The sequence below is a fragment of the Kribbella pratensis genome (assembly GCF_004365355.1).
GTDB lineage: Bacteria > Actinomycetota > Actinomycetes > Propionibacteriales > Kribbellaceae > Kribbella.
In genome coordinates this window covers 667051-779460 of record NZ_SODP01000002.1, presented here as the reverse complement: position 1 = coordinate 779460, position 112410 = coordinate 667051, and the positions used below count along the sequence as shown (strand labels likewise).

Annotated in this window: 113 protein-coding genes (2 of these 113 cut by a window edge); 65 read left to right on the top strand and 48 right to left on the bottom strand. The window is 68.7% G+C overall.

Features of this window, described 5'->3' with window-relative positions; all coding sequences use genetic code 11:
* The 3 genes in view from EV653_RS20370 to EV653_RS20360 are tightly spaced (each overlapping or abutting the next) and all read left to right on the top strand, a layout consistent with a single transcriptional unit that may run on beyond the window.
* On the top strand, nt 1–701 hold the 3' portion of the coding sequence (locus tag EV653_RS20370) for an ABC transporter permease (protein WP_134105316.1). It extends 589 nt beyond the left edge of the window; only the last 701 of its 1290 coding nucleotides appear in the window; its start codon lies beyond the left edge, outside the window; the stop codon is at nt 699–701.
* Nucleotides 676–1086, top strand: coding sequence for a cytidine deaminase (locus EV653_RS20365; protein ID WP_134105315.1), 411 nt, complete (start codon nt 676–678; stop codon nt 1084–1086). The genes EV653_RS20370 and EV653_RS20365 overlap by 26 nt, the downstream gene beginning before the upstream one ends.
* The gene (locus tag EV653_RS20360; RefSeq protein WP_134105314.1) at nt 1086–2360 is read left to right on the top strand and encodes a thymidine phosphorylase; all 1275 of its coding nucleotides are present in this window, start codon (nt 1086–1088) and stop codon (nt 2358–2360) included. Before EV653_RS20365 ends, EV653_RS20360 begins: the two co-directional genes overlap by 1 nt.
* Before the next feature lie 5 nt (nt 2361–2365).
* On the opposite strand, the gene EV653_RS20355 is transcribed toward EV653_RS20360, so the two are convergent.
* Together EV653_RS20355 and EV653_RS20350 are read right to left on the bottom strand one after the other, a co-directional pair.
* The gene (locus EV653_RS20355) at nt 2366–3037 is read right to left on the bottom strand and encodes a hypothetical protein (RefSeq protein ID WP_134105313.1); all 672 of its coding nucleotides are present in this window, start codon (nt 3035–3037) and stop codon (nt 2366–2368) included.
* Nucleotides 3038–3134: 97 nt separating this feature from the next.
* Nucleotides 3135–3734 carry a uridine kinase family protein gene (locus tag EV653_RS20350; RefSeq protein ID WP_202871756.1) on the bottom strand — a complete coding sequence of 200 codons (600 nt, stop codon included), beginning with the start codon at nt 3732–3734 and terminating at the stop codon, nt 3135–3137.
* Between the two features lie 69 nt (nt 3735–3803).
* On the opposite strand from EV653_RS20350, the gene EV653_RS20340 reads away from it, so the two are divergent.
* Nucleotides 3804–4226, top strand: a complete 423-nt coding sequence (locus EV653_RS20340) for a hypothetical protein (protein WP_134105312.1) — start codon at nt 3804–3806, stop codon at nt 4224–4226.
* Here the strand turns inward: EV653_RS20340 and EV653_RS20335 are convergent.
* The gene (locus EV653_RS20335; protein WP_238159915.1) at nt 4183–4977 is read right to left on the bottom strand and encodes a phosphotransferase; all 795 of its coding nucleotides are present in this window, start codon (nt 4975–4977) and stop codon (nt 4183–4185) included. The genes EV653_RS20340 and EV653_RS20335 overlap by 44 nt on opposite strands.
* A 6-nt stretch (nt 4978–4983) precedes the next feature.
* Entirely contained in the window at nt 4984–5931 is a 948-nt protein-coding gene (locus EV653_RS20330; protein ID WP_202871755.1) for a sugar-binding transcriptional regulator, read from the bottom strand.
* A gap of 109 nt (nt 5932–6040) precedes the next feature.
* Between EV653_RS20330 and EV653_RS20325 the strand changes: the two genes are divergently transcribed.
* The 7 genes from EV653_RS20325 to EV653_RS20295 all read left to right on the top strand — a co-directional run bounded on the left by EV653_RS20325 (nt 6041) and on the right by EV653_RS20295 (nt 13855).
* Nucleotides 6041–7426, top strand: a complete 1386-nt coding sequence (locus EV653_RS20325) for an ABC transporter substrate-binding protein (RefSeq protein ID WP_134105311.1) — start codon at nt 6041–6043, stop codon at nt 7424–7426.
* Nucleotides 7427–7438: 12 nt separating this feature from the next.
* Complete coding sequence (locus EV653_RS20320) at nt 7439–8401, top strand: carbohydrate ABC transporter permease (RefSeq protein WP_134105310.1); 963 nt, start codon at nt 7439–7441, stop codon at nt 8399–8401.
* A complete protein-coding gene (locus EV653_RS20315) occupies nt 8398–9243 on the top strand; it encodes a carbohydrate ABC transporter permease (RefSeq protein WP_134105309.1) in 846 nt (281 codons plus the stop codon). The genes EV653_RS20320 and EV653_RS20315 overlap by 4 nt, the downstream gene beginning before the upstream one ends.
* On the top strand, nt 9240–10703 hold the full coding sequence (locus EV653_RS20310; RefSeq protein ID WP_134105308.1) for a mannitol dehydrogenase family protein: 1464 nt from the start codon (nt 9240–9242) through the stop codon (nt 10701–10703). Before EV653_RS20315 ends, EV653_RS20310 begins: the two co-directional genes overlap by 4 nt.
* A 9-nt stretch (nt 10704–10712) precedes the next feature.
* The gene (gene xylB / locus EV653_RS20305; RefSeq protein WP_134105307.1) at nt 10713–12155 is read left to right on the top strand and encodes a xylulokinase; all 1443 of its coding nucleotides are present in this window, start codon (nt 10713–10715) and stop codon (nt 12153–12155) included.
* Nucleotides 12156–12170: 15 nt separating this feature from the next.
* Entirely contained in the window at nt 12171–12668 is a 498-nt protein-coding gene (locus tag EV653_RS20300) for a YkvA family protein (RefSeq protein ID WP_134105306.1), read from the top strand.
* Nucleotides 12669–12979: 311 nt separating this feature from the next.
* Nucleotides 12980–13855 (top strand): LysR family transcriptional regulator, encoded by an 876-nt coding sequence (locus EV653_RS20295; RefSeq protein ID WP_134105305.1) that lies wholly within the window; start codon nt 12980–12982, stop codon nt 13853–13855.
* Here the strand turns inward: EV653_RS20295 and EV653_RS20290 are convergent.
* Nucleotides 13852–14556 (bottom strand): TetR/AcrR family transcriptional regulator, encoded by a 705-nt coding sequence (locus tag EV653_RS20290; protein WP_238159914.1) that lies wholly within the window; start codon nt 14554–14556, stop codon nt 13852–13854. The genes EV653_RS20295 and EV653_RS20290 overlap by 4 nt on opposite strands.
* Before the next feature lie 73 nt (nt 14557–14629).
* Here EV653_RS20290 and EV653_RS20285 point away from each other — a divergent pair, with 73 nt between their 5' ends.
* From EV653_RS20285 to pepN, 3 genes are read left to right on the top strand one after another with little or no spacing between them, the layout of a single operon-like run.
* Nucleotides 14630–15706, top strand: coding sequence for an FAD-dependent oxidoreductase (locus EV653_RS20285; protein WP_134105304.1), 1077 nt, complete (start codon nt 14630–14632; stop codon nt 15704–15706).
* A 9-nt stretch (nt 15707–15715) separates the two neighbouring features.
* A complete protein-coding gene (locus tag EV653_RS20280; RefSeq protein ID WP_134105303.1) occupies nt 15716–16090 on the top strand; it encodes a hypothetical protein in 375 nt (124 codons plus the stop codon).
* A 10-nt stretch (nt 16091–16100) separates the two neighbouring features.
* Complete coding sequence (gene pepN / locus EV653_RS20275) at nt 16101–18533, top strand: aminopeptidase N (protein ID WP_134105302.1); 2433 nt, start codon at nt 16101–16103, stop codon at nt 18531–18533.
* 3 nt (nt 18534–18536) lie between these two features.
* Here pepN and EV653_RS20270 read toward each other — a convergent pair whose 3' ends face one another.
* Nucleotides 18537–19076: an RNA polymerase sigma factor gene (locus EV653_RS20270; protein ID WP_134105301.1), complete on the bottom strand. Its 540-nt coding sequence runs from the start codon at nt 19074–19076 to the stop codon at nt 18537–18539.
* Between the two features lie 52 nt (nt 19077–19128).
* Here EV653_RS20270 and EV653_RS20265 point away from each other — a divergent pair, with 52 nt between their 5' ends.
* Together EV653_RS20265 and EV653_RS20260 are read left to right on the top strand one after the other, a co-directional pair.
* Nucleotides 19129–20157, top strand: a complete 1029-nt coding sequence (locus tag EV653_RS20265; RefSeq protein ID WP_134105300.1) for a serine/threonine-protein kinase — start codon at nt 19129–19131, stop codon at nt 20155–20157.
* Between the two features lie 17 nt (nt 20158–20174).
* On the top strand, nt 20175–20774 hold the full coding sequence (locus tag EV653_RS20260) for a hypothetical protein (RefSeq protein WP_134105299.1): 600 nt from the start codon (nt 20175–20177) through the stop codon (nt 20772–20774).
* Here EV653_RS20260 and EV653_RS20255 read toward each other — a convergent pair.
* The 4 genes from EV653_RS20255 to deoC are packed head-to-tail and all read right to left on the bottom strand — an operon-like array spanning nt 20768 to nt 25048.
* Nucleotides 20768–21781 (bottom strand): S66 family peptidase, encoded by a 1014-nt coding sequence (locus EV653_RS20255; protein ID WP_134105298.1) that lies wholly within the window; start codon nt 21779–21781, stop codon nt 20768–20770. The two genes, EV653_RS20260 and EV653_RS20255, sit on opposite strands and share 7 nt — an antisense overlap.
* A gap of 3 nt (nt 21782–21784) precedes the next feature.
* Complete coding sequence (locus tag EV653_RS20250; protein ID WP_238159913.1) at nt 21785–22630, bottom strand: aldehyde dehydrogenase family protein; 846 nt, start codon at nt 22628–22630, stop codon at nt 21785–21787.
* A gap of 19 nt (nt 22631–22649) precedes the next feature.
* On the bottom strand, nt 22650–24086 hold the full coding sequence (locus EV653_RS20245) for an aldehyde dehydrogenase family protein (RefSeq protein WP_134105296.1): 1437 nt from the start codon (nt 24084–24086) through the stop codon (nt 22650–22652).
* A 5-nt stretch (nt 24087–24091) separates the two neighbouring features.
* Nucleotides 24092–25048: a deoxyribose-phosphate aldolase gene (deoC, locus tag EV653_RS20240; protein WP_134105295.1), complete on the bottom strand. Its 957-nt coding sequence runs from the start codon at nt 25046–25048 to the stop codon at nt 24092–24094.
* Nucleotides 25049–25257: 209 nt separating this feature from the next.
* Between deoC and EV653_RS20235 the strand changes: the two genes are divergently transcribed.
* The 4 genes from EV653_RS20235 to EV653_RS20220 all read left to right on the top strand — a co-directional run bounded on the left by EV653_RS20235 (nt 25258) and on the right by EV653_RS20220 (nt 28398).
* On the top strand, nt 25258–25818 hold the full coding sequence (locus EV653_RS20235; RefSeq protein ID WP_134105294.1) for a PH domain-containing protein: 561 nt from the start codon (nt 25258–25260) through the stop codon (nt 25816–25818).
* Nucleotides 25819–25820: 2 nt separating this feature from the next.
* On the top strand, nt 25821–26717 hold the full coding sequence (locus tag EV653_RS20230) for an alpha/beta hydrolase (protein ID WP_238159912.1): 897 nt from the start codon (nt 25821–25823) through the stop codon (nt 26715–26717).
* 112 nt (nt 26718–26829) lie between these two features.
* Nucleotides 26830–27780, top strand: coding sequence for a neutral zinc metallopeptidase (locus tag EV653_RS20225; protein ID WP_134105293.1), 951 nt, complete (start codon nt 26830–26832; stop codon nt 27778–27780).
* Between the two features lie 168 nt (nt 27781–27948).
* Nucleotides 27949–28398 carry a hypothetical protein gene (locus tag EV653_RS20220; RefSeq protein ID WP_134105292.1) on the top strand — a complete coding sequence of 150 codons (450 nt, stop codon included), beginning with the start codon at nt 27949–27951 and terminating at the stop codon, nt 28396–28398.
* A gap of 35 nt (nt 28399–28433) precedes the next feature.
* Here the strand turns inward: EV653_RS20220 and EV653_RS20215 are convergent, their stop codons facing one another.
* Nucleotides 28434–30068 (bottom strand): phospho-sugar mutase, encoded by a 1635-nt coding sequence (locus tag EV653_RS20215; RefSeq protein ID WP_134105291.1) that lies wholly within the window; start codon nt 30066–30068, stop codon nt 28434–28436.
* Nucleotides 30069–30078: 10 nt separating this feature from the next.
* Entirely contained in the window at nt 30079–30540 is a 462-nt protein-coding gene (locus tag EV653_RS20210) for a gamma-glutamylcyclotransferase (RefSeq protein ID WP_134105290.1), read from the bottom strand.
* A 31-nt stretch (nt 30541–30571) separates the two neighbouring features.
* Between EV653_RS20210 and EV653_RS20205 the strand changes: the two genes are divergently transcribed.
* Genes EV653_RS20205 through EV653_RS20195 form a run of 3 tightly spaced genes read left to right on the top strand, consistent with a single transcriptional unit; the run spans nt 30572 to nt 32678 of the window.
* Nucleotides 30572–31951 carry an NAD(P)H-quinone dehydrogenase gene (locus EV653_RS20205; RefSeq protein WP_134105289.1) on the top strand — a complete coding sequence of 460 codons (1380 nt, stop codon included), beginning with the start codon at nt 30572–30574 and terminating at the stop codon, nt 31949–31951.
* Between the two features lie 2 nt (nt 31952–31953).
* The gene (locus EV653_RS20200; RefSeq protein WP_134105288.1) at nt 31954–32232 is read left to right on the top strand and encodes a muconolactone Delta-isomerase family protein; all 279 of its coding nucleotides are present in this window, start codon (nt 31954–31956) and stop codon (nt 32230–32232) included.
* A gap of 44 nt (nt 32233–32276) precedes the next feature.
* Entirely contained in the window at nt 32277–32678 is a 402-nt protein-coding gene (locus EV653_RS20195; RefSeq protein ID WP_134105287.1) for a helix-turn-helix domain-containing protein, read from the top strand.
* On the opposite strand, the gene EV653_RS20190 is transcribed toward EV653_RS20195, so the two are convergent.
* From EV653_RS20190 to EV653_RS20150, 10 genes are read right to left on the bottom strand one after another with little or no spacing between them, the layout of a single operon-like run.
* Nucleotides 32630–33295, bottom strand: a complete 666-nt coding sequence (locus EV653_RS20190) for a DUF6390 family protein (protein ID WP_134105286.1) — start codon at nt 33293–33295, stop codon at nt 32630–32632. The two genes, EV653_RS20195 and EV653_RS20190, sit on opposite strands and share 49 nt — an antisense overlap.
* Nucleotides 33296–33306: 11 nt before the next feature.
* Nucleotides 33307–33525 (bottom strand): HypC/HybG/HupF family hydrogenase formation chaperone, encoded by a 219-nt coding sequence (locus tag EV653_RS20185; RefSeq protein WP_134105285.1) that lies wholly within the window; start codon nt 33523–33525, stop codon nt 33307–33309.
* 4 nt (nt 33526–33529) lie between these two features.
* Nucleotides 33530–33631, bottom strand: coding sequence for a DUF6893 family small protein (locus tag EV653_RS42855; RefSeq protein WP_441294976.1), 102 nt, complete (start codon nt 33629–33631; stop codon nt 33530–33532).
* Nucleotides 33631–34134 carry a hydrogenase maturation protease gene (locus tag EV653_RS20180; protein WP_134105284.1) on the bottom strand — a complete coding sequence of 168 codons (504 nt, stop codon included), beginning with the start codon at nt 34132–34134 and terminating at the stop codon, nt 33631–33633. The genes EV653_RS42855 and EV653_RS20180 overlap by 1 nt, the downstream gene beginning before the upstream one ends.
* The gene (locus EV653_RS20175) at nt 34131–35408 is read right to left on the bottom strand and encodes a hypothetical protein (protein WP_134105283.1); all 1278 of its coding nucleotides are present in this window, start codon (nt 35406–35408) and stop codon (nt 34131–34133) included. Before EV653_RS20175 ends, EV653_RS20180 begins: the two co-directional genes overlap by 4 nt.
* On the bottom strand, nt 35405–36037 hold the full coding sequence (locus EV653_RS20170) for a DUF6084 family protein (RefSeq protein ID WP_134105282.1): 633 nt from the start codon (nt 36035–36037) through the stop codon (nt 35405–35407). Before EV653_RS20170 ends, EV653_RS20175 begins: the two co-directional genes overlap by 4 nt.
* Nucleotides 36030–36698 carry a DUF5947 family protein gene (locus EV653_RS20165; protein ID WP_202871753.1) on the bottom strand — a complete coding sequence of 223 codons (669 nt, stop codon included), beginning with the start codon at nt 36696–36698 and terminating at the stop codon, nt 36030–36032. The genes EV653_RS20170 and EV653_RS20165 overlap by 8 nt, the downstream gene beginning before the upstream one ends.
* Entirely contained in the window at nt 36695–37534 is an 840-nt protein-coding gene (locus EV653_RS20160) for a NifU family protein (protein ID WP_134105281.1), read from the bottom strand. The genes EV653_RS20165 and EV653_RS20160 overlap by 4 nt, the downstream gene beginning before the upstream one ends.
* A gap of 1 nt (nt 37535) precedes the next feature.
* Entirely contained in the window at nt 37536–39341 is a 1806-nt protein-coding gene (locus EV653_RS20155) for a nickel-dependent hydrogenase large subunit (RefSeq protein WP_134105280.1), read from the bottom strand.
* A 3-nt stretch (nt 39342–39344) separates the two neighbouring features.
* Nucleotides 39345–40415, bottom strand: coding sequence for a hypothetical protein (locus EV653_RS20150; protein WP_202871752.1), 1071 nt, complete (start codon nt 40413–40415; stop codon nt 39345–39347).
* A gap of 177 nt (nt 40416–40592) precedes the next feature.
* Here EV653_RS20150 and EV653_RS20145 point away from each other — a divergent pair, with 177 nt between their 5' ends.
* The 5 genes from EV653_RS20145 to hypE all read left to right on the top strand — a co-directional run bounded on the left by EV653_RS20145 (nt 40593) and on the right by hypE (nt 45933).
* Nucleotides 40593–41060 carry a helix-turn-helix domain-containing protein gene (locus tag EV653_RS20145; protein WP_134105279.1) on the top strand — a complete coding sequence of 156 codons (468 nt, stop codon included), beginning with the start codon at nt 40593–40595 and terminating at the stop codon, nt 41058–41060.
* 84 nt (nt 41061–41144) lie between these two features.
* Nucleotides 41145–43421: a carbamoyltransferase HypF gene (gene hypF / locus EV653_RS20140; protein WP_202871751.1), complete on the top strand. Its 2277-nt coding sequence runs from the start codon at nt 41145–41147 to the stop codon at nt 43419–43421.
* Nucleotides 43422–43434: 13 nt separating this feature from the next.
* Nucleotides 43435–43764: a HypC/HybG/HupF family hydrogenase formation chaperone gene (locus EV653_RS20135; RefSeq protein WP_134105278.1), complete on the top strand. Its 330-nt coding sequence runs from the start codon at nt 43435–43437 to the stop codon at nt 43762–43764.
* Entirely contained in the window at nt 43761–44879 is a 1119-nt protein-coding gene (gene hypD / locus EV653_RS20130) for a hydrogenase formation protein HypD (protein ID WP_134105277.1), read from the top strand. The genes EV653_RS20135 and hypD overlap by 4 nt, the downstream gene beginning before the upstream one ends.
* A complete protein-coding gene (hypE, locus tag EV653_RS20125) occupies nt 44872–45933 on the top strand; it encodes a hydrogenase expression/formation protein HypE (protein WP_305000370.1) in 1062 nt (353 codons plus the stop codon). The genes hypD and hypE overlap by 8 nt, the downstream gene beginning before the upstream one ends.
* Here the strand turns inward: hypE and hypB are convergent.
* Nucleotides 45881–46642 carry a hydrogenase nickel incorporation protein HypB gene (hypB, locus tag EV653_RS20120; protein WP_202871750.1) on the bottom strand — a complete coding sequence of 254 codons (762 nt, stop codon included), beginning with the start codon at nt 46640–46642 and terminating at the stop codon, nt 45881–45883. The genes hypE and hypB overlap by 53 nt on opposite strands.
* A 46-nt stretch (nt 46643–46688) precedes the next feature.
* Nucleotides 46689–47018, bottom strand: a complete 330-nt coding sequence (locus EV653_RS20115) for a hydrogenase maturation nickel metallochaperone HypA/HybF (protein ID WP_130444232.1) — start codon at nt 47016–47018, stop codon at nt 46689–46691.
* Between the two features lie 83 nt (nt 47019–47101).
* On the opposite strand from EV653_RS20115, the gene EV653_RS20110 reads away from it, so the two are divergent.
* A complete protein-coding gene (locus EV653_RS20110) occupies nt 47102–48001 on the top strand; it encodes a hypothetical protein (protein ID WP_238159911.1) in 900 nt (299 codons plus the stop codon).
* A gap of 2 nt (nt 48002–48003) precedes the next feature.
* Here EV653_RS20110 and EV653_RS41245 read toward each other — a convergent pair whose 3' ends face one another.
* Entirely contained in the window at nt 48004–48864 is an 861-nt protein-coding gene (locus tag EV653_RS41245; RefSeq protein WP_166679499.1) for a hypothetical protein, read from the bottom strand.
* A gap of 155 nt (nt 48865–49019) precedes the next feature.
* On the opposite strand from EV653_RS41245, the gene EV653_RS20100 reads away from it, so the two are divergent.
* From EV653_RS20100 to EV653_RS20090, 3 genes are all read left to right on the top strand, one after another.
* Nucleotides 49020–50399 (top strand): peptidoglycan recognition protein family protein, encoded by a 1380-nt coding sequence (locus EV653_RS20100; protein WP_134105275.1) that lies wholly within the window; start codon nt 49020–49022, stop codon nt 50397–50399.
* Nucleotides 50396–51634, top strand: a complete 1239-nt coding sequence (locus EV653_RS20095) for a SpoIID/LytB domain-containing protein (RefSeq protein WP_134105274.1) — start codon at nt 50396–50398, stop codon at nt 51632–51634. The genes EV653_RS20100 and EV653_RS20095 overlap by 4 nt, the downstream gene beginning before the upstream one ends.
* A 152-nt stretch (nt 51635–51786) precedes the next feature.
* Nucleotides 51787–52869, top strand: coding sequence for a glycoside hydrolase family 76 protein (locus EV653_RS20090; protein WP_238159910.1), 1083 nt, complete (start codon nt 51787–51789; stop codon nt 52867–52869).
* 51 nt (nt 52870–52920) lie between these two features.
* Here the strand turns inward: EV653_RS20090 and EV653_RS20085 are convergent, their stop codons facing one another.
* From EV653_RS20085 to EV653_RS20065, 5 genes are all read right to left on the bottom strand, one after another.
* Nucleotides 52921–53781 carry a peptidylprolyl isomerase gene (locus tag EV653_RS20085; RefSeq protein ID WP_134105272.1) on the bottom strand — a complete coding sequence of 287 codons (861 nt, stop codon included), beginning with the start codon at nt 53779–53781 and terminating at the stop codon, nt 52921–52923.
* 232 nt (nt 53782–54013) lie between these two features.
* Nucleotides 54014–54451 carry a bleomycin resistance protein gene (locus EV653_RS20080; RefSeq protein ID WP_134105271.1) on the bottom strand — a complete coding sequence of 146 codons (438 nt, stop codon included), beginning with the start codon at nt 54449–54451 and terminating at the stop codon, nt 54014–54016.
* Nucleotides 54452–54463: 12 nt separating this feature from the next.
* The gene (locus EV653_RS20075; protein ID WP_134105270.1) at nt 54464–55123 is read right to left on the bottom strand and encodes an SMI1/KNR4 family protein; all 660 of its coding nucleotides are present in this window, start codon (nt 55121–55123) and stop codon (nt 54464–54466) included.
* A gap of 236 nt (nt 55124–55359) precedes the next feature.
* The gene (locus tag EV653_RS20070) at nt 55360–57147 is read right to left on the bottom strand and encodes an acetyl/propionyl/methylcrotonyl-CoA carboxylase subunit alpha (protein ID WP_134105269.1); all 1788 of its coding nucleotides are present in this window, start codon (nt 57145–57147) and stop codon (nt 55360–55362) included.
* 65 nt (nt 57148–57212) lie between these two features.
* A complete protein-coding gene (locus EV653_RS20065) occupies nt 57213–57641 on the bottom strand; it encodes an Lrp/AsnC family transcriptional regulator (protein WP_238159909.1) in 429 nt (142 codons plus the stop codon).
* Between the two features lie 75 nt (nt 57642–57716).
* Between EV653_RS20065 and EV653_RS20060 the strand changes: the two genes are divergently transcribed.
* The 3 genes from EV653_RS20060 (at nt 57717) to EV653_RS20050 (ending at nt 60452) form a co-directional block, all read left to right on the top strand.
* A complete protein-coding gene (locus EV653_RS20060) occupies nt 57717–58649 on the top strand; it encodes an SMP-30/gluconolactonase/LRE family protein (protein ID WP_134105267.1) in 933 nt (310 codons plus the stop codon).
* A gap of 33 nt (nt 58650–58682) precedes the next feature.
* The gene (locus tag EV653_RS20055) at nt 58683–59612 is read left to right on the top strand and encodes an SMP-30/gluconolactonase/LRE family protein (protein ID WP_134105266.1); all 930 of its coding nucleotides are present in this window, start codon (nt 58683–58685) and stop codon (nt 59610–59612) included.
* A gap of 63 nt (nt 59613–59675) precedes the next feature.
* Nucleotides 59676–60452 (top strand): nucleotidyltransferase domain-containing protein, encoded by a 777-nt coding sequence (locus EV653_RS20050; RefSeq protein WP_134105265.1) that lies wholly within the window; start codon nt 59676–59678, stop codon nt 60450–60452.
* A gap of 8 nt (nt 60453–60460) precedes the next feature.
* On the opposite strand, the gene EV653_RS20045 is transcribed toward EV653_RS20050, so the two are convergent.
* Nucleotides 60461–61897, bottom strand: a complete 1437-nt coding sequence (locus tag EV653_RS20045; RefSeq protein WP_134105264.1) for an Nramp family divalent metal transporter — start codon at nt 61895–61897, stop codon at nt 60461–60463.
* Nucleotides 61898–61991: 94 nt separating this feature from the next.
* On the opposite strand from EV653_RS20045, the gene EV653_RS20040 reads away from it, so the two are divergent.
* The gene (locus EV653_RS20040) at nt 61992–64994 is read left to right on the top strand and encodes a helix-turn-helix transcriptional regulator (protein WP_134105263.1); all 3003 of its coding nucleotides are present in this window, start codon (nt 61992–61994) and stop codon (nt 64992–64994) included.
* Here EV653_RS20040 and EV653_RS20035 read toward each other — a convergent pair.
* The 3 genes from EV653_RS20035 to EV653_RS42515 form a co-directional block, all read right to left on the bottom strand.
* Nucleotides 64981–65421 (bottom strand): YdeI/OmpD-associated family protein, encoded by a 441-nt coding sequence (locus EV653_RS20035; RefSeq protein ID WP_134105262.1) that lies wholly within the window; start codon nt 65419–65421, stop codon nt 64981–64983. The two genes, EV653_RS20040 and EV653_RS20035, sit on opposite strands and share 14 nt — an antisense overlap.
* A gap of 864 nt (nt 65422–66285) precedes the next feature.
* Nucleotides 66286–66885 (bottom strand): hypothetical protein, encoded by a 600-nt coding sequence (locus tag EV653_RS20030; protein WP_134105261.1) that lies wholly within the window; start codon nt 66883–66885, stop codon nt 66286–66288.
* Nucleotides 66886–67087: 202 nt separating this feature from the next.
* Nucleotides 67088–67210 carry a hypothetical protein gene (locus EV653_RS42515; protein WP_255510859.1) on the bottom strand — a complete coding sequence of 41 codons (123 nt, stop codon included), beginning with the start codon at nt 67208–67210 and terminating at the stop codon, nt 67088–67090.
* A 512-nt stretch (nt 67211–67722) separates the two neighbouring features.
* Between EV653_RS42515 and EV653_RS41240 the strand changes: the two genes are divergently transcribed.
* Entirely contained in the window at nt 67723–67869 is a 147-nt protein-coding gene (locus EV653_RS41240) for a hypothetical protein (protein WP_166679498.1), read from the top strand.
* 202 nt (nt 67870–68071) lie between these two features.
* On the opposite strand, the gene EV653_RS20025 is transcribed toward EV653_RS41240, so the two are convergent.
* Both EV653_RS20025 and EV653_RS20020 read right to left on the bottom strand, forming a co-directional pair.
* Nucleotides 68072–68467: a hypothetical protein gene (locus EV653_RS20025; protein WP_134105260.1), complete on the bottom strand. Its 396-nt coding sequence runs from the start codon at nt 68465–68467 to the stop codon at nt 68072–68074.
* Nucleotides 68468–69208: 741 nt separating this feature from the next.
* Entirely contained in the window at nt 69209–71347 is a 2139-nt protein-coding gene (locus EV653_RS20020) for an MMPL family transporter (protein ID WP_238159908.1), read from the bottom strand.
* Between the two features lie 147 nt (nt 71348–71494).
* On the opposite strand from EV653_RS20020, the gene EV653_RS20015 reads away from it, so the two are divergent.
* Genes EV653_RS20015 through EV653_RS19985 form a run of 7 tightly spaced genes read left to right on the top strand, consistent with a single transcriptional unit; the run spans nt 71495 to nt 81219 of the window.
* Nucleotides 71495–72871, top strand: coding sequence for an MFS transporter (locus tag EV653_RS20015; protein ID WP_134105258.1), 1377 nt, complete (start codon nt 71495–71497; stop codon nt 72869–72871).
* Nucleotides 72868–74970 (top strand): molybdopterin oxidoreductase family protein, encoded by a 2103-nt coding sequence (locus EV653_RS20010; RefSeq protein ID WP_134105257.1) that lies wholly within the window; start codon nt 72868–72870, stop codon nt 74968–74970. The genes EV653_RS20015 and EV653_RS20010 overlap by 4 nt, the downstream gene beginning before the upstream one ends.
* Nucleotides 74967–78863, top strand: coding sequence for a nitrite reductase large subunit NirB (gene nirB / locus EV653_RS20005; RefSeq protein WP_134105256.1), 3897 nt, complete (start codon nt 74967–74969; stop codon nt 78861–78863). The genes EV653_RS20010 and nirB overlap by 4 nt, the downstream gene beginning before the upstream one ends.
* On the top strand, nt 78860–79177 hold the full coding sequence (nirD, locus tag EV653_RS20000) for a nitrite reductase small subunit NirD (RefSeq protein ID WP_134105255.1): 318 nt from the start codon (nt 78860–78862) through the stop codon (nt 79175–79177). The genes nirB and nirD overlap by 4 nt, the downstream gene beginning before the upstream one ends.
* Nucleotides 79170–80294 (top strand): uroporphyrinogen-III synthase, encoded by a 1125-nt coding sequence (locus EV653_RS19995; protein WP_134105254.1) that lies wholly within the window; start codon nt 79170–79172, stop codon nt 80292–80294. Before nirD ends, EV653_RS19995 begins: the two co-directional genes overlap by 8 nt.
* Nucleotides 80291–80968, top strand: a complete 678-nt coding sequence (locus EV653_RS19990) for a sirohydrochlorin chelatase (RefSeq protein ID WP_134105253.1) — start codon at nt 80291–80293, stop codon at nt 80966–80968. The genes EV653_RS19995 and EV653_RS19990 overlap by 4 nt, the downstream gene beginning before the upstream one ends.
* A gap of 23 nt (nt 80969–80991) precedes the next feature.
* The gene (locus EV653_RS19985) at nt 80992–81219 is read left to right on the top strand and encodes a hypothetical protein (protein WP_134105252.1); all 228 of its coding nucleotides are present in this window, start codon (nt 80992–80994) and stop codon (nt 81217–81219) included.
* Here EV653_RS19985 and EV653_RS19980 read toward each other — a convergent pair.
* Nucleotides 81216–81977 carry a nitroreductase/quinone reductase family protein gene (locus EV653_RS19980; protein WP_134105251.1) on the bottom strand — a complete coding sequence of 254 codons (762 nt, stop codon included), beginning with the start codon at nt 81975–81977 and terminating at the stop codon, nt 81216–81218. The two genes, EV653_RS19985 and EV653_RS19980, sit on opposite strands and share 4 nt — an antisense overlap.
* Before the next feature lie 58 nt (nt 81978–82035).
* Between EV653_RS19980 and EV653_RS19975 the strand changes: the two genes are divergently transcribed.
* On the top strand, nt 82036–82467 hold the full coding sequence (locus tag EV653_RS19975) for a MarR family winged helix-turn-helix transcriptional regulator (protein WP_134105250.1): 432 nt from the start codon (nt 82036–82038) through the stop codon (nt 82465–82467).
* On the opposite strand, the gene EV653_RS19970 is transcribed toward EV653_RS19975, so the two are convergent.
* On the bottom strand, nt 82442–82840 hold the full coding sequence (locus EV653_RS19970; protein WP_238159907.1) for a MerR family transcriptional regulator: 399 nt from the start codon (nt 82838–82840) through the stop codon (nt 82442–82444). The two genes, EV653_RS19975 and EV653_RS19970, sit on opposite strands and share 26 nt — an antisense overlap.
* A 68-nt stretch (nt 82841–82908) precedes the next feature.
* Between EV653_RS19970 and EV653_RS19965 the strand changes: the two genes are divergently transcribed.
* From EV653_RS19965 to EV653_RS19920, 10 genes are all read left to right on the top strand, one after another.
* A complete protein-coding gene (locus tag EV653_RS19965) occupies nt 82909–84072 on the top strand; it encodes an acyl-CoA dehydrogenase family protein (protein WP_134105248.1) in 1164 nt (387 codons plus the stop codon).
* Nucleotides 84073–84079: 7 nt separating this feature from the next.
* The gene (locus tag EV653_RS19960; protein ID WP_134105247.1) at nt 84080–85609 is read left to right on the top strand and encodes an acyl-CoA carboxylase subunit beta; all 1530 of its coding nucleotides are present in this window, start codon (nt 84080–84082) and stop codon (nt 85607–85609) included.
* Between the two features lie 14 nt (nt 85610–85623).
* Nucleotides 85624–86412 (top strand): HpcH/HpaI aldolase family protein, encoded by a 789-nt coding sequence (locus EV653_RS19955; protein WP_134105246.1) that lies wholly within the window; start codon nt 85624–85626, stop codon nt 86410–86412.
* 31 nt (nt 86413–86443) lie between these two features.
* Nucleotides 86444–87139 carry a maleylpyruvate isomerase N-terminal domain-containing protein gene (locus EV653_RS19950; protein ID WP_134105245.1) on the top strand — a complete coding sequence of 232 codons (696 nt, stop codon included), beginning with the start codon at nt 86444–86446 and terminating at the stop codon, nt 87137–87139.
* An 84-nt stretch (nt 87140–87223) separates the two neighbouring features.
* Entirely contained in the window at nt 87224–88435 is a 1212-nt protein-coding gene (locus EV653_RS19945) for a GNAT family N-acetyltransferase (RefSeq protein ID WP_134105244.1), read from the top strand.
* A gap of 17 nt (nt 88436–88452) precedes the next feature.
* Complete coding sequence (locus EV653_RS19940) at nt 88453–89175, top strand: DUF4129 domain-containing protein (RefSeq protein ID WP_134105243.1); 723 nt, start codon at nt 88453–88455, stop codon at nt 89173–89175.
* Entirely contained in the window at nt 89172–89759 is a 588-nt protein-coding gene (locus tag EV653_RS19935) for an MFS transporter (protein ID WP_238159906.1), read from the top strand. The genes EV653_RS19940 and EV653_RS19935 overlap by 4 nt, the downstream gene beginning before the upstream one ends.
* A 9-nt stretch (nt 89760–89768) precedes the next feature.
* A complete protein-coding gene (locus EV653_RS19930) occupies nt 89769–90746 on the top strand; it encodes an AAA family ATPase (protein WP_134105242.1) in 978 nt (325 codons plus the stop codon).
* Nucleotides 90743–92044 (top strand): DUF58 domain-containing protein, encoded by a 1302-nt coding sequence (locus tag EV653_RS19925; protein ID WP_134105241.1) that lies wholly within the window; start codon nt 90743–90745, stop codon nt 92042–92044. The genes EV653_RS19930 and EV653_RS19925 overlap by 4 nt, the downstream gene beginning before the upstream one ends.
* Complete coding sequence (locus EV653_RS19920; protein WP_134105240.1) at nt 92041–92589, top strand: hypothetical protein; 549 nt, start codon at nt 92041–92043, stop codon at nt 92587–92589. Before EV653_RS19925 ends, EV653_RS19920 begins: the two co-directional genes overlap by 4 nt.
* On the opposite strand, the gene EV653_RS19915 is transcribed toward EV653_RS19920, so the two are convergent.
* Nucleotides 92586–93125, bottom strand: coding sequence for a TetR/AcrR family transcriptional regulator (locus tag EV653_RS19915; RefSeq protein ID WP_134105239.1), 540 nt, complete (start codon nt 93123–93125; stop codon nt 92586–92588). The two genes, EV653_RS19920 and EV653_RS19915, sit on opposite strands and share 4 nt — an antisense overlap.
* A gap of 94 nt (nt 93126–93219) precedes the next feature.
* Between EV653_RS19915 and EV653_RS19910 the strand changes: the two genes are divergently transcribed.
* Nucleotides 93220–94620 carry a DHA2 family efflux MFS transporter permease subunit gene (locus tag EV653_RS19910; RefSeq protein WP_134105238.1) on the top strand — a complete coding sequence of 467 codons (1401 nt, stop codon included), beginning with the start codon at nt 93220–93222 and terminating at the stop codon, nt 94618–94620.
* A 2-nt stretch (nt 94621–94622) separates the two neighbouring features.
* Nucleotides 94623–94958, top strand: a complete 336-nt coding sequence (locus tag EV653_RS19905; RefSeq protein WP_134105237.1) for an MmcQ/YjbR family DNA-binding protein — start codon at nt 94623–94625, stop codon at nt 94956–94958.
* Here the strand turns inward: EV653_RS19905 and EV653_RS42600 are convergent.
* A complete protein-coding gene (locus EV653_RS42600; protein ID WP_166679496.1) occupies nt 94938–96137 on the bottom strand; it encodes a neutral zinc metallopeptidase in 1200 nt (399 codons plus the stop codon). The genes EV653_RS19905 and EV653_RS42600 overlap by 21 nt on opposite strands.
* A 93-nt stretch (nt 96138–96230) precedes the next feature.
* Here EV653_RS42600 and EV653_RS19890 point away from each other — a divergent pair, with 93 nt between their 5' ends.
* Together EV653_RS19890 and EV653_RS19885 are read left to right on the top strand one after the other, a co-directional pair.
* Nucleotides 96231–97934, top strand: coding sequence for a DUF885 domain-containing protein (locus EV653_RS19890; protein ID WP_238159905.1), 1704 nt, complete (start codon nt 96231–96233; stop codon nt 97932–97934).
* Entirely contained in the window at nt 97931–99121 is a 1191-nt protein-coding gene (locus EV653_RS19885) for a Maf family nucleotide pyrophosphatase (RefSeq protein ID WP_238159904.1), read from the top strand. Before EV653_RS19890 ends, EV653_RS19885 begins: the two co-directional genes overlap by 4 nt.
* On the opposite strand, the gene EV653_RS19880 is transcribed toward EV653_RS19885, so the two are convergent.
* The 3 genes from EV653_RS19880 to EV653_RS19870 are packed head-to-tail and all read right to left on the bottom strand — an operon-like array spanning nt 99122 to nt 101276.
* Complete coding sequence (locus EV653_RS19880; protein ID WP_134105234.1) at nt 99122–99481, bottom strand: hypothetical protein; 360 nt, start codon at nt 99479–99481, stop codon at nt 99122–99124.
* 11 nt (nt 99482–99492) lie between these two features.
* Nucleotides 99493–99693 carry an acyl-CoA carboxylase subunit epsilon gene (locus EV653_RS19875; RefSeq protein ID WP_134105233.1) on the bottom strand — a complete coding sequence of 67 codons (201 nt, stop codon included), beginning with the start codon at nt 99691–99693 and terminating at the stop codon, nt 99493–99495.
* Nucleotides 99690–101276, bottom strand: a complete 1587-nt coding sequence (locus EV653_RS19870; RefSeq protein WP_134105232.1) for an acyl-CoA carboxylase subunit beta — start codon at nt 101274–101276, stop codon at nt 99690–99692. The genes EV653_RS19875 and EV653_RS19870 overlap by 4 nt, the downstream gene beginning before the upstream one ends.
* 89 nt (nt 101277–101365) lie before the next feature.
* Between EV653_RS19870 and EV653_RS19865 the strand changes: the two genes are divergently transcribed.
* A complete protein-coding gene (locus EV653_RS19865; protein ID WP_134105231.1) occupies nt 101366–103120 on the top strand; it encodes a hypothetical protein in 1755 nt (584 codons plus the stop codon).
* Between the two features lie 6 nt (nt 103121–103126).
* On the opposite strand, the gene EV653_RS19860 is transcribed toward EV653_RS19865, so the two are convergent.
* Nucleotides 103127–103603, bottom strand: coding sequence for an SCP2 sterol-binding domain-containing protein (locus EV653_RS19860; RefSeq protein ID WP_134105230.1), 477 nt, complete (start codon nt 103601–103603; stop codon nt 103127–103129).
* A gap of 65 nt (nt 103604–103668) precedes the next feature.
* Between EV653_RS19860 and EV653_RS19855 the strand changes: the two genes are divergently transcribed.
* From EV653_RS19855 to EV653_RS19845, 3 genes are all read left to right on the top strand, one after another.
* Nucleotides 103669–104295 (top strand): TetR/AcrR family transcriptional regulator, encoded by a 627-nt coding sequence (locus EV653_RS19855; protein ID WP_134105229.1) that lies wholly within the window; start codon nt 103669–103671, stop codon nt 104293–104295.
* 100 nt (nt 104296–104395) lie between these two features.
* Nucleotides 104396–107023 carry a phosphoenolpyruvate carboxylase gene (locus tag EV653_RS19850; protein ID WP_134105228.1) on the top strand — a complete coding sequence of 876 codons (2628 nt, stop codon included), beginning with the start codon at nt 104396–104398 and terminating at the stop codon, nt 107021–107023.
* On the top strand, nt 107020–107835 hold the full coding sequence (locus EV653_RS19845) for a biotin--[acetyl-CoA-carboxylase] ligase (protein WP_134105227.1): 816 nt from the start codon (nt 107020–107022) through the stop codon (nt 107833–107835). Before EV653_RS19850 ends, EV653_RS19845 begins: the two co-directional genes overlap by 4 nt.
* Here EV653_RS19845 and EV653_RS19840 read toward each other — a convergent pair.
* Genes EV653_RS19840 through EV653_RS19835 form a run of 3 tightly spaced genes read right to left on the bottom strand, consistent with a single transcriptional unit; the run spans nt 107807 to nt 109902 of the window.
* Nucleotides 107807–108355, bottom strand: coding sequence for an MOSC domain-containing protein (locus EV653_RS19840; protein ID WP_134105226.1), 549 nt, complete (start codon nt 108353–108355; stop codon nt 107807–107809). The genes EV653_RS19845 and EV653_RS19840 overlap by 29 nt on opposite strands.
* A gap of 48 nt (nt 108356–108403) precedes the next feature.
* Nucleotides 108404–108511 carry an MFS transporter small subunit gene (locus tag EV653_RS42850; RefSeq protein ID WP_422386627.1) on the bottom strand — a complete coding sequence of 36 codons (108 nt, stop codon included), beginning with the start codon at nt 108509–108511 and terminating at the stop codon, nt 108404–108406.
* Nucleotides 108508–109902: an OFA family MFS transporter gene (locus EV653_RS19835; protein WP_134105225.1), complete on the bottom strand. Its 1395-nt coding sequence runs from the start codon at nt 109900–109902 to the stop codon at nt 108508–108510. The genes EV653_RS42850 and EV653_RS19835 overlap by 4 nt, the downstream gene beginning before the upstream one ends.
* Nucleotides 109903–110067: 165 nt before the next feature.
* Here EV653_RS19835 and EV653_RS19830 point away from each other — a divergent pair, with 165 nt between their 5' ends.
* Nucleotides 110068–110697, top strand: a complete 630-nt coding sequence (locus EV653_RS19830; RefSeq protein ID WP_134105224.1) for a PH domain-containing protein — start codon at nt 110068–110070, stop codon at nt 110695–110697.
* On the opposite strand, the gene EV653_RS19825 is transcribed toward EV653_RS19830, so the two are convergent.
* Nucleotides 110694–111914, bottom strand: coding sequence for a GNAT family N-acetyltransferase (locus tag EV653_RS19825; protein WP_166679583.1), 1221 nt, complete (start codon nt 111912–111914; stop codon nt 110694–110696). The two genes, EV653_RS19830 and EV653_RS19825, sit on opposite strands and share 4 nt — an antisense overlap.
* Before the next feature lie 70 nt (nt 111915–111984).
* Between EV653_RS19825 and EV653_RS19820 the strand changes: the two genes are divergently transcribed.
* Nucleotides 111985–112410 carry the 5' portion of a hypothetical protein gene (locus EV653_RS19820; RefSeq protein ID WP_166679495.1) on the top strand. 495 nt of this gene lie beyond the right edge of the window, so 426 of the gene's 921 nt are visible here — the first part of the coding sequence; it begins with the start codon at nt 111985–111987; the stop codon falls past the right edge of the window.

Below are 112410 nucleotides of genomic sequence, written 5' to 3'. Positions count from 1 at the left end.
CCGCGCTGCTCGCTGTGTTCTCGATCAAGTACCTGGTGAACCAGGTCGTGCTGGGTGTCGTGCTGGTGGTCTTCGCGACCGGTATCACCGGCTTCCTCTTCGACGAGTTCCTACAGCCGGAAGCGAACAAACTGAACACGCCGGAAGTGCTGTCGGCGGTGAAGATCCCAGGTCTGGCCAGCATCCCGTTCTTCGGCCCGATCCTGTTCAACCAGACGATCCTGGTGTACCTGACCTATCTTGCGGTCGCGGTCGTCACGTTCGTGCTGTTCCAGACCCGGTGGGGCCTGCGGATCCGCGCGGTCGGCGAGCACCCGAAGGCTGCTGACACGGTCGGGATCAACGTCAAGCGGATCCGGTACTCCGCCGTGCTCTCGGCCGGCATCCTCGCGGGGCTCGGCGGCGCGTTCTTCACGGTCGGGTACGCCGGTTCGTTCTCGAAGGAAATGACCGCGGGCAACGGGTTCATCGCTCTGGCCGCGCTGATCATGGGCCGCTGGCACCCGATCGGCGCGACGGTCGCGGCGCTGTTCTTCGGCTTCGCCACGCAGTTGCAGTCGCAGCTGCAGATCATCCAGACGCCGATCCCCGGCGAACTGTTGCTGATGGCACCGTACCTGGCCACGATCATCGCGGTCGCCGGCCTGGTAGGCAGAGTGAGAGCACCAAAGGCCGATGGTGAGCCCTACGTCACCGAGTGAGATCGACTGGCCGGCCTTGCGCGCGCTGGCGGTCGAGGTGATGGGGCGGGCCTACGCGCCGTACTCCGGGTTTGCCGTCGGTGCTGCGGCGTTGGTGGACGACGGGCGGATTGTTGCCGGGTGCAACGTGGAGAACGCGTCGTACGGGCTGACGTTGTGTGCCGAGTGCGGGCTGGTTTCCGAGCTGCATCGCACCGGCGGCGGGCGGCTGGTGGCGTTCACCTGTGTGGACCACCACGGGGATCTGCTGACGCCGTGCGGGCGCTGCCGCCAGCTGCTGCATGAGAACGGCGGGCCCGGCCTGCTCCTCGAGACGCCGACCGGACCGCGCCCGTTGCGTGAGTTGTTGCCCGACGCGTTCGGGCCGGAGGACTTGGAGAACTGATGAGTTTCGACGCGGTGGATGTCATCCGGGCCAAGCGGGACAAGGGCGAGCTGAGCGACGGGCAGATCGACTGGGTGATCGACGCCTACACCAAGGGCGACGTCGCCGACGAGCAGATGTCCGCGCTCGCGATGGCGATCCTGCTGAACGGGATGAACCGGCGCGAGATCGCCCGCTGGACCGCGGCGATGATCGCGTCGGGTGAGCGGATGGACTTCGGCAAGCTGTCCCGGCCGACCGCGGACAAGCACTCGACCGGCGGCGTCGGCGACAAGATCACGTTGCCGCTGGCACCTTTGGTGGCGGCGTGCGGGGTCGCCGTACCGCAGCTGTCGGGTCGGGGCCTCGGCCACACCGGCGGCACGCTGGACAAGCTCGAGTCGATCCCGGGCTGGCGGGCGGCGCTGTCGAACGACGAGCTGATGCAGCAGCTGGAGGATGTCGGCGCGGTGATCTGCGCGGCCGGTGACGGTCTGGCCCCGGCCGACAAGAAGCTGTACGCGCTGCGTGACGTGACCGGCACGGTCGAGGCGATCCCGCTGATCGCCAGCTCGATCATGAGCAAGAAGATCGCCGAGGGCACCGGCGCGCTGGTGCTGGACGTGAAGGTCGGCTCCGGCGCGTTCATGAAGGATCTGGCCGATGCGCGCGAGCTCGCCGAGACGATGGTTGCCCTGGGCACCGACGCGGGTGTGAAGACCGTTGCCTTGCTCACCGACATGTCCGTCCCGCTCGGTCTGACCGCGGGCAACGCGCTCGAGGTCCGTGAGTCGGTCGAGGTGCTGGCCGGCGGCGGTCCCGCGGACGTGATCGAGCTGACCGTTGCCCTGGCCAAGGAGATGCTCGCCGCGGCCGGCGTCACCGACGTCGACCCGGCCGAGAAGCTGAACGACGGTACGGCGATGGACGCCTGGCGCGCGATGATCTCGGCCCAGGGCGGCGATCCGTCGGCGGAGCTGCCCGTCGCGCCGGAGCAGCACGTCGTACCAGCTCCTGCGTCCGGCACGCTGTCCAAGCTCGATGCGCTGGCTGTCGGTGTGGCCGCGTGGCGGCTCGGGGCCGGACGGGCGCGCAAGGAGGACCCGGTGTCAGCGGTGGCCGGGGTCGAGATGCATGCGAAGCCTGGTGATCAGGTGCAGGAAGGCCAGCCGTTGCTGACCCTTCACACGGATGACCCGAGCCGGATCGAGCGAGCGCTGGAGTCTCTGACCGACGCGGTGGCGGTCGCGGACTCGTACGAGCCAGGTCCGTTGGTGATCGACCGGATCGGCTGAGACTTTCAGCTGGAGGTCGCAGTGAGGCGGGCTCGCTGTTGGACGGCGAGGGCCGTGACGAGGGCGGTGTCCGGGGTGAGGTTGCTGCCCAGGGCACCTACCTCGCGGACGCTGATCTCGACGACCATCGGCCCGACGGCGAGGCTGGCCTCGGCGATGGCGGTGGACTGGTCGGTGCCGCCGTCGTACTCGACCCGGGCGTCGGAGAGCGCGCCGGGCAGGTTGAACGGGTGCTCGTGGGTGTCCTGGCTCCAGAAGCCCTTCTGCAGGACCGCTGCCTTGCCGGCCGAGCCGGTCTTGAACAACTGCAGCGTGAAGCGCTTCTTCTTGTCGGGGCTGAGCCGGGACGCGCGGTATCCCTCCGCGAAGCTGGCGTTCAGCAGCAGAGCGCGGTCCAGCGCCGGGTCGGCGGACCAGGTGTTCAGGAACGCTGTCGCGGTGAACGGGCCGGTGGAGTCGGCACGCGGGTCCGCGACGTACCCGCGAGGCAGTACGGCGAGACCGACGAGCGAGCCCGTCGCCTTCTGGGCCGGGCCTGACAGCGAGTGCTTGACCGCGGGGGTCTCCGCGGCGGTAGCCGACGCGCCGTCCTCACTGCCGCAGGCGGTGACACTCAGCAGCAAAGCGGTTACTACAACGGCAGCGCCTACGGCTTGACTCCGCGCAGTCCGCGTCACGGTCCCTCTCCGTCCAGCTACTCGCCCCCGAGCGCATCCGACACTTCCGAGGGTGATGCCATCAGAAGTTGGTGAACTCCAGGCAAACAGTCTTGTTTTACTGGGACGTGGACGGAGTGAGAAGCGTCTCGATCCGGCGGCGGGCGGCCTTCGGATGGAGTGGTTCGCAGCCGGCTTCGACGCAGCGCCGGACGACTGCGGGGTCGTCGCGGAGCAGCAGGAGTCCGCGCCGGAGCAGCGTCAGTGGGGGTTTGCGATGCTCGCGGAGGTCGCGCTGGAAGCGGCGGAAGAACGTGACGAGTCGGTGGTGACGGACGCAGATCGCGGCGGCGAGCAGGTCGCGATCGCGCAGCGCGCCGACGATCTGGTCGGCGAAGATGCCCTCAGCAACGATCAGCGCGGAACCGTCGGTGCTGACAGGGCGGTGGCCGACGGTGCCGTCGGCGGCGATGTCGTAGATGGGGAGGTCCGCGGTGCCCGTCGTACACAGTTGCTCGAGCGCCACCACCGCACGCTGGCCGTCCCAGGACCGTGGGTCGTCCCAATCGACGATCCCGAGCGGAGACCGCGGCATCGCCTCGTCGTCCCCGTCACGGTAGAAGTCGTCCAGCCGCACCACCGGCAACCCCACCTGCTCCGCCAGCCGCGACTTTCCCGCCCCCGAAGGCCCCGCCAGCAACACCACCCGTGAACGCACCACCCCATTGTCTGCCAGTTCCTGCAGTAACACCGAATCACGGCTCACCGATATCCAGGCGTGCCGAAGATGAAGTTGGGTGCCGCCTTCTACGCGCTGGTCGCGGCCGGGTGGCTCGTGTCCGCCGGCGTGCTGATCGTGCGGCCGTTCGGGGCATACGCCGACGCTGAGCGATGGTTTCAGCTCGCAACCGCGGTCGTCTTCGCGCTTAACGGCCTCCTGTTCGCCACGGGCGCGGTAACGCGGCGCGGCCTGGTGGCCGACGGTGGGCCATGGATCTGCCGCAACGGCGGGATCCTCGTCGCCGGCCTCGTCGTGGTCATGTTCGTGCTGTCGCTGCTGACCGATGCGGACGGCGTCTCGCCGTTCCCGACTGCGACGGCGGTCTTCATTCCGCACTGGGTCAAGCGGCTGCAGGTGAAGTACTACGAGGGCGTCGCGGAGGCGGTCAGTGAAGGAGCGCCTGACGTAGTGCGTCCGCCGTCCTCGTGAACCACTCGTTGGTGCGGTTGGTGAGTTCGGCTTCGCCGGTGGTCCAGCGTTGGTGGAACCAGGGGTGGCCGGATTCGGCGCCGTGGCGGACGTAGGCCATGCACCAGATGTGGTTGTCGGCGGCCGCGTCGACCAGGCGGAGGCGGTCGGTGTCGGTCAGGCCGTAGGCATCGGCGAAGCGGCGCAGGCGGGTCAAGGACCGGCCCCGGCGTACGTCGTGGATATCTGCGTCGGGGCGGAGCGGCGCCCACAGGCGGACGGCGGTCGCGACGTCCCAGAGGGGTGAGCCGGGGCCGGCGAGGTCGAAGTCGATCAGGGCGACCGCGACGCCGTCGCGGAAGACGACGTTGTCCAGGTTCGGATCGTTGTGGCTGATCAGCCCGGTGACGTACGCGGACGGCACCGGCTCGGCCCACGTGAGCCCGACCGGCCGGAAGTCCGCCACCGCCTCGTGGTACTCCCGCAGCAGGTGCGCGACGCTGTCCAGCGCCTTGTCCGTCATCGACCAGTCCGGGTACGGCGAGGTGACCGTCTCGCCGGGCAGGTACGACAACACCTCCCGCCCCTGCACGTCGATCCCGAGCAACCGCGGTGCGCCCTCGAACCCGACCCGCTCCAGGTGTTCGAGCAGCGCATGCGTGGCCATACTGCTGGGGCGCAACGGGCGGCGGACGGTGTCCCCGACCCGCACGACCAGCCCACGGTTCGCAGTACCGCCGAGCAACTGGGTCTCAACGTCGGGCAAAGGCATCGCGGGTCAGTTTGTCTCGTTCAGCAGGGCCTTCGCCAGAGGTGCGTGGGTAACGATCCCGTTGACCAGCCCGCTGCGTACGGCGGCGCGCACCGCGGCCACCTTCGCCAGCCCGTACGGGATCGCGATCACCTCGTCGATCTTGTCCATCTGCTCGGCGTTGATCGCGATCACCCGATCGGTGACGCGGCTCTGCACCGGCTCGCCGTCCGCGTCCACGAACACCCCGGAGATGTCGGCGACCACGCCGCGCTTCTCCAGCTGTTCACAGGCCTTCTCGTCCATCGCGTCGTACAGCGTCGACTGCCCGGCCGCCCACGACCCGAGCCCGACCACAGCCTTGCTGACCGAGTCGAAGTGGCTGATCGCCTCCGCCACCTCCGGCTGCTGCCGCAACGCCCGCGCCGTCGCGGCATCCGGCACAACCAGCGGCGCATAGAACAGGTACGCCGGTCCCCCGGACAACCGCGCTGTGTGGCGCACCAGCTCGACGGAGTTCGCCTCGACGTCCGGCCGGGTGAGCGCACCGGTGAGCTGGACGACCGGCACAGGTGCGAGCGTCGTCAACTGCTCGGTCATCGCGGTCACCGCCCGAGCCCACGCAAGGCCGAGGACGTCCTCTGCGGTGACAATCTCCGACAGGAGGTCAGCGGCCGCCTTGCCGAGCTGAGTCCGCAGAGCGGGGTCGTCGACCTCTGGAGTATCGACCACGATCGCCCGCCGCAGGCCGAGCGCCTCCTGCAGCTGGACCGACAGATCCACGTCGATGGCCCCCGGGTGGCTGATCTCGATCCGCACCAGCCCACTGCTCCGCGCTTGATCGAGCAGACGCGCGACTTTGAACCGGCTGAGCTGGAACTCGTCCGCGATCTCCACCTTCGACCGCCCGTCGACGTAGTACCGCCGCGCGATCGACGCGGTCAGCACCAACTGCGCCGGCCCGAAGGACTCCATCAAAGCCTCCCCGCTCATATGAGCACCACCGGACCCAAGTGTTGCACAGACTCTTGACAGGTCAAGTCCCTTCCTAGTTCACTCATCCTGTGAGCAGAGGCGTGCTCAAATGAGCGGAGCGAGGGAGCGGCTAGTGCCCGGACGAAGGCTTACGGCGGTCGGCATCGCGCTGGTACTCAGTGCGGCCAGCGGGTGCGCCGGCTGGGGCGGTGGCGCCGGTGGCGGCGACAGCGCCGACAGCATCAACGTGCTGATGGTGAACAACCCGCAGATGGTCGACCTGCAGAAACTCACCGCCGACAACTTCACCAAGCAGACCGGCATCCACGTGAACTTCACCGTGCTCCCGGAGAACGACGTCCGGGACAAGATCAGCCAGGAGTTCTCCAGCCAGGCCGGTCAGTACGACGTGGCGTCGGTCAGCAACTTCGAGATCCCGATCTATGCCAAGAGCAAGTGGATCGCCCCGCTGTCGGACTACATCGACAAGGACGCGTCGTTCGACCAGGACGACATCCTCAAGCCGATGACCCAGTCGATGACCGCGGACGACGGCAAGATCTACGGCGAACCGTTCTACGGCGAGTCGTCGTTCCTCATGTACCGGAAGGACATCCTGGCCGCCAAGGGCGTGACGATGCCGGCCAAGCCGACCTGGCAGCAGGTCGCGGATATCGCGGCCAAGGTCGACAACGCCCAGCCCGGCATGCGCGGCATCTGCCTGCGCGGCCAGCCCGGCTGGGGTCAGCTGTTCGCCCCGCTCACCACCGTCGTGAACACCTTCGGCGGCACGTGGTTCACCCAGGACTGGCAGGCCCAGGTCAACTCGCCCGAGTTCACCGAGGCGACCAAGTTCTACGTCGATCTGGTCCGCGCGCACGGCGAGGCGGGCGCACCGCAGGCCGGCTTCACCGAGTGCCTGAACAACACCATCCAGAGCAACGTCGCGATGTGGTACGACGCAACGTCGGCGGCCGGCTCGCTCGAGGCGCCGAAGTCGCCCGTGAAGGGCAAGATGGGCTACGCGCCCGCTCCGGTCGTGAAGACCGACAGTTCGGGCTGGCTGTACGCGTGGGCCTGGGGTATCCAGGAAGCCTCGAAGAAGAAGGACAACGCCTGGAAGTTCATCTCCTGGGCCTCCGGCAAGGACTACGAGAAGCTGGTCGGCCAGAAGGTTGGCTGGTCCAACGTTCCGGCCGGTAAGCGCGCGTCGACGTACGAGATCCCGGAGTACGTGAAGGAGGCGGCTGCGTTCGCCGAGCCGACCAAGTCGGCGATCGAGAACGCCGACCCGAAGAACCCGGGCACCCAGCCGCGGCCGGCGCCGGGGATCCAGTTCGTCGACATCCCGGAGTTCCCGGACCTCGGGACCCAGGTCAGTCAGGACGTGAGCTCGGCGATCGCCGGGCGGATGAGCGTCGACGAGGCTTTGAAACGCGGGCAGACGCTCGCCGACGACGTCGCCGAGCGGTACCGCTCGCGCGCAGCGAAGTGAGGGGTGCGGCTCATGTCCATTGACGCCAAGAAGCCTGCGGCCGTCAAGCCGAGCCGGCGTACGGCGCCGCCCGGCTCGGAGGGCACGGTCATGCGCAAGGCCGGTGACTGGGCCCGGCGCGGTCCGTTGCTGCCGGCGCTGGTCTTCATGATCATCGTGACCCAGCTGCCGTTCGTGGTCACGATCATCGTGTCGTTCATGAACTGGAACGCCTACTACCCCGACGAGCGCGGGTTCGCCGGCATCGACAACTTCCGCCGGGTGCTGACCGACGTGAACACCCGGCACGCGATCTGGGTGACGATCGTGCTCACCGCGGGTGTCGTCCTGATCAGCCTCGTGCTCGGTCTGCTGATCGCATTGCTGCTGGACCGCAAGTTCCGCGGTCGCGGTGCGGTCCGGACGATGATGATCACGCCGTTCCTGATCGTGCCCGTCGCCGCGGCCCTGCTGTGGAAGCATGCGCTGTACAACCCGACGTACGGCTTGTTCAACGGCGTGCTGAAGTGGATCTTCGGTGACAACGCGCCGCAGCCGGACTGGATCAGCAACCAGCCGTTGTGGTCGATCATCTTCGCGCTGGTCTGGCAGTGGACGCCGTTCATGATGCTGATCCTGCTGGCCGGTCTGCAGAGCCGGCCGCTCGACGTGATCGAGGCGGCCGGGATCGACGGCGCGAACCAGTGGGAGATCTTCCGCTACATGACGCTCCCGCACCTGCGGCAGTACCTCGAGCTGTCCGCACTGCTCGGCTCGATCTACGTCGTACAGAACTTCGACGCGGTCTTCACGATCACGTCCGGCGGTCTCGGTACGGCGAACCTCCCGTACACGATCTACCAGACCTTCTACACCGCACACGACTACGGCCGGGCCTCGGCCGCCGGCGTCATCGTCGTGATCGGCACGATCGCGATCGCGACGTTCGCGCTGCGGTCGGTGTCCACCCTGTTCCGAGAGGAGACCCGTCGATGAGTGGGCAGGTGACGATCGTTACCGGCAAGAAGAACCGGGGTGGCGGGTTCGTCCTGTCCGGGGTGGCCTGGATCGTGGGCATCCTGTTCGTGCTGCCGGTGCTGTGGATGCTGCTGACGTCGTTCCACTCCGAGGAGGACGCGGCGAAGAACCCGCCGGACATCGCGGCGCCGCTGACACTCGACGGCTACCGCTCGTTCTTCGACACCGGACCGTGGCCGTCGATCGCGAACTCGCTGACCGCGAGCATCCTGTCCACCGCGCTGGTCATCCTGCTCGCGTTCCCGGCGGCGTACGCGCTGTCGATCCGGCCGGTGAAGAAGTGGACCGACGTGCTGTTCTTCTTCCTGTCCACGAAGATGCTGCCGGTGGTGGCCGGCCTGCTGCCGATCTACCTGTTCGCGCAGTCGGTCGGGTTCCTGGACAACATCTGGCTGCTGATCATCCTGTACACCTCGATGAACCTGCCGATCGCGGTCTGGATGCTGCGCAGCTTCCTCTCCGAGGTGCCGGTCGAGATCCTCGAGGCGGCCTCCGTCGACGGGGCGTCGCTGACCCGCACGCTGCGGTCCGTGGTCGCACCGGTCGTCACACCGGGTATCGCCTCGGCCGCGCTGATCTGCTTCATCTTCAGCTGGAACGAGCTGCTGTTCGCCCGGGTGCTGACCGGCACAGTGGCGCAGACCGCGCCGGTGTTCTTGACTGGGTTCGTGACCAGCCAAGGATTGTTCCTCGCCAAAGTCTGTGCCGCGTCGATCGTGGTGTCGCTGCCGGTGCTGATCGCCGGGTTCGCCGCACAGGACAAGCTCGTCCAGGGTCTGTCGCTGGGGGCGGTCAAGTGAAACTGGCTACTGCCGCTCTCGATGCCCTCGGCAATGACGTCGGTGTGCCCTCCTACGACCGTACGGCGGTGACGCCGGGGATCGTGCACTTCGGCGTCGGGGGGTTCCACCGGGCGCACCAGGCGATGTACCTGGACCGGTTGATGAACGACGGGAAGGCGCTGGACTGGGGGATCGTCGGTGTCGGGGTGCTGCCTCAGGACCGGCGGATGTACGACGTCCTGTCGGCGCAGGACCACCTGTACACGTTGGTCGTCAAGCATCCCGACGGAACCCTCGAGCCCCGGGTGATCGGGTCGATCGCCGGCTACCTGTTCGCGCCGGACGATCCGGAAGCGGTGCTCGCCCGGATGGTGGATCCGGCGACGCGGATCGTGTCGCTGACGATCACCGAGGGCGGGTATCACGTGAACCAGGTGACGGGCGAGCTCGATGCGTCCGACCCCTCGCTGGCCGCCGACCTGGAGCCGGGCGCGACGCCGGGGAGCGCGTTCGGGTTCATCGTCGAGGCGCTGGCACGGCGGCGGGCGGCCGGCGTACCGCCGTTCACCGTGATGTCGTGTGACAACATCCCGGGCAACGGGCACGTCGCGCGCAAGATGATCGCGAGCTTCGCGCGGCTGAAGGATCCGGATACCGCGGATTTCCTCGAGACCGAGGTCAAGTTCCCGAACTGCATGGTCGACCGGATCACGCCGGTGACCACCGACGCGGACCGGGAGGCGCTGGCCGAACGGTTCGGGATCGAGGACGGCTGGCCGGTGGTGTGCGAGCCGTTCACGCAGTGGGTGCTCGAGGACGACTTCGGTCTCGGCAGGCCGCCGTACGAGGATGTCGGTGTACAGATCGTCGAGGACGTCGAGCCGTACGAGCTGATGAAGCTGCGGCTGCTGAACGCCTCGCACCAGGCGCTGTGCTACCTCGGGTTTCTGGCCGGTTATCGGTACGCGCACGAGGTGTGTCAGGACAAGCTCTTCGTGGACTTCCTGCTCGGTTACATGGACAACGAAGGTACGCCAACGCTGCCGCCGGTGCCGGGGGTCGACCTTGACCGCTACAAGCACCAGCTGATCGAGCGGTTCGCGAACCCGGAGGTGCGGGACACGCTGGCGCGGTTGTGCGCGGAGAGCTCGGACCGGATCCCGAAGTGGCTGCTGCCGGTGGTGCGCGAGCAGTTGGCGGCCGATCGAGAGATCAAGCGGTCGGTGCTGGTCGTGGCGTCCTGGGCGCGGTACGCCGAGGGCACAGACGAGCAGGGCAATGCGATCGAGGTGGTCGACCGGTTGCGGGACAAGCTGGTCGAACGCGCGCAGCACAACCGGGAGGACCCGCTGGTGTTCATCTCGGATCCGGATCTGTTCGGCGATCTCGCGTCCGACGAGCGGTTCGTCACGCAGTACAAGGCTGCTCTGAAGTCGCTCCACGAGATCGGTGCCCGCGCCACCCTCGAAGCCCTGTAGCGTCGGAGCATGACTGAGCTGAGGCTGGTTGCCGGTGTGGACTGCTCCACCCAGGCGACCAAGGTTCTGGTGTGCGACGCCGAGACCGGCGCGGTGGTACGCGAGGGCCGGGCGCCACACCCGGACGCCACCCAGGTGGACCCCGCCGAGTGGTGGAAGGCGTGGGAGATCGCGTCCGACGGCCTGCTGGACGGGGTAGAGGCGATCGCGGTGGGCGGCCAGCAACACGGCATGGTCCTGCTGGACGACTCCGGCGAGGTAGTCCATCCCGCCGTCCTCTGGAACGACACCAGCTCGGCCGACGCCACCACCGAACTGATCGCCGAGCTGGGTGGCGCCGAGGCCTGGGCCGAAGCAATCGGCTCGGTCCCCGTGCCGAGCTTCACAGTCACCAAGCTCCGCTGGCTACGCGACGAAGCCGCCCGCGGAGCCGACGCGGTCAGGCGGGAAGCTGCGGTGCGGGCCGCGGCGGTTGTGCTGCCGCACGACTGGATGACGCATCGGCTGGCTGCTGATCGGACCGGTATCGAGGGGATCACCACCGATCGTGGAGACGCCTCCGGGACCGGGTGGTGGTCGGCGGCGACGAACAGTTATCGGACGGACCTGGTTGAGCTTGCGTTCGGGCGGCAGTTGGCGCTTCCGCGCGTCGCCGGGCCGGGCGAGATCGTCGGTCAGACGGCGTTCGGCGCGGCGATCGGCGCCGGCACCGGCGACAACGCGGCGGCGGCGCTGGGGCTCGACCTGCAGCCCGGCGATGTTGCCGTCTCCCTCGGGACCAGCGGTACGGCGTTCGCGCGGTCGGCCCACCCGACCGCGGACCCGACCGGCCTGGTTGCGGGCTTCGCGGACGCGACCGGCGAATACCTGCCGCTCGTGTGCACGCTGAACGCGGCTCGCGTGATGTCCGCGACCGCGAACATGCTCGGCCTCGACCTGGCCGAGTTCGACGAGGCCGCGCTCACCTCACCCGGCAGCGACGGCCTGGTGCTGCTCCCGTTCCTGGACGGCGAGCGTACGCCGGACCTCCCGCACTCCACCGGCCTGATCTACGGCCTGACCCGCGCAACCATGCAGCCCGCGACGATGGCCCGCGCAGCGGTCGAGGGCCTCCTCTGCGGCCTCGCCGACGCCGTCGACGCGCTCCGGGCCCAGGGCCTGCCCGTCCACCGGGTCCTCCTGCTGGGCGGCGGCGCCCGCTCCCGCTCCGTACAGGCCCTCGCTCCAGCCCTCCTGGGAGCCGAGGTCGTACTCCCCGAACCAGCCGAGTACGTCGCTCTGGGCGCCGCCCGCCAAGCAGCTTGGGCCCTCACCGGCGAGCTGCCGACCTGGCCGGTCCCGGTCGGCAAACCCGAGCCGGCGATCACCGTCGACGCCGCCAAGATCCGCGCCAACTACGAGCAGGTCCTCACCAACACCCGCCCGCTCCTGTCCCAGCCCTACAACCGCTGAGCCTACAGTTGGTGAATGGCGTACTTCGGTGGGTTTCTCGGGCTGATCGGGCTGCTGACCCTGATCTTCCGGGACGGGGACGTGGCCGGGATGCCAGCGGCACTGGTCGGCGGCGTACTGCTGGTCGTGGGTGTGGCGGTCGGCGCGTTCGGCGTCGTCTGGCGGCGTCGCGTCCGACGGCGCAAGATCGCCCGCGGCGAGCCGGTGCCGGTCGGGGACATCTTCCAGCGCGCCCGCGCCCTGCCGCGGCTGCTCCGGGACGTCCGCCAGGGCGCGTACGCCGACCTGCCGAAGAGCCGGCCGTTCGTCTGGGTACTGGCGCTCGTCTACCTGATCTCGCCGATCGACATCCTGCCCGACGTGCTGCCGCTGATCGGTGTGACCGACGACGCCGGCGTCGCCGTCTGGCTGCTCACCAGCGTGTCGACGGCTACCGGCCTCTACCTCAACCGCGAGCGCGAACGTCAGCGTCTGGGTCATCGCGACCTCGGCAGCGGCGGACCCACTCACTGATATCAGCCGCCGCCTCCTCGGGATACTCGTAGGCGAACAGTTGTAAGGAGTCGGTCGGCGCGGCCGGGTCGGCGAGTCGATCGGCGGCTTCCGTCAGTTGGTGAGCCGCCGCGAGCACGCGAGCAGCTTGCCGGCGGGCCTCGGTCGGGTCCTCGAGCGTGACTGCCGCGGCCGCCAGATCGGCGACCTCGCAGGCCTGATAGGCCATTGCCAGCTGAGCGCGGTTCACCTTTCGAGGATCAGGGCTGCAACCGCCTTCCACAATGCGCGATCTCCGTAGCCAGCCTCAGGCTGAGACGTAGGCTGATGCCATGCGCTACGACCTCGATGATCTCCGGCTCTTCACCCAGGTCGCGGCAGAGGGCTCGATCACCGCCGGTGCGCGAGTGATGCACCTCAGCCTGCCTTCGGCCAGTGCCCGGGTCAGAGCCCTCGAGGCGCAAGCCGGCGTACCGCTCCTGATCCGCGAGCGTCGCGGCGTCCGGCTGACTCCCGCGGGGGCCACGCTGGCCCGGCATGCCCGCGAGGTCCTCGCCGAGACGACCCGATTGGACAACGCGGTCGCGTCGTACGCGGTCTCCAGCACCGCCCCGATCCGGCTCGTCGCCGGCGGTTCGGCAATGCACCAGCTCGTCCCGGTCGCCCTCGCCACGTTCCTCCGCGAGCACCCGGAGTACGACGTCAACGTCAGCGAGCGGCGTACCGTCCGCAGCGTCCGGCTCCTCGCCGCCGGAGAGGCCGACCTCGGCGTGATCCTCGACGACGAACCGACCTCGCTGCGGACCGAACCGCTGGCCGACGACTCGCTGGTCGTCGTCGGCCAGGCCGGCGGTACCCTCGCCGGCCGCACCTCGATCGCGTACTCCGAGGTTGCCGAGCATCCGCTCGTCGGACTCGACCGCAACTCCCCGCTCACGCAATGGATGGACGAGCGCCTCGGCCCGCACGCGCCGGCGCCGCGTTACCGCACTGTCGTGCCGACCCTGCACATGCTGATCACCCTCGCCACCGCCGGCGCCGGTCTGGCGATCGTTCCGCGCCGGGCCGTCGACGCGATCGCAGCGCTCGACATCTGCCCGCTGCAGGACGCGTGGTCAACCCGCGCACATCTCCTCTGCTACGCCGCCGACGCCCCCGAGTCCGCCCACCTGCTCGCAAGCCACCTCCACGCCGCGGCCGGTGCCTAGGTGCCCAGGCTGCTCCTGATGCCTTCCAGCAGGTAGGTCAGGCCGAGCTCGAACACCTCGTCGGCTTGCAGATGGGGTGCGTCGTGGACCCATTCCTCCATCGCGGGATAGTCACCGGTCGCGAACATCCGGAGCAGGTAGGGCGCCGTCGCATGCTGCCACTGCCGCTGGTCGAGTCCGCTGGCGCGCTGGGCCCGGCGCTCGGCGACCTCCTTGCGGACTGCGCCGATCACGTAGACGTTCAACGCCGCAAGGGCACCGGTGACAGTGCCGAGATCGTCGAGCCCGGTGGAACGCAGAGCGGTCAGCGACGCTTCGCCGTGGGCGAGGGTCGCCGGACCGAGATGCGGCCGGCCGCCGAGCAGCTCCGCGAACCATTCGTGCCGCAGGGCTACGCCCCGGATCCCCGTGGCGATCGATCGGAGGACGGCGTCCCAGGTCGCTCCGGCCGGCGCCGGAACTTCCGCGTACGCGGCGTCGACCATCAGCGTGAGCAGCTCGTCCTTGGTGTCGACGTACCGGTAGAGGCGCATCGGGCCGGCGTCGAGCGCGCCGGCGACCTTCCGCAGTGACACCGCGTCCAGCCCGTCGGCGTCGGCGAGGTCGATCGCGGCACGGACGATCCGCTCGCGGCTGAGCGGGCTCGGGCGGCGCCGTTCGGTCGGCTCGGGCCGCTCCCAGATCAGCGGGCTGTCGGTCACCGGCAAAACGATACACTCGTGTCGTTCGATACAGTGTATAAATCAATACACTGTATCGAGAGAGGAGCGCGGCATGATCGCGATCATCGGCGGCGGTCCGGGCGGTCTCACGCTCGCGCGGATCCTGCACGTCCACGGCATCGACTCCGTCGTGTTCGAGCGCGACGCGTCCGGCGACGCCCGCAGCCAGGGCAGCATGCTCGACCTGCACACCGACACCGGTCAGGCCGCTCTCCGGACGGCCGGTCTCGAGCGGGAGTTCCTCGCGGCCGCGCGCGGCGAAGGGCAGGACCTGCGAATGCTGGACCACACCGGCACGATGCTGCTCCAGGAGGACACTCCGGACGACGCGCCGATGCTGCGCCCGGAGATCGACCGCGCCGACCTGCGGGACATCCTGCTGAGCTCACTCCCCGCGCACACGGTCCGCTGGGGAAGCGTCTTCACTCATGCGGAAGCACACGAGGGCGGATACCTCCTGCACTTCGCCGACGGCAGTACGGCGACCTGCGAGCTACTGGTCGGCGCGGACGGCGCGAACTCCCGGGTCCGTGCGCTGCTCACCGACGTCGAGCCGACGTACTCCGGCAAGGTGGTCGTGCAGAGCTCGATCCACGATGCCGACCGGACCCAGCCTGAACTGGCCGAGATGGTTGGTCGCGGCAACTACTGGGCGTTCGGCCCGGACCGGATGCTGGGCGCGCAACGCAACGGCAACGGCGTGGTCCAGGTCAGCGTCTCGATCTACGGCCCGTCCGACCTGGACCCGGCGGCCGCGACCGACCTTCCGGACGAGTGGGCTCCGCAGTTCCGGCGCTTGCTGGCCGCTTGCGACGAGCCGTTCGTCGTGCGCCCGGCGTACCTCCTGCCGATCGGTCTGACCTGGCCGCGCCGATCGGGTGTGACCCTACTCGGGGATGCGGCGCACCTGATGCCGTCGCACGGTGAAGGCGCGAACCAGGCCATGCGGGACGCGGCCGAGCTCGCGCAGGCGATCGCCGCGCATCCGGACGACCTGGACGCCGCGCTGGAGCAGTACGAGCCGGCCATGCTCGAGCGCACCGCCAAGGTCGCGGAGAGCTCGGCGGAGGTCGCGAAGATGATGTCCGGGCCCGATGCCGCGCAGAAGGTGCTCGCGTTCTTCAGCTAGCGTGCGGGTATGGACGAGGTCGGCATTCCGCTGCAGGCGTTCGGTGCGCTGCTGCACAGCCAGAACATCGGCATGGTGTGCCGGGCGCTGAACATGTACCAGGTGGCCGCGGCGTACACGCGGGTGAGCGGCGGCAACCCGCTCGAACCGATGGCCGACGAGGTCCGTGGGGTCGCGCGCGAGATCCTCGCCCATCCGCCGGCCGCGGCCGGCGACGACCTCCGGGCCGGCTTCGATCACGTGAGCGCGTTGAACGTGCTGACCGTTCTCGCCGAGCCTGCGGACGCCGAGCTGATCGCGGCGGTGCTCGAGAACACGACGAACGAAGAAATTCGCGCGGTGGCGCAGCTCGCGGCGGCCAAGGCTCACACCCCGCCGGGATAGCGTGCCATTCATGCGCGCGCTCACAGTAGAAGAGGCCCGGCAACGGGCGGCGGACCTGGACCTGCGGTCGTACGAGGTGGCGTTCGACCTCACCGGCTCGGGGGACACCTTCGTCACGACCAGCCGGATCCGCTTCGGCGCCACGAGCACCACTAGTTGGGTGGACGTGAAGCCCGAGCGGCTGATCAGCGTCGTACTCAATGGTGAGTCGCTCGATGTCGACGCACTCGACGGCGGCCGCTTCCCGCTCACCGGGCTGACGGCCGAGAACGAGCTCGTCGTGACTGCCGAGCTCAAGTACTCCGCGGACGGCGAGGGCCTCGTGCGGTCCGTGGACGCCGCCGACGGACGTGTCTACACCTACGGCATGTCGTCGCTCGAGTCCGCCCCGCGGTACTTCCCCTGTTTCGATCAGCCCGACCTCAAGGCGCCGTACACGATGACGGTGAAGTGCCCTGAGGACTGGGTCGTCCTGGGTAATGGCGCCGCCACGCAGACCGCGGCAGGGGAGTGGGCGCTCGCCGAGACCAAGCCGCTGTCGACGTACTTCGTCACGCTCGTCGCCGGCCCGTACCACCTGATCCGCAGCGAGTACGACGGGATCCCGCTCGGACTAGCCTGCCGCCGATCGCTGCACGAACACCTGGAACGCGACGCCGAGAATCTGTTCCGGACCACCCGGGAAGCGTTCGACGCGTATCACGGGATGTTCCGGCAGCGGTACCCGTTCGGCGAGTACTGGCAGGTCTTCGTGCCGGACTTCAACCTCGGCGCGATGGAGAACCCGGGCTGCGTCACGGTCTCCGACGACTTCGTGTTCCGCGGCCCGGTGACCGAGGCCGAACGCAGTACCCGCTCGCGGGTGCTGGTGCACGAGATGGCGCATATGTGGTTCGGCGACCTGGTCACGATGAAGTGGTGGAACGATATGTGGCTGAACGAGTCGTTCGCCGAATACATGGCGCACCGGGTGTCGGAGGACGCGACCAGCTACGGCGGCAACTGGACGGATTTCGCGTTCGTGCGGAAGTGGTGGGGGCTGCAGACGGACCAGAGCAGTTCGACGCATCCGGTCGCGCCGGACAGTCTGAAGGACGCGCGGCAGTCGCTCGACGACTTCGACGGGATCTCGTACGCCAAGGGCGCGGCAGTGCTGAAGCAATTGGCGAAGTACCTGGGCGACGACGTGTTCCTCAAGGGGGTCAATGCGCATCTGGAGGCGCATGAGTACGGGAACGCGGATCTGGGCGAGTTCATCGAGAAGTTGACCGAGGCCGGCGCACGGGACCTGGATGCATGGTCGGACCAATGGTTGCGGACGTCCGGGTTGGACACGATCACGGTCGAGCGGACGGACGCCGGAGTCGTCCTCCATCGGAAGAGCCCCGATGACTCGCGACGGCTGCACAAGTTGAGCGTCGGTGGGTATGCCGAGAGCGGATCGGCAACCTTGACGGATGTAGTGCTGGCCGAGGACTCGGCAGAAGTTGCTCTGAGCAACGATGTGGTGGTGGCGGACGCGAACGACGACACCTGGGCGAAGATCCGGCTGGACGCCGTCAGTCTGGCGAACCTGCCGGTGGTGCTGCCGAAGATCGCGGACAGCACGACCCGTGCGGTGGTCTGGAACTCGGTCCGGGACTCGGTGGCGGATGCCGAGTTGGACCCTCGGCGGGCGCTCGAACTGTTCGTTGCCGCTCTTCCGCAGGAGGACAGCGACATCGCGGTCGGCTCGTTGACGCAGTGGCTGGAGGGGCGGGTGCTCGGCCGCTACCTGGACTACGAGCAGTACCGCGGGCCGGTGGCCGATGCACTCGGCAACAAGCTGACGACCACGGTGCCCGGAAGTAGCCTGCAGTTGATTGTCGCTCGGACGTTCGTGGCGACGACCGATGATGCCGAGCTGCTGACCTCCTGGCTCAACGGTGGTGCTCCGGACGGTTTGGTCGTCGACGCGGATCTGCGGTGGATGATCGTCCTTCGACTGGTCCGTCTCGGCGCGTTCGGCGCGGCCGAGATCGACGCCGAGCTGGCCCGGGACAAGTCGACGGAAGGTGTGACGCACGCGGCCCGCTGCCGCGCGGCGCTGCCCGGCGGCAAGGAAGCGGCCTGGACCCGGATCATGACCGACCCGGCGATCGGCGTACAGGAACTGCTCGCCACCGCGGACGGTTTCTGGCATCCGTCCCAGAGCGCCGTCACCGCGCCGTACGTGCGGCGGTTCTTCACCGACATCCCGCGGACCGCGGAGATCCGGGCCGGGATGGTCGTCGGCCTGACCGCGACCCGGATCGCCCCGAAGTACGCGATCGACGAGCAGTTGATCGCGCCGGCCGAGGCGCTGATCGCGGACCAGAGCGTGGTCTCGGGCATCCGCCGGCAGACGGCCAACTTCCTCGACGACCTCCGCCGGGCGGTGGCGGTGCGCCGTACGTTCGGCTGAGGCCTAGCGGACGGTGAGACGTTCCGCGACGGCCTTGCGGGCCTGGTGGATCCGGGCCTTCACGGTCCCGAGCGGGACGTCGAGCTCGTCGGCGATCTCGGCGTACGACAGCGCGCCGAGATCGCGCAACACCAACGGCTGGACCAGCTGCGGGTGGCTGGACTCGAGCGACTCGAGGGCCTCCAGCAGGTCGAGGCGGGAGCCGGCGATCACCGACGTGGTGCGCGGGTCGACCGACTCGGGCAGCACCTCGGCGGACTGCTCGACCGAGCGGCGCTTCAGCGACCGGTAGGTCTGGCGGGCCTGGTTGGTGGCCACGACCGTCACCCAGCCCGCGAAGCTGCCGGTGCCCTTGAACGTGTGCACCTTGTTGGCCACCTGCAGCAGGGTGTCCTGGACCGCCTCCTCGGCGTCCTCGCGGTACGGCAGGAACTTCGCCACCCGACGCTGCACCTGCGGCCGGATGGCCTGCAGGAGTTGTGGAAGCACTGTCTTGTCCCCCGACGCCGCGCGGGCCGCAAGTTCTTCCAACTCCTCGGTCATGCTCCCCCTTTTGAGCCCCGTTTGAGCTCGGTTGTGGTCGACAATAGCCCGGATGGATGTCATCGGACGGTACCGGTTACGGGACAAGATCGGCGCAGGCGCGTTCGCGACCGTGTGGCGGGGGTACGACGACGACCTGGATGTCGACGTCGCCGTCAAGGTCCTCGCGGACAACTGGGCGTCGCGCGCCGACGTGCGCGAACGCTTCCTGTCCGAGGCACGCCTGATGCGGCGGATCGCCAGTGACCGGGTCGTCCGGGTCTTCGACCTGGGCAAGCTCGACGACGGCCGCCCGTACTTCGTGATGGACTACATCGGCGGCGGCACGCTCGGCGACGTACTCCGGCAAGGCCCGCTGGATGCCGTAGACGCGCTGTGGTGGGGCGCGGACCTGGCCCGAGCCGTGGCTGCGCTCCACGGCGAGGGCGTCGTACACCGCGATGTCACCCCGGCCAACCTGTTGCTCCGGCCGGGTGACGAGTCCGGCGGCGGCACCCATCGGATCGTGCTCGCCGACCTGGGCCTCGCGAAACGGGCCGCGGAGGCCTCGGGACTCACCCAGGCCGTCGGCACGCCGTCGTACATGGCGCCCGAGCAGGGCCGCGGCGACGGTGGCTTCGACGAGCGGGCGGACGTCTACGCGATCGGCGCGGTCACGTACGCGCTGATCACCGGGCATCCGCCGTACGTCGCGGGCTCGATCGGCGAGGTGCTCAACCGCGACCCTGATCTGCCGCCGCCGAGCCTGCGCCCGGTGCTGCACGACTCGCTCGGGCCGCTCGACGACATCTTCGGACGGGCGCTGGCCTATCGCGTCGAAGACCGCTGGGAGCGCGCGGATACGCTGGCCGAGCGGCTCGAGGCGGAGGCCTACCGGCTCGAGCAGGAGGCCCCGCAGCGCGCCGAGGAGCGCACCGCGATCACCGACGAGGACCTGGACACCACGGTCGCGACGGATGCAACGGACGCGACGGATTCGCCGGTACGGCGACATCGCCGGACGCGGATGTGGTTCCTGCTGGCGCTGCCGGTCGTTTTCGTGGCAGCCGGAGTCGGCGGTTGGTTCCTCTTCGGGCGGTGACTTCGTAGAGTAGTCATATGGCTACTTACTGCAGTTTTGCGGTGACTCTCGCCTTGCTCGCGCCCATCAATGCTCAACCGATTGCCACTTATGCGTGCCGGGCGAACACCAAGTTCGGCCAGCACACTGTTTCGCTGCGCCAAGCCGTGAACGCAACCGCGCCGGCGACCGTCCGGCCGAATACCCGCTTCACCGTCGCCGTCGACCTTCAGCCGGGGACGCTGCCGAGCGAGGTCAAGGGCTTCAAACTCCAAGAGGTCCGCGACCTGGCCCTCCGCCTCCCGGTCCCGGCCAACACGTCGTACGTCAGCGCAAAACTGTCCGGCGGTTCAGGGCTGAACTCCACCCCGTCGGTGCAACTCGACGGCGCCGACGTCGTGATCAAGGTCCCCGGCCCGATCCCCGGCGGCGCCAACTACGAACTCCCGACCCTCGCGGTCCGCCTCAAGTCCGGCCGCCGCGGTACCACCGTCGAAACCAAACTCAGAGGCACCAGCTACAACGACCCCGGCCTGACCTTCCAAGCCAAGATCAAGTGGAAGTTCCTCACCACGACCGCTCCCGTGTCCTGCTACCCCAACCCGAACCCGGCCCTCACCAGGACCCGCGTTCAGTAGACGACCGTGATCCGTTCCGCGGCCGGGTCGAGCCGGATCTGGCCGCCGTACGGAAGCACGAACTGCGGGTCCGTGTGGCCGATGTCCAGGCCCTTCACGACCAGGGCGGTCGGGTTGTACTCCGCGAGCGCCCGGTCGACGGCGAGGTACTGGCCGGTGACGTAGGCGAAGGACTGCTCCGGCGTCAGCTCCTGGAAGAGCGACGTGGACTTCGGGCGGCCCCACAGGACCGCGTCGAAGCGTTCCAGCAGGCCGCGTTCGCCGAGGTTGCGGAGCATTCGGTAGACCGCCTCGGACGTCGGCATCTCCTCGCTGGTCTCGCCGAAGAACACGCCGCCGTACGACTCGGTCGGGAGCATCCAGCGGTTGGCGGACAGCTGCCAGTCGAGGATCTCGATGCAGCCGCCCCAGAGCTTCCCGCTGACAGTCTGCGTGCCGCTCCACGTCCACCCGGTGCCAGGGAACAGCGGCGGCTCGGTCGCGAGATTCTCCGGGACTGCCCAGTCGTGGTCGACGTCGGTCCACCCCTCGGCCGGCGTCAGGTCGAACTCGCCGCCGGTGAACATTGCCGCGCGCAACGAACGCTCGGTGTCCGGGTGCAGCGCGCCGCCACGGCCGAACTGCACCATCACGCTGCCGCCGTGGAAGGCCGGCAAACCCAATGTGTGCAGGAAGTTGAGCAGGTTCGTGTTGTCGCTGTACCCGAAGAACGGCTTCGGGTTCGCCTGGAAGACGGCCGGGTCCAGGTACTTCAGCACGGTGAGCTGGTCGTCGCCGCCGATGCTCGCGAACACCGCGCGGATCGACGGATCCGACCACGCCTCGTGCAGATCGTCGGCGCGCTCCTCCGGCGTGGACTGAAGCTTCCGGGTCGTCGGATACTCGACCGGGTGCAGGCCGAAGTCGTCGCGCAGCCGCCGCAGCCCCAGCTCGTACGGCCCGGGAAAGACCTCCGGCAGCCCCCGGGACGGCGAGACGATCGCGACCCGGTCACCTGGCTTCAGCAAGGATCAAACTCCGATCGGGTGCCAGACGGTCTTCAGCTCGAGGTACTGCGTGAGCCGCGACAGGCCCTGGTCCGCGGACCAGTCCTCCTCGGCGGGACGGCGTACCCGCTTGAGGTTGTCGGCCGCGGCGATCTCGAGCTCGGTCGCCTCCTCGGGATCGACGATCCCGCACAGGTCGATCGCGTTCACGTCCATGTGCGACGCCAGCCACGGGCCGACCTCGGACGCCGAACCGGTGAGGATGTTGACCACGCCGCCCGGTACGTCGGAGGTCGCCATCACCTCGCCCAACGTGATCGCCGGCAGCGGCCGCTCGTACGACGAGACTGCGACGACCGTGTTACCGGAGACGATCGCCGGCGCGATCACGCTGGTCAGACCGAGCAGGCTGGAGTCCTGCGGCGCGAGCACCGCGACCACACCTGTTGCCTCGGGCAACGAGAAGTCGAAGTACGGCCCGGCGACCGGGTTGCTGGAGCCGACCACCTGGGCGAGCTTGTCGGCCCACCCGGCGTACCAGACCCAGCGGTCGATCGACGCGTCCACGACCACCCGGGCCTTGGAGATCGACAGCCCTTCGGACTGCGAGACCTCCAAGCTGAACTGCTGGTGCCGGCCCTCCATCACCTCGGCGATCCGGTACAGCACCTGACCCCGGTTGTACGCCGTCCGCGCGTGCCAGCCGGCGAACGCCTTGCGGGCCGCGACGACCGCGTCCCGGGCGTCCTTGCGGGAGGCCTGCGACGCGTTCGCCAGGAACTTGCCCTTGGCATCGGTCACGACGTACGACCGGCCGGACTCGCTGCGCGGGAAGGCGCCGCCGACGTAGAGCTTGTAAGTCTTGCGCACTTCCAGCCTCGGAGTGTCCTTAGTGGGCAAGGTAGGCCTCCAGACCATGGCGACCGCCCTCGCGGCCGTAGCCCGACTCCTTGTACCCGCCGAACGGCGAGGTCGGGTCGAAGCGGTTGAACGTGTTCGCCCAGACCACGCCGGCGCGCAGCTGGTTCGCCATCCAGAGGATCCGCGATCCCTTGTCGGTCCAGATCCCGGCGGAGAGGCCGAACGGCGTGTTGTTCGCCTTCTCGACCGCCTCCTGCGGAGTACGGAACGTCAGCACGGACAGTACCGGGCCGAAGATCTCCTCGCGGGCGATCCGGTGCGCCTGCGACACCCCGGTGAAGACGGTCGGCGGGAACCAGTAACCGTTGGCCGGCAGCTCGCACTCCGGCGACCAGCGCTCGGCGCCCTCGTCCTCGCCGATCTGCGACAGCTCGCGGATCTTCGCCAGCTGGGCGGCGGAGTTGATCGCGCCGATGTCGGTGTTCTTGTCGAGCGGATCTCCGACGCGCAGCGTGCCCATCCGGCGCTTCAGTCGCGCGAGCACCTCGTCGTACACGCTCTCCTGGACGAGGAGCCGCGAGCCTGCGCAGCAGACGTGTCCCTGGTTGAAGAAGATGCCGTTGACGATGCCCTCGATGGTCTGGTCGATCGGCGCGTCCTCGAAGACGATGTTCGCCGCCTTGCCGCCGAGCTCGAGCGTGACCGCCTTGTGCGTGCCCGCCACCGACTTGGCGATCGCCCGGCCGACCTCGGTCGAACCGGTGAACGCGACCTTGTCGACGTCCGGGTGCTCGACCAGCGCCTGCCCGGTCCGGCCGGCGCCGGTGACGATGTTCACCACGCCCGGCGGCAGATCGGCCTGCTGGCAGATCTCCGCGAACGCCAGCGCTGTCAACGGAGTCGTCTCGGCCGGCTTGAGCACGACGGTGTTGCCGGCCGCCAGCGCCGGGGCGATCTTCCACGCCAGCATGAGCATCGGGAAGTTCCACGGGATCACCTGGCCCGCGACACCCCACGGCTGCGGATCGTCGCCGACACCGGCGTACTCGAGCTTGTCGGCCCAGCCCGCGTAGTAGAAGAAGTGTGCGGCGACCAGCGGGATGTCGACGTCGCGGGACTCGCGGATCGGCTTGCCGTTGTCGAGCGACTCCAGCACCGCCAGCTCACGCGAGCGCTCCTGGATCAGCCGCGCGATCCGGAACAGGTACTTCGCCCGGTCCTTGCCGCTCATCGGGCCCCAGACCTTCTCGAAGGCCTTGCGGGCCGCGCGAACGGCCTTGTCCACATCGGCGGGACCGGCCTCGCTCACCTCGGCGAGCACCTCTTCGGAGGCAGGCGACACGGTCTTGAACGGCTTGCCGTCGGTGGCGTCGGTGAACTGCCCGTTGATGAACAGGCCGTACGACGACTTGATGTCGACGATGGCCCGCGACTCGGGGGCCGGTGCGTACTCGAATCTGCTCATGCCTGTCAGTCCAAGGTGAAGTAGTCGGGGCCCGGGTAGTGCCCGGTGGCCAGCTTGGTGCGTTGCATCAGCAGGTCGTTCAGCAGGCTGGAGGCCCCGAAACGGAACAGCTCCGGGTCCAGCCAGTCCGGCCCGGCGGTCTCGTTGACCGTGACCAGGTACTTGATCGCGTCCTTCGCCGTCCGGATCCCGCCGGCCGGCTTGACGCCGATGCGCAGCCCGGTGGCCTCGTGGTAGTCGCGGACCGCCTCCAGCATCACCAGCGTCACCGGCAGCGTCGCGGCCGGGGACACCTTGCCGGTGGAGGTCTTGATGAAGTCGGCGCCGGCCAGCATCGCCAGCCAGGACGCCCGGCGCACGTTGTCGTAGGTGACCAGTTCGCCGGTCTCCAGGATCACCTTCAGGTGCGCGTCGCCGGCGGCCTCGCGGATCGCGGTGATCTCGTCGAAGACCAGACCGTAACGCCCCGAGAGGAAGGCGCCGCGGTCGATCACCATGTCGACCTCGTCGGCGCCCGCCGCGACTGCGTCCTTGGTGTCCTGGACCTTGATCGCGAGGCTGGAACGCCCGCTGGGGAAGGCGGTCGCGACACTCGCGACGTTGATCCCGGAGCCCTTCAGCTCGTGCTTCGCGGTGGCGACCAGGTCCGGATAGACACAGACGGCGGCGACCTGCGGAGCGGTCGGGTCGGCCGGGTCGGGCCGTTTCGCCTTCGCACACAGGGCCCGCACCTTGCCGGGAGTGTCCTGGCCCTCCAGCGTGGTCAGGTCGATCATCGAGATCGCCAGGTCGAGTGCGTAGGCCTTGGCGGTGGTCTTGATCGACCGGGTGCCCAGGGTGGCGGCCCGGGCCTCGGCGCCGACCTGGTCGACGCCCGGCAGTCCGAGCAGGAACCGGCGCAGCCGGTCCTCGGACGAGGTCACGTCGGCCAGGCTGTCGACGCCGCTGTCGAGTGTGGTCACCTTGGGCAGTCTAGCCGTGGGCGGCGGCCCCGCGCCTACTGCGCGGCACTCGGCACGGCACCTCGGCGCACGGGAGGAAAGGCCACGATGAACCACATCGAGGCCTTCCCTCCCGCACGCCGAGCTACCGCACCGAGCACCTGCTCGCTACGGCGCGGGACCACCGCCCACGGCTAGTGCCGTTCCCGACAGCCAGTTACTTTGTCCCGGTGAAGTCGAAGTCGCCCGAGAGCGAGCAGTACCTGTCTGCGTCGAACCGGATCACCGGGGCCATCGTCCTGGTGATCGGGGTCCTCGGCCTGATCGACGTGGCCCTGGAGTGGCGGACCGCCACCGGGCTGCTGGTCGGCTGCATCATCGCGATCTTCATGGTGCTCGCGTACGTCGGCCTGATGCGGCCGTCGGTGACGCTCAGCCCCCAGAATCTACTGCTGCGTAACCATCTGCGCGATCGCCTGATCCCGTGGTCGGAGGTGACCGGCGCCGATGTGACCGACATCCTCCGGGTGCACACCGAGGAGAACCGTTTCCGCGCGCCCGGCGTCCAACTGATCATGCGCGACCTTCGCAAGCAGCGTGTCGGCGGCCGGAAGCTGGCGGCGGACAACTCCCTGTCCAAGGCCGACTTCGTGGTCAACCGGATCGAGACCCTGCAGGGCCAGTACTCCGAGCAGTCGCGAGGTGAGGTGATCACCAGCTGGGCCAAGCCCGAGCTGATCGCGATCGGAGTCCTCGCCGTGGTCGCGATCGTGGCCGCGCTGGCCCGCTGAGCGTGCTCGGTCGTCGCGTCCTTCTCCGCACGGCGGTCGCGGCGGGGATGGTCGGAGTCGCCGGGGTAGCGGCTCTCGAGACCGGCGCGATTCCCGGCCGGGCGCGGCTGCACGAGGCGCTCGGCCTCACCGGCCCGGACGGCGTCGTACCCGATGTGCCTGCCGGTCCGGTGGTATCGGGCAGCTTCAACTCCTTCGGCCGCCGTACCGAGGTCGGCTACAGCATCATCTATCCGGACGGGTACGACGCCTCGGTGACCCTGCCCGTCGTACTCGTCCTGCACGGTCGTGGGGGCGACCACACATCGGCGATCAACGACCTCGGCATCGACCGGTACCTGACCGCGACGGTCCGGGCGGGTACGCCGGCCTTCGCGCTCGCGACCGTCGACGGCGGCCCGAACAGCTACTGGCACCGACGGGCCGACGGCAACGATCCCGGCTTCATGCTGGACCAGGAATTCCTTCCCCTGTTGGCCGATCGCGGTCTGCGCACCGGTCGGTACGGCGTCCTCGGCTGGTCGATGGGTGGGTACGGAGCCCTGCTCTGGGTGGCTTTGCAGTACTGGCAGCGACGGGTCCGGCCGGGTTCGCGAGCGGTCGCGGTCGGGGCCCTCAGCCCGGCGCTCTACCGCGAGTACGACGAAGTACAGCCCGGAGCGTTCGACGGGCCCGAGGACTTCGACCAGAGCCAGGTGTTCGGCCGGCCGGTCGGCTTCCGCGATGTTGCTGTCCGCATCGACTGCGGCCGGGACGATCCGTTCGCACCGGCCGCGCACGAGCTGCGCGAGCAACTGCACGCGGCCGGCGGACAGCAGGCCGGGGCCCACACCCCTGGTTACTGGCGGCGTATGCTCCCTGACCAGTTGCGATTCCTGGGCGGAAAACTGGGCCAGTGAGGGGAACTGTGGCGCGAATCGCCGCGTCAGAGCCCGTGTTCAAGCTCGGGTGAACCCCTGTGCACCCCAGGATTGGTCCGACAGGTCCCTAGACACATCGAGAGTGGAGCTCATGGTCAACCTCTCCCGCATCACCCTGCGTGGCGTGGCCACGGTCGGTGCCCTGGCCGGCTTCGCCGCGCTGGCGCTGCCCAACGCCCAGGCCGCGCAGACCTCCAGCACGACGACGACTGCCGCCACGCAGGCCGCCGACACGAAGCCGATCGAGATCGGCACGGGTCTGGTGGCCGGTCCGCCGCCGGCTGGAGACGGACTCACCACGAAGTCGTCGCTGACGAACGTCGTGCGTTACAACAAGCTGTACAAGACCGGCGCGATCCCCACGTCGAACTGCAAGGAGCTCAACGTCTCGCTGCGCACGTTCGCGGGAGTCGTCGCCTATGAGAACAACCTCTACAAGTGCCTCTACGGCTCCTGGGCCCTGCCGCTGAAGCAGGCCGGCGCGGCGTACAAGGTTGCTCCGAAGCTGGTCGTCCACAACTCGAGCGCGGTCAACTCGAAGTGTGGCGTGGTCACCGGTGGTACTGCGTTCTTCTGCGGTGTCGACAACGGCTACATCTACGTCCCGGCGTACGTGATCATGAACTACTGGGCGCAGAGCCCGACGATGGCACGGGCGTACGCGACGTTCACGCTGTCGCACGAGTACGGTCACCACGTCCAGTGGCTCACCGGCATCCTGAACGCGTCCTGGGCGCGGCAGCGGGCCTTCAGCACCTACGCGGCGCAGCTCGAGGAGAGCCGTCGTCGTGAGCTGCAGGCGTCCTGCCTCGGCGGTGCTGTGGACGGCGCGAACAAGCGCAACTACCCGTTCAGCGGCGGCTTCATGACCCAGTACAACTGGGTGATCAGCAACAGCGGCGACCAGCCGGGCGGCGTGCGGGACCACGGTTCGATCAAGAACCACGCCTTCTGGGTGACCGCCGGCTTCAACGCGCGGCACAGCTACACGGTCGCGGGCAACTGCAACACCTTCAACGCGAGCTCGGCGTACGTCGCCTGATCTCGCCGCGATTCCGACGTAACTCAGCCGCCTGGTACGCGTTGCCGTACCGGGCGGCTGTTGCGTTTTGGCGACACCCGCACGATCTGCGATCGTGTGGTTACTTGTTTCGGGTGCGGACGCCCTAGAGTTTCTGAGTCGAGCCTCGAACGGCAGGAGTCAAGGACAGTGAACTACGACGAGTTCAACACCGAGTACGCCAAGGTGCTGGACAAGATCAAGAGCGGTCGTTCCACCTGGTCGGAGCTGTCCGGGCACGTCACCCGGCTCCGGCAGGCGACGACCGGCATCACCTCACCGGTGGAGCGCACCCAGGTCGACCACGACCTCGCGGCGCTGAGCCAGATGGTGGACATGTCGCGGCGGACCAACGACAAGGAAGACGTCTGGACGGTCACGTCCGACGCGATCCGCAAGGCCAGCAGCCAGGAGGGTTCGGTCGCCGACCGGATCGCCCGGATCGAGGCCAGCATCAACGAGATCACCGCCCTCGCCAACCGCAACCCGGACGAGCGGGACGCGCTGATGCAGTCCACCAGCACGCTCCGCATCCTGCACTCGTCGCTGCAGAGCTCCCTGCGCACCGAGGAAGCCGAAGCCGCCGCAGCCGCACGCTGACGCCGGGGAGCCACCCGCCAGGTGCTCCCCAGCGGCTAGATCCCCAGCGCGGCCGACAGGGTCTGCTTGATGCCGGACAGGTTCTCGCCTGCCCGGCGCCGAGCATCAGCGACATCCGTGCTGACCGGCACGACCACTTCCAGGTAGCACTTGAGCTTCGGCTCCGTGCCGGACGGCCGGACGACGACGCGGGCCCCCTCGGACAGCGTGTACCGCAGGCCGTCCGTCGGGGGCAGTGATGCGGACCCCTGGCTCAGGTCGTCGATCCGTTCGACGGTGTAGTCGCCCAGTCTCGTGGGCGGCGTGGCGCGAAGCCGTTCCATTGCCTGAGCGATGAGCGACAGGTCGTCGACCCGCACCGACAGCTGGTCGGTCGCGTGCAGGCCGTGCTTGACCGCGAGATCGTCCAGCAGATCCTGCAACGTGCGCCCGGCGGCCTTCGCCTGCGCGGCCAGCTGCAGAACGCGGACCAGCGTCGATACGCCGTCCTTGTCCTTCACGGCCGCCGGATCGACGCAGTACCCGAGTGCCTCCTCGTACCCGAACACCAGGTCCGGCACCCGTCCGATCCACTTGAACCCGGTCAGCGTCTCGACGTACCGGACGCCGTACGACGCGGCGATCTTGCCGAGCAGCGACGACGACACGATCGAGCACGCGGCGACCCCGTCCGGCCGCGGCGCCAGCAGGAACTCGCCGAGCAGCGCGCCGAGCTCGTCACCGCGCAGCATCCGCCAGCCATTCTGGCTCTGCGGATCGGGGATGGCGACCGCGCACCGGTCCGCGTCCGGGTCGTTCGCGACCGCGATGTCCGCGCCGATCGAGCGGGCCAGCTCCAGCGCCGCGTCGATCGCGCCCGGCTCCTCCGGGTTCGGGAACGCGACGGTCGGGAAGTCGGGGTCCGGGTCGGCCTGGGACGCCACCACCTGCGGTGCGGCGAACCCCGCGCGGGCGACGGCTGCCTCGACGAGGGTCCGCCCGACGCCGTGCAGCGGCGTGTAGGCGACGTTCAGCTCGCGCGGCGCATCCGCCGGCACCAGGTCGGCGATGCGGTCCAGGTACGCGTTCAGGAGGTCGTCGCCGGCGGTCTGCCAGTCGTCGCCACGCGGCACCTCGGCCAGCGGGCCGACCGCGGCGATGGCGGCCGCGATCTCCGCGTCGGCAGGCGGCACGATCTGCGAGCCGTCGCCCAGGTAGACCTTGTAGCCGTTGTCCTGCGGCGGGTTGTGCGACGCGGTCACGACCACGCCCGCCACCGCGTGCAGGTGATTGATGCCGAAGGCGATCACCGGGGTCGGCGTCGGGCGGTCCAGCAGTACGGCGTCCAGCCCCGCGCCGCGGATCACGGCGGCGGTGTCCTGCGCGAACACGTCCGACTTGTGGCGCGCGTCGTACCCGATCAGGACCGGTCCGTCGGTGAGCCCCTTGGCCTTCAGGTACGCCGCGAGTCCGGCGGCGGCGCGGATCACCACGACCCGGTTCATCCGGTTCGGTCCGGCGCCGACGGCTCCGCGGAGGCCCGCCGTACCGAACTCGAGCGTGCCGGCGAAGCGGTCGGCCAGCTCGGTGGTGTCCCCGGAATCCAGCAGCGCCCGCAGCTCGGCGCGGGTGTCGGGGTCGGGGTCTTCGCTCAGCCAGGCGTCTGCGGCGGCCTTCAGATCTACGGTCACATTGCGAACTCTAATGACCCGACGACTGACAGGGGCGGGAACGCAGGTCCGCCACGTAGTCGTCCGGGGCGCCGGCGGCCTCGGCGGCCTCGGCGAGGATGCCCAGGTAGCGGGCGGAGGGCAGGCCGCCCTCGTAGGCGTTCAGCACGTACATCCAGGCCAGCTGCTCGCCGTCCAGGGTCTGCACCCGGACCTGGATCTTGCTGTAGACGTTCTGGTCGATCCACTCCCATTCGTCCAGGCGCTCGACGTCCTTCGGGTGGACGTCGTACAGCGCGACGAAGACCTGGTTGGCCGGGTCGGACGGGTCCTCGACCACGGTGGCCATCGAGCCCTCCCAGCCGAGCTCCTCGCCGCCGAAGGTGAGTCGCCAGCCGTGGATCCACCCGGTCCCGCGCAGCGGGGAGTACGGGCACCGCTCGGCCATCAGGTTCGGGTCCAGATTCGACGCAAACGCGGCGTACAGGGTCACGGAAAAAGAGGATACGGAACAATGGCCTCTTGTGGCGCGAGTTGTGATCATCGGTGGCGGTCCTGGCGGGTACGAAGCGGCGAGTGCGGCCGCCCAACTCGGCGGGGAGGTGACGGTCGTCGATTCCGACGGGATCGGCGGTTCCGGCGTGCGCACCGACGCCGTTCCGAGCAAGACCTTGATCGCCACCGCGGAGGTGATGACCGAGGTCGAGGAGGCCGGCGAGCTGGGAGTGCGGCTCGACGACGGTGACGACAATCCGGCCAACTCCGTGCGTGTCGATCTCTCCGTCGTCAACAAACGGGTCAAGGCGCTCGCGGCCGCCCAGTCCGAGGGCATCGAGCGCCGGCTGGACCGCGACAAGGTCCGGATCATCCGGGGCCGCGGCCGGCTCGACGGGCCGGAGACGGTGGTCGTCGGCGACGAGCGGCTGGACGCCGATGTGATCCTGATCGCTACCGGGGCAAGGCCGCGCATCCTCACGGGCTCGGAGCCCGACGGCGAGCGGATCCTCACCTGGGAGCAGGTCTACGAGTTGCAGGAACTGCCCGAGCGGCTGATCGTGGTCGGGTCCGGCGTCACGGGTGCGGAGTTCGCCAGCGCGTACGACGCACTCGGCAGCGACGTCGTCCTGGTGTCGTCCCGGGACCGGGTGCTCCCGGGCGAGGACGCGGACGCGGCCGCGGTGCTGGAGGACGTGTTCAAGCGGCGCGGGCTGACGGTCCTGAGCAAGTCGCGGGCCGAGTCGGTGAAACGGCAGGGCGACGGGGTCGTGGTGACCCTGACCGACGGTCGGAAGGTCGAGGGTTCGCATGCGCTGCTCGCGGTCGGATCGTTGCCGAACACCGACGACATGAATTTGGTCGAGTCGGGCGTGTCGCTGACCGACGGCGGGTTCGTGAAGGTCGACCGGGTCTCGCGGACCACCGCCCGCGGGGTCTACGCGGCCGGCGACTGCACCGGCGTACTCATGCTGGCCTCGGTGGCCTCGATGCAGGGCCGGATCGCGATGGCCCACGCCCTCGGGGACGCCGTCGCACCGTTGGACCAGTCAACGGTCTCCGCGAACGTCTTCACCGCGCCCGAGATCGCGACGGTCGGCCTCTCCCAGGCGGTGGTGGACGCCGGTGGCAGCACCGCGATGGTCGTCAAGGTCGCGCTGGCCGACAACGCCCGCGCCAAGATGCAGGGCGTCCGCGACGGCTTCGTCAAACTCTTCTGCCTGCCCAACACCGGCATCGTCGTCGGCGGCGTCGTCGTAGCGCCCCGAGCCAGCGAACTCATCCACCCGATCTCGCTCGCTGTGGCCGCCCGTCTCACCGTCGACCAGGTAGCCCAATCCTTCACCGTCTACCCGTCGATCTCCGGCTCGATAGCCGAAGCCGCCCGCAGGCTCCACCTGAGAAACTGACGATGAAGTTCCTCGTGTTGTGGCAGATGGAGCTCAGCCTGCTCTCGCCGGAGATGGCGCGGGCGGTGGGGGCGATGCCGGAGTACGGGCAGCGGCTGGAGCGTGACGGCAAGGTGCTGGCCAGGTACCACGTGGTCGGATCGCACGGCGGGGCGTGGATCTACGAGGTGGACTCGCACGAGGAGTTCGAGCGATTGCTGGGACGCGCCCCGGTCTTCAACTTCGCGCGCTACACCGTGCACGCCCTGGCGGAGATGGAATCCAGGCCACCGGGCGATTGACGCGGCCGTAGCCGCACGACAGGCTGGCAGCAGGGGGTAGGTGCATGTTCGAGGATCGCAGCGAGGTTGCGGTTGACCGGCATCTGGTGGTCAGCCATCGGTTGCGCGCGCGCCGGTTACAGCTCGGGCTGACCCAGAAGCAGCTCGTCAGCCGGCTGGCGCGGCGGGGGATCCGGACCACCAACAAGACGTTGTCCAGCTTCGAGCACGGCGCCGGGGTCGATGTGGTGCGGTTGCCCGAGCTGGCCGGTGCGCTCGACTGCACCGTGACCTACCTGCTCGGCATGACCGAGGACCCGGCGCGGTGGGAGCCGGATCGGTCCGGTCCGCTGGACCACCGGCCGGTGTCGCGGCCCGCGGTGCTGAACTCACCTGGCGTGGTGGGCCAGCCCGACGGTCACGGGATCCTCGGCCCGGACATCCCGGTGCGGCCGCCCAGGCGCTGATTGACCAGCGTCAGGTGGTACGCCGAATAGTGGCGTAAGGCAACCAGCTGCGGTGGCGTCAACCGGTCGCAGACCCAGCCCCAGTGCAGCGAGACCCAGTCGCCGGCCCGCAGCGGCTCGATCAGCTCCACGTTGCCGAGACCGAGCGTCGCGGTGTCCCGGCCGGGCAGACCGAGCGCCAGGCGGACGCCGTCCCAGACCAGCGGTCGCGACTCGACGACGACCTTGCCGTCGGCAACCGAGATCACCCTGCCCCATCGGATCCGGCACTGGTCGAGGACCTGGAGCGCATGCTCGGTACGGCGTTCGTCGTGCAGCAGGCCTGCCCACGGGTAATGGCAGAACACCTGGAAACTGTGGTGCGGCAGCCCGGGGTCGGCGCCGCCGGCCCGGTCGAGCAAGCGATTGCCCACCCAGTACGCCTCGACCACCTCGCGGTCGAGCGGATCCGCCGTACCGGTGGCCGCGGCGATCACCCGCAGCTGCGGCCAGGCACCCTCGAACTGTTTCGCCAGCGCCCGGAACCTGGTGCCCGTCCGGCCCTCGAGCAGGGCGCCGGCGTCCGCGGGGCCGCAGTACCCGAGCTGGTTGGGAGCGAACGCGTACCGCGCGAACATCGCCGGCCCGTTCACAGGTCGGCCCCGAAGAACGCGAGCGCGTCGGCGGCGCGTTCCGGCGAGATCCGCTCCAGTGCGAACCCGCTGTGGATCAGTACGTACTCACCGGGCACGAACGGGCCGTCGAGCAGTGTCACGTTGATGTCGCGGACAACTCCGGCCACCTCGACCCGGCCGAGCGCCGCGCCGTCCGGACAGTCGACCACCCGGCCCGGGATGCCCAGGCACATCGGGCTACATGTCCCTCAGCCGGAGGTAGCGGCGAATGTCTTCCAGGCCGTAGTAGCCCACCCCGACCAGCAGCAGCAGTACGACGGCCAGCAGCATCCAGCGCATCACAACTTCCCCTCCGTCACACCGGTCCGGGATGCCGGTCCGGCGACCTGTCCGGTGACCAGGTCGACCACCAGTTGCGCCGCCGTCCCGACCGCGTCCTGCACTGCCGCCGACAGGCCGATCCCGGCGTCGACGGCGGCCGGTTCGCAGCCGACCACGACCACAGGACCTACAGTGCCACCGAGTCGCGGCACAAGCGAGAGCACAGCGTCCGGTCCGAGGTCGTGCGCGTCCATACTCACCTCCGGACCGGGTTCCGCGCCGGGCTCGGCCTCGATCAGGTAGACCGTCCCCGGCGGCCCGCCGCGCTCGACCGTGTCGACCAGGACGACCAGGTCGTACGGTTCAAGCAGTTGGTAGGCCAGGTGGATCCCGCGGATTCCGAAGTCCCGAACTTCGACGCCGTCCGGCAGGCTGTGCTGTGACAGCTCCGCGACGACTGCCACTCCGAAGGCGTCGTCGCTGCAGAACATGTTGCCCAGGCCGGCCACGAGAACAGTCACGTCAACGGCTCCAGTTCGTCCGGGCTGAAGTACAGGTACCTGCCGTGCGAGCGCTGCACCTCGCCTTCCTCCCCGTCCAGTGCGACCGCGACATGCGTCTCCCCGTCGACATCGGACAGTACGGCGACCACCGTGCCGAGCCTCCCGCGCAGGAACATGTCCTGCGCGTCCGCCCGCCGTACGCCGGGCCGCAGCCGCACCTTCGTTCCGTTGCCGACGGCAACGTCACCGACCTGGACCGTGTCGGTCGAGGGCGAGACCGAGGCGTCGTTACCGGGATCCCACCAGGGTTTGCTGACCGGCTCCGGGTCGGTCACCTTGCGGAGGTAGCGGATCGTGCCGTGCAACCGGTCCTGGAACTCCGGCGGCATCGAGTCGATCCGTTCGAGCAGCTCGGCCGTGCGCGGATCGGTGCCGCGGACCTCGCGTTTCTCCTCCTCGGTCAGCGTCATCGTGCGCAGGCTGAGGATCTCGTCGATCTCCGTCGCGTCGTACAGATCGCCGGTGCTCTCCGGCGCGATCCGCGGGTGGTCGTACAGGATGATCGGCGACGACAGCAGCACGTCGCCGGCCAGGACCGGGTAGAGGCCGACGTTCTCGCAGCCGGCCGCGTAGGCACCGGCCCACTCGGGCGGCTCCAGCAAAGACAGGAACCGGGCTCCGTCGGCGGCCACCATGACGTGGTGCGCGATCAACGCCTGCCGGAGCGCGCCGACCCGCTCGGAGCTGCCGTTCGCGGTGGTGTTCTCGACCCGGATCCGCAGCCGCGTGACGCCGTACGGGCCGGGCAGCTTCTCGAGGCTCAGGGCGACTGTCCCGGTGATCGGCTGCCGGGTCCGGCGGAGGAATCCGGCCGTCCCGATCGCCTCGGTCTCGGTGCCGCGGGGTAGCTGGAACGGCACCTCGCGGGGGAACCGCTGCGAGCGCGTGGTGATGTCGACGGTCCGCACCACCGCCTCGTCCCACGGGCGGTACGTCGCGTCGTCGGTCGCCAGGAAGGTGACTTCGGCCTTGTCGGCATTCAGCACGTGCCGCCATTGCGCCTGCAGGAAGCGCAACCGCACCGTGAGCACCGCGTCGTCGCCGTCGAGCAGGCACTCGGTCTGCGACCAGGACCGTTCGGACGGGTCCACCAGCGCGTAGTCCGGCGGCATCAGGACGCCGAACTGCCAGCGGACCCGGTTCTTTCCGTCCGAGGCCCGGTACGGGTAGAGGACATAGCCCTCGAGCAGCAGCGCGTCCGCGAGCTCCTGGACGGCGTCGAACTCGTTCATTCCAGCTGTTCCTTCAGGAGTCGCTCGATCGCGTCGTCCCAGCCGGGCAGGGCTTCCCGCGTGCGGTACCGGTACAACCGGTCGAAGGTGTCCTGCCGCAGCCGAAGCCACGCGGCACCCGGGAAGTGCTGGTCCATCGCCTCACGCCACACCGCCACCGGCAACCCGAAGGTCGTCTCCTTCTGCCAGGCGACCGGCGTCACCGAGAGGGTGCCGGGACGGCCGGTGAAGATCGTCCCGTTGAACAACAGCAGCAGCGGTACGGCGTCCTCGCGCACCGCGTACAGGTACTTGTGGGCGGCAACGTCGAAGTCGTAGCTGCACGGCAGTTGCAGGTCGACCTCGGTCGCGCCGGTGAACCCGGGCACCATCTGGGTGACGAACGCCAGCTGCAGCGGCTTCAACGTCTCACCCCAGCGGGCCCGCTCGCCGAACAGGTCGGCCAGCCCTTCGGCCTCCTCGTCGGTGTAGCGGCGCCGGATCGGCTCGATCCTGATCTGGCAGCGCAGCGCCAGCGCGTGGACGGGCGTGCCGGTCGTCTCCTCGATCCTCAGCCGCAGCCGGATCGTCGGCGCCGCGGCGTACCGATCGGCTTCGGCGCCGGCACAGCTGAAGTCCAGGTCAACCACGGCCGCGCTCCCGGATCCCCGCGAAGAACTCGTCGATGCGCTGCCAGACGTCCTCGCCGCCGGCGAAGCCTTCCCAGTACTGCCGGACGATCCCGACCAGCTGGTAGCAGGCGTCGATCGGCACCAGGTGGCACTCGAACCCGTCGTCGAGCCGCCGCAACAGCACCGCCTCGAGATCCGGGACGAGCTCCTGCAGCCGGGGATCGCCGGCCACAACCTCGTTCCACGCGGTCAGGTCGAGCAGCGATTCGGTGGCGCCGCCCGGGCTCGGGTAGAAGGCGACATACCGGCCCTGGTCCGACTGGTAGAAGAGGAACGCGAGGTTGACCGGGATCCCCATCGCGTCCCACTGGGCCGCGGACATGGCGAACCCGGTGTCGGCTCGATAGTGCTCGGGCACCGCTCGGTAGTGTCCGTGCGACGCTGCCTCGCCGGTGAACAACAGATAGCAGGACCGGCAAGTGCACAGCAGCCGGTGGCCCTGCACATCGGCCAGATGCGAGTGCTGGACCCCGATCGGTACCGCGCACATCTCGCACTGCTCGCCCGGCGCCAACTGCTCCCGGACCCCACCGGTGAACTCCCGCAGGACCGCGACCGGATCGACGGCCGGCTGAGGCTTGTTGCGCGCGAGCGAGCGCAGGGTCGGCGGTGGTTTCACGCCGGCTGCACCCCCGGGATCGCGACTTTCCACCCCGAGCCTTCGGGCAGCAGCGGCAGCGCTTCGAGCGGCGGGCCTTCCGCAGGCGTCAGAGCTCGCCCGGCCAGACGGACGTCGTACTCCGCCGTGCAGCGGGGACACGTGAGCCGATCGCCGTCCAGCCGGGCGTGGTGCAGAGCCGACGAGCACGCGGGGCAGTTGTTCCGGTAGGCGAACAACGTGCCGGCCAGGTTGGCCAGCAGCACGTCGAGGCCGCCGACAGTTCGGTGCTGGACCTGGCCGAGGGGTGGGGCCAGGTCCAGCTGGTGCCAGCCGTCCCGGTGGGGGCGGAACGGCTCGATGGTCAACAGGTTCTGCTTGTCCTTCACCATGCCGTCGACGTCGACCGCGATCGCCTCCGGGGCCGCGTCCAGCACGGCGTTCTCGACCGTCAGGCGGACCGTGGCAGTCGACCCGGGGCAGCCGTCGCAACTGCCTTGGAGCCGGAGGTGGACGACGCCGTCGTCGTCGATGCCCAGGTAATCGATCCCGCCTGCGTGCGAGCCCAGGTACGGGCGGACCGAGTCCAGCGCGTGCTGGATCCGGGTCGCGATGTCGTCGGGATGCAGGTCGTGCAGCAGCAGCAGGCCGGCGACGAGGTCGTCCCCGGCCAACTGCCGGACCTGCGGCTCGTCGAGCAGGCTCAGCAGTTGTCCGAGGCCGGCGCCGTGCAGAGTCAGCACCGCGCGGACCAGTTCCTCCACCTGTGCGGCGAGCTTGGGGTCGGCGCGCCGCTGGACCTCGTCCAGCAGTACGTCGATCCGTTCGCTCAGCTCCTGGACGTCGTGCCTGTCCATCTCAGTACGGCGCTACCGCGATGGACGGCGAATGCAGGTGCGTCTTCTCCTGCCCGTTGCCGACGAACATGTGCACGCCGCACGGCAGGCAGGGGTCGAAGCTGCGGACCGCCCGCATGATGTCGATGCCCTTGAACCGCTCCGGTGGATTCTCCTCGAAGATCGGCGTGTTCTGGACGGCGTCCTCGTACGGACCCGGGGTGCCGTAGCTGTCCCGGACGCTGCCGTTCCACGGGGTCGGCGGGTACGGGTGGTAGTTCGCGATCTTGCCGTCCCGGATCACCATGTGGTGGGACAGCACGCCCCGGACGGCCTCGGTGAAGCCGCAGGAGATCGCGTCGTCGGGCACCTTGAACGGCGTCCACGTCTCGGTCCGGCCGGCGCGGACCTCGGCCATCGCCTTCTCGCAGAAGTGCAGCGCGAGCGCGGCGGCGTACGCCTGGAAGTAGGTCCGGGCCCGGTTCCGCTCGAGCGCGTTGCTCCACTGCGGGATCTTCCACTCGTACTCCGTGGCCGGTTTGAGCGCGGTCCGCGGGAGCTGGATCTTCACGCTGTGCCCGGTGGCCTGGACGTAGTCGGTGTTGACCAGACCGGACAGTGCCGTCGACCAGAGCCGGGCGATCGGTCCGCCGCCGGTGTCGAGGGCGAGGTGGTCCTTGCCGTCGAACCAGCGCGGGGACATGGTCCAGCTGTAGGCGTTGGAGAAGTCGCGTTTCTGCGGCTTGGGCAGGGTGTGCTGGTTCCACGGATGCCGGACGTCGATCGGGTTGCCGAGCGGATCGACATCGACGAACTTCTCGTGCGATCCGTCGGCCCAGTCCTCGTAGTACGAGCTGCCGAGCAGGATTCGCAGACCGAGGTTGATGTCGACGAGGCTGTTCGTGATCAGCTTGCCGTCCACGATCACGCCCGGGGTGACGAACATCCGCCGGCCCCAGGCCTCCATGGTCCGGTAGTCGAAGTCGCAGATCGCCGGGTCCTGCAGACTGCCCCAGCAGCCGAGCAGGATCCGCCGCTCGCCGACGTGCTCGTAGCCGGGCAGCGCCTCGTAGAAGAAGTCGAACAGATCGTCGTGCAGCGGCACGACCTTCTTCATGAACTCGATGTAGCGCATCAGTCGGGTCAGGTAGTCGGTGAAGAGCTGGATGGTCGCGACCGTGCCGACACCGCCCGGGTAGAGCGTCGACGGGTGGACGTGCCGGCCCTCCATCAGGCAGAACATCTCGCGGGTGTAGCGGCTGACGTGCAGTGCCTCGCGGTAGAACTCACCCTCCAGCGGGTTGAGCGAGCGCATGATGTCGCCGATGGTCCGGTAGCCGTGGTCGCCGGCGTGCGGCGCCTCGGTCCGGTTCGCCAGCTCGAGGACGCCCGGGTTGGTCTCCTTGACCATCCGCTCGCAGTAGTCCACCCCGACCAGGTTCTCCTGGAAGATGTTGTGGTCGAACATGTACTCCGCTGCCTCGCCGAGGTTCACGATCCACTCGCCGAGGTGCGGCGGCGCGACGCCGTAGGCCATGTTCTGCGCGTAGACCGAGCAGGTGGCGTGGTTGTCGCCGCAGATCCCGCAGATCCGGCTGGTGATGAAATGCGCGTCGCGCGGGTCCTTGCCCTTCATGAAGATGCTGTAGCCGCGGAAGATCGACGAGGTGCTGTGGCACTCCTCGACGGTCTTGGACTTGAAGTTCACGTTCGCGTAGATGCCGAGGCTGCCGACGATCCGGGTGATCGGGTCCCAGGCCATCTCGACGACGTCGGAGCTCTGCGAGCCGGTCGTCTCGGGCCTGACTTTGGGATCGGTGGTCGTCATGGCCTACCACACCTTCTCGTAGCCGGTGGCGAGTTCGGAGCCCTTGCGCCGCCACTTCGGTTCCTTGTTGCCGGCGTTCTGGGTGTACTTGCGGAGCCGGCGGATGACGGTGCCGTAGACCATCGACGCGGTGGTGGAGACCTTGCTGCCCGGCGGTTCGTCCATGAACGGCATGAATTTGTCCGGGAAGCCGGGCATCGTGCAGGCGATGCAGATACCGCCGACGTTCGGGCAGCCGCCGACGCCGTTGATCCAGCCGCGCTTGGGCACGTTGCAGTTGACCACCGGACCCCAGCAACCCAGTTTCACCAGGCACTTGGGCGAGCCGTACTCCTTGGCGAAGTCGCCCTGCTCGTAGTACCCGGCCCGGTCACACCCTTCGTGCACGGTCCGGCCGAACAGCCACTGCGGCCGCAGCTCGGCGTCCAGCGGGATCATCGGGGCCTGGCCGGCGACCTGGTACAGCAGGTAGACGAGCGTCTCGGACAGGTTGTCGGGGTGGATGGGGCAACCTGGTACGCAGACGATCGGCAGCCCGGCCTTGGACTTCCAGCTCCAGCCGAGGTAGTCGGGCACTCCCATCGCGCCGGTCGGGTTACCCGCCATCGCGTGGATCCCGCCGTACGTCGCACACGTGCCGACGGCCACGACCGCGGTGGCCTTCGGGGCCAGCCGGTCCAGCCACTCCGACGTCTTCATCGGCTGCCCGGTGGCCGGGTTGTTGCCGAAGCCGGCCCAGTAGCCGTCCCCGTGGATCGCCTCGTTCGGGATCGAGCCCTCGACCACCAGCACGAACGGCTCGAGTTCGCCGCGGTCGGCCTTGTGCCACCACGCGATGAAGTTGTCCGCACCGGTCTCGGGCCCGCACTCGAAGTCGATCAGCGGCCAGTGCACCGCGATCCGCGGCAGCCCGGGCAGGGCGCCGAGGACGATCTCCTCGATACTCGGCTGGGTGGCGGCGGTCAGGGCGACCGAATCGCCGTCGCAGCTCAGTCCGCCGTTCATCCAGAGGATGTGGACGACACCCTCGTCGGTCTCCTGCTGCGCCTGCCCCGGTTCCAGCGTCGTGGACACGACCCCACCCTCCGTCACTCACGGAATGCCGATCGTTTCGACCGTACGACGGTCGCGGGCCGACGGACAGACACTTGTGTCTGCTATTAATGGCGGTGTCCGGAAATCCGGGATTCGGCGATTCCAGGACATTCCGGAGGAGCTTTTTAACCCCGCTTCCACCGATATTCTCGGCCAATGGACGACGATCCCGGTCGCGAGGTGTTCGTCTCGCCCGTGGTCGTGGCCTCCCAGGTCTTCGCGGCCCGGCCGGGATCGCTGCCGGACGCCGAGCAGTTCGTCCGCGAGGCGCTCGAGCCGGTCACCCTGGAGACCGAGGAGCGGCAGGCGCTGTACCACGCCATCACGGACGCGCTGCTGGCCGCGGCCGGGGCGAAGGACAACGTCTTCGACGTGACCGTGCGGATCTTCCCCGACGGGGTCGAGGTCGAGGTCCTGCACGGCGCCGGCGTCCGCCGGGTGCAGCCGGTGGCCGAGCCGTTCGCCGATTGGCTGATCGGCGTGCTGCGGGGCCAGGGCCTGTCCCAGGAGGCGGCCGCGCAGCGGATCGGGGTGTCGGTGCGGACCATCAGCCGGTGGCTGCGCGGCGACACCGAACCGCGCCTGCGCGACCTCCGCAAGGTGCACGAGATCTTCGGTCCGTGATCTCTGGCATGCGACCGGTCGGGGGGTTTAGTGTGCGAATTGTCCGCTGATCGCGGAATTCGCCATTTCTTTTCGCCCGGCGGGGTGAGCCTCACGAACGAACCGGAACGGGTACGCAGCCGGATGCTGGTCACGGGCGTCGTCCAGGGCGTCGGCTTCCGCCCGTTCGTGTACTCCCTGGCGCGGGAACTCGGGCTGTCCGGCCAGGTCGGCAACACCGCGTCCGGAGTCGTCGCGGAGGTCGAAGGTCCCGAGGCGGCGGTGACCGACTTCGCGGGCCGCATCCGCACCGCCGCTCCGCCGTTGGCCGTGGTCTCGACCGTCGCCGTCGAGTCGCTGCCGGTGCTGGGCGGGACCGAGTTCACCATCCTCGACTCCACCGCCGGAGCCGGCCGCACGCTGGTGTCACCGGACGTGGCGACCTGCGCGGACTGCTGGTCCGAATTCACCGATCCGTCCGACCGGCGGTACCGGCATCCGTTCATCAGCTGCACCAATTGCGGTCCCCGCTTCACGATCATCACCGGCCTGCCCTACGACCGGCCCGCCACCACGATGTCGGAGTTCCCGCTCTGCCCTGACTGCGCCCGCGAGTACGCCGATCCCGCCGACCGCAGGTTCCACGCCCAGCCGATCGCCTGCCCGGCCTGCGGCCCGCGGCTGCAACTCGTGCAGCCCGGGCTGGAGCCGGCGCACGACGAGGACGCGCTGGCGGTGGCGCACGCGCTGCTGGTCGACGGGGCGATCCTCGCGGTGAAGGGGATCGGCGGTTTCCATCTCGTCTGTGACGCCGCCGATCAGGCCGTGGTGACGACGCTGCGCAAGCGCAAGGACCGGGGTGACAAGCCGTTCGCGGTGATGGCCGCCGATCTCGGCACGGCCCGGCGGATCGCTGAGGTCGACGCCGACGAGGAGGAGCTGCTGACCGGCATCCGCCACCCGATCGTGCTGCTTCGGCGCCGGCCGGGTGCGGCCGTTGCCGAAGCCGTTGCCCCCGGCAACCCTGATCTCGGCGTGATGCTGCCGTACACGCCGCTGCACCAGTTCCTGTTCGACCAGCCCGGTCCCGGGGTGCTGGTGATGACGAGCGGCAATCTGTCCGGCGAGCCGATCGTGACCGCCGACGACGAGGCGATGACCCGGCTGGCCGGTCTGGCCGACGCGTGGCTCGGTCACGACCGCCCGATCCACGTCCCCTGCGACGACTCCGTCGTACGGATCGTCGACAGCACCGAGCTACCGGTACGGCGGTCTCGCGGGTATGCGCCGTTCCCTGTCGACCTGCCCGTCCCGGTCCGGCCCGCGCTGGCGGTCGGTGGTGACCTGAAGAACACGTTCTGCCTCGGCGAAGGTCGCCTCGCCTGGCTCTCGGCCCATGTCGGCGACATGGACGACCTCGCGACCTTGCAGGCCTTCGAGCGTGCCGAGCAGCACCTCGAGAGGCTGACCGGTGTCCGGCCCGAGCTGCTCGTGACGGATAAGCACCCGGCGTACCGGTCGCGGCAGTGGGCCGAGCGGCACGCTGACGGTCGCCCGGTGATCGGCGTACAGCATCACCATGCGCACCTCGCGTCGTTGATGGCGGAGCACCGGTACGACGGCGAGATCATCGGGTTCGCCTTCGACGGGACCGGGTACGGCGACGACGGCGCGGTGTGGGGCGGCGAGGTGCTGCTGACCGGGTACGACGGCTTCGAGAGGTATGCACATCTGAAGTACGTGCCGCTGCCGGGCGGCGATGCCGGGGTGCACAACCCGTGCCGGATGGCGTTGTCGCATCTGCGCGCCGCGGGACTGCGCTGGGATCCGCGACTGCCGTCGGTGCAGGCGTGCCGCGGTCCGGAGCTGGACCTGCTCGAGGCTCAGTTGGCTCACGACATCGCGTGTGCGCCGACGTCCAGCATGGGCAGGTTGTTCGATGCGGTCTCGTCGCTGGCCGGGGTGTGTCACCGGGCCGGTTACGAGGCGCAGGCGGCGATCGAGCTGGAGGGACTGGCCTCGTCCGATCGAGGACTCGGCGGCTACGAGTTCGAGGTCGACGCGGACCAGATCGACCCGGGGCCGGTGCTGGCCGCGGTCGTGCGGGATGTGCTGGCCGGGGTCGCGCCGAGCGTCGTGAGCGCCCGGTTCCACCGGGGTCTGGCCGAGCTGATGGTGACGCTGGCCGAACGGGTCCGCGCCGCCGAAGGACTGACCACCGTCGGGCTGTCCGGCGGCGTGTTCGTCAACAAAGTGTTGCTATCGGCAACTACCAGGGCGTTGACCGGTGCCGGCTTCGCCGTACTGCGGCATCGCCGGGTGCCGCCGACGGACGCCGGGATCGCCCTCGGGCAGCTGGCCGTGGGATCTCGGATCCGGTAGGGGAGGGAACATCATGTGTCTGGCTGTGCCGGGAAAGGTCGTGGAGATCCGGGAGGAGGACGGCACCCGGATGGGACAGGTCGACTTCGGCGGCGTGCTGAAGGACGTCTGTCTGGAGTATCTGCCTGATCTGCAGGTGGGCGAGTACACCATCGTGCACGTCGGCTTCGCGTTGCAGCGACTCGACGAGGAGTCCGCGATGCAGTCGCTCGCGCTGTACCGCAAGCTCGGTGCGCTCGAGGAGGAGTTCGGCGACCAGTGGGGGCTGGCCGCACGGCAGGCCGGTGAGCGCCGGCCGCCGGGGACGGAATGGGCCGCGTCGGATCCTGGAGGCGAGCGATGAAGTACCTCGACGAGTTCAGCGATCCGGTGCTGGCCGGCAAGCTGGTCGACCAGATCCACGCCACCGCGACCAAACAGTGGGCGATGATGGAGGTCTGCGGCGGGCAGACACACACGATCGTCCGGCACGGCATCGATCAGCTGCTGCCGGACAGCGTCGAGATGATCCACGGCCCCGGCTGCCCGGTGTGCGTGACGCCGCTGGAGACGATCGACAAGGCGCTCGAGATCGCGGCCCAGCCGGGCGTGATCTTCTGCTCGTTCGGCGACATGCTGCGGGTGCCCGGCAGCGGCCGCGACCTGTTCCGGATCAAGAGCGAGGGCGGTGACGTCCGGGTCGTCTATTCGCCGCTGGACGCGCTGCGGCTGGCGCAGCAGAACCCCGACAAGCAGGTTGTGTTCTTCGGCATCGGGTTCGAGACCACCGCCCCGCCGAACGCGATGACCGTCTACCAGGCCAAGAAGCTCGGCATCCCGAACTTCAGCCTGCTCGTCTCGCACGTCCGGGTGCCGCCCGCGATCGAGGCGATCATGCAGTCGCCGACCTGCCGGGTCCAGGGCTTCCTCGCCGCCGGCCATGTCTGCAGTGTGATGGGCACGGCGGAGTACCCGGAGCTCGCGGACAAGTACGGCGTACCGATCGTGGTGACCGGATTCGAGCCGCTGGACATCCTGGCCGGGATCCTGCGCACGGTCAGTCAGCTCGAGAAGGGCGAACACGTGGTCGAGAACGCCTACCGCCGGGCGGTGAAGGACGAGGGCAACCCGGCTGCGAAGGCGATGCTGGCCGATGTGTTCGAGACCACCGACCGGGCCTGGCGGGGGATCGGGATGATCCCGCAGAGCGGCTGGCGATTGTCGGAGCGCTACCGCGAGTACGACGCGGAGTACCGCTTCCAGGTCCGCGACATCGCGACGCAGGAGTCGACGGTGTGCCGCAGCGGCGAGGTCCTGCAGGGTCTCATCAAGCCGCACGAGTGCTCCGCGTTCGGGACACTCTGTACGCCGCGCAACCCGCTCGGGGCCACGATGGTGTCGAGCGAGGGCGCCTGTGCGGCGTACTACCTGTACCGCCGGCTGGAGACACCCACCGAGGTGGTGACCACCGGTGGCTGAACCGGCGCTCGACTTCGAGGGCTGGACCTGCCCGCTGCCGCTGCGCGACCACCCGAACGTCGTGATGGGGCACGGTGGCGGCGGACAGATGTCGGCCGAGCTGATCGAGCACCTCTTCGTGCCCGCGTTCGCGAATCCGGTGCTCGACGGCCTGACGGACTCGGCGGTGTTCACTCTCGGGGACGTGCGGCTGGCGTTCTCGACCGACTCGTTCGTCGTCCAGCCGTTGTTCTTCCCCGGCGGCAGCATCGGGCACCTGGCCGTGAACGGGACGGTCAACGATCTCGCCATGAGCGGCGCGCAAGCGGCGTACCTGTCTTGTGGGTTCATTCTCGAAGAGGGCGTCGAGCTGTCCGTGGTCGGCCGGATCGCGGCAGACCTCGGGGACGCGGCGCGGCGGGCCGGTGTCACCGTCGCGACAGGCGACACGAAGGTCGTGGATGCCGGACATGGCGATGGCGTCTACATCAACACCGCCGGCGTCGGTCTGGTCCCCGCTGGCGTCGACATCCGTCCGCAGCGCGCCGTGCCGGGTGATGTCGTCATCGTCAGCGGCCAGATCGGGGTGCACGGGATCGCGATCATGAGTGTCCGCGAGGGCGTCTCGTTCGGCACCGAGGTGGTCAGCGACTGCGCTCCACTGAACGGCCTGGTCGCGACGATGCTCGCGGTGTGCGCGGACCTGCACGTCCTGCGCGATCCGACCAGGGGTGGCGTCGCGACCTCGCTCAACGAGATCGCGAAGTCGGCCGGTGTCGGCATCGAGCTGACCGAGAGCGCGCTGCCGGTGCCGGAGACGGTCGCGAACGCCTGCTCGTTCCTCGGACTCGATCCGCTGTACGTCGCCAACGAAGGCAAGCTGCTCGCGATCGTGCCGCGCGACGAGGCCGACGCCGTACTCGCGGCGATGCGGTCGCATCCGCTCGGTTCGGACGCGGCGGTGATCGGCGAATGTGTGGTGGCGCATCCGGGGATGGTCGTGACGCGCACGGCCTTCGGTGCTACCCGGGTGGTCGATACCCCGATCGGAGAGCAGTTGCCGCGGATCTGTTAGCGAGCCACTCGTGCCATGCGTCGAGCCCGTCGCCGCGGGTGGCGGAGACGGGCAGCAGTTCGACGTCCGGCTTGACCCGGTGGATCAGCTCGAGGCACAGGTCGACGTCGAAGTCGACGTACGGGAGCAGGTCGACCTTGTTCAGCAGGACGAGGTCGGCGGTGCGGAACATGTACGGGTACTTGGCGGGTTTGTCCGCGCCTTCGGTGACCGAGATGATCACCACCCGGGCCGACTCGCCGAGGTCGAAAAGGGCCGGGCAGACCAGGTTGCCGACGTTCTCGACGAACACCAGCGAGCCGTCGGGTGGCGCGAGCTCGGCCAGGCCTCGGTCGAGCATCTCCGCGTCCAGGTGACAACCGGCGCCGGTGTTGATCTGGACGACCTTGCTGCCGGTGGACCGGATCCGCTGGGCGTCCAGCCAGGTCTCCTGGTCGCCTTCGATCACGAGGGTCTCGCGGCGGCCGTCGAGGTCGGTGATGGTCCGCTCGAGCAGCGTCGTCTTGCCGGAGCCGGGGGAGCTCATCAGGTTGATCGCGGTAATCGCGTGGTCGGTCAGGTGCCGGCGGGTGCCGGCGGCGAGCAGGTCGTTCTTCGCCAGGATGTCCTGTTCGAGCAGCACCGTCCGGGTGCCGTGCTCGTGTGGGTGCTCGTGTGAGTGCTCGTGTGGGTGGTCGTGGTCGTGGGTGTGTCCTTCGATCAGGGTCACGCGGGTGCTTACGTCCTCGCCCCCGCAGCCACAGGTGCTGCACATGTCACCGCACCTCCACCGAGATGATCCGCAGTTCGCGGCCGGCCAGTACGTCGAGATCGGCGCTGCCGCAGTCGCACAGCATGATCGGGTCGTCGAGCGTGAACTCCAGCCGGCAGTTCCGACAGTACGCGCGCCCCGATGGCTCGTCGATGTCCAGCCGCGCCCCTTCGAGCCCGGTCCCGCCGGCAACGATCTCGAAGCAGAACCGGATCGAATCGGTCACCACCCCGGACAGCCGCCCGATCTCGAGCCGGACAGCCGCCACCGGTCCGTCGCCGATCTTCTCGACGATCGCATCGACAATGCTCTCCGTGATGGCGAGCTCGTGCACGCTCCCGACGCTAGGCGGACCGTCCACGCCCAGCAAGGGCCGGAGAACGCAACTTCGGCGGCCGAGGGCGCATCGGGTGAGGTGTGAACAACTTCCTGCTGAAACGAGCCTCCGCCGCCGCCGTGACGTCCGCCGTACTGCTGGCTGGTCTGGGGGCCGCCTCGGGTAGTACCGCGATCGCCGCTCCCACGACTGCCACCGCAGCCTGCAGCATGTCGGTTGGGTCGATCACGGCCGGCGGGGACATCGCGAACACGGGCGTGACCGCGTCGTCGCCGATCAAGTCGTCGCGGGCGGTCGGCCCGCATCTGTTCGCGCCGGGGCTCGCCAAGATCGCGTCGACGTGGACCACCACGGTCGGTGTCGCGGGCGAGGACACGACGTACGGCCAGGTCGTCGTCAACGGCACGCTGTACTACGGCGAGTACGGACATGACTCGACCGGTAAGCCGACGAGCAGCCTGAAGTCGCTCGGCGTCGGGTACCAGGGCTACAAGGCGATCGAGTCGTCGTTCTACTGGGGCAAGACCGTGCGTGGGTCCGACTACCGGCTGCGCGGCGACGGGGTGTTGTACCGGTACGGGCCGAACAGGCAGGTCACGCGGTACGCCGGCTACTCGGCCGTCAAGACGATGGCGCTGATCAGCGAGACGCTGACCTACGACACGTTCCTGGCGCTCACCAACGGCGGTGCGCTGTACACCATCCACATCCCGACGAGCACGGCCGCGCCGACCGTCAAGAAGGTCCGCGCGTCGACCTGGCAGAAGTTCGACTTCCTGGTCGCCGAGAAGTGCGGCACCCAGAGCACGTTGCTCACGGCAATCGACAAGGACAGCGGTGCGGCGTACCTCTACGCCGTTGGTCACGCCAACGGAGCCGCGACCGTCATCCAGGGCCTGGGCAAGGTCCCGGGCACCTTCAAGGACCCCGTCTACTACCTGACGACCGCAGAGGGCACCCCGTCCCTCTTCGGCGAGTAGCGCTAGAAGTCGCCGCCGAAGTCTCCGCCGCCGAAGTCGAAGCCGCCGCCGTCTCCGCCGCCGTCGAAGGGGTTGAAGTCGCCCCCGCCGTCGCCGCCTCCGCCGTCGCCACCATCTCCGCCGCCGTCGCCGTAGTCACCGCCGTCGGCCTGGCCGTCCTGGTAGCCGGCTGCGTAGTCGCCGTACCCACCGCCGGCGAACATGCCGCCGAGCGCGGTGCCGATGAACATGCCGGTCAGCACACCGCCGACGCCGCCGAACAGACCCTGCGCGTACGGCGAGTAGGCCGGACCGGCCTCCCAGTACGGCACGCGCTGCGGGCCGACCATGACCTTGCGGACGTCCGGCTCGGCGCCGGCGCGGACCCGCTCGGCGTCGGCCGCACAGGCCGGCACCTCACGCGGCGCGCCACCGGGCGGCGACCACATCACGTCGACCACGGACGGGCCGTGCTGCGGGTTGAAGAAACACGCCGGCCGCTTCTGCGGCAGCGGCTGGTTGTTCACGCGGGCCTTGACGCAGGCCGCGGCGTACCGGCCGTCCTCGAGGATCTCCACCACGTGCTTGATCTGATCCGCCTGGGTGACCTGGCCGATCGCCTGCTTGGCGGACTCGTACGAGTCCAGGGCGCGCTGGTAGTCCTGGCGGGCACCGTCGCCGAGGTCCTTGCCGACCATTTCCAGGTCGAGGTCCTGCAGCTCCTCGCCGAAGCGAGTGATGTCTTCGTCGGCGGTGCGCTTCACCGACTCCAGCTCGGCGGCCGTGATCTCGTGCTGCTGCTTCTTCTGCAGCTGGGTCCGACGATACGAGCGGTACGCCAGAACCGCGATCACCACGACAGCGATGATCAGGATGAAGTCCATGTCGGGCCTCTCTCGGGGGCTTTACGCAGAGCCTATCGAATGCCTCAAGACACCGACGCCACGCAGGGTGACGCAATCCCGGGGAAAGCATCACCGACCGCGCATAATCGGTGACACCGCCCAGCGCCCGTCGTACACCGCCGGAAGGCTGGCTCATGCGCAGGACTGCCCGACTACTCCCACTCGTGCTGACCGCGGCCACCCTGATTCCTCTGCAGCACAACGAATCCACCGCCGATTACCAGGAGATCCCGCTCGACGGCCCGTCCGTCCGGGCGCAGACCGACCCGTTCGGCATGGTCGCCGTCACCTGGCCCGAAGGCACACAGAACGTCACCGCGAAGGTCCGCGTCGAGCAGAACGGACAATGGACCGACTGGCAATCGTTATCGGTCGAAGACGATCACGGTCCAGATCCATTGGTGCCTGAAGGAATTACGCGCGGCGGCACCGAACCTTTGTGGGTCGGAAATGCCACCGGCGTCCAGGCCAGTGCCACGACCGATGCCGGTACGACGATCGCCGGCGCCAAGGTCGTGCTGATCCAGCCCGGTGTGCTCGCGTCCGATGCCGGTCAGCCGTCTGCGCAGTCGATCGAGCCGGCCGCCTCGCGAGCGCCGTACCCGATGCCGTTGATGGTGAGCCGGAAGCGCTGGGGTGCCGACGAGCGACTCCGTAGTCACAACGGGGCCGCGTGCGCGCGTCCGAAGTACACGACGACGGTGCTAGCGGCGTTCGTGCACCACACGGCCGATCGCAACGACTACACGCGAACGCAGGTCCCGGCGATGGTGCGGGCGATGTACGCGTACCACGTGAAGAGCCGCGGCTGGTGCGACCTCGGCTACAACTTCCTCATCGACCGCTTCGGCCGTGTCTTCGAAGGAAGGTACGGCGGTGCGCAACTGCCGGTCCTCGGCGCGCACACGGCCGCGTTCAACGCGAACTCGTTCGGCGTCGCGCTGATCGGCAACTTCGAGCAGGCCGCGCCGCCGGCCGCGATGCTCGAGTCCACCGCGCGGGTGATCGCGTGGAAGCTGGACGCCAACTATCGGTCGCCGCAGGCAACGATCCGGCTCGACGGCAGCAGTCTGCACACCGTCTCCGGCCATCGCGACACCAAGGCGACCGCCTGCCCCGGGACGCAGCTGTACAACAAACTCGGCTGGCTGAGGCAACGCGTGAACACGTTGATGGGTGGGAGTTTCTCGACGCCGATCTACCGGTACGCGCGCACGCTCGGGTTCCGCACCATCGGCCAGCCGTTCTGGGGCGAGCACCGGACCCGCACCGGCTGGGCGACGTACTTCGCCACCCGTGACGTCTTCTACTCCGTTGCCAGCGGCACCCATTCGACGGCCGGCGCCTTTCGGACGCGCTTCCGCCGGCTCGGTGCCGGCAGTGCGCGGCTCGGGCTGCCGATCACCGAGGTGTACCGCGTGCCGGGCGGCTCCCGGCAGAAGTTCCAGCGCGGCTGGCTCGTCTGGGACCGCCGCACACGTCAGGTCAATCTTGTGTACGGGAGAGCTTCATGAGAGCGGTACCGATTTCTGGGCGTGCGATCGCGGCCGTCGTCCTGTCGTCCACGGTGATCAGCGCGACCGCGCAGGCCCGCGATTTCGTGCCGACGGCAACGGCACCGGACACGACGATCACGGGTCGCGGCTTCGGCCACGGCCGCGGGCTGTCGCAGTACGGCGCGCAGGGCGCCGCGCTGGCCGGGAAGTCGGTGAAGCAGATCCTGGACTTCTACTACCCGGGTACGACGACCGGGAAGGCGACCGGCAGCATCCGCGTCCGGATCAGCGCGGACACCACCGACGGCGTGCGGGTCGGAGCGGTGAACAAGCTGAGCGTCCGGTCCTTTGCCACCGGCAAGGTCTATGTATTGCCCCAGGCATCGAACCGGAACCAGTGGTCGATCGACGCTAACGGCGAGCACGGGACCAAGCTCAGCTCGTACGACGCGAAGACGAAGAAATGGACGCTGTACAAGACGTTCACGGGCATGGCGCAGTTCGAGGGAGCCGCCGTGATCGGCCTGATCCTGCCGAGCGGCGCCGTACGGCGGTATCGCGGCGCGCTGCGGGCGATCGACGTGTCCGGTACGCATCTGGACACGGTGAACGTCGTACCGCTGGAGTACTACCTGCGCGGCGTCGTACCGCGGGAGGCCGTGTCCAGTTGGAGACCGGCTGCCCTACAAGCCCAGGCCGTTGCCGCGCGCACCTATTCGGTGTTCCATCGCGATCGCGCGTCGAGCAAGGCGTACGACCTGTGCGATACGACGTCCTGCCAGGTGTACGGCGGGTACGACTCGGAGGAGACGTCGACGAACAACGCGATCGCGGCGACCGCGGGGCAGATCCGGCTGTACAACGGCAAGCCGATCATCGCCGAGTTCTCGTCGTCGAACGGCGGGGCGACCGCGGCGGGGGACGTGCCGTACCAGGTGATGAAGGCCGACAGTTGGGACGCATACCCGAAGAACGGCAACCCGAACGTGACCTGGACCGTGACGCGGTCGGCGGCGGAGATGCAATCCGTCTTCGCCGTCGGATCGATCCGGTATGTGCGGGTGCTCAAGCGCAGCGGCGTCGGCCCGGGCGGCGGTCGGGCGCTGACCATCGAGGCCGTCGGGTCGAAGGGCAAGCGGGTGCTGACCGCGGACCAGGTCCGGATCCGGCTGCATCTCAGGTCCGGCTGGATCAGCTTCCCGGCGCGCAAGCTTGATATACCAACCAGCGTTGTCGAAGAGCCTGACCGCTGAGCCATTGACGTCGTGTCCGTGCGCCGGTTAGAACGTGACATCGATGTCAACCGCCACCGCCCAGGAGGAGTAGGTCGATGCGCAGGAAATTTGGTATATCAACTCGTCTGGCCGCCGGAGTGCTCGCGGTCACCGTTCTCGGGTCGCTGAGTATGACCACGGCCGATGCGGCGACCGAGCCGAACGCAGCTCGGGCGCGCGCGTCGTACGACGCGATCAACACGTACTTCGACGCCGGCAACGGTGGACTGCTGCTGGAGGAGTATCCGAACACGCAGACCAACCCGTACTCGTACGTCTGGCCGTACTCGCAGGCGTCGATCGCGGCCGAGGACCTGGCCGGCATCCCCGGTGCGGGCCGCAAGGCGGCGGCGGAGGCCGACCGGCGGCTCGCGGCGTACGAGTTCTACTGGAACTCAGGTACGACGCCGACCGGGTACGACTCGTACGTGCGGCCGCCGAACGGCCAAGGCGGGGACAAGTTCTACGACGACAACGAGTGGATCGGGCTGAACCTGATCCAGCGGTACAAGCGGACTGGTGACCGCGCTGCACTCGCTCGCGCCAAGGACATCTTCGCGCTCGTCGTCCACGGCTGGGACACCGATCCGTCGCACCCGTGCGCCGGCGGCGTCTTCTGGACCCAGGCCCCGTGGAGCCAGGACCGCAACACGGTGTCGAACGGGCCGGGCGCCGAGCTCGGCGCGCATCTGTACTTGCTGACGCGGGACAAGTCGTACCTGACGTGGGCGCAGCGGATGTATACGTGGGCCCAGACCTGCATGCTCGCCCCGAACGGCCTGTACTGGGACCACATCGACCTGGCCGGCAACGTCGAGAAGACCCAGTGGAGCTACAACCAGGGCGTGATGCTCGGCGCCGGGGTTCTGTTGTTCAAGGCAACCGGTAACCCGAAGTACCTCCGCGACGCGAAGTCGGTCGCGGCGGCGTCGCTGGCGTTCTACAACACCCCCGAGATCCTCGCGAAACAGGGCGCTGCCTTCAACTCGATCTGGTTCAAGAACCTGTTGATCCTGGACTCGGTAGCTCCGAACCCCAGCTACCGCAAGGCAATGCAGTCCTACGCCGACTACAACTGGACCACCACCCGAGACCCCGCCACCAACCTGTACCACTTCGGCGCAGGCTCAGTAGAACTCCTCCAACAATCCGGCATAACCCAAATCCACGCTCTCCTCGCCTGGCCTCGCTCCAGGTACGACCTACTGGCTTAAACACCAGCGCCGCCCGTCCCAGCAGGGGACGGGCGGCGCGGTTTCTTTTGCTTAAGCTGCTGCAGTTGCTGTTTTGATTTCGACCGGGGTGATGGGAGTGCCGTCCTGCGGCCCGTTCTGCGGGGTCACACCAGCTTCCGCCACCTTGTCGATCAGCTTCGCGCTCGCCTCGTCGATCGTCCCGAACGCCGTGTACTGCGGCGTCAGCCCCGACGCATCGCCGTACACGATGAAGAACTGGCTCCCGTTGGTATTCGCCCCGGAGTTCGCCATCGCGAGTACACCCCGCCCGTACTTCAGCGTCGGATACACCTCGTCCGCGAAGCTATAGCCGGGCCCGCCCGACCCGGTCCCGGTCGGGTCGCCGCACTGCAGCACCTGCAGACCTTCGCCGACGGTCAACCGATGGCACTTGGTGTTGTCGAAGTACTTCTGCCCGACCAGGCTCAGGAAGTTCTTCACCGTACATGGCGCCAGCGCGCTGTCCAGCGTCAGCTGCAGGTCGCCGATCGACGTGTTCAGGCTGACCTTCGACGTACCCGACGCCTTGGTCTTCCCGTCGGCCGGCGGGTTCACCTTCTTGCTGGCCGGCTCGGCGCTCTTCTTGTACGTGCAGTTGACCTCGGCCGGGAGCGGCGTCGCCCGCTTCGGCGCCGGCGCCATCGCGGTCGGAATGCTCGTCGGCTTGTTCTGCGGCCCCGCCGACGCCTGGTCACTCGGCGCGGCCGCCGGCTTGTCGTCACCACCCACCCCGAACACCACGAAGACCCCGACGATCACCACGACGACCGTCGCCACCGAGGCGATCGTGATCGCCAGGTTCCGCCGCTGCCGGCGCCGCTCGCTCTCCCGCTCGGCCAGCCGCTTCGCCTTCCGCGCCGCCAGCTGCTGCTGATGGGTCTTCTTGGACATGCAGTAACCCTCCTCACCGGAATGCCTGCACGGGAACCTACAGCGAAAACCTGAGAACTGTCTGTCAATCCCGCCGGTCAATCTCCCTGGAGCAGCTGAGAATGCACATGGAGACGTCGAACAACCCGTGGGGCCCTTGGACAACCTATGGGGTCCTTGGACAAGGAATAACCTGTCCAAGGCCGCCCGCGGGTGTTCACAGCCCCGACGGCCGCCGGGGGATTGTGGCGATCTACGTGGCGGCGCTGGACCGGCGGCCGAGTGAGGTCTGAAAGCGGATCAGATACCCGTCGGGGTCGGCGACGAGGAACTGGCTGACGCCGGTCTCTTCCTGAGGCGTGACGCGATACCACTTGGTCTCCGGCTCCATGAAGAGCGGATAGTCGGCGGCGGCGAGCGCCGACAGGATCGGTGTGAGGTCCGGGACGCTGATCTGGAAGTTGATCCCGCGCCCCAGCGGTCGCTCCAGCGGTCCGGTGACCCAGTTCCGCCCGACGCCCTGCTCTTCGAGCATCACGTGCGCGGATCCGCGTACGACGTACGCGAACCCCTCCTCCTCACGCTTGTACTCGACCACGAACCCACACAACCCACACCAGAACTCGACGCTCCTCGTGACATCCCCGACCAACAACTCAGGTACCAGCGAAGGCTCCGTGGGCGAACTCACCCGCACATGCTGTCAGAGCTCGACGGAGCTCCACCGGAGGCGCCCATCGTCGATGTACGGCGTCCACGCGTGCGGCGGGCGAGTTGGGAACGGCGTCGCGGCGTGGAGACGGCGACCGTGATCCTGGAGGGCGGGCTGGTTGAGAGTCAGCGCATCCGCGACATCGGCCAGCATCTCGGTGATGCTGAACCACTCCGGGATGGAGAACCCATCTGATTCGTTGTCGAAAGTGCCGACGCACCCGTGATGCTCACCCTCACGAAGGTCGACGAACAAGTGGCAGTCGGTCCCCGCGTCGCCGATCGGCAGGAACGCGTCGAGCCAGTCGAAGGAACGGGTGCCTGCCGGCTCCTGTTCGTCGGAGAGTGGTCGGTCGGGAGAGACCGTGGCGGTAATCCTCTGCAGCATCTCGCGATCCCGCAGCATGTGATCGATTCCCATCGGGATGTAGAGGAACGGGATGAGCCTGCCGAAATCCGCCTGCCACCCGAACCCGTTGTTCAACCCGAGCCAGGCGATCAGATCGCTCGGCAGCCGGTGTCCCATCGCCGCCCGAAGCCCGGAGATATCGGCCAGCGTTGCCGGCGGCTGAAGGTGCTCCAACCCGTGCGGCAGGTGCTCCGCCAGCCACCCGGTGATCGAACTCCACGACTGCGCCACCGAATCATTCATAGCTTCCGCACTATGCCAGAGCCTCAGGTCCGTACCGAGCGAGGAGAAGGCCGGCGCATCACCTCCCGGCGGATCCGAGCGATCGGCTGCGTGGTCGACCTGCAGCACCACCGCGGTCCATCCATTCCCGAGCCCCGTTGGTCCGCCGACCTGAGTCCCCACGACCGCAACCGGCGCGCCGCCGGAGGCGGCCAACAAGATGGCCGCCGCGGCGCGGTGTCCTTAGGGTGGTGTTCTCAGTCTTTGATTTCGCAGATTACGGCGCCGGCGGAGACGGTGGCGCCTACTTCGGCGGTTAGGCCGGTTACGGTGCCGGATTTGTGGGCGTTGAGGGGTTGTTCCATCTTCATGGCTTCGAGGACGACGATGAGGTCGCCTTCGGCGACGGTGGCGCCTTCCTCGACGGCGATCTTGACGATGGTGCCCTGCATCGGTGAGGTGAGAGAGTCACCCGAGGCGGCGGAGCTCTTGGTTCCGCCGGCACGCCGGGACGGCTTCTTCTTCCCGGCAGCAGCACCGGCGCCGGCCACAGGAGCACCACCGACAGCGCCGAGACCCGCAGGCAGCACGACTTCGAGTCGCTTGCCGCCGACCTCGACCGTCACCTTCTCGCGTTCGCCCTCCTCGGACGGCTCGCCGAGCGGGCCTTCGTACGGCGTGAGCTGGTTGTCGTACTCCGTCTCGATCCACCGCGTGTGGACCTTGAACCCGTCCGTCCCGACGAACGCCGGATCCGACACGACAGCCTGGTGGAACGGGATGACTGTAGGCATCCCCTCGACGACAAACTCACGCAACGCCCGCCGCGACCGCTCGAGCGCCTGCTGACGGTCGCGGCCGCTCACGATCAGCTTCGCGACCAGCGAGTCGAATGCGCCCGGCACCGTCTCGCCCTGGTCGTACCCGCCGTCGAGCCGCACGCCAGGACCTGACGGCGCATGCCACCGAGTCAGCGTTCCCGGCGCCGGCAGGAACCCGCGCCCGCCGTCCTCCGCGTTGATCCGGAACTCGATCGAGTGCCCGGACACGACCGGGTCGTCGTACCCGAGCTCCTCGCCCTGGGCGATCCGGAACATCTCCCGCACCAGGTCCAGCCCGGTGACCTCCTCGGACACCGGGTGCTCGACCTGCAGCCGCGTGTTCACCTCGAGGAACGAGATCAGCCCGTCCTGCCCGACCAGGAACTCGCACGTACCCGCCCCGACGTACCCCGCCTCGCGCAGGATCTTCTTGGACGACGAATACAACAGCTCCAGCTGCTCAGGCGAGAGGAACGGCGCCGGCGCCTCCTCGACGAGCTTCTGGTACCGGCGCTGCAGCGAGCAGTCCCGCGTCGACACCACGACAACGTTGCCGTGAGCATCGGCCAGGCACTGGGTCTCGACGTGCCGCGGCTTGTCCAGGTACCGCTCGACGAAGCACTCGCCGCGCCCGAAGGCACTCACGGCCTCGCGGGTCGCGGACTCGAACAGCTCCGGGATCTCCTCCATGGTCCGCGCGACCTTCATCCCGCGACCACCACCGCCGTACGCCGCCTTGATCGCGATCGGCAGCCCGTACTCCTCCGCGAACGCGACGACCTCATCGGACCCGTCGACCGGATCCGGCGTCCCCGGCACCTGCGGCGCGCCGACCTTCTCCGCGATGTGCCGCGCCTTGACCTTGTCGCCGAGCGAGTCGATCGCCGACGGCGGCGGGCCGATCCAGATCAGGCCGGCGTCGATCACAGCCTGCGCGAACTCGGCGTTCTCGGCCAGGAAGCCGTAGCCGGGGTGGACGGCGTCCGCGCCGGAGCGCGCCGCCACGTCCAGGATCTTCGAGATGTTCAGGTAGGAGTCGGCCGGTGTCGACCCGTCCAGCGCGTACGCCTCGTCGGCGAGCCGGACGAACAGCGCGTCGCGGTCCTGGTCGGCGTACAGCGCGACGCTGCCCAGCCCCGCGTCGGCGGCGGCCCGGACGACCCGGACGGCGATCTCGCCCCGGTTGGCGACCAGCACCTTGGTGATCTGCTTGCTGTCGGACACAGCTGACTCCCTTCGGCTGGCCCGAGTCTAGGGTGAACCGGCCGTCGAAGGAGACAGGGTGTTCCTCACACAACGGCGGGTTGCCGCTCGAAGAACGACTCCAGTACGACGACGGTCTGCGTGCCGGTCACGCCGTCGACCTCGTGGAGCGCGCGCAGTGTGGCCTGCAGGTCCTCGGTGGTCGTCGTCCGGACCTTCACGAGCACCGACGCCGGCCCCGCGATGATGTGCGCCTCCTCGACCGCCGGGATGTCCAGCAACGCCTCGCGCGAATCGCCCATCCAGGCGTTTGCCTCGAGCAGGACGAACGCGAGTACGCCGCGGCCGAGCGCGGCCGGGTCGACGTCGATCGTCGTACGCCGGATCACGCCGGACGCCTTCAGCTTGCGCACCCGTTCGTGGGCCGACCCGGCCGACAACCCGGCGATCTCGCCGAGCGCCGCGTACGACTGCGCGGCATCCGCCTGGAGCGCGAGCAGAAGCTTGCGATCCACATCATCTATGGTCATCTGCATCCAAATCCATATCTCATTCTGTTCGAAGCGATGATAGCAGGATATGGTTCGGATATGACGATTGCACTCACCAACACCCTGCCGCGGATCCGCGCCGAGTTGGTGGTGCTCGACGAGCGTTTCGCCCGCATCGCCGGCGACGAGTACGTCGAGTGCCTGTACGACGGCGGCCGCTGGCTCGAAGGACCGGCGTACTCGCCGGCGTGGCGCTGCCTGATCTTCAGCGACATCCCGAATGACCGGATGCTGCGCTGGGACGAGGTCTCGGGACACGTCAGCGTGTTCCGCGAGCCATCCGGCTACGTCAACGGCAACACCATCGACCGCACCGGCCGCCTGATCAGCTGCTCACAGGGCGATCGCCAGGTCGTGCGGACGGAGTACGACGGCAGCCGCACCGTGCTCGCCTCGCACCTCGGCAGCAGCAGGCTCAACAGCCCGAACGACGTGGTCGAACACAGCGACGGCTCGATCTGGTTCACCGATCCGCCGTACGGGATCACCTCGAACTACGAGGGCCATGCGGCCGAGCAGGAGCTCGACGGGTGCCACGTCTACCGGATCGCGCCGGACGGCGTACTGACGGTCGTCGCGGACGACTTCACCCGCCCGAACGGGCTCGCGTTCACGCTGGACGAGCAGCAGTTGTACGTCGTCGACACGCCGGAGAAGCACATCCGGCGCTTCGACGTCGACGGCGAGAAGCTGATCGGCGGCGAGGTGTTCGCGCCCTGCGAGGCCGGGATGTTCGACGGGATCCGGGTGGACAGCGCCGGCCGGGTCTGGGCGGCGACGCACGAGGGCGTGCATTGCTTCGACCCGGACGGCACGCTGATCGGCAAACTGCTGCTACCGAATGTCGTGTCCAACCTGACCTTCGGCGGCCCCAAGGGCAACCGCCTGTTCATCACGGCGACAACGTCGGTCTGGTCCTGGCTGACAACCGCGCAAGGCGCTCAACTGGGGTTCGCGGATAGGCTCAGCTGAAAGCGTTTGCAGCCGAGTTCGTGAGGAGTCGTGATGACGGGAATTCTCGAGCCGTTGGCAGGGACCGCGCCGGCCGTCTGGGAGAAGCTCGACGACAGGTTCGCGGGGATCCGCGGAGACAACAAGCTCGAGCGGCTGTGGACCGGCGGTCGCTGGGTCGAGGGCCCGGTGTACTCCGCCGCGGGGCGGTACCTGCTCTGGAGCGACATCCCGAACGACCGCATCCTGCGCTGGGACGAGACGTCGTACCAGGTCTCCGTCTTCCGGCACCCGGCCGGCAACACCAACGGCCACACCCGCGACACCGAGGGCCGGCTCGTGAGCTGCGAGCACGGCAACCGGCGCGTGACGCGGACCGAACACCACGGCGGGATCACGGTGCTCGCGCACGAGTACGACGGGAAGCGGCTGAACAGCCCGAACGACGTCGTCGTGAAGCGTGACGGGTCGATCTGGTTCACGGATCCGGCGTACGGGATCGACAGCGACTACGAGGGTTACAAGGGCGAGATCGAGACCGGCGGGTGCCATGTGTACCGCGTCGGGACGGACGGCGTACTGACCCGTGTCGCGGACGACTTCAACCGGCCGAACGGGATCGCGTTCTCGCCGGACGAGTCGTTGCTCTACATCTCCGATTCGGAGGAGGGCACGCTCCGCGTCTTCACCGTCGACGGCGACAAGCTCTCCGGCGGCGAACTGTTCGCCGAGTGCGGCAACGGCATCTTCGACGGCTTCCGCCTCGACACGCAGGGCCGCATCTGGACCTCCGCCGCCGACGGCGTCCACATCTATCACCCCGACGGCACTCTCCTCGGCAAACTCCTCGTCCCCGAAACCGTCAGCAACCTCACCTGGGGCGGCCCCAAACGCAACCGCCTCTTCATCACCGCGACGACCTCCATCTACTCCCTCTTCACCACCGCCAACGGCGCCCCGGAGGCCTACGGCCCGCGGGTCTAATTCGGTCGCCCTCGTGGTGGGCGGTGGGTGATGATGGCCTGCTGACCTGATCGAGGAGGAACTGTGGAACTGGTCGGCGTGCCGGAGCACCTTCGGGGGCTTGCGGAGAGGGTGGTCGCGGAGGCTGCCGCCGATGCAAGGGTGCTCGCGGTGGTGGTCGGGGGATCGGTTGCCTCGGGCACCAGCGATGAGTATTCGGATCTGGATCTCGTGCTGGTGTGTACGGCGGAGGGGCAGCCGGGGTGCCTGGCCGAGGCGAAGGAGTTCGCCGGGCGGGTCGGGCCGCTGCTGTCGAGCTTCACCGGGGAACATGTTGGCGAGCCGCGGCTGCTGATCGCGCTGTTCGGGCCGCCGCTGGTACATGTCGACCTGAAGTTCGTGACGCCCGACGGCTATCGGAACCGGGTCGAGAACGGTCTGGTGCTGTGGCAGCGGGACGACACCGTCGACCGGGTGCTCGCGGAGTCGACGCCGTGCTGGCCACAGCCGGACGTGCAGTTGATCGAGGACCGGTTCTGGGTCTGGGTGCACTACACCGCCGTCAAGATCGCCCGGGGCGAGCTGTTCGAGGCGATCGAGGCGCTCGACATGATCCGCGGCGCCGCGATCGCGCCGTTGGCCGGGATCGGCCGGACCATGCGGCCGGCCGGCGTACGGCGGCTGGAAACGCTGGCGCCGGAGCTCGTGCCGGCGCTCCGTGAGACGGTCGCGACGGCCGATCGCGAGGATTGTCTGCGCGCTCTGAAGGCGTCGGTCGAGGTCTATCGCACGGTCCGCGAGCGCTCGCAGGTGGTACGCCGTACCGCAGCCGAGGAAGCCGTCGTGGCCTTCCTCGGCTGAGGGTCCGCCTACAGCTTCTTGACCTGGTCGATGATGGTGAAGACCGCCAGGAAGCCGAATGCCAGGAACGAGAAGGCCAGTACGACGGCTCGCCAGGTGGTGATCCGGATCGCGTGCGGGAGGGCGCGCGAGTTCATCCACCAGAGCAGGCCGGAGTACACGAACATCATCGTGCCGGCGGTGCAGGCGGAGATGACCAGCAGGACCAGCGGCTGCGTCAGTCCGGCCAGGAGGACGATGATGCCGAAGGCAACGAGTCCCCAGACCAGCCAGAAGTAGAGCTTGGACTCGGTGATCTTCGACTCGCGCAGGTAGCGGGACTTGATCATGTCCGACGACAGGCGTGACGTGTAGTCGACGATGCCGGCCGCGGCGGCGAACAGCGAGAACGCGCCGATCGCCCAGAACAGGTACCCGAACCAGCCGCCGACGAGTGTCTGCAGCGTCGTACCCTCGATCTTCAGGAAGCCGATGTTGTTCTTGACGTCCGGGTTCCCGAACAGGGTGGCGTGGGCGAGCATCGACGTGAACGCGATCGTGATCACGGTGATCGCGACGAACGTCGCGGCCTGCTCGATGTTCGCGAACTTCCACCAGCGCTTCCAGCGGGCCAGGTTCGCGTCGTCGGGTGTGAACGTGTACCCGTTGGCGGTCGGATCCGCCTCGGTCTCACCCGTCACCGGTGACGTCAGCCGCGGCACGTGCGCGCCTTGGCCGAAACCCTTGTCCCGGATCCAGTTGCTCTGGACAAGGTTCTGGCCGCCGCCCGCACCGGCGTACGCGATCGCACCCATCACGAGCGCGAACCCGAGCTGGTCGGCCGGGAACTGCGGGTGCGTGACCGCGTCACCGAGAGCGCTGTACGTCTTCCCACGGATCGCGAACACCAGCGCCAGGATCACGAGCAGCGCGACCGCGGCGATCTTCACCGCGATCAGCCGCTCCAGCATCACGTAGACGACCGGCGCGAACGTCAGGATCGCGCCGATCAGCAACAGCATCCCGATCGCGATCCAGCGCGGATCGCCGGCGCCGAACAGGTAGGTGAGCATGCTCGCCGAGCTCGTCGCCCAGCCGGGCCAGAGGTTCGCGAAGTACGTCATGATCGCGAAGAACAGGCCCCAGTGTTTCCCGTACCGGTTGAAGCCGGTCAACGCTGTCTCACCAGTTGCCAGCGTGTACCGCTCGATCTCCATGTTCAGGAACCACTGGACCACCACGCCGACGACGGCGCCCCAGAGGAACACCAGGCCGACCTGGCTGGAGATGTACGGCCAGAGGATGAACTCACCCGAGGCCAGTCCCACGCCGGCGCCGACCATGCCGGGGCCGATGATCTTCCAGGTCTTCGTGGGCGGCTCGGGAAGGTCGCGAACTTGCGGTGCGGGCAGATTCTTGGTCGGTAGTGCGAATCGTCCGTGGTCAGTCGATGTGGTGTCTGCCATCAGGCTCCTCACTCTCCTCGACCCCCTGACCGGGAGGGTAACGAATACTGTCGACATCGGCGACCCGACACAACCGGATGGCAGACTGACCGGCATGGGTGGGGTGACTGTTCTTGCCGCGTCGTACGCCGGCGCCGCCAGCGCGCCTGCCTACGCACGCCTGGCCGGGCTGGCTGCCGAGCTGCCGGGCGAGCTGCTCGTACGCCGGGACGCCAGCTGGCCCGTTCTCGCGTACGACGAACCCGCCGACGCAATCGCTGCGGCTGCAGAGCTTCGCGAGGCGGCATCGCTGGTGCCGGCGGGGGAGCTGCTCCGGATCGCTCTGCACACCGCGCCGACGACCGCGCCGGCCGTCCGGCATGCGGAGCAACTGCTGGCGATCGCCAATCCGGGTCAGACGTTGCTCACGGCAACGACAGCTGTGGGTGTCGTCGGCGTTGCCGATCTCGGCGTACATCGGTTGCAGGATCTCGGTTCGCCGGAGCGCATCCTCGAGCTGACTTCGACGACTCAGCCGTTGCGCTCGCTGGACCAGGTGCCCAACAACCTGCCGGTGATGTTCACCAGCTTCGTTGGCCGGCAGACCCAGGTCGCCGCATTGCGAACGCAACTCTCCGGCAGCCGGCTCGTCACCCTCACCGGCCCAGGCGGCAGCGGCAAGACCCGGTTGGCTGCGCAGACCGCAGCCCAATTGGCCGAGCGCTGGCCGGACGGGGTCTGGTGGGTCGATCTTTCTGCGATCACCGAGGCCGGGCAGATCCCGGAGGCCGTCGCTGCCGCGATCGGGCTGCTCGTGGAGTCGGGGGACCGCCTTCTGCTTGGTCAACTGCGGACCAAGCGCGCGCTGATCTGCCTGGACAACTGCGAGCAGATCATCGACGGGGTAGCGGAGTTCGTCCTCGCGCTGCACACCGGGTGCCCGGAGATTTCCGTACTCGCGACCAGCCGTGAGCCGCTCGACCTGCCGGGCGAGGCGATCTGGCGAGTGCCTGCGCTTGCCCCGGATGAGGCGCGAGAGCTGTTCGTCGAGCGGGCCGGCTCGGAGTTTCCTGAGTCGGAGCAGGCCATCCGTTCCATCTGCCTTCGGCTCGACGGCATCCCGTTGGCACTCGAACTGGCCGCTGCTCGGGTACGCACGTTGACGCCTTCGCAGATCGCAGCCGGCCTGGACGATCGGTTCGGCTTGCTGACGAAGAACGTGCGAGGGGTTGCGGCCCGGCAGCAGACTCTCGCCGCCTCGATCGGCTGGAGTTACGACCTGCTTTCTCCGGACGAGCGGCAAGTGTTCCGGAAGTTGGCAGTCTTCGCGGGCGGTTTCACGCTGGACGCAGCGGCGGCGGTGTGCGACGTCGTACTCGAGGATTTTGCGCGGCTTGTCGACAAATCGCTCGTCGTGGCGGAGGGCGGGCGGTATCGCCTGCTCGAGACGATCCGCGAGTACGCCGCGGCGCGCTTGGCGGAGGCCGGCGAGACCGAGGAGACTCGCTCGCGTCACCTCACGCACTACCTGACCGCGGCTGAGGACGCAGAGCCCTTGCTGGACGTGGATCGCGAGGCCTGGCGGGCACGGATCGAGCCTGATCGAGAGAACTACCGGGCGGCTCTCGAGTACGGGCTGTCGACGGACCACGATCGCGGCCGTCGGCTGGCGGCCGCGCTGCGCTGGTTGTGGAACCTGCAGGCGACGGGCAACGAGGGCATCGGATACCTGCGCCGAGCGATCGAGCTCGCGCCGGATGACCGGTCGTTGCTTCAGGCCCGTTTGCTCTACGGCTATGCGACGGTCGCTGACACGGTCGATCCGTTCGGGTACGACGCGGCGGGTCGTGGGCTCGCGATCGCTACCGAACTGGGTGACAACCGGTTGCGGTCGCTCTTCCTGGCGCTGGTGGCTGTCGGCGAGTTCTTCACGGACTTCCAGAAGGCATGGGATCTGACGGCTGAGGGTTTGCAGCTGGCGGGGGACAACGAGTCGGCGCGCAACGCGAACATCGCCTTGCAGTGCGTCCTGCTTTCCTTGTGGGACAGGCATGACGAACTGCGGCCGCTGCTCGACCTGGCCGCTGACGGCCTGATCGCCAGCGGCGAACGCGGGATTGCGTCGACGGTGTTGACCGTGTGGTCCGAGAGCCTGATGTCGACGGGCGAACCTTTGAAGGCCGTCGAGATCGGCGAGCGCGCTCTGGCCGCGGCCGAACCGCTGGCTGATTTCCACCGGGTGGGAACCGCTCGAGGGCAGATGGCGACGCTGCTGGTGCGGACCGGTCGGCTGGACGAGGCACGTTCGCTGATGCAGCCGCTGCTCGATTTGGCGGAGACCGCGGGCGCCGTCGTACCGAATCTCGGGCAGGTGATGGGGCTGATCTCTTACTGGAGTGGTGAGTACGACGCTGCTGTGGAGTGGGTTGCCCGTGAGACCGCGGCGGACGGTCCGTTGGCGGAGACGTTCGTACCCGCCATGCTGCTGCCATCGGTTGCGGCCGCTCGGCGTGCCGGCGGGCATGATGCGTCGGAGCTGCTCGAGCGAGCCGTCGTACTGGCTCGTCGGTACAACTTGCCGCGGATCCTTGCGGATGCGCTCGACCAGCTCGGTCGTGTCGCTATCACTGCACAGCCGGAGAAGGCGGCGGATCTGTTGCATCAGGCGTTGACGATCCGGGTGGATCACGGGCTGCGCACGTACATCATCGACAGCCTGGAATCCCTTGCCCTCTTGGCAAACCACACCAACCGCGCCGCTGATGCCGCCCGCTTGGCCACCGCTGCAGCCGCGACCCGCACGGCTTTCGGCCTGGCCACGCCGCCCGATCACCCCGATTTGCCGACCTCCTCCGGCGAGGCGCCCCTGTCATTGGACGACGCCGTTGCCTATGCCCGCCGTACTCGGGGAGCTCGTGGCCGCCCGTCCTCCGGCTGGGCCAGCCTCACGCCGACGGAGCAGCAGGTCGTCGACCTAGCCGTCGAAGGGCTTAGCAACCCCGAGATCGGCGAGCGTCTGTTCATGAGTCGTGGCACGGTCAAGACCCATCTGGCCCATGTCTACGCCAAACTCGGCGTCTCCAACCGAACCGAACTTGCCTCGCTCAAGAAGACCTGAGCATCTCCAACGCCTTACCGATCCGCCGCTCGCGCGTCTCGGCCTTCTTGGCGTCGAGGATCGCCTGCACATGCTCCCGCCGATGGCTGTACGCCAGCCTGTCGAACGCCTCCCACAACCCAGCCTTCTTTAACGCCGCCGCGAGGTCCTCAGGCACGTCAACCGTCCGCTCAGCCGTGTCCCGCTCCACCGTCACCCTCACGGCGTCCCCGTCACCCTTCCCCAGCTCGGCCCGGATGCCTTTGAGAATCCCAAGCGCCATGCACCCACCCATGGACGCGATCGATCCCCGATACTCAACGCCGTCGAACGTGGCCCGCACCGGAATCCGCCCGCCCCCACCAAGGGCCCCAACCACCTCCGCCGGTACCTCAACCCAGGCCCCACCGCCCTCGTTGACCACAATCCGCCCCTCGAACGTCTCCATGCGTTCCACGTTAATACGAACGACAGCGGGCGATCGCGACGAGAACTCACCCAGCTCTGGAGACATCCGATCCCATGCGTGCGACCCCGGCTGCGACTGCGGCCGCCATGTCGTTCGACGTGCCGGCGCACGACGCGGAGACCTAGGCGACCGACCGCAAGCGATCCCTTCGAAGAGATCGCTCAATCGTCGCTACCTGATTAGCGAGCTGACGAGGAGGTAGCGCGGCGGCGGAGGACGGTGAGTGGTTGAGCGGTAGGTGAGGCAACGGATCGGACGACGGCCCCCGGTTGTGCGGTGGGTGGGGCGATGGCTTCTGGTTGTACGGCGGGTGCGGGCGGTGCGTGGTCGGCAGGGCGATGGTGACTGGTTGTGTGGTGGATGGGAGGACAGAGGCTGGTGCGTGATGGGTGAGACGACTGTGTCTGGGTCGCGTGGTGGGTAGGACGACGACGTCTGGCTGCACCGTGGGCGGACGACGGCGCCTGGGGTGCGCGGTGGGTGGAGGTCGGCGCCCGGGTGCACCGTTCTCGGCTGCGGCAGTACCGTCGACCTGCCCGGCTGGGGGTGGTGGCGTTCGGTGGGGTGGTGGTGCACTTCGGGCGGCGGCACAACGGCTCGCGATCGCCTCGACGCAGCGGGCGTTCGTGTCGGCGTACCCTCCGGCCCGCCGTTGCCGGTCCGGAGTTCACGCCGGAGCAGGCGGCCTGGCTGCGCACGTTCTACAAGTTGCTTGACGACGCCGACTCGGGTCTGGTCATGCTCGATCCGCGCGAGTCGTCGTACCCGGGAACGGCGCGAGATCACTCATTGCGCCGCGCCGTACCGGGGTGCCGGCCTCGCTCAGACTCGGTCGTCTCCAGATCAGCTGGCCGGTGGGGAGTTGGGCAGGCGGTGGGTTCCGGTGGGGTCGACGTGGAAGGTGAAGCCGTGGGGTGTGGTCCATTCCAGGGTTTTGGTGTTGACGCGGCGGACGGTCCAGCCGCGGGCGTGCGTCTTTACCCGGTGGCCGAAGCGGCTGAGCGGGGCGAGGTTGCGGGTGTTGGTTTGGCCGGTGGGGCCGTGGGGGTTGTAGGACTGGATGTGGTCGAGGTCGATGGTGTGGTGGGTTTCGCGGGTGCCGTAGGGGAAGAGTTCGACGGGGTAGGTGAGGCGTATGCGTTCGCGGATGCGGGTGGGGACTTCGTAGGCGTCGGCGCTGATGGCGTTGTTGAGGTCGATGATGGGTTTGACGGTGTAGGGCGCGTGGCCGATGAGTTCGGTGAGTTGGTCGGCGAGGAGTGGGCCGATGCCCTCGGCGCGGAGGACGCCGGTGCCGGTGGCCAGGGTGAGGTCGGTGAGGTGGACGTAGACCTCGGTCTGTCCCGGGCGCACCTGTCCGCTGGCGCTGGTGGGGTTGGTGTGGGCGTCGTGTTTGATCTGTGCGAGGCGTGCGTCGAGTGCCCGCCGGTCGGCACCGTCCATCGGTACGCCGTGGTCGGGTTCGGTCCGTGGCCCGGGTACGTAGCCCATCGGCCGAGTGTCGAATGGATCGCTCGGCGGATCGGGATCATATGGCCCGACATCGTCGTCCGGCGGAGCTTCCCGCAGTTCGATGGGATCAGCCAGGTTGGCATCAACGGCCCGCCGGCGTTCGTACGCCGAGCTTGCCGGGTCGGCCGTGGTGTCATTGCGGGTCGGGTGTGCTGACGTGCACGGTGAGTCGCTCGTGCGGTTGCGTGGGCCGCCGTACGGCGGGCTTGCCGGGTGCGCCGTCGAACCAGCGCGCGCCGGGTCTGCCGATGTGCACGGTGTGTCGTTCGAGCGGTCGCGTGGGCCGAGCGGGTTGCGACCCGGCGCCATATCGCGGGGGCGGACGCACTGGAGCCTGTCGCGGTATCGCGTGGGGTGGGCGCGTTGGGGCCGGTCGCGGTGTCGCGTGGGCTGGATGCGTTGTGGCCTGTCGCGGTATCGCGTGGGCTGGACGCATTGCGGCCTGTCGCCGTCTCGCGTGGGCCGGATGCGCTGGGGCCCGTCGTCGTGTCGCGGGGGGTGGGCGCGCTGTGGCCTGTCGCGGGGGATCGTGTGCCGGCGGCTGATTGCGAGGCTGCTTTCACGCGGCGCGGGCCAGGGGCTGCTTCGGAGGTTGTCGTGTTCGCCGGCGGTCGGGCGGGGCTTGAAGCCGAGCCTGTGGTGTGGGCGGGGGAGGCGGCGGTGGTCGTGGACTTGGCTGCGGACGTCGTTGTGGACGTCGTTGTGGACGGGTTTGCGGACGTGGTTGTGGGGGTGGGGTGGTTGCGGGCTTGGTTGAGGAGTTCTTGGGTGAAGCGGGGGTCGGCGATGATGCCGATGGCGTCGGCGCGGCGGTGCTGTACTTGGCGGGTGTCGCCGAAGGTCTTGAGGGCCTCGGCGATCGCGGCGATGGTCGCGTCGTGGCGGATCACCGCGCCGGCCGGGGCCTTGGCGTAGATGGTTTTGTTGCCGTGGTGGTCGCTGCGGCCGACGAAGACACCGCGCTCTTGGGCGGCCTCGGCGGCCTCGTCGCGGGCCAGGTCGGGGTCGGCGTGGAGTTTGGCGGCGCGGATGATCTTGTCCAGGCGGTACGGCGTGATGGAGTCGATCAGGGGTGCGACGCGACGATCGACGTACCGGGCGGCGTCTTCGGACAGTTTCAGGCACTGCGTGGCGAGTTGGCGGGCTTTCCAGGGGTGGCGTCGCCAGCGAGTACGCGGGCCCAGGTGAACGGGAACCGGTGCCGCAAGGCCAACGCTTCGCCGAGGAACTGGCGTGCCACCATCGGCGAGATCGCGAGCATGACGCCGAATTCGGCGATGGCGAACTCGGCGATCTCCGGGCAGCCGTCGCCGCCCAGTACCACGGCGCGCTCGCGTCCGTCAGCCGACCGGCGACCAGGCCGGATGCCGCAGACCGATGGGTGGAACCGGTCGGCGTAGATCTGGGCGTGCTCGAGCAGTCGCGCGTCGGCCCGGTTGGCGATCGCGCGGTGCTCGGCGGCCGACTCCAGCAGGTCGGCCGTGGAGAGCTCACTCAGATCAGTGTCGAACATGTGTTCGATTCTAGCTGTTCGACGCTCCGCGGCCAAATCGAACCAGCCGCGAAAGCCGTTATTTACAACGCGAATGCGGGTACGCCGGTCGCGGTCCCCGGCTGGTCGATACAGTCGCAGTGTGTCGGCTCCTTGATGGGAGTCGCTGTAGCGGCTGAAGCAGAGTCTGCCCACTATCGGTACGGGATGACCATGCGGCTTCACGCCGCAAGCGGCTGGCGAAGCGCATCCCCGCTATCGGCGACCGCTGCGTCGTCAGCGACTACCGCGGGTACCAGATGGTTCGTCGTGTCGAAATTTACAACGCGAATGCGGGTGCGTCGGTCGCGGTCCCGGGCTGGTCGATCCAGTCGCAGGGTGTCGGCTATTTGATGGGAGTCGCTGTAACGGCTGGAGCAGGGTCTGCCCACTGTCGGTACGGGATGACCATGCGGCTTCGCGCCACAAGCGGCTGGCGAAGCGCCGCCCCGCCTATCGGCAACCGCTGCGTCGTTAGCGACTACCGCGGGTACCAGATGGTCGTCGTGTCGAAGGATGCTGCTGTGGCGGCAGAGGTGTCGTGCTCGACTCAGGGCAGGACAACGTCGTGAAGAGCGCCGCCAGTCTGGGAAGTGCGCCGACGTCACGGCGTTGTCGACGTACGTCAGAGACGACGATCTGCAGACCGTGACCGAGACCCTGCGTACGTTGATGAACTGATGACCGGGCAAGCATGCTCCGGCTGGTCAGCGGAGCCGGCCGCTACTCCGAATCTTCCTTTGTTTCTTTGGATAGTTTGCTGGGCCACCAGACTCGGGGGCCTATGTCGTGGGCCAGGGAGGGGACGAGGAGGGAGCGGACGACAGTGGTGTCGAGGAGGACGCCGAAGGCGACCATGAAGGCTATTTGGGCCAGGAAGAGGATGGGGAGGACGGCGAGGGCGGAGAAGGTGGCGGCCAGGACTACGCCGGCGGAGGTGATGACGCCGCCCGTGACGGCCAGGCCGACGAGGATGCCCGGTCTGGTGCCGTGTTCCTGGGATTCCTCGCGGACGCGGGTCATCAGGAAGATCGAGTAGTCGATGCCTAGGGCAACTAGGAAGACGAAGGCGTAGAGCGGGATACCGGGATCCGCGCCGGGGAACCCGAAGACGTGGTTGAACATCAGTGCGCTGACGCCGAGCGTCGCGCCGAAGGAGAGCACGTTCGCGATCACCAGCAGTACGGCGGCCACGAGCGATCGCAGCAGCAGCATCAGTACGACGAAGATCACCGCGAGGATGGTCGGGATGATGACGCGAAGATCCCGCTGCGCGGCGTCCAGTACGTCGAGGTTGATCGCGGTGTTGCCGCCCACCAGGATGTCCGGACTGACCGCGTCGAGCGAGGACCGCAGATGCTTCACGACCTGCGTCGCCTCGGGTGAGTCGGCCGGCACCTTGAGCGTGGCCTGGACCAGCACCTTGCCGTCGACGACCTTCGGCGGTACGCCGGGAGCGACTGAAGCGGATGCCGCGCCGATACCGTCGACCTTCAACGCGGTCGCAACCACCTGGTCCGCCTGCGCGACCGGGGTCAGGATCTGCACCGGCGTACCGGCGCCCGCGTCGAAGTGCTTGGCCAACTCCTTCTGCCCGGTAACCGACTCGACCGTGTTGAGGAACAGGTCCTCCTGCGAGGTCCCGCTCGCCTTGAACGTCGGGAGGAACGCCGCACACGCGAGCAAGGCGAGCGCGCTGATCACCCAGACCCGGCGGGAGTGCCGCCCGACGAGCCCGGAGATCCGGCCCCAGAGGCGCTTGCCGCCGACCTGGTCGCGGGAGTGGACGTGGTCGACGCGCGGGATCGACGGCCAGAAGATCCGCCGGCCGAACGCGAGCAGGATCGCGGGCAGGAACGTCATCGCCGCGACGAACGCGCCGGCGATCCCGAACGCGCCGACGGGGCCGAGACCCTTCGTGCTGCCGAGCTGGGAAAGCAGCAGGCACAGCAGACCGAGGATGACCGTCGCCGCGCTGGCCGCGATCGGCTCGATCGACGCTCGCCAGGCGACCCGCATCGCCTCGAACTTGCTCTCGTAGTCGTGCAACTCCTCCTTGTAACGAGAGACGAGTAGCAGCGAGTAGTCGGTCGAGGCTCCGACGACCAGGATGAACAGGATGCCCTGGCTCTGACCGTTCAGCTGGAGTACGCCGTTCTTCGCCAGGGGGTACACCACCAGCGCGGCCAGCGCGAGGCCGAAGACCGCGGTCAGCAGGACCGCGATCGGCAGGATCGGACTGCGGTAGACGATCAGCAGGATCACGAACACGACCGCGAGCGCGACCCCGAGCAGGATCCCGTCGATCCCGCTGAACGCGACCACGAAGTCCGCGAATACCCCGCCGGGGCCGGTCACGTACACCTGCAGGCCAGTCGGTGTGAGGTTCTGCTTGATGTCGGTCCGCAGCGTGTCGGCGACCGCGAACAGCACGGTGGTGCCCTGCTTGACCACCTCGTCGGCGCGGTCGCCGTCCGTCTGGACGGTGATCAGGAGCGCCTTGTGATCCTCCGACGGGATCGGAGCGGCAACCGGAGCAGTCAGATAGGAACCCAGCTTCTTGCCGTTACCGATATCCAGCGAAGGGATCCGCGCGATGAACGCCTTGGCCGCGTCCAGGTCCGCCGCGGTGATCCCCGATTCACGCTCGATCAGGACGAAGTACGGCAGCGCCTTGGAGTCGACGAACTTCGCCGACTCGTTGGCCACCAACGTCGACTCGGCCTGCTTCGGCAGGAAGTTCGCGTTGTCGTTCTGCTGGACCTCACTCAGCTTTCCGACCGCCGGTCCGCCCAGGGCGCCCAGCACCAGCCAGCCGATCAGTACTGCGGCAATCGCCGCTCGCCACGTCCACCGGTTCACGTCGGCACAGTACCCGCGATCTCTCACCACCCCGCAGTGGGTGTGCGGGAGCCGTTTCGGCGGCGTAACAACAAGATGACTACGCGGAAACACCCCGGTCATAACGTCCAGGCCTAATCGATGAGGTCGGATGATCGGAGACTTGCGATGACGCTCGAGGCAGGACCGAAGACCGTCACCACCAGGGACGCCCACGGCACCGTGGGCACCGTGGGGACCGTCGAGGCGCCGCGGCGCGGACGCTGGATCGACGTCTGGGATCCCGAGGACGCCATGTTCTGGGCCGGGAAGGGCCGTGCGATCGCGCGGCGCAACCTGTGGCCCTCGATCTTCGCCGAGTTCCTCGGCTTCTCCGTCTGGCAGCTGTGGAGCATCGTCGTCGTGTCGATGCCTAGGGCCGGATTCAGTTACGACACCAACCAGCTGTTCTGGCTGGTCGCGCTGCCGAGTCTGGTCGGCGCGACGCTGCGGTTGCCGTACACGTTCGCCGTACCGCGGTTCGGCGGGCGGAACTGGACGGTGTTCTCGGCGCTGCTCCTGCTGATCCCGACCGCGGGGCTGTCCTACTTCATGACCCGGCCGGACACACCGTTCTGGCTGATGGCGTTGGTCGCGGCGACCGCGGGTGTCGGCGGCGGCAACTTCGCCAGCAGCATGACCAACATCTCGTTCTTCTACCCCGAGAAGGAGAAGGGCTTCGCGCTCGGCATCAACGCGGCCGGCGGCAACCTCGGCGTCGCCGTCGTCCAGCTCCTGGTGCCGATCGTGATCGTCGCCGGCGCGGGGCTGTCGCTGAACCGGGCCGGGCTGATGTGGCTGCCGCTGATCGTGCTGGCCGCGTTCTGGGCGTGGAAGGTGATGGCCAACCTCTCGGTGGCGAACTCCTCGTTCCGTACGTCGATCGCCGCGGCGAAGCGGCCGCACACCTGGGTGATCTCGTTCCTGTACATCGGCACGTTCGGGTCGTTCATCGGCTTCGGGGCGGCGTTCCCGCTGCTGATCAAGACCACGTTCCCGGACATCACGCCGGCGCACTTCGCGTTCCTCGGCGCGCTGGTCGGGTCGGTGGCGCGGCCGTTCGGCGGCAAGCTGGCCGACCGGATCGGCGGCGCGTGGATCACGGTCTGCTCGTTCGTGGTGATGGGGCTCGGCATCCTGGCGGCGATCGTGTCGGTGAAGTCCGGCAGCTTCGCGGCGTTCCTGATCAGCTTCCTCGTCCTGTTCGTGGCGAGCGGCGCGGCCAACGGGTCGACGTACCGGATGATCCCGGCCGTGTTCCGGCTGACGACGCCGGGCGACCCGGGCCGGGCGCGGCGTGAGGCGGCGGCCTGTATCGGGATCGCGTCGGCGGTCGGTGCGTACGGCGGGTTCCTGGTGCCGCGCGGGTTCGCGATGTCGACGAGTCACTTCGGCTCGCTGATCCCGGCGCTGTACGTGTTCTGCGGGTTCTACGTGCTGTGCCTGGCGGTGACGTACTTCTGCTACCTCCGCAAGGGCGGACCGCTCAGCCAGGAGCGCGTGTGAGCTCTGTCCTTACTCACTGTCCGTACTGCGCTCTGCAGTGCGCCACCACGCTGCACCCGGTCGCGCGACCGGGTGCCGTGGAGGTGCGCCCCGCCGGCCGAGGCGGGCTGTGCCGCAAGGGCTGGACGGCTCCCGACGTACTCACGGTGCCGGATCGGCTCACCACGCCGCTGATCCGCAACGCCGCGGGCGAACTGGTGGAGACGAGCTGGGACACCGCGCTGGATTTCGTTGCCTCACGCATCCAGTCGCTGCAGGACACGCACGGCCGGGACGCGGTGGCGGTGTTCGGCGGCGGCGGGCTGACGAACGAGAAGGCATACGCGCTGGGGAAGTTCGCGCGGGTGGCGTTGAAGACGGCGAATGTGGACTACAACGGCCGGTTCTGTATGTCGTCGGCGGCAGCCGCGACGAACCGGGCGTTCGGGATCGACCGGGGGCTGCCGTTCCCGCTGGCGGATCTGGGCGGTGCCGGCGCGATCCTGCTGGTCGGCAGCAACATCGCGGAGACGATGCCGCCGGCGGTCGCACAGCTGCAAGGGGCGAGGGACGCGGGTGGGCTTCTGGTCGTCGACCCGCGCCTCTCGGCCACCGCCGGACTCACCGCGGACGACGGCGGCATCCACCTGCAAGCCACACCTGGCACGGACCTCGCCTTGGTGCTCGCTCTGACACACGTGGTGCTGCAGGAAGGCCTTGCGGACACGGCCTACTTGGCCGAGCGGGTCGACGATCCGGACCTGCTGATTCGCTCCACGGCGTCGTGGTGGCCGGAGCGGGCTGAGCGGGTGACTGGTGTGCCTGCCGCGACGATCCGCCGGGCCGCGCGGGTGCTGGCAGCGGCGGCTCCGGTTCATGGTGGCGCGGGTGCGTTCATCCTGACCGGGCGCGGGGCCGAGCAGCACAGCAAAGGCACTGACACGGTGACTGCTTGTATCAACCTCGCGCTGGCGCTCGGGCTTCCTGGGCGGTTGGGAAGCGGGTACGGGTGCATCACGGGGCAGGGGAACGGGCAGGGCGGTCGCGAGCACGGGCAGAAGGCGGATCAGCTCCCTGGTTATCGGAGCATCTCCGACCCGGCGGCTCGTGCGCACCTGATGCGGGTCTGGGGTGTGGAGGACCTGCCCGGCCCCGGGAAGAGCGCGGTTGAACTGATCAACTCGCTCGGGCAACCGGACGGGCCCAAGGCCTTGATGGTTCACGGGAGCAACTTGCTGGTGTCGGCGCCGAACCTCGCCTCCGTGCGCGAGCGGCTCGCTTCACTAGAGCTATTGGTCGTGACGGACGTAGTCCCGTCCGAGACCGCGCTGCTGGCGGATGTGGTGTTTCCGGTGACGCAGTGGGCCGAAGAGGACGGCACGATGACGTCGCTCGAGGGACGGGTACTGCGGCGGCGTACCGCCGTAGCGCCTCCTGGTGAAGTGCGGAGCGATCTCGCGGTTTTCGCCGGTTTGGCCGAAAGGCTCGGTAGTAAAGGGTTTTCGACCGATCCGGCTGAGGTCTTCGAGGAGCTTCGGCGGGCGAGTGCCGGTGGGCGGGCCGACTATTCGGGGATCACGTGGGAGCGGTTGGACGCGGGCGAGGAGTTGTTCTGGCCGGTGCCACACGAAGGGCATCCTGGTACGCCGCGATTGTTCGCGGACGGGTTCCCCACGCCGGACGGGCGGGCGCGGGTGGTGGCTGTCGATCATCGGCCGGTGGCGGATGATCTCAACGCGGAATCTCCGCTGTACTTGGTGACTGGGCGCCTGTTGCAGCACTACCAGAGCGGCGCGCAGACGCGGCGTGTGCCGGAGTTGGCTGAGGCGGAGCCGGAGGTGTTCGCGGAGCTTCATCCGCGGGTGGCAGCGCAGCTGGGGATCGGCGACGGGCGGCCGGTGCGGTTGCGTACGGCGCGCGGGTCGATGGTGTTGCCGGCGCGCGTGACGACCGACGTACGGCCGGACACGGTGTTCGTGCCGTTCCATTTCGGTGGGGTCGAGGCTGTCAACGAGCTGACCAACGATGTGCTCGATCCGGTGTCGGGGATGCCCGAGTTCAAGGCGTGTGCCGTCGAAGTCACCGCCGCCGTTCTACCGGTGACGGGAGTGTCGGCATGAAGGTTGTGATCATCGGCGGCGGCATGGCCGGGCGCCGGTTGGCCGAGCTGTTGCCGTCGTACGACGTGACGGTGCTAGGCGACGAGCCGTCGTACAACCGGAGCAGGCTGACCGAGTACGTCGCCGGCCGCGCTGAGCCGCTGATGGGCGATGAACCGATGGCTACCGCCGTGGCGGCGGACCGGGACCGCCGCGTGGTGCGCGATGCCACTGGGCGCGAATGGGGTTACGACCGACTGGTGTTCGCGACCGGGGCAGTGCCGACGGTCCCTGGTGAGGTTGTCGCAGCGGATGGAGTGCAGACGCTGCGGTCGGTGGATGATGCGCGGGCAGTCGTGGAGGCGGCGGGCTCGGTGAGGCGGGCGGTTGTACTCGGTGGTGGTGTGCTTGGCGTCGAGACTGCTTGTGCGCTGCGGGAGCGCGGGGTTGCCGTGACGCTGGTGCACGACGGGCAAACGCTGTTGGACAAGACGATCCGGGCGTCTGCTGGGCGGCGGGTCACGCGGGCAGTGCGGGATTTGGGTGTCGAAGTACTGCTCAACACCACGCTCGACGGGACCGACATTCGGGACGGGCGCTTCCGGGCGTTGAAGTTGCGCAGTGGGCGGCAGGTATTCGGCGACTTGCTCGTGGTCGCGTGCGGCGTGCAACCGCGGACCGAGCTGGCTACGGGGCTTACAGTCCGCACCGGCATTGTCGTCGACCACACGCTCACGAGCCCCGACGACCCAAGCATTCACGCAATCGGTGACTGCGCCGAGGTCGAAGGCCGCCTGACCGGCACGGTCGCGTCCGCGTGGTCGCACGCCGAAGCCCTGTCCCGGCGCTTCTCGGGAGAGACGACGGAGCTGCCCGACTACGAGGTCGTGCGGCTGACCGCGGGTGGGCTTGACGTGCTTGTGCTAGGCGACAAGGACGAGACCGGCGAGGTTGTGCGGCTGGAGGACGGCAGCAGGTATGTGCGGGCCGTCCTGCGGGACGGCGTCGTGCGTTCGGCGGTGGTGGTGGGGGCGCCTGAGGTGGCGGCGGAACTGGTACTGCTGGCGGATCGGGGGACGCCGGTTGTTGCGGAGGGGTTGCTCACGGCAACCGAAGTACCGACCAAGAGGGTGCCGGCGGTCTGTCGGTGCAACGGGGTTACCAGGGCCGCGATCGAGGCGGCCTGGCATGGAGGTGCCGACAGTGTCGACGGCATCGCCGCCACGACGCGGGCGACGACCGGGTGCGGGAGTTGCACCGGCGCCGTCGGCGAACTGCTCGACCGCTTCCGGCGCGGCGAGACCGAACCAGTCCCGAGCAGGAGGGCGACGATGGCAGAGCTGAAGAAGGCCAAGCACGTTGTGGTGGTAGGCGGCGGCATGGTCGCGCACCGGCTGGTCGAGGCGCTGCGGCAACGCGACACCGACATCACCTATCGCATCACGGTGTTCGCCGAGGAGCCACGGCTCCCGTACGACCGGGTCGCGCTGACCAGCTACTTCTCCGGCCGCGACCCGCAAGACCTGTCCCTCGGCGACCCTGACCTGTGGGACGACCCGGCGGTGAACCTTCGCAAGGGCGTCCGGATCACCTCGATCGACACGACGGCGAAGACCGTGACGACGGCGCGCGGCGAGGAGGTCGGGTACGACGAACTGGTCCTGGCGACCGGGTCCGCGGCGTTCATCCCGCCCGTGAAGAACAACGACGCGCAAGGCTGCTTCGTCTACCGGACCATCGACGACGTCGCCGCACTGCGCGTGTACGTCGAACGCCTGAAGTCGGAAGGCAAGAAGGTCAACGGTGTCGTCGTCGGCGGCGGTCTGCTCGGCCTGGAGGCGGCCGGTGCACTGCGGGCGCTGGATGCGGCGACGAAGGTCGTCGAGTTCGCGCCGCGGCTGATGCCGTTGCAGGTCGACGAGGGCGGCGGTTCCGCGCTGTCGCGGTTGATCGAGGGGCTCGACGTCGAAGTACTGACGGCAACTCAGTGCCAGCGCGTCAAGCTCACCCCGCAAGGTGCGGCGCGGGCGATGGCCGTTGCTGACGGCCCCGACCTGCCGGCTGACGTCGTGGTGTTCGCGACCGGTGTCCGTCCGCGCGATGAGCTCGGTCGCGAGGCCGGTCTGGAGATCGGCGAGCGCGGCGGCGTCGTCGTGGACGAGGCCTGCCGTACGTCGGTGCCCGGCGTGTGGGCGATCGGCGAAGTAGCTTGTATCGAAGGCCGCGTGTGGGGATTGATTGCCCCCGGCTACACCATGGCCGAGATCGTTGCCGACCGCCTACTAGGTGGCGAGGCAACGTTCCCCGGCGCGGACACGTCGACCAAACTGAAGCTACTCGGCGTCGACGTCGCGAGCTTCGGCGATGCGTTCGGCGCGACCGAGGGCGCACTCGACATCGTGTACGCCGATCCGGTGGCCGGCGTCTACAAGAAGCTCGTGCTGTCCGACGACGCGCGGACGCTGCTCGGCGGCATCCTGGTCGGCGACGCCTCGGCGTACTCCGGACTGCGCCCGATGGTCGGCCGCGAGCTCGGTGCGGACCCGGCCGCGTTCCTGCTGCCGGAAGGTGCCGCGCCGGTCCAGCTCGAGCTACCGGACGACGCGCCGGTGTGCTCGTGCAACAACGTGTCGGCGGGGACGATCCGGTGCGCCGTACGCGATGAAGGCTGCGGCGACATCAAGTCGGTCTGCGGGAGGACCAAGGCGGGAACCAGCTGTGGTTCGTGCCTGCCGGTTGTGAAGAACCTGCTCAACGCCGAGCTCACCAAGGCCGGTGTCGAGGTCAGCAAGGCGCTGTGCGAGCACTTCGCGCTGAGCCGGGCGGAGCTGTTCGACGTCGTCCGGATCACCGAGCTGCGGACGTTCAGCGAGATCGTCGAGCGGCACGGGACCGGGCGCGGCTGCGACATCTGCAAGCCCGTGGTGGCGTCGATCTTGGCGAGCCTCGACCCGGCCGGCCACGTCCTCGAGGGCGAGCGCGCGACGCTGCAGGACACCAACGACCACGTGATGGCCAACATGCAGAAGGACGGCACGTACTCCGTCGTACCGCGCATCCCCGGCGGTGAGATCACGCCGGAGGGTCTGATCACGATCGGCGAGGTGGCGCGCGACTTCGGGCTGTACACGAAGATCACCGGCGGGCAGCGTGTCGATCTGTTCGGCGCACGCATCGAGCAGTTGCCGGCGATCTGGAAGCGGCTGGTCGACGCCGGGTTCGAGTCAGGGCATGCGTACGGCAAGGCGCTGCGGACGGTGAAGTCGTGCGTCGGATCCACCTGGTGCCGGTACGGCGTACAGGACTCTGTCGGCATGGCGATCGCGCTGGAGTTGCGGTACCGCGGGCTGCGGTCGCCGCACAAGCTCAAGCTCGGCGTGTCCGGATGCGCGCGCGAATGCGCCGAAGCCCGCGGCAAGGACGTCGGCGTGATCGCGACCGAGAAGGGCTGGAACGTGTACGTCGGCGGCAACGGCGGGATGACGCCCCGGCATGCGGAGCTGCTCGCGTCCGATCTCAGCGATGAGGAGCTGTTCCAAGCGATCGACCGGTTCCTCATGTACTACATCCGCACCGGCGACCGGCTGCAGCGTACGGCGGTGTGGATCCGGGAGCTCGAGGGTGGACTCGACCATGTCCGCGACGTCGTACTCAACGACAGCCTCGGTATCGCCGCCGATCTCGACGCGGCGATGGCTCGCCATGTCGACTCGTACGTCGACGAGTGGCAGGCGACGCTGAACGACCCGCAGAAGCTGGCCCGGTTCGTGTCGTTCGTGAACGCGCCGGATCAGCCCGACGCCGACCTGCGCTACGTCGTCGAGCGCAGTCAGCCGCGCCCGGCCAGCCCGGCCGAACGCGGGCAGCTCGAGCCGGTCCTGCTGGCCGGCCCCCGATTGGAGGTACGCCGATGATGGTCTGTGAGTACGACGTCCTGCTGCCGGAGCGTGGTGTCGCCGCCCTGCTCGGGGATGTGCAGATCGCGTTGTTCCGCACTCACGACGGCGAAGTGTTTGCCCTGGGCAACCAGGACCCGTTCAGCGGGGCGAACGTGATGTCGCGCGGCATCGTCGGCAGCCGGGGCGACGTACCGACGGTGGCGTCGCCGATGTTCAAGCAGGTCTTCTCGCTACGCACGGGCGAGTGCCTGGACGACCCGGACGTCTCGCTGCCGGTGTATCCGGTCGAGGTCGTCGACGGTCAGGTCGTGGTGGGCAACGGTGGCTAGGCAGGGGCCGCTCAGCGGTTGCACGATCGCGATCACCGCGCATCGGCGTGCCGAGGATCTGATCGCGTCGTTCGAGCGGCGCGGCGCGAAGGTGCTGCATGCGCCGACGCTGCAGATCGTGCCGGTCGCGGACGACCACACGCTGATCGAGGCCACCCGGCGGGTGATCGCGAACCCGCCGGACGATGTCGTGGTCACCACCGCGGTCGGGTTCCGCGGCTGGGTCGAGGCGGCCGACACCGCGGGGCTGGCCGCTGATCTGCTGAGCACGTTGGAGCAGTCGAGGATCCTCGCCCGCGGCCCGAAGGCGCGCGGCGCGATCCGGGCAGCCGGGCTGGTCGAGCACTGGTCGGCGCGGTCGGAGACGACGGCCGAGGTGGTGGAGTGGTTACGGACCCAGGGCGTGCACGGCCGGAAGATCGTCGTACAACTGCACGGTCTGTCGGATCCCGCGTTGCAGGATGCCTTGCGTACGGCGGGAGCGTCGGTGCGCGGGCTGGAGGTGTATCGGTGGGGACCGGCGCCTGATCCGGTTGTCGTCGAGCGGATGATCTCGCAGATTTGTGCGGGCACCGTGGATGCCGTCGTTCACACGTCGGCGCCGGGTGCGCAGGCCATGCTTGACGCGGCGGCGCTGACCGGGCAGTACGACGCGTTGGTGGCGACGCTGCGGACAGGGCGCGTGCTGAACGCGTGCGTCGGACCGGTGACTGCGGGGCCCTTTGTGGCGTTGGGGCTGGAGCCGCTGGTGCCGGATCGGTTCCGGCTGGGTGCGTTGATCCGGATCGTGACCGATCGGCTGACCGACGACAACGCGCGGTCCATCGAGACGGCGTTCGGGCAGTTGGTGATCCGCGGCGGCGCGGCGGTGCTGGACGGCGTCGTACTCCCGCTCGGTCCTGGGCCTCGTGCAGTGCTGGCTGCTCTCGTTGCCGCGGGCGGTGATGTGGTGTCCCGGCCGGAGTTGCTCGCGGTGTTGCCGGGTGCCGAGGACGTCCATGCCGTGGAGGTCACCGTCAACCGCCTCCGCACGGCCGTCGGTCGCCCCGAATTGGTCCGCACAGTGGTCCGCCGTGGTTACCGGCTCGCCGTCGAGCCGGCGGGGGTGCCTTCATGACCGATCTGGTTGCCGTTGCCCACGGTACGGCGGATCCGCGCGGGATCCGGGTGGTGCACGACCTCGTGCGCGAGATGGCGCGGCAGCGGCCGGACGTCCCGATCTCGCTCGGATTCGTGGATCTCAACCTTCCGGCGCTACCCGAGCTGATGCGCCGAGTGGTTGCTGATAGCAACGAGGCCGTCGTGGTGCCGTTGTTGCTCAGCTCCGGCTACCACGTGTACGTCGACGTCGCGGCCGAGGTGGAGCGCTATCCGGGACAGGTGCACGCGGCGGAGGCGCTCGGGCCCGATCCCGTCCTCGCCGAGATCCTGGCCGATCGGCTCGGCGATCTGTCCCGCATCGACCACGTCGTACTGGCCGCGGCCGGCTCCTCCGACGCCCGCGCGTTGCTCGACTGCGAGGAGACCGCCGCGCTGTTGTCCCGCCGCATCGATCGACCGGTGCGAGTCGGCTACCTCTCCGGCGCCGGCGAACGCCTCCCAGCCGTCCTCGCCCGGACGCCGGGCCGAGTCGCGGTCGCGACGTACCTCCTGGCACCCGGCTTCTTCGAGGGCCTCGTCCGACGGCACGCCCGGGGCCATCTCGTCAGCGCGCCGCTTGGCGCCGACCCACGCCTGGCGGCGCTCGCCCTCCGCCGCTTCACCCACAGCGCGGCCTGCTTGCCTGTCTGATGCTGCGGGCGCATGGTGGTGGAGTGAGCGGAAAGAGATGGGCCGACCTGGACCCGCGGTACCGGCGACTGATCATGATCGCGGCCGTCGTCGAAGGCATGATGAAAGCCGTCGCGCTGGCCGACCTCGCCCGGCGCCCCGCCACGCAGGTCCGCGGCCCCAAGCCGCTGTGGGCCCTGGTGCTCACCCTCTTCAACTCACTCGGCACCGCCCCCATCGCCTACTGGCTCTACGGCCGCAAGACCGACTAAGCCGCGTCCAGGGCTGGACCTAGGCGGGCCTCTTCGTACGCGTAGTGCGTCTCCAGGTCCGTAGCGAGTTGGGTGAGGGTGGCGCGGAGGTGCTGCGCCTGGGCTGGGTCGGCGATGAGTTGGTCGAGGGTTTCGGTCAGCTGCTCGTTGAGCGCGGCTACTGCAGTGTGCTCGCGGGCCAGGCGGTCGAGGGCCGGCTTGAGTTCTGGGAAGTTCGCGGCCAGTCGTGGGAAGACGCCGTCCTCACGTGAGTGGTGCGCGTGCAGCGAACTGCAGAACGAGAGGCAGTGCTGGTGCAGCGTCTGGAATCGGCTCGGCGCGGGCGCATCGCCGGCGAGATAGGCGTCGACCGCAGCGAGGGTTGTCGTCAGTTGTTCGCGGAGGCCGGCGTGGATCTCCTTGAGTTGTGCTGTCGCCGCGCCGACCCGGGCCGGGGTGAGAGCGACGACCTGGATCACGCGGGACGTGTTCTCCTGGTACGCCGCGAAGGCCGGATCGCGTTCGGCTTGTTCCGCGTACAAGCGGTCTCGTTCGGAGCCTGTGAGCTCCTCGGCTATGGCGTCGTACCGGGTGCCGTTGACCTCGACGGTGACGTGCGGGTCGGCGCGGAGGTTGTGCAGCCAGGCAGGGGCCTGCGGTCGGCCGGCGTTGCTGGCGAAGACGAGCAGGCGGCCGGCGTCCTCGGCGTATGCGACGGTGACCGTGCGCTGTACGCCGGACCGCGCGCCGGTGGTGGTGAGCTGGAGCAGCATGCGCATACCTTTGGCTCGAGAAGTAATTTAGCTTTGCAAGCAAAGTAGTTTTGAGGACAAAGGTATGTCAAGCGTCGACGACAGCATTCGCACACTCCTGCTGCTCATGCCCCGCATGGTGGGCCGCACCAAGCGCTTGAAGGTCCCGGCGGAGCTGGCCGGCATGAACCTCGCGCCCAGGCACCTCAGCCTGTTCGCCTACCTGCTCTTCGACGGCCCGCTGGGCGTCAACGAACTGGCCGAACGCCTGGAAGTAACGCCCGCCACCGTCAGCCTGATGGTGACCGAGCTCACCCGCAAAGGGATCCTCACCCGAGCCGAAGACCCCACTGACCGCCGCCGCGCCATCGTCTCGCTCGCCGACTCCCACCGCCCCTCCATCGACGCCTGGCTGGCCCGGGGTGCGCGAGCCTGGCGGACAGCGCTGGAGCCGCTGACCGATGCCGAGCGGGAGTTGTTCGTGAAGACGCTCAGGGCTTACGAAGAGGCGATCTGAGGGCGGAGAGGTCTGCGCGGCAGCGGGCTTCTACTTCGGAGAGGTCGGCGAGGGTTTCTTCGATGTCGCGGCGGCGTTGTTCGAGTTCGGCGCGGCGGTGGGTGATCTGGTCCAGGAGGTAGACCAGCTGGCCCTCCTCGCCGGGTTCGGCGTCGTACATGTCGACGATCTTCGCGATCTCGTCGAGAGAGAAGCCGAGTCGTTTGCCGCGGAGGATGAGGCCCAGGCGGACCTTGTCGCGGGGGTGGTAGACGCGGGCCGTGCCGCGGCGTTCTGGGGTGAGGAGGCCGCGGTCCTCGTAGAAGCGGATGGTTCGGAGCGTGACGTCGTACTCCGTGGCGAGCTCGGCGATGGACCAGGTCTCAGCGGACACCTGGCTATTGTGCATGCAGCCCAGCGTGCTTTACGTTTACGTAAGCGTCAAGCGCGAAAGGGTGCCGCATGTTCGAGCTGTCCGAGGAACACCGGGAGTTCCGCCAGAGCGTTCGCGACTTCGCGGAGGCGGAGATCGCGCCGCATGCGGCCGAGTGGGACCGCAAGCACTACTTCCCGGTGGAGGTCGTGCAGAAGATGGGGCGGCTCGGCCTGTTCGGGCTGACCGCGCCGGAGGAGTACGGCGGCGCCGGCGGTGACTTCACCAGCCTGTGTGTGGCGATCGAGGAGATCTCCCGGGTCGACCAGTCGATGGGCATCACGCTCGAGGCAGCGGTCGGGCTCGGGATCAACCCGATCCTGACGTACGGCACCGACGAGCAGAAGGCGACCTGGCTGCCCGACCTGGTGGCCGGGGAGAAGCTGGCCGGGTTCGGCCTCACCGAGCCCGAGTCGGGCTCGGACGCCGGCGCGACCAAGACCCGCGCGGTGCTGGACGGCGGCGAGTGGGTGATCGACGGCTCGAAGCAGTTCATCACCAACTCCGGCTCGTCGATCACCTCGTGCGTGACGGTCACCGCGCGGACCGGTGAGCGCCCGGACGGCAAGCCGGAGATCTCCACGATCATCGTCCCGGCCGGTACGCCGGGCTTCGTGGCGGAGGCGGCGTACGACAAGCTCGGCTGGCACGCGAGCGACACGCATCCGCTGTCGCTGAGCGGCGTACGCGTCCCCGAGAGCAACCTGCTCGGCCGGCGCGGCAAGGGGTTCGCGCAGTTCCTCGCGACGCTCGACGACGGGCGGGTCGCGATCGCGGCGGTCGCGCTCGGCTGCATCCGCGCCTGCCTGGAGCTGTCGGTGCAGTACGCCGGTGAGCGGCAGACGTTCGGTGGGCCGATCGGGCGCAAGCAGGGTGTCGCGTTCCAGATCGCCGACCTGAAGGTGATGGCCGACGCCGCGGAGCTGCTCGTTTACCGGGCGGCCGCGCTGAAGGACGCCGGCGCGTCCGTGGCCGACTTCAAGCAGGCGGCATCCGTTGCCAAGCTGTATGCGACGGAGTCGGCCGTGACGGCTACCAGGATCGCCACCCAGGTCTTCGGCGGCTACGGCTTCATGGAGGAGTACCCGGTCACCCGCTTCTACCGCGACGCCAAGATCCTCGAGATCGGCGAGGGCACGTCGGAGGTCCAGCGGATGCTCATCGCCCGGAGTCTCGGGCTACCGGTGGAATGATGCATGCATGACCCACGATCACTGGACTGAGGTCAAGGTCGCCCGCGAAGCGACGCTGGCGCCGCCCGAGAAGGCCGCGGCCAAGCTGCAGAGCCAGAACAAGCTCTACGTCCGCGACCGGATCGCCCTGCTCGTCGACGAGGGGAGCTTCGTCGAGGAAGCGCAGTTGGCCAACGCCCTCAACCCCGGTCTGCCCGCCGACGGGGTGGTCACCGGGCGTGCGCTGGTCGACGGCCGTCCGGCGCTGATCGTCGCCAACGACCCGACCGTCAAGGCGGGATCGTGGGGTGCGCGCACGGTCGAGAAGATCGTCCGGATCACCGAGGTCGCGCTCCGCGACGAGCTGCCGATCTTCTGGCTGATCGACTCCGCCGGCGCCCGCATCACCGACCAGGTCGAGCTGTTCCCGGGCCGCCGCGGCGCGGGCCGGATCTTCCACAACCAGGTCGCGCTGTCCGGCAAGGTCCCGCAGATCTGCTGCCTGTTCGGCCCGTCCGCGGCGGGCGGCGCGTACATCCCGGCGTTCTGCGACATCGTGATCATGGTCGACGGCAACGCCTCGATGTACCTCGGCTCGCCCCGGATGGCCGAGATGGTCGTCGGCGAGAAGGTCACGCTGGAGGAGATGGGCGGCGCCCGGATGCACACCAGCGTGTCCGGCTGCGGCGACCTGCTCGCGTCCGACGACACCGAGGCGATCGAGCTCGCCAAGCAGTACTTCTCGTACCTGCCCGGTTCGTGGCGCTCGCGGCCGCCGTCGTACGACGCCTCGGACGCCGGCCGCGACTTCACCCGGGATCTGGTCCCGGCCGAGGAGAGCATCGGGTTCGACATCCACGACGTGATCGATGCGGTCGTCGACGCGGACACGTTCTTCGAGATCAAACCGGCGTATGCGCCGGAGTTGGTCGTCGGGTTCGGGCTGCTGGCGGGGCAGGTGGTCGGGATCGTCGCGAACCAGCCGGCGGTCAAGGGCGGGGTGCTGTTCGTCGACTCGGCGGACAAGGCGGCGCGCTTCATCTGGCTGTGCGACGCGTTCAACGTGCCGCTGATCTATCTGTGCGACGTGCCCGGGTTCATGATCGGCAGCGAGGTCGAGCGGGCCGGGATCATCCGGCACGGCGCGAAGATGATCACCGCGGTCTCCGAGGCGACCGTGCCCACGGTGTCGGTGATCGTCCGCAAGGCGTACGGCGCCGGCCTCTACGCGATGTGCGGACCGGGCTTCTCGCCGGACGCGTGCGTCGCGCTGCCGACCGCGAAGATCGCCGTGATGGGTCCGGAGGCGGCCATCAATGCCGTGTATTACAACAAGATCCAGGAGATCGCCGACGAGGGCGAACGCGTCGAGTACGTCGCGAAGCTCCGCGAGGAGTACGAGACCGATATCGACATCCTGCGCCTGGCCGCGGACCTGGTCATCGACGCGATCGTCGAGCCGGAGGACCTCCGCAACGACCTGATCGCGCGCCTCGCCGCGGCGCAGTCCAAGGACCGGACCTTCTCGCACCGCCGGCACGGCGTACCGCCGGTGTAGATAGTCTGCGCTGCGTGAGTGTCAACGGTTTCGCGGGCCGCGTCCGCTCCCGCGAGAAGCTGGTCGGTTACTGGATCACGCTGGACGCCCCACCGGTCGCCGAGCGCATTGCCAGGCTGGGGTACGACTATGTGGTGCTCGACGGACAGCATGGCCTGATCGGGTACCAAGGCCTGATGACCGGCCTGCTCGCCATCGACGCCGGGGCCGCGATCGGGCCGCGCCCGACGGCGGGCCTGGTGCGGGTCGAGGCGAACGATCCGACACCGATCGGCCGGGCGCTGGATGCCGGCGCGACCGGGGTGATCGTGCCGCTGATCGACACCGCGGACGATGTCGCACGAGCGGTCCGCGCGGCGAAGTACCCGCCGACCGGGGTGCGCTCGTTCGGGCCGATGCGGGCGTCGTTGCGGATCGGCCCGGTGCCGGCCGACAGCAACGCACAGACCGTCGTACTCGCGATGATCGAAACACCGCTCGGGCTGAAGAACGTCGCCGAGATCTGCGCGACTCCCGGCCTCGACGGCGTGTACGTCGGCCCGTCGGACCTCGGTCTCGCGCTGGGCGCACGGTTCCCGGGCGACCCGGAGATCGAAGGCCCGTTCGAGGAGGCGCTCGAACTGATCGCGCGGACCGCGCAGGAGGCCGGGATCGCGGCGGGCATCCACACCTTCGACGGCGACTCCGCGAACCTCCGGATCGAGCAGGGTTACACCTTCGCGACCGTTGCTTCCGACCTCAGCCACCTCGAGGCGAGCGCGGCCGCCCATCTCGAGACTGCGCGGCAGAGCTTCCCGAGCTAAGTTCGGAGGAGCACACCGAGGAGGACCGCGGATGAAGGCACCCGAACGAGGGGCGCTCCCGTTGGGATTGGCCGCCACGCTGGGCCGGACGTACGGACGGCTGACCGAGACGGTGCAGGGGCTGAGCGACGCGGACTTCCAGCGCGAGACCCGTTGCCCCGGCATGCCCGTCGGCCCGCTGCTCGTGCACCTGCTGTACGACGCGCAGCGCGCGCTGATCGCCTTCGCCAGCCCCGCCGTGGTCGAGCCCGATCGGGATTTCGTCAGCTATTGGAGGGACTTCCCGCCGCACCCCGACGGTGACACCAGCTTCGTCCAAGGCATCGCGGCGTCGTACCGCAGGCCCGGTCTGCTCGTGCAGCACTGGCGTGAGGTGTCGGAGGCCGCAGTGCGAGCCTCCGCGCTGGGGCTGGCCACGAAGGGCCGCCGGATCGAGACCCAGGGGCATGTCCTGCGGGCGGTCGACTTCGTCGCGACATTGGTGCTTGAGGCAACGGTCCATCACCTCGATCTGACCGTCGGGCTGCCGTACGCGCCGGAGCCGGATCCGGAAGGACTGCAGGTGACCGCGCGCACGCTGGACGGGCTGTTCGGCCCGGACGCGTGGGATGTGATCGGCTGGGACACCACGACGTACGTGCTGAAGGCAACCGGTCGGCTGCCGCTCGACGAGGACGACCTGGAGATGCTCGGCCCACACGCGAGCCGCCTGCCGTTGCTGGGCTAGAAGACCCCGGGGTCGGTCATCTCCTGGGTATATGAAAACGGCTTTCATCAGTCCAGAGGTCCGATTGTCTGATAGGCAAGGGACATGGCGATCGCGATCGAGCAGTTCAGCGGTGAATGGGACGAGCTCCTGGAGCTCCTGGACATGGCGTTCTCGTCGCCGTGGACCGACGCGCAGTACGAGTCCGAGCGGAAGATCTGGGAGCGCGAACGGTCGACGGTCGCGATCGACGACGGGCAGCTCGTCGGGCACACCGGCGCGTTCTCGCATCGGATGACGGTCCCCGGCGGGCAGCTGCCGGTCGCGGGCGTGACGATGGTCGGCGTCCGGGCCACGCATCGGCGGCGGGGCATCCTGCGGGACCTGATGCGGACACAGCTCACCGACATTCACGAGGCCGGCACGGAGCCGTTGGCCGCGTTGACGGCGAGTGAGGCGGTCATTTACCCGCGGTTCGGGTACGGGCTCGCGGCCGATCACCAGGAGATCGTCGTACCGAAGGTGTCGCGCACGCTGCGCGCGGTGGCCGGCATCGACGACGTGAAGATCCGGTACGTCGACGTACGCGAGAGTCTGGCCCGTTGCGGGGAGCTGCGGAACAAGCTGGCGCTGGAGCGGCCGGGGATGTTCCAGCACGACGAGCGCTGGCAGGAGTACACGATCAGCGACAACCTGACCGGCAGTCCTGCCAACGGATCGAAGGTCCGGTGCGTGCTGGCCGAGCGCGACGGCGAGCTGACCGGGTTCGCCCACTACCGGACCAAAAGGGCAGAGAAGGGGTACGTCGACGTGCACCGCGTGCATGCGGTCGACATTGCGTCCCATGCGGCGCTGTGGAGGTACCTGCTCGAGCCGGACCTGCTCAGCGAGACGCGCTGCGGGATGCTCCCCTCCGACGACCCGCTGCTCGACCTCCTGCTCGACCCGCGGGCACCGTCGCCGATCACCCGGGACGGCCTGTGGGTTCGGCCGGTCGACGTCGGTACGGCGCTCGCCGGGCGGACGTATGCGCGTGACGTCGATGTCGTCATCGGGGTGGTCGACGACTTCCTGCCGTGGAACGCGGGTCGCTGGCACCTCGACGGCGGACCGGAAGGTGCTCGCTGCGAGTCGACGTCGCGGGAGGCCGACCTGACGCTGCATGTGCGTGATCTCGGCGCCGTCTACCTCGGTCGCCCGTCACTGGCCAGGCTCGGCCGGGCGGGTCTGGTCGACGAGCACACGGCGGGCGCCCTGGCCACGACTGCGGAAGCGTTTTCCACATCTCGACTCCCCTTCCTCGACACGGGCTTTTGAAGGGGTAGCCTGCCCAGATGCAGACGCAGCGGCGGGGTGCGCTCGCGGTGGCCGCCGTGGTGCTCGTGGGGGTTGTCGCGGCCGGCTTCGTCGTGCTCGCCTCGGCGAGCGGGCCGGTCCGGCCAATCAGCGACAGCACGCTCAAGGCCAGCCCGCGACCGCTGCCGACGTTCACGCCGTCCGACACCGCTGCGCCGCCGCCGACGGCCACACCGTCGCCGCGGGACGTCAAGCCGGTCGAGATGCCGGGCTGGCTGAAGGCGCTGTGGCAGGCGGTGATCTACCTGGCGATCGCGGCAGTGCTGGTGTTCATCGGCCTGGTCATCTACCGGATCGTCAGCAAGGTGCGGCTGCCGCAGGCCGAGCCCGACGACACGGACTGGGAGCGGGTCAAGACCGAGCGTCTGGCCGAGGCTGTCGACGCAGGACTCGCGCGCATCGACTCCGGCAAGGCGACGGATGCGGTGATCGCGTGCTGGGTGGCGTTGGAGGAAGCGGCCGCGTCGGCCGGAGTACCGCGGGATCCGGCGGAGACACCGGCCGAGTTCACCGTGCGGGTGCTCGGCATCGGCGGGATCTCCGAGCGGCAGTTGGTCCGGCTCGGCGCGCTGTATCGCGAAGCGCGGTATTCGACGCACGGTTCGAGCGAGGAAGCGCGGACCGAAGCGCGAGCAGCGTTGCTGCGGTTGCGTGACGACCTCGCGGCGGCTCGTCCCGACACAGCGGAGGTCGCCGGATGACGTCGTACCGCTGGTCGCCCCTGGAGGAGAAGGGGCCGCCGCCGGAGGTCAAGAAGAGCCGGTCGTTGCGGCTGAACAAGCTGCTCCTGCAGCACGTCGGCATCGCGGTGCTGGCGAGTTTGCTGCTGGTGGCGGTGTTCGGCGCGGCAGGGATGGCGCCGCGGCCGCTGTGGTTCGTGGGTACCGCGCTCGCGGTCGGGATCGGGTCGCTGGCGATCCGGTTGGTCCTGCCGCAGGTCGTCGAGACGAGCTGGCCCGGTCAGCACGACGACAAGCTTGCCGCGCTGCGTACGCGGACCAGCGAGAACCGGACCCAGTTCATCGCCACCTGGCTGCAGGAGTCGAGCCGCGAGCGGCGTGCCGGGGAAGGCTCCCAGACCTTCGTACGCCGGGTCCGGCCGATGCTGCTCGAGCTGGCCACCGACCGCCTGGTGCACCGGCACGGCGTCGACCCCGAACTCGAGCCGGACCGGGCTCGCGAGATCACCGGCGAGCGGCTCTGGCAGCTGATCACCGGTGACGACAAGCGCACGGCGTCGCTCGACGAGATCGAGTACGCGATCCACACCATCGAGAACCTGTGAGGAATACCTGTGACTGATGGCGAGCTCACTCTGGGCGAGGTTTCTGACCTGAGCCGGCAGGTGCTGGAGCGGGTCAGCCAGGCCGTGGTCGGGAAGGCCGAGGCGCTCGAGCTGGTGCTGGCGGGCGTCCTGGCCGGCGGGCACGTGCTGCTCGAGGACTACCCGGGTCTCGCGAAGACGCTGGCCGCGCGGTCGTTCGCGCAGGCGCTCGGGCTGGAGTTCCGGCGGGTGCAGTTCACGCCGGACCTGCTGCCGTCGGACGTCACCGGCGGGTTCGTGTACGACCAGAAGGAGTCCGAGTTCGTCTTCCGGCCCGGCCCGATCTTCACCGGCCTGCTGCTGGCGGACGAGATCAACCGCACGCCACCGAAGACGCAGGCCGCGCTGCTGGAGTCGATGCAGGAGCACCAAGTCACCGTCGAGGGGCAGACGTTCCCGCTGCCGACCCCGTTCCACGTGCTCGCGACGGCGAACCCGGTGGAGTACGAGGGCACCTACCCGCTGCCGGAGGCACAGCTCGACCGGTTCATGCTGCGGATCGGCTTCGGCTACCCGAGCCCCGCGGAGGAGTGGGAGGTACTGCGGCGCCGGATGAGCCGTCGACGTGAAGACCAGACCGTCGAAGCGGTGACCGACGCAGCCGGCCTGCTCGCTGCACAGCAGGCCGTCGAGAGGGTCACTGTCGACGACACCGTCGGCCAGTACTGCGTCGACCTCGCCGCCGCGACCCGTCGGGACTCTCAGGTGCTGGTCGGTGCGTCGCCGCGTGGTTCGCTGGCGCTGTTGCTGACGGCGCGGGCGTACGCGGTGATCAAGGGCCGCGACTACGTCGTACCGGAGGATGTGAAGGCGGTGGCCGTGGCTGCGCTGGCGCACCGGATCACCGTGCGGCCGGAGCTGTGGCTGCACGAGGTGACTGGGGCGACCGTCGTGCGGACCGTGCTTGGTTCGGTCGCCGCGCCGCCTACCGTGGTCGCCGCTAGATGAGCTGGCGTCCGACGCACGCGCAGATCCGGGCGATCTGCGCGGCCGCGGTGCTGCTGGCGGTCGCCGTACTGTTCCGGCGGCCGGATGCCGCCGTGTTCGGGTTGCCGTTGGCGTTCCTGGCGGCCTGGGGACGGTTCTTCCGGCCTCGGGAGCGGCCGGAGGTGCACACGGAGCTCGACGCGGACGTGTTGTTCGAGGGGCAGGGGACGACCTACCGGCTCCGGGTGCCGGATGGAGTTGACCCGGACATCGATCTGATCGTGGCGGCGCTGCCGCGGACGGCCTGGTTCCAGTACGACCCGCCGCAGGCGGCGATCGCGGAGCCGGTGTCGAACGGCGAGGTCACACTCGAGGTCGGCGTACGGTCGAAGCGGTGGGGGCTGCGGTCGTTGGAGCGGCCAACGGTTACCGCGACCTCGTCGGTCGGCGCGTACCGGATCCAGGTGACGTCGGTGGAGTCGCAGACGGTGACGACGTTGCCGCTGCGGGAGGGTTTCGAGGCGGTCGACGCCGTACCTCGGCCGGCCGGGCTGGTCGGGTTGCACCGGTCGCGGCGGCCGGGTGAGGGGACGGAGCTGGCCGGCGTACGACCGTTCCGGACTGGCGACCGGCTGCGGCGGATCAACTGGGCCGTGTCGGCGCGGACACAGGAGTTGCACGTCACCTCGACGTGGTCGGACCGGGACACCGAGGTCGTGATCATGGTCGACACCGGCGGCGAGATCGGAGTCAGTGAAGGGATCGACGGGCGGTCGTCGAGCCTGGACACCGCCGTACGAGCGGCCGCCGCGGTTGCGGAGCACTACTTGCGCAACGGCGACCGGGTGCGGTTGATCGACACCGGCAGCCTGTTCCGCGGTGTGCGGTCGGGGAGCGGGCGCGCGCATCTGCGGCGGATCCTCGACACGCTGGTCCATGCTGATCGGCGCGGTCGGCAGCAGGACGAGGAGCAGTTGGCCCGGCGCAATCGGGTCCGGTCGGACAGTTTGGTGCTGGTGCTCAGTCCGCTGCTGCGTCCGGTGATGCTCGGCTACATCGTCACGCTCGTCCACTCCGGCTGCACGGTGATCGCGATCGACACCTTGCCGCCGGATGTCGAGTCGATCATGGACGTCGACGCCCACGACTCGCGATCGTGGCCGCTCGCGTGGCGCCTCCGGTTGCTCGAGCGTCGCCGCGACCTCGATCGGCTCAGCGACCTCGGCGTACCGACCGTTCCGTGGCGCGGCTCCGGGACGCTGGACGAGGTACTGCGGGACGCCGCGCGGCTGTCCGCGGCACCGAGGATCCGCTCATGAACGCTGCCGAGAAGATCACGCTCTGGCTCGCACAGTTGCGCGCGTCCGGGCGGGCTGTTGTGTATGCCCGGATGCTGATGGCGGTCGCGGGCGCTGTCGCGCTCGTCGTGCCGGCTGTTCAGTCGTGGGACCAGCTCGATCTGATCCCGCTGGTCGGCGTACCGATGCTGTTGGCAACTATCGTGTTGCCGGATTCGCCGGCGGGAGTGGTGTTCGTGCTGGTTGTGGCGCTCGGGTGGTTGATGCGGGCGCCGGCCGAGATCAGTTGGAGCCTGGTGCTGACGGCGCTGGCGCTCGTGGTGGTGCATCTGGCGGCCGCGTTCGCTGCTCAGCTGCCGTCGTACGCCCGGGTTCATCCGGCCGCGCTCCGGCGCTGGTGGTTGCCTACGGCAATCGCCTTGCTGCTGGTGCCGGTGGTGGCGCTGGCTGCCGCGCTGGTTCAGGGAGCGGACGTGCCGGGGTCGCTGGTGGTGACGGTTGTCGCGATGGCGCTGGGGACGGCGACCATCTGGTTCGCCGCCGGCCAGAAGCTGGATCGGGGCTAGTTGCCGAGGGTGCCTTCGATCTCCTCGGCCCAGGGCATCGGGATCGCGTTCGGGCCGATGACCTGCATCGCGGACATCACGGTCAGCAGCATGCCGGCGGAGAGGAACTCGCGGGCCTCCTGGGGTGATGCGCCGGTCAGCTCGCGGATCAGGGAGTAGATGCTGCCGAAGCGTTCGCGGACGCAGTCGCCGATGGCCGGGTCGCCGCTGGCCGAGAAGCCGTGCAGCAGGACCAAGAGCAGCTCGGGCTCGGCGAGCAGCGCCTTGTAGTTGCGGCCCAGCGCGCCGAGGTCGGGAGACTCGTCGGCGGCCTCGCGGAAGATCTCCTCGATCCGTGCGCACACGCTCTGCACGGCGGCCAGGAACAGCTGCTGCTTGGTCCCGAACAGCCGGATCACGTAGGGCTGTGAGACGCCGGCCATCCGGGCGATCTCGTCGGTCTTGGTGCCTTCGTACCCGGACGCGGCGAACGCGCGGACGGCCGCCTCCAGGACCTCCCCGACCCGCTCCTTCGCGGTCAACCTAGCCCTCGTCATCCCAGCTCCTCTCGATCACGCTTGACATGTTATCAGTGGATGCATACTCTCGTCACCAAGCTTGTTATCAGTCAATTACAACTTGGAGCTTGCGATGACCGCTCTCGTCGAGAGGGATGTGGTGGGGACCCGGAGCCGTGGGCTCGGGGTGGTGTTGGCCGCGGTGGGGATTCCCACCTTCATGGTCACGCTGGACAACCTGGTCGTGACGAACGCGCTGCCGGTGATCAAGACCGAGCTCGGGGCGTCGCTGTCGGACCTGCAGTGGTTCGTGAACGCCTACACGCTGGCCTTCGCCGCGCTGCTGCTGACCGCGGCCGCGATCGGCGACCGGCTCGGCCGGCGGCGGGTGTTCCTGGCCGGGATCGCGCTGTTCACCCTCGCGTCGGCCGCCTGCGCACTGGCGACCGAGCCGTGGATGCTGACCGTCTTCCGCGCGATCCAGGGCATCGGCGCCGCGGCCGTGATGCCGCTGTCGCTGACATTGCTCGCCGGCGCAGTGCCGGAGAAGCAGCGCAGCGCGGCGATCGGCATCTGGGGTGGCATCTCGGGCCTCGGCGTCGCCGTCGGTCCCGTGGTCGGCGGAGCCGTCGTCGACGGTCTGAACTGGCAGTGGATCTTCTGGCTGAACGTTCCGGTCGGGGTGTTCGCAGTGCTGCTCGCCGCTCGGGTGCTGACCGAGTCCAGGGGTACGGCGAAGCGGCTCGACCTGCTCGGACTGGTTCTGGCGACGGCCGGCGTGCTGTCGATCGTGTGGGGTGTCGTGCACGGAGCCGGCGACGGTTGGACGTCCGGCAGCGTCCTCGGTTCGCTGATCGCGGGCGTCGTACTGCTCGCTGCGTTCATCGGCTGGGAGGCTCGGACGTCCGCTCCGATGCTCCCGCTGCGGTTGTTCTCGGTCCGCTCGTTCAGCGTGGTGAACGTCGTTTCGTTCACGTTCGCGGTCGGCGTGTTCGGATCGGTGTTCCTGCTGGCGCAGTTCTTCCAGGTCGTGCAGGGCTACACGCCGTTCCAGTCCGGCGTACGCACGCTGCCGTGGACCGCGGCGCCGCTCGTGGTCGCACCGATCGCCGGCCTGATCGTCGATCGAGTCGGCCCGCGCACGCTCATCGTCGTCGGACAGACGTTCCTGGCTGCCGCGCTCGGGTGGATCGCGCTGATCACCACGGCCACAACGCAGTACGGCGATCTCGTCGTACCGTTCATCCTCGCCGGGGTCGGCATGGGGCTCACCTTCGCGCCGTCCGCGAGCGTGGTGATGAACAGTGCGTCCGACGCGGACCGCGGCGTCGCGTCCGGTACGAACAACACGATCCGCGAGGTCGGGGTCGCGATGGGTGTCGCCGTCCTGGCGTCGGTGTTCGCCTCGGCCGGATCGTACGAGTCGCCGACCAGCTACGCCGCCGGCCTGGTGCCCGCGGTCTGGACGGGCGCCGCGATCGTCGCCGCCGGTGCGCTGGTCGCAGTCCTGCTGCCGGGTCGCTCTAAAGTGTGACCGTGCTGGACGCAGACGACGTACGACGGATCGCGCTGTCCTTCCCGGAGACGGTGGAGAAGCAGCGGTGGGGACACCCGACGTTCGACGTGGCCGGGCGGATGTTCGTCACGGTGCCGGACGACCAGACGTCGTTCGCGGTCCGGTGTCCCCGGCTGGAACGCGAAGAACTGATCGCGGCGGAACCCGAGAAGTTCTGGGTGCCGAAGCACGAGGCGGGCTCGAACTGGGTTCGGGCCCGCCTCGCCGCGCTCGAGGACGCCGACGAGTTGTACGACATCCTGCTCGACTCCTGGCAGCAGGTCGCGCCGCCGGGGTCAGCTGACGTATCTGGGTGACACCGCGAACGTGTTGCAGCTGGCCGGGTTGCCGGTCTTGAACGACGTGCCCATGAACCGCTGCTGGCTCGCCACGCTGCCGTGGTCGCCCTCTTCCGGCTTGTCACCGGCCGTCACGACCCACTTGTTCCAGACGTAGAGCATCTCGCCGCTGATCGGGTAGCTGCGCTTGTTCACCGCGAGGAATACGCCGGCGAAGCAGTTCGCCTGCAGCTCCATCCGGCGGGTCTGCCGGGTCCGGTCGTCGTAGTTGGTCAGTTCGTAGCGGATGTTGTCCGACGCCTGCAGGATGCCGGTCATGTTCTGTACGCCGTGCCCGTACTCGTGCGCGATCGAGCGGGAGTACCACATCCGCGCGTACGCCTTGGACTCCGCGTCCGGGTACTCCATGTACGCCTTCACGAACACGTCGACCTTCATGTACAGGTTGTTGTTGGCCGAGCAGAAGTACGGCACCTCGACCGGGCCGGTGCCGCACGGCCCGGTCGCGTTCGTGCCCGCCCAGAACGTCATCGTCGGCGGACGGAACTTGTAGCCGGCCTTCGCCACCAGCGGCGCCCAGGCCTTGTCCAGGCAGGGCTTGATCGCGGTCCAGTACGCCGCCGCGTTGCGCGCGTTGGTCGGCCGGACCCGCGGCTCCTTGCAGTTGACCGTCTTCATCTGGCCGACCTTGTACAGCGCGTTCTTGGCCACGACCGTCGAGTCCGGCACCTTGGGCGCGGTCGTGGTCGTCGTCTCCGTGCTGGTCGGCTGCTCGGTGGGCTGTTCCGTCGGCTGTTCGGTGGGCTCTTCGGTGGGAGCCCCGGTCGGCTCCGGGGTGTAGCGGCTCGGGCTCACCGGCGGCGTGGTGATGTTGTCGGCGTTCTTCTTGACGACGCCGATGATCCATCCGCCGACGATCGCGACGCCGATGATCGACAGGATCGCGATCAGCGGCGCCTTCGACTTCTTCCGCGGCCGCTGCGGCTGCCAGCCCGGACCGGGACCAGGACCGCCGGGTCCGCCGGGACCGGGCGGCCCGAAGTTGGGACCCCAGCCGAAGCCGGGGCCTGGCGGCGGCGGCCCGCCGTACTGGCGCTGTGGCGGTCCGTAGGCGGGCTGCTGGTACTGCGGTTGTTGCGGCGGGTAGGGAGAGTTGTAAGGGTTCTGGCCGGGCGGCCCATAGGGTGGCTGGCTCAACGCCGTTCCTCTCCTGTGCGTCAGAAAGCGACCGCCACAGTATCGGCAACAAACAGGTCAGTATCGTGCGCCCCCGGACGGTAGGGTCGGCCTGTGAACGATCCCGTGACTGATGCCCGCACACCGAACAGTCCGATCGACCGGCTGGCTGAACGGCACCTCGAGCAGGAGATCGTGCTCGACCCGATCGCCGCCACCGAGCTGGGGATCGCCGGCCACGACCACGAGCTGCCGGACTTCACGCCGGCCGGGTTCGAGGCGCGGATCGAGCTGACCCGGCAGACCCTCGCGGAGGCGCAGCCGATCGAGCCCGCGAGCCCGCGTGAGGAGGTCGCCAAGGACGCGCTGGTCGAGCGCCTCGGGCTGGAGCTCGAGCGCTACGAGGCCGGCGTACCGCAGCACCAGCTGAACGCGATCTCATCGGTTCCGGCGGCGTTGCGGCAGGTGTTCGACCTGATGCCGACCGACACCGAGCAGGACTGGGAGACGGTCGCGATCCGGCTCAACCAGATCGGTACGGCGCTCGACGGGTACCGCGACACGCTGCTCGAACAGGCCGCACAGGGCCGGATCTCCGCGGTGCGTCAGGTCAACGGGCTGGCCGAGCGGATCGCCAGCTGGACCGGTGCCGACGGCGACGACTTCTTCGCCGGGCTGGCAGCGCAGGCCCCCGAGGGTGCGGTCAAGCCGACGGTCGAGGCCGCGGCCGCCTCGGCCCGGAAGGCGTTCGACCAGTTCGGAGCCTGGCTGGCGACCGACCTCGCCCCGCGGGCGCCGCAGCGGGACGCGTGCGGCCGGGAGGTGTACGAGCTGGCCTCGCGCAGCTTCCTGGGCGCGGCGATCGACCTCGAGGAGACGTACGCCTGGGGCTGGGCCGAGCTGGCCCGGATCGAGAACGACATGCAGGACATCGCCGCCGGCCTGAACGGCGGCGAGCGGAGCATCGAGGCAACGGCTGCGCTGCTGGACAACGATCCGGCGCGGACGATCCGCGGCAAGAACGCCTTCCGGGACTGGATGCAGCAGCTGTCCGACGCGGCCGTCGCCGAGCTGGGCGGCACCCACTTCGACATCGCCGACGAGATCCGCACGCTCGAGTGCATGATCGCGCCGACGTCGGACGGCTCGATCTACTACACGCAGCCGAGCGAGGACCTGACCACCCGGCCGGGCCGGATGTGGTGGGCGGTGCCGAACGGCGTCGAGCAGTTCGCCACCTGGCGCGAGGTCACGACCGTCTACCACGAGGGCGTGCCCGGGCATCACCTCCAGGTCGCGCAGACGATGCTGCGGACCGACCTGCTCAACCGCTGGCAGCGGATCGCGTGCTGGGTGTCCGGTCACGGCGAGGGCTGGGCGCTGTACGCCGAACGCCTGATGGAGGAGCTGGGATACCTCGAGGAGCCGGGCGCGCGGTTCGGCATGCTGGACGCGCAAGGCTTCCGGGCGGCGCGGGTGATCGTTGACATCGGCATGCATCTGGAGCTGGAAGTTCCGCGTGACAACCCGTTCGGCTGGCGGCCGGGGGAGCGGTGGAATGCCGAGCTCGGGTTCGAGTTCCTGCGGGCGCACTGCCGGATGGAGACCGAGTTCCTGCACGCCGAGCTCAACCGGTACCTCGGCTGGCCGGGACAGGCGCCGTCGTACAAGGTCGGTGAGCGGATCTGGCTGCAGGCGCGGGAGGAAGCCAAGCAGCGCAAGGGATCCGCGTTCGACCTGCGCACGTTCCACTCCGACGCGCTGAACCTCGGATCGATCGGCCTGGACCCACTGCGCCGGGCGCTGGCGAAGCTGTGAGCATCCGTTTCGTCCTGGCCTCGAAGTCGCCGGCCAGGCTGAAGACGCTGCGCAGTGCGGGTATCGAACCCGAGGTGATCGTGTCTGGCGTCTACGAGGACGACGTGACCGCGGAGAATCCGGGAGAGCTGGCGCGATTGCTCGCGACGCTGAAGGCGCGCGCGGTGGTCGCGAACCTGAGCGATCATGCGACGGTGCTCGGGTGCGACTCGGTGCTCGAGTTCGACGGCGAGCCGTACGGGAAACCCGAGACGCCCGAGGCCGCTCGCGAGCGCTGGCGGATGATGCGCGGTCGGAGCGGCGTACTGCACACCGGGCACTGCCTGATCGACACCTCGGCCAAGCAGGAACTGCGGGAGCTGGCGTCGACCACGGTCCACTTCGCCGACCTGACCGATGACGAGATCGCCGCGTACGTCGCGACCGGCGAACCGCTCGTCGTCGCCGGAGCGTTCACCGTCGACGGTCTCGGCGGTCCGTTCGTCACCGGCGTCGAAGGCGATTACCACAACGTCGTCGGCCTCTCGTTGCCGTTACTCCGGCGCATGCTCGCGCAGGTCGGCATCGCCTGGCCCGAGCTGTGGAAGACCACCTCCACCTACGTGTACGACGAGACCGTCGCCTCGACGTACGACGAGACGCGCGGCGGCGTCGTCCGCGCGGAGGCGGCGGCGCGCGCGGTCGATTCGCTGCTGCCCAAGGGCGGTCGCGTGCTCGAACTCGCCGTCGGCACCGGCATCGTCGGCGCCGAGCTGGTTGCCCTGGGCAACCTGGTGCACGGCGTGGACATCTCGGCCGCGATGCTCCAGCACGCACGCGTCCGGCTCCCGGGCCACGTTGCCGCGGCCGACGCGACGCGGCTGCCGATCGCGGATCGCCGGTGCGACGCCGTCGTTGCCGTCTGGCTGCTGCACCTGCTCGGCAACAGCGAGCCCGTGATCGCCGAGGTCGCCCGGGTCCTCCGCACCGACGGCGTCTTCGTCACGACCACGGACAAGTCCGACGCCAGCCGGTACGCCGACGACCGCGGCCCGGACGACAACCGCTCGCAGGACGCCATCGCGCATCTCGTCGCAGTCGCAGCCCGCTACGGCCTCGTCCTGGACGGCGCGACGACATTCCCCGGCCCTACCCGCAACACCGGCCAGGCCCCGACGTACCCCGTGCTCCGCTTCCGACGAAGCTGATCAGGCGGTGAGGCCGGTCTTCTTGTCGAGGAGCTGCAGGAGGTCGTGGGCCGCGAGTTCGACCTCTTTGTGGCGCCATTCGGAGGCTCGGTAGACGGCGGCGATCAGCGCGGTGCGATGGATCCGGCGGAAATCGCCGAGCACGAACGCGTAGCGTGCCTTGGTCTCGTCGCCGGCGCCTTCGGTAAGCCCGAGGTGCCAAGCGCCGTACTCCGCCCAGGTGTGCTTGTCCAGGTACGAGTTCTGGTCGTCGGCCCGCGGCTGGACCTCACCCCAGTCGCTGTCCAGCACGTACTGCCGCGCGTCGATCAGCTTCCGCGCGTTGTCGACCGCCTCGGGATTGACCGCGTACTTAGCCATACCGCCAGTGTTTACGGATGAGCGCTGGCGCGCCACTGTCCCGGGCCGGGGTGGAACGGGGTGCGGGCGTTGCGCCAGTACGTTGCCCAGTTGCTGGCTCGTTGCCGGTCAGGTGCGGGCGCGGGGGCGGCGGCGCGGGCGGCCAGGACCGTGACCAGGGCGGCCAGCTCTTCCGGGGTCGGGTTGCCTTTGGTGATCTGGAGAGTGGTCACAGGGGGATGTTCCCATGCTTCTTCGGGGGCAGGGTGTCGCGCTTGGTGCGGAGGAGGCGGAGGGCGCGGATGATCTCGGCGCGGGTCTCGCTGGGCTTGATGACCGCGTCGATGTAGCCGCGCTCGGCGGCGATGTACGGATTCGCCAGGTGGTCCTCGTACTCGGTGATGAGCTGCTGCCGGCGGGTCTCCGCGTCCTCGGCGCCGGCCAGTTCGCGGCGGTACAGGATGTTGACCGCGCCCTGCGCGCCCATCACCGCGATCTGCGCGGTCGGCCAGGCGATGTTCATGTCCGCGCCGAGATGCTTCGAGCCCATCACGTCGTACGCGCCGCCGTAGGCCTTGCGGGTGATCACGGTGATCATCGGGACGGTGGCTTCGGCGTACGCGTAGATCAGTTTGGCGCCGCGGCGGATGATGCCGTTCCACTCCTGGTCGGTGCCGGGCAGGAAGCCGGGGACGTCGACGAAGGTCAGGATCGGCAGGTTGAACGCGTCGCAGGTGCGGACGAAGCGGGCCGCCTTCTCGGACGCGTCGATGTCGAGCGTGCCGGCGAACTGCATCGGCTGGTTCGCGACCACGCCGACCGGGCGGCCCTCGACCCGGCCGAAGCCGACGATCATGTTCGGCGCGAACAGTGCATGCACCTCGAGGAATTCGCCGTCGTCGACGACCGCCTCGATCGCGGTGTGCATGTCGTACGGCTGGTTCGGCGAGTCCGGGACGAGCGTGTCGAGCGCCAGGTCGGTCTCGGTCGGCTCGAGATCCCCTGCGTCATCCGGGGCGTCGTACACCGGGGGGTCCTCGAGGTTGTTCTGCGGGAGGTGACCGACGAGTGCCTTCACCCACTCGATCGCGTCCTCCTCGTCGCTGCCGAGGTAGTGCGCGTTGCCGGACTTGGTGTTGTGCGTCCGCGCGCCGCCGAGCTCCTCCTGGGTGACGTCCTCGCCGGTGACGGTCTTGATCACGTCCGGGCCGGTGATGAACATGTACGACGACTCGTCGACCATGACGGTGAAATCGGTGACCGCGGGGGAGTACACCGCGCCGCCGGCACACGGGCCCATGATCAGCGAGATCTGCGGGATCACGCCGGATGCGCGGACGTTGCGGCGGAAGATCTCGCCGTACAGACCGAGGGAGACCACGCCCTCCTGGATCCGGGCGCCGCCGGAGTCGTTGATGCCGATCAGCGGGCAGCCGATCTTCATCGCCAGGTCCATCACCTTGACGATCTTCTCGCCGAAGACCTCGCCCAGGCTGCCGCCGAAGACGGTGAAGTCCTGGGCGAACACGCACACCTGACGGCCGTCGATGGTGCCGAATCCGGTCACCACGCCGTCGCCGTACGGGCGGTTACCGTCGAGGCCGAAGCTGGTCGAGCGGTGGCGGGCGAACTCGTCCAGCTCGGAGAAGGAGCCCTCGTCGAGCAGCAGTTCGATCCGCTCGCGAGCGGTCTTCTTACCGCGCGCGTGCTGCTTCTCCACGGCGCGCTCGGAACCGGCATGTACGGCCTCGTCCAGCCGGTGCTCGAGGTCCGCGAGCTTCCCGGCCGTGGTGTGGATGTTCACCGTCTCTCCCATGAACGCGCAGCCTACGCGCCAGTACGCCGTACCGCCTGTGACGTCCGCCGCAGCGCGTCGCTGAACCTGGCCGCCGGTACGTTCTGGTCGTGGCGGACGCACAGGTCAGTGGTCTGATCCGGAGTATCAACGAGCTCGTCGAGCGGGACACGGGGAGCTGGTCGCTGGCTGTTGGCGACCAGATCACCCAGCGGGTGACGCGGTCCGACCAGCGGCAGCTGCGGCTGTTCGCGGACAACCTCGACATTCCGGCCCGGCTCGCGCCCGGGCCTGGCGAGAACGACCGGCGGCCGCGGATCCGGGCTGCGCTGATCGAGACGGTTGCGGGCTGTGCCGGCGTACTGGAACCGCGGGAGCCGGCTGAGGAGTCTCTGTATCCCTACGGCCGGTCCCGGTTCGAGACAGCCAACAGCCGGCTGTATGCGCAGTACGAGACGCCGCGCCTGGTCGCCGGGCTCCGGCGGGACGGGCGGCCGGAGGATCTCGGTGTCTTCCCGCCTCCGGTGATCGAAGGCGACGTGCTCGCTGCCCATGCGGCCGTCGTGGCGATCAGTGCGCGGACCGGTCGTCCGGAGCGGGAGGTACTGCGTGAGCTCGTCGCCGCCGGGCGCGGCGCGCACGCGACGGCTGCGGCGCGGTTGCTGCTCCAGTCGCGTCCCGGTTTCACGGCCTTGCCCGCGCCGGAGCGGAACGAGCTCACGACGGCGATCGCCGATCATCTCGAAGCCCAGTTCGAGAACCACGAACGGCAGGTTCCAGGCCCGGAGATCGGCGCCGTACTGGCCGATCGCCAGCAGCTGGCCGGCTTCGGCTCGACCGCGATCACGACGGCCAGTCAGGACGCCAACGAGGAGATCGCCCATCTGCATGAGTTCTTCGACAAGATCGGCCGGCCACCGGCTGTCGACGCGCCGGACTCGGTCGACGACCTGTGCGGACGGATCCAGGGCGCTGTGGGTGAGGTCCTGGACGCGCCGAACTCGCGCTGGGACGGCGAGATCGAGCCCGAGCCTGGTGCCGCTCCCGCCACGACCCTCATCCTGCCCATGGAACAGGCGACAGCGCTCCGGAACCTGATCGAGAGCAGCAGGACCCACCCGCTGAGTCCCACGGATGCGACCGCTGCCCGCGACGCGTTCCAGCGGGTGGCCGCGGCGTACGCACGCTGGGCCGTTCCGGAGGAGTACGACGGACGGCACGAGGCGGCCGCCGACGCGGTCGCACCGCGGTACGCGAACATCGAGCAGGCCGTGGGTACGGCGATTGCCGAGGACCATGTGCGCGAGCTCGCGGACCGCACGTTGCCGTACGAGCTGGCGATCCAGGTGCGGCACGCGCATCCGCCGGCTCCGGACCAGCGGCTGGCGCTGGCGGCCCGCGCGTTCGCGGCGGTCATCGACGACGCTGCCGGCCTTGACGAGGGCGAGACGCTGCGCCGGATGGCCGGCGAGGGACGGGTCCTGATGGTTCAGGCGGCGGTCGAGGACTTGGTGGCGGCTTCCGCCGTACCGAACGTCGAGCGGCAGTTCGCAGTTGATCGGATCACTGACGAGGCCGATCGGCAGTTCGACGCGCTGGACACGGTGACCGGCGATGCGGAGCGGTACGGCAGCGATATCGGCAAGGTCGCTGTGTCGATGGCCGAGATGTACGCCGAGGAGCCCGGCATGGCCCGGCGCGAGTTGCTCGCCCAGCAACAGCCGATGGCCCGCTTCGTGTCCGGACACGACCCGGCACTGGCCCGCCCGCAGGCACAGCAGGGGCAGGCGGGCTCCGTCCGTCGCGGTGGTGCGCACCAGACCGAGCAGTCCACGGGCCGCAGGACCGACAGCCCCAGCCGCTAATCGCCGTCAGGCAGGCCCGACGGCGAACAGCTTGGTAAGACGCGCGGCCTGCGCCAGGTCACCGCGGACCGAGAGCCGTTGCTTGAGGACCGCCACGATCGGATCCTCGTTGCCGGTCACGATCCGCAGCAGCGTGGCCGGATCCGTGCGGATAGAGATGTCCGCCGGAGCAGGCTGCGTCGACAGCACCGTGCACCGGCCGTCGTGGACGTGGATCCAGTACTCGTCGACGGAGTGACCGTCCCCGCCCGCGCCGGTGATCTGCCAGCTGATCACAGCGTCGAACCCGGCGGCCCGGGCGGGTCGGAGGTACTCCGGCATCCGGCGAAAGATCTCGCGCAACGCGACCTCTCGCACTCCCCCGATGAGACGATGCCGAAGCTCCCGCTCCGACGTCCGGTCGACCAATCGGGCCAGCTCGCTCGCGTCCAAGGTGGTAATGCCCTCGGACTCCAGCCAACCGGCACTGCCTCGCTCGGTCATCGACCACCCCCGCGGCAGTTCCTACCGGACTGTAGGAATTTCCTACGATGCGGTAGGTTTGTCAAGTGGTCGAGGACCCTGAACGACGTCGGCGCGCCCGTCATCTCGGTCCGGAGCGCCGTCGCCCGCTGATCCTGGATGCCGCGCTCGAGGTTTTCTCCGCGAACGGCTTCGCCGGGACGACGATGCAGTCCGTCGCGGATGCGGCCGGCGTCACCAAACCCGTCGTCTACGACTCGTTCGCGAACCGGGACGAACTCCTGCTGGCGCTGCTCGCCCGCGAGGAGCAGCACCTGGTCGTCTCGATCGTTGCCGCGCTGCCCGCCGACCCCAGCGTCGGCACCCCGGAGGAGCATGTTCTCGAGGGCCTGACCGCGTTCCTGACCGCGGTCTCCGAGCAGCCGCAGTCGTGGCGCATCGTCTTCGGCGCGCAGTACGGCGCTGCACCCGTCGTCGCCGAACGGGTCCGCGCCGCCCGCGCGTTCCTGGTCGAGAGCCTGCGCCTGACCCTGCTCAAGTCCCTCCCCGACGTCGCCGACCCGGACGCGAACCTTCCCGTCCTCGCCGAACTGCTCGCGTCGATGACCGAGTCCTGCGCCCGGATGCTCGTCGTCGACGGCACCGAGCGCAGCCCGGCCGAGCTGGCGAAGACCGTCTCCCAGGTCGTCGCCGGCGGCTTCGGGAACGTCTGAGCGCAACATACTGTGAAGTAGCTGAACGCGCGGTCACGATCGGCTTCCAGTGGCTGGACTGTGCGGCATCGACGGGCGTCCGCCGATAGGGTGGGCGAACGTGAGCGACACCGGTAGTGAGACCCGTACCCGCGCGCGGTTCGAGGTGCCTGAAGAACTCAGGGCCGACGTCCGCCTGCTCGGCGAGATCCTCGGCAAGGTCCTGGTCGAGTACGCCGGCCGGCCGCTGCTCGACGACGTCGAGAAACTGCGCGAGCTGACCATTGCCGGTGACGGCGCCGCGGCCGAGCAGCTGGTCGCGTCGTGGCCGCACGAGCGGGCCGAGGACGTGGCGCGGGCCTTCACCTGCTACTTCCACCTGACCAACCTGAGCGAGGAACTGCACCGCGCCCGGGTACTGCGGGAGCGCGACCGGGCCGGCAGCGAGGCCGTGGTGTCCGAGCTGGCCCAGGCCGTCGAGCAGATCACCCGCGACAGCGGCGAGCAGCAGGCCCGCGCCCTGCTCAACGGGCTGGAGTTCCGCCCGGTGCTGACCGCGCACCCGACCGAGGCCCGGCGCCGCGCCGTACTGGCCACGATCCGGCGCATTTCCGCGCTGCTGGACGAGCGCCACGACCCGCGCGCCGGCGACAGCGACCTCGCGGAGAACCGTCGCCGCCTCGTCGAGCAGGTCGACGTTCTCTGGCGTACGTCGCAACTCCGCACCAGCCGGCCCACTCCGCTGGACGAGGTGCGGTCCGCGATGGCCGTGTTCGAAGAGACCCTGTTCGATGTCGTCCCCAACGTGTATCGCCGCCTCGACGACGCGCTGGCCGGTGACGCAGCCGGCACCCGTACGCCGGTGGTCGCGCCGTTCGTGCACCTGGGCTCCTGGATCGGCGGCGACCGGGACGGCAACCCGAACGTCACCGCGGCGATCACCCGGGAGGCCATGCAGATCCAGGCCGACCACGTCCTCCGGGCGCTCGAGCAGGCGACTGAGGCGCTCGGCCGCGCGCTCACTCTGGACGCCGCGACCACTCCGCCGTCCGCACCGGTTCGCCGCATCCTGGAGGACGCCAGAGCGGTCAACCCGGAGCTGATCGCTGACATCGAGACCCGCTCGCCGGCTGAGCCGCACCGGCAGCTCCTGCTGCTCGCAGCGCGCCGGCTGGCCGCGACCCGATCCCGTGACGCCGACTTCGGCTACCCGCGGGCCGCTGACTTCCTCCACGAGCTCAAGGTCCTGCAGGACTCGCTGGTCACCGCCGGCGCACCACGCCAGGCCTACGGCCAGCTGCAGCAGCTCATCTGGCAGGTCAACTCGTTCGGCTTCCACCTGGCCGAGCTGGAGATCCGCCAGCACTCCGCAGTACACGCCAAGGCTCTTGAAGAGGTGTTGGGCGGCGGGGAGCTCTCCGACCAGACCGAAGAAGTGCTGGCCACACTCCGGGTCATCGGTCAGATCCAGCAGCGCTTCGGCCCCGAGGCTTGCCGTCGGTACGTCGTGTCGTTCACCCGCAACGCCGGTGACCTGGCAGCTGTCTACGAGCTGGCTGATGCCGCGCTGGACGGTCGCCCGATCGAGCTGGACGTCGTACCGCTGTTCGAGACCGGTGAGGACCTGCAGAACTCGGTGGAGGTGCTCGACAACGCGATCCAGCTCACCCGGGTGCGGCACCGGCTCACCGCGAACGACCGGCGCTTCGAGGTCATGCTCGGGTACTCCGACTCGGCCAAGGACGTCGGACCGGTCTCGGCGACGCTGGCGCTGTACGACGCGCAGGCGCGGATCACGGCCTGGGCGCAGCGCAATGCGATCCGGCTGACCCTGTTCCACGGTCGTGGTGGCGCGCTGGGACGCGGCGGGGGTCCGGCGAACCGCGCCGTGCTCGCGCAGGCTCCCGGTTCGGTCGCCGGCCGGTTCAAGCTGACTGAGCAGGGCGAAGCGATCCCGGCGCGGTACGGGAACGCGCCGATCGCGCAGCGCCATATCGAGCAGGTGACGGCGGCGACGCTGCTCGCGTCCACTCCGGCGGTGGAGGAGCGGGCCTCTGCAGCGGCGGAGCGGTTCGCGGTGATGGAGAAGACGCTCGACGAGGCCGCGCGTACGGCGTACCACCGGCTGGTGAAGGCGGACGGGTTCGCGGAGTGGTTCGGCCGCGTGACTCCGCTGGAGGAGCTCGGTCAGCTGCCGCTCGGGTCGCGGCCGGCACGGCGTGGTGTGGCGGTGTCGTCGCTGGAGGACCTGCGGGCGATCCCGTGGGTGTTCGCCTGGTCGCAGGCCCGCGTGAACGCACCGGGTTGGTACGGCCTCGGTACGGCGCTCTCCGCTGTCGGGGACGTCGGCCTGCTGCAGGACGCGAACCAGAACTGGCCGCTGTTCCAGGTGATGCTGGAGAACGCGGAGATGTCGCTGGCGAAGACGGACCGCCGCATCCTCGGTCGTTACCTGGAGCTGGGCGACCGGCCGGACCTGACGCAGCAGATGCTCGACGAGCACGCGCTGACGACCGAGTGGGTGCTCAAGGTGCTCGGCGAGGAGCGACTGCTGCAGGGGAGGCGCGTGCTGGGCCGTGCGGTCGAGCTGCGCAACCCGTACGTCGACGCGCTCAGCTACCTGCAATTGCGGGCCTTGCGGACACTGCGCACGGACGACTCGCTGGACGAGGAGCAGATCGTCCGCACTCGACGGCTGCTGTTGCTGACCGTCTCGGGCGTTGCCGCCGGTCTGCAGAACACCGGATGAGATTCAGCGACCTGGAGCGGCCCCCGCTGGACGAGAAGTTCCTGCGGGGCCGCTTGGTGCGTCCCGGTGCTCTGTGGACGCAGATCGACGTACTCGCGGAGACGCCGTCGACCAATGCGGTCGTGGCCGCCGCGGCCGCTGGTGGACAGGCCGAGGGGCTGGTTGTTGCCGCGGAGTACCAGTCGTCCGGGCGGGGGCGATTGGGGCGGACGTGGACCACGCCACCGCGGTCTGCCTTGCTCATGTCCGTTCTGCTGCGTCCGGTGACCGTGGAGGCGGCTCGCTGGCCGTGGCTCGGTCTGCTGGTTCCGCTGGCTGTTGCGGCTGCAGTGCGTGCGGTTGCCGAGGTCCCGGCACAGGTGAAGTGGCCGAACGACGTACTGGTCGAGGACCGCAAGCTGGCGGGCATCCTGCTTGAGCGCATCGAGGGACCTGCCGCCGTGGTCGGCATCGGCCTCAACGTGACGCTGCGCGAGTCGGAGAAGCCCCATGAGGCCGCGACTTCGCTGGAGCTGGAGAAGGCAACGACGACCGACCGCGCCACGGTCATGGCCGCCGTACTGCGTGAACTCGCCTCCCGTTACCAGTCCTGGGTCGACGCCGACGGGGACCCGGGTGCGGTGCTTCCGGAGTACCGCGAACTGTCCGCGACGCTGGGGCGAACTGTCCGCGTCGAGCTACCGGACGGCACGTTCCTGGAAGGCACTGCCCGCGACCTCGCTGACGATGGTCGCCTCATAGTCGACTCAGCCGATGGCCCAAGGCCCTTGGCAGCAGGCGATGTCACGCACCTGAGGACAGCTGGCCAATAGTCGGTCCGTGGTCGGGTTTGTGGACCACCGTGATGCGGTTGCCTTCACGCACCGAACCGCTCTCGAGCACTTTCAGATAAGCGCCTACCCGACCGGTATTCGCGAACCGGTGGTGGAACCGGTGGATCCCCATCCGCCCCGACAGGTTCCCGCACGGCGTACGCGGCGACCGTACCTCCACCAGGATCCCGTGCTTCGGCCCGCCGATCCGCCACCGCTCGCCGATCACGGCGCCGGTGATATCGAGCCCGGACGTCGTCAGGTTCTCCCCGAACAACCCTGGCGGGATGTCCCGGTCCAGCTCGTCGGCCCACCACGCCGCATCCTCCGAGGCATACGCATAGAGCGCCTTGTCCGGCCCGCCGTGGTACCGCGTATCGCACTGCCGATCACCGACCAGCCCAAGCTCCCCGACCTCGACCACCCCACCCACCGGCCGCTTGTCGATCGCGGTCCATCGAGTCGGCCCACGGATCACCTCATGTACGAGGTTGACCGCGATCAGGCGCCCGATGGTCATGCCACCATCGTGCGCCGTCTCGCGTCGTCGTACTTGATCGTTTTCGCTTTACTCGGTGAAGATTTTTGCGGCGGTGATCAGGGTCTCGATGACGCCGTACCCGAGCAGGACGGCGACCAGGAGCCAGGAGATCACCAGGCGTGGGGTCTGGTTCATTGCGCTGCCTCCATCGTGGCCTCGGACTTCTCGTGGAACCGTTCGGCGACGGAGCGGATCAGCAGGTTCGCGACGAACCCCACCGCCAGGACGCCGACCATCGTGAACAGCGCCGGCCGGTACGCCGAAGCGGTCAGCGTGCCCGGTTTGCCTTCGTGGTCGAGGAAACCGTTGATGATGAGCGGTCCGGCGATGCCCGCCGCCGACCACGCGGTCAACAGCCGCCCGTGGATAGCGCCGACCTGATACGTGCCGAACAGATCCCGCAGGTACGCCGGAACCGTCGCGAATCCGCCGCCGTAGAACGAGATGATGATCGCGGCGAGCAGGACGAAGACCACCGTGCTGGTGTGGCCGACGGTGGCGAGTAGGGCGTACGCGATGATCCCGACGCCGAGGTACATCGCGTAGATCGGCTTGCGGCCGATCACGTCCGACGTCGTCGACCAGCCGAACCGGCCGGCCATGTTGAAGATCGACAGCAGCCCGACGAACCCGGCCGCCGCCGCAACCGCGACGCTCGACTTGCCGTTGTCGCCCCGGAAGAAGTCCTGGATCATCGGGCTGGCCTGCTCGAGGATGCCGATGCCCGCGGTCACGTTGCAGAACAGCACGACCCACAGGAGCCAGAACTGCGGCGTCTTGATCGCGTTCGCGGCCGACACGTTCGCGGTGGTGACGAGCGGCTTCTGCTGCACGGTCTTCGGGTCGAATCCCTCCGGCAGCCAGCCCTCGGCAGGCACCCGGATGTTGAAGACGCCGAACATCATGATGATGAAGTAGCCGATGCCGAGCGTGACGAACAGCCCGACCAGCGCGCCGCCGCCCGCGACCGACGTACTGACGTTCGGGTCGTAGTTCGAGTCGTACAGGCCGAGCAGTTGGCGCGACAGCGGGCTCGCGACGAGCGCGCCACCGCCGAAGCCCATGATCGCCAGGCCGGTCGCGAGACCCGGGCGGTCCGGGAACCACTTGATCAGCGTGGACACCGGCGAGATGTAGCCGATCCCGAGACCGATACCGCCGATCACGCCGTACCCGAGGTAGACCAGCCAGAGCTGGCCGGTGCCGATGCCGAGAGCGCCGACGAGGAAGCCGGTGGCCCAGAAACAGGCAGCGACGAACATGGCTTTCCGTGGACCGTTGCGTTCGACCCAGGTGCCGCCGACCGCGGCGGACAGGCCGAGCATCACGATCGCGATGCTGAACACCACGCCGACCGCGGTCTGACTGCTGTCGAAGTGCTTCACCATCGAGGTCTTGTAGACGCTGGTCGCGTACGCCTGCCCGATGCACAGGTGAACCGCCAGCGCGGCCGGTGGGATCAGCCAGCGGCTGTACCCCGGCGGCGCGATCGTGTGCTCCCGATCGAGTATCGACAAGACTGCCATCACGGCTCCTTCTCGTCCCCCAGTTGGTAACCCCTCGCGCATCTTGGCTCACTGTATGCATTTTGTGAAGTGTTAAACCAGTTTGTCGCCCGATCGTGTCGGGCCGACTGCCCCCGGTCGTGTCGACAGGGGACATTCGGACCCGGTAGCTGTGAGACTGGGGGTATGGCGATCTCGGCGAAGTTGTTGGGTGAGGACGAGTACGTCGTCGTCAGCACCCGGACGCACTGGAAGGCGCTGATCGGCCCGGTGCTTCTGCTACTGGTGGTGGCGGCCGCGGGTGGTTTCCTGGCCGCGATCGTGCCGACCGGGTCGTTGCAGACCCCGGCCCGGATCGCGATCCTCGCCGTCGGTGTGGTGATCCTGGCGGCGTTCGCGCTGAAGCCGTTCCTGAACTGGTTCTTCTCGACGTACACGATCACGAACCGGCGACTGATCACCCGGCACGGCATCCTCACCCGCACCGGGCGGGACATCCCGCTGATGCGGGTCAACGACGTGTCGTACGAACACGGCCTGATCGACCGGATCCTCGGCTGCGGCACGCTCCACATCGAGTCCGCCGGTGAGCGCGGTCAGGTGGTGCTTCCCGACGTACCGCATGTCGAGCACGTCCACCTGCAGATGTCCGACCTCCTCTTCGGCGGCCCGGACGGCAAACCAGGCGACGGCATCCTCGAGAACGAAGACCCGCCGGAACACATGCGGCGCCGCCCGCAGCAGCCGCAACAACCACAGCAGCAGTCCCGCTCGGACGACGCCGAAACCCTCTTCAGCTCAGACGACGACCGCTAGAAGACCTCGAGGCTGACCGGTGCCAGCGGCCAGCGGAAGGCTGCGGTTGCGTGGTTGAGCGACCCGGGGGTGTCTTCGGTGACCCGCCCGGTCGTTGCGAACTCGGCCAATGGGCGGCCGCCCAGGTAAGCCGCCGCGAGTTCGGCCACCGAGAGAGTCAGGTCGGCCGCGTCGTCCGTGCGTTCGCAGGAGACGGACGAGCCCGTCGCGGTCAGGCGGAACCGGCCTGTGTTTGCCTCGATCAGGTCGTCGGTTACCTCCAGGACGACGTCGACGGGGACGGCGTACTCGCGTTCCTGGAGGGCTCGGCGAACGTCGGTGATGCGAAGCCAGAGGGACTCGCTGACCCGGCGGTCCAAGGCCGTTGGTGTCTTCACCAGTTGGAGGAGGGGCTCGTCGACGGCTGCGTAGCCGTAACCGAGCTTGGCGCTGAGGTCCATGGTCAGGAGATGCTGCCAGAGGACCCGGTATGCCGTGGGGGACGGTGCGACCAGCTCTTCTACGTTGACCTCGTACGCCGGTCCGGTCGGACCCCAGACCATTTTTCCGCGCCAGAGAGCGTAGCCGTCAACGGTGTCGGTCTCGTCCCGGTGCACCACGATGCGGAGGGCGGTGCGGCCGCCGCGGTCGTCCGGCTTGTCTTCCAGGTGTTTCTGCCAGCGCAGCTCCGAGCGATCGGACACCCCGGGCCGGAGCTGCTGCATCAGGCTCAGGATGCGCGGCAGCTCCTTGAGCGCCTCATCCGCGGACAGTTCGCCGAGCTCGCCCGGCCGGATCGGTCCGGTCGGCGGGCCGACGCGGTGCAGATCGACCTCGTACGACGTACCCCACGCGGCTGCGGCGTATCCGAAGCGGCCGTAGATCGCGGGCTCGCTCGCCCAGAGGACCGCGATCGCCTCCGGCACCTCGCGCAACTGCTGCCCGATCAGCCGGGACATCACGCCACGCCGGCGATGCGTCGACTTCACGCCGACTCCGGTCACATGCGCCGCGGCCACGACGCCGCCCGGCACCGACAGGTCGCGCGTCAGTGCACGCGTCGAACCGATGACCTCGCCGCCGTCGGTTGCCACCAGCGCGCGCTCGGGCTCGAACAGTTGCCGCCCGAGTTCGTCGGGCGTCACCTCGAACATCATCGCCGCGCCGAACACGGCCTGGACCGCGTCGTACTCGCTTGCCTGGGCCGTCCGCACCTCGATATCGGTCACGTACGGCATCTTCACACGCCCCACCGACAACCACAGCCCTTACGCGAGCATCAAGCCTGGTGAAAGGGGCTGGTAGCACATGCGCAAACCACTCGGAACGGCCGCGGCGATTCTGCTCGCGGCAGCAGGGATGCTCCCTGGAACAGCGGTGGCGGGGCCGAGCGTGGTCTCGAAGCCGGATGCCACGTCGGCTGGGGGCTGCGGGATCTCGGTGGGGTCCGTGACGGCCGGCGGTGACCACGGGTACAAGAGCGTCGTCGCGGCGACGCCGCCCACGGCGACGGCCGCCGGCATCCTAGGGCGCGCCGTGTATCCCGATGGAGCGGTCCGGATCAGCTCGTCGATGTCGTGGGGTGACGACGGGGTCAGCATCGCCTTCGTCGGGGGCTACAGCGTCCTGGGGGATGCGCTGTACTACACGCAATACTCGACCGGTGACAGCGGCGTCATCGAGGGTGGAAACAAGCGGATCGGCGGCGGTTGGGGGAGCTTCGTCGCCCTCGAC

What these genes read in the sequence shown, in the direction of transcription:
- EV653_RS19980 (WP_134105251.1), bottom strand. Translation starts at nt 81,977, where the DNA reads ATGCGCATGCTGCTCCAGCTCACCACCACCGGCGCGCGGTCCGGCGTA.
- EV653_RS20340 (WP_134105312.1), top strand. Translation starts at nt 3,804, where the DNA reads ATGAAGTTGGGTGCCGCCTTCTACGCGCTGGTCGCGGCCGGGTGGCTC.
- hypD (WP_134105277.1), top strand. Translation starts at nt 43,761, where the DNA reads ATGAAGTACCTCGACGAGTTCAGCGATCCGGTGCTGGCCGGCAAGCTG.
- EV653_RS20335 (WP_238159915.1), bottom strand. Translation starts at nt 4,977, where the DNA reads ATGCCTTTGCCCGACGTTGAGACCCAGTTGCTCGGCGGTACTGCGAAC.
- EV653_RS19935 (WP_238159906.1), top strand. Translation starts at nt 89,172, where the DNA reads ATGACGTCGTACCGCTGGTCGCCCCTGGAGGAGAAGGGGCCGCCGCCG.
- EV653_RS20265 (WP_134105300.1), top strand. Translation starts at nt 19,129, where the DNA reads ATGGATGTCATCGGACGGTACCGGTTACGGGACAAGATCGGCGCAGGC.
- EV653_RS19835 (WP_134105225.1), bottom strand. Translation starts at nt 109,902, where the DNA reads ATGGCAGTCTTGTCGATACTCGATCGGGAGCACACGATCGCGCCGCCG.
- EV653_RS19840 (WP_134105226.1), bottom strand. Translation starts at nt 108,355, where the DNA reads ATGACCATCGGGCGCCTGATCGCGGTCAACCTCGTACATGAGGTGATC.
- EV653_RS20100 (WP_134105275.1), top strand. Translation starts at nt 49,020, where the DNA reads ATGCGCAGGACTGCCCGACTACTCCCACTCGTGCTGACCGCGGCCACC.
- EV653_RS20135 (WP_134105278.1), top strand. Translation starts at nt 43,435, where the DNA reads ATGTGTCTGGCTGTGCCGGGAAAGGTCGTGGAGATCCGGGAGGAGGAC.
- EV653_RS19845 (WP_134105227.1), top strand. Translation starts at nt 107,020, where the DNA reads ATGAGATTCAGCGACCTGGAGCGGCCCCCGCTGGACGAGAAGTTCCTG.
- EV653_RS20330 (WP_202871755.1), bottom strand. Translation starts at nt 5,931, where the DNA reads ATGGAGTCCTTCGGGCCGGCGCAGTTGGTGCTGACCGCGTCGATCGCG.
- EV653_RS20295 (WP_134105305.1), top strand. Translation starts at nt 12,980, where the DNA reads ATGCGCTACGACCTCGATGATCTCCGGCTCTTCACCCAGGTCGCGGCA.
- EV653_RS20075 (WP_134105270.1), bottom strand. Translation starts at nt 55,123, where the DNA reads ATGAATGATTCGGTGGCGCAGTCGTGGAGTTCGATCACCGGGTGGCTG.
- EV653_RS20040 (WP_134105263.1), top strand. Translation starts at nt 61,992, where the DNA reads ATGGGTGGGGTGACTGTTCTTGCCGCGTCGTACGCCGGCGCCGCCAGC.
- EV653_RS20090 (WP_238159910.1), top strand. Translation starts at nt 51,787, where the DNA reads ATGACCACGGCCGATGCGGCGACCGAGCCGAACGCAGCTCGGGCGCGC.
- EV653_RS20225 (WP_134105293.1), top strand. Translation starts at nt 26,830, where the DNA reads ATGGTCAACCTCTCCCGCATCACCCTGCGTGGCGTGGCCACGGTCGGT.
- xylB (WP_134105307.1), top strand. Translation starts at nt 10,713, where the DNA reads ATGACTGAGCTGAGGCTGGTTGCCGGTGTGGACTGCTCCACCCAGGCG.
- EV653_RS19960 (WP_134105247.1), top strand. Translation starts at nt 84,080, where the DNA reads ATGACCCACGATCACTGGACTGAGGTCAAGGTCGCCCGCGAAGCGACG.
- EV653_RS20175 (WP_134105283.1), bottom strand. Translation starts at nt 35,408, where the DNA reads ATGAACGAGTTCGACGCCGTCCAGGAGCTCGCGGACGCGCTGCTGCTC.
- EV653_RS19990 (WP_134105253.1), top strand. Translation starts at nt 80,291, where the DNA reads ATGACCGATCTGGTTGCCGTTGCCCACGGTACGGCGGATCCGCGCGGG.
- EV653_RS19880 (WP_134105234.1), bottom strand. Translation starts at nt 99,481, where the DNA reads ATGGCTAAGTACGCGGTCAATCCCGAGGCGGTCGACAACGCGCGGAAG.
- EV653_RS20030 (WP_134105261.1), bottom strand. Translation starts at nt 66,885, where the DNA reads ATGGACGGTGCCGACCGGCGGGCACTCGACGCACGCCTCGCACAGATC.
- EV653_RS19975 (WP_134105250.1), top strand. Translation starts at nt 82,036, where the DNA reads ATGTCAAGCGTCGACGACAGCATTCGCACACTCCTGCTGCTCATGCCC.
- EV653_RS20155 (WP_134105280.1), bottom strand. Translation starts at nt 39,341, where the DNA reads ATGACGACCACCGATCCCAAAGTCAGGCCCGAGACGACCGGCTCGCAG.
- EV653_RS20185 (WP_134105285.1), bottom strand. Translation starts at nt 33,525, where the DNA reads ATGTGCCTGGGCATCCCGGGCCGGGTGGTCGACTGTCCGGACGGCGCG.
- EV653_RS19925 (WP_134105241.1), top strand. Translation starts at nt 90,743, where the DNA reads ATGAGCTGGCGTCCGACGCACGCGCAGATCCGGGCGATCTGCGCGGCC.
- EV653_RS20270 (WP_134105301.1), bottom strand. Translation starts at nt 19,076, where the DNA reads ATGACCGAGGAGTTGGAAGAACTTGCGGCCCGCGCGGCGTCGGGGGAC.
- EV653_RS19860 (WP_134105230.1), bottom strand. Translation starts at nt 103,603, where the DNA reads ATGACCGAGCGAGGCAGTGCCGGTTGGCTGGAGTCCGAGGGCATTACC.
- EV653_RS20025 (WP_134105260.1), bottom strand. Translation starts at nt 68,467, where the DNA reads ATGTTCGACACTGATCTGAGTGAGCTCTCCACGGCCGACCTGCTGGAG.
- EV653_RS20015 (WP_134105258.1), top strand. Translation starts at nt 71,495, where the DNA reads ATGACGCTCGAGGCAGGACCGAAGACCGTCACCACCAGGGACGCCCAC.
- EV653_RS20195 (WP_134105287.1), top strand. Translation starts at nt 32,277, where the DNA reads ATGTTCGAGGATCGCAGCGAGGTTGCGGTTGACCGGCATCTGGTGGTC.
- EV653_RS20190 (WP_134105286.1), bottom strand. Translation starts at nt 33,295, where the DNA reads ATGTTCGCGCGGTACGCGTTCGCTCCCAACCAGCTCGGGTACTGCGGC.
- EV653_RS20145 (WP_134105279.1), top strand. Translation starts at nt 40,593, where the DNA reads ATGGACGACGATCCCGGTCGCGAGGTGTTCGTCTCGCCCGTGGTCGTG.
- EV653_RS20095 (WP_134105274.1), top strand. Translation starts at nt 50,396, where the DNA reads ATGAGAGCGGTACCGATTTCTGGGCGTGCGATCGCGGCCGTCGTCCTG.
- EV653_RS19870 (WP_134105232.1), bottom strand. Translation starts at nt 101,276, where the DNA reads ATGGGAGAGACGGTGAACATCCACACCACGGCCGGGAAGCTCGCGGAC.
- EV653_RS19945 (WP_134105244.1), top strand. Translation starts at nt 87,224, where the DNA reads ATGGCGATCGCGATCGAGCAGTTCAGCGGTGAATGGGACGAGCTCCTG.
- EV653_RS20285 (WP_134105304.1), top strand. Translation starts at nt 14,630, where the DNA reads ATGATCGCGATCATCGGCGGCGGTCCGGGCGGTCTCACGCTCGCGCGG.
- EV653_RS20260 (WP_134105299.1), top strand. Translation starts at nt 20,175, where the DNA reads ATGGCTACTTACTGCAGTTTTGCGGTGACTCTCGCCTTGCTCGCGCCC.
- EV653_RS20245 (WP_134105296.1), bottom strand. Translation starts at nt 24,086, where the DNA reads ATGAGCAGATTCGAGTACGCACCGGCCCCCGAGTCGCGGGCCATCGTC.
- EV653_RS20315 (WP_134105309.1), top strand. Translation starts at nt 8,398, where the DNA reads ATGAGTGGGCAGGTGACGATCGTTACCGGCAAGAAGAACCGGGGTGGC.
- pepN (WP_134105302.1), top strand. Translation starts at nt 16,101, where the DNA reads ATGCGCGCGCTCACAGTAGAAGAGGCCCGGCAACGGGCGGCGGACCTG.
- EV653_RS19965 (WP_134105248.1), top strand. Translation starts at nt 82,909, where the DNA reads ATGTTCGAGCTGTCCGAGGAACACCGGGAGTTCCGCCAGAGCGTTCGC.
- EV653_RS20320 (WP_134105310.1), top strand. Translation starts at nt 7,439, where the DNA reads ATGTCCATTGACGCCAAGAAGCCTGCGGCCGTCAAGCCGAGCCGGCGT.
- nirD (WP_134105255.1), top strand. Translation starts at nt 78,860, where the DNA reads ATGATGGTCTGTGAGTACGACGTCCTGCTGCCGGAGCGTGGTGTCGCC.
- EV653_RS19830 (WP_134105224.1), top strand. Translation starts at nt 110,068, where the DNA reads ATGGCGATCTCGGCGAAGTTGTTGGGTGAGGACGAGTACGTCGTCGTC.
- EV653_RS20360 (WP_134105314.1), top strand. Translation starts at nt 1,086, where the DNA reads ATGAGTTTCGACGCGGTGGATGTCATCCGGGCCAAGCGGGACAAGGGC.
- EV653_RS42850 (WP_422386627.1), bottom strand. Translation starts at nt 108,511, where the DNA reads ATGAACCAGACCCCACGCCTGGTGATCTCCTGGCTCCTGGTCGCCGTC.
- EV653_RS19915 (WP_134105239.1), bottom strand. Translation starts at nt 93,125, where the DNA reads ATGACGAGGGCTAGGTTGACCGCGAAGGAGCGGGTCGGGGAGGTCCTG.
- EV653_RS20060 (WP_134105267.1), top strand. Translation starts at nt 57,717, where the DNA reads ATGACGATTGCACTCACCAACACCCTGCCGCGGATCCGCGCCGAGTTG.
- EV653_RS19940 (WP_134105243.1), top strand. Translation starts at nt 88,453, where the DNA reads ATGCAGACGCAGCGGCGGGGTGCGCTCGCGGTGGCCGCCGTGGTGCTC.
- EV653_RS41245 (WP_166679499.1), bottom strand. Translation starts at nt 48,864, where the DNA reads ATGGACTTCATCCTGATCATCGCTGTCGTGGTGATCGCGGTTCTGGCG.
- EV653_RS20325 (WP_134105311.1), top strand. Translation starts at nt 6,041, where the DNA reads ATGAGCGGAGCGAGGGAGCGGCTAGTGCCCGGACGAAGGCTTACGGCG.
- EV653_RS20365 (WP_134105315.1), top strand. Translation starts at nt 676, where the DNA reads ATGGTGAGCCCTACGTCACCGAGTGAGATCGACTGGCCGGCCTTGCGC.
- EV653_RS20085 (WP_134105272.1), bottom strand. Translation starts at nt 53,781, where the DNA reads ATGTCCAAGAAGACCCATCAGCAGCAGCTGGCGGCGCGGAAGGCGAAG.
- EV653_RS20055 (WP_134105266.1), top strand. Translation starts at nt 58,683, where the DNA reads ATGACGGGAATTCTCGAGCCGTTGGCAGGGACCGCGCCGGCCGTCTGG.
- EV653_RS19920 (WP_134105240.1), top strand. Translation starts at nt 92,041, where the DNA reads ATGAACGCTGCCGAGAAGATCACGCTCTGGCTCGCACAGTTGCGCGCG.
- EV653_RS19950 (WP_134105245.1), top strand. Translation starts at nt 86,444, where the DNA reads ATGAAGGCACCCGAACGAGGGGCGCTCCCGTTGGGATTGGCCGCCACG.
- EV653_RS20045 (WP_134105264.1), bottom strand. Translation starts at nt 61,897, where the DNA reads ATGGCAGACACCACATCGACTGACCACGGACGATTCGCACTACCGACC.
- EV653_RS19910 (WP_134105238.1), top strand. Translation starts at nt 93,220, where the DNA reads ATGACCGCTCTCGTCGAGAGGGATGTGGTGGGGACCCGGAGCCGTGGG.
- EV653_RS20035 (WP_134105262.1), bottom strand. Translation starts at nt 65,421, where the DNA reads ATGGAGACGTTCGAGGGGCGGATTGTGGTCAACGAGGGCGGTGGGGCC.
- EV653_RS20160 (WP_134105281.1), bottom strand. Translation starts at nt 37,534, where the DNA reads ATGGACAGGCACGACGTCCAGGAGCTGAGCGAACGGATCGACGTACTG.
- EV653_RS19825 (WP_166679583.1), bottom strand. Translation starts at nt 111,914, where the DNA reads ATGCCGTACGTGACCGATATCGAGGTGCGGACGGCCCAGGCAAGCGAG.
- EV653_RS20200 (WP_134105288.1), top strand. Translation starts at nt 31,954, where the DNA reads ATGAAGTTCCTCGTGTTGTGGCAGATGGAGCTCAGCCTGCTCTCGCCG.
- EV653_RS20300 (WP_134105306.1), top strand. Translation starts at nt 12,171, where the DNA reads ATGGCGTACTTCGGTGGGTTTCTCGGGCTGATCGGGCTGCTGACCCTG.
- EV653_RS42855 (WP_441294976.1), bottom strand. Translation starts at nt 33,631, where the DNA reads ATGCGCTGGATGCTGCTGGCCGTCGTACTGCTGCTGCTGGTCGGGGTG.
- EV653_RS20280 (WP_134105303.1), top strand. Translation starts at nt 15,716, where the DNA reads ATGGACGAGGTCGGCATTCCGCTGCAGGCGTTCGGTGCGCTGCTGCAC.
- nirB (WP_134105256.1), top strand. Translation starts at nt 74,967, where the DNA reads ATGAAGGTTGTGATCATCGGCGGCGGCATGGCCGGGCGCCGGTTGGCC.